Source organism: Haloarchaeobius pelagicus (genome assembly GCF_051207375.1).
Lineage (GTDB): Archaea > Halobacteriota > Halobacteria > Halobacteriales > Natrialbaceae > Haloarchaeobius.
Genome location: NZ_JBPJZD010000001.1, coordinates 2,091,345 through 2,203,488, shown reverse-complemented (window position 1 = coordinate 2,203,488; position 112,144 = coordinate 2,091,345). Strand labels below are relative to the sequence as shown.

Here is a 112,144-nt window from a genome sequence, read left to right as displayed (position 1 = left end):
TCCGGGCGTCGATGGCGATGTCGTCGGGTGCGCCGAGGTCCCTGACGGTGGTGACGCCGGTCTCGACCGCTGCGCGGAGGTTCCGTGTCGCCTGGTAGGCGAGGCTCGCGGTCGAGGCGTCCATGTTGGCCGAGGGGTTCGGCCTGGCGTCCATCATGAGGTGAACGTGCGCGTCGACGAGGCCGGGCGCGAGGTACGCGCCGTCGAGGTGCGTGACGGAATCGGTGTCGGCTGCCCTGGCGCGGTCCGCCCCGCCGTCGTCGCTGTCGACCGGGTCGACACTGACGATGCGGTCGTCTTCGACCACGACGGTGGCCTCGCGCGCACCGTCGGCGTCGACGACGACACCGCCGCGGAAGACGTGAGTCGTCATTCGGGTTCCTCCGGTGGGCCGCTATGGGAGGTCGGTGGATTCACGAACTGGTCGGCGACGGTGCGACCGGCGGCGGACTCGCTGGCGCGGAGAGGTTGTGTCACGACTATCCGGTTCGCGGTGTGGCAGGAAAAAACCGACCAGTGAAGGATGACGACTCACACGGTCGGGCCAACCGTCGCATGGGTGAGTGCGGGTTGGCGTGGTGGTTCGGGTTGTCTGATTGGGTGGTTCGGGTGGGTGGTGGTTCGGGTGGGTGGTGGTTCGGGTGGGTGTGTGCCTCTGACGGGGCAGTGATGGGTGGGGGGATGGGTGGGGGTCGTCCAGTCAGGGTGTCGGCAACCTCTGGTGGTGCTGCCGTCACACCCTACCATACGCTTGCGTTTCGGCCCCTATAAAATCACCGGTGATGATTACTATTGGCCATCGAATCGTGAGATTGCCATTAGATAGAAATAACAGGGGCGACCAAGTAGTATACAACGGCTCAGCCGGGAGTGTGTTACAGTGAGACTACGCCAACCAACCGATTTCCTGATACTCGAAGCGCTGCAAGCGCAGGGCAGAAACGTCGCGACCAACCTCGCCCATCATACGGGCAAGAGTCGCAAGAACATCAACAGTCGGCTCCCCGTCCTCGCCGACTACAAGCTCGTCGAGAAGATCGGGCCCGCCGAGCGGTCCGGACTCTACGAGATAACCAAGAAGGGGAAGATCGCGCTGATGTACCAAGACCAGTACGACGAGGTCGACGACTTCGGCTCGCTCATCGAGGGCCCGCACGCAAGCGACCCGCAAGCCGGGTCCCAGCCACAGGGCCAGCTCGTCCGTGGGAGCGACGACGAAGAAGAGAACGACTCCGACGACTGATCAGCGTTCGAGGCCAGCAAGCGTTCGCGTCTGGCTCCGATTCTGTGCGGATTTTTCGACGCAAGTCACACACCAGACACCTGCAGTGCTATCGGTGCCGCCGCCGTCCGTAACGAGCGTCGACGCCGCGTAGCGTGACTGGACCTGTCCACAGCCGTCACAACGGAACGATTTGGGTGGTACGTCCTGTCGTTCGATTGCGTTTGCGATCGCCCTGTACTCCTGTCTGCGGCGACGGACCCGTGGGTGCAGGCCGGACACCGCCTCTACAAAACCTCCCCAGATTTCCCCCATCTCAACTGAGTATTCACACTACTGTCTCATTAGTAAGCGCTCATTGCCATGGAGTGCCAGTTCGTGACGCTGGGCAAAGGGCGGTTACCACACCGCTAACGTGCCATTAGGTGGAACGGTTCTGCATCGTTCACCACGACACCGTCTCTCGAATCAGCAGTGGTGGTCACCGAAGGTCGCGCTTGAACGCCCGCAGTCGGACCTTGCAGGGTCAGGGCGCGAGGCGATTCTTCCGGTTGCGCATGTTCTCCTCGTAGTAATCGAACGTGATGGGGCACCACTCGGCCGCGAGGTCGAGGACCTGCTCGGTGAGGTCGCGGATCTCCCACTGCGCGTCAGCGGCCGCACGCATGTCCGCGACGTGCATCAGCATCCGGACGTTCATCGACATCACCATGTTCACCTTGGTGCCGATGGGGAGGACGAACCGGGCGTCCTCCGGCGGCATCCCGAGGTCGAGCAGGCGCTGGTACTCCTCGACGCTCCGGGTGACCGACTCCCGGAACACCTCCTCGCGCTCGGCGACGACCTCCTCGTCGACCGCGCCGGTCTTCTGGTTCCGGCCGACCCAGTCCGGGTCCGATGCCGACGGCGGGGTCACGACCAGTTCGCCCTCGCGGACGTCGTCGGGGTCGATATCGTCGAACGAGACGTAGCGCATCGACTGTACGTCGAAGCTGACGTGCCGGTGGCGGGTGATCTGGGCCATACAGGAGCGGCTGATGCCCTTCACCGCGACGGTTATCTGGGGGTGCTCGAACGGGCCGTAGTGCCCGTGGCTCAGGAGGTGCCCGATGAGGGTCTCCTGTTTCTCCTGCATGCTGTCGCCGTCGATACCCGCCATCACCGTCTCGAAGTCGTCCTCGCCGACGAAGTCGCTGTAGTAGTCGTTTCGCGCGGCCTTGCAGATGAGCTCTTCCGGGTTCTCGGTGGCTTCGAGCAGTTGGACCTTCATGAGTGCCTCGTTGGATGCGTGGTCACGTCGCTGCCGTTTCAATCTATCTGGTCGCGGTTGCTGGTGTGCGTGGTCGATGCTGTCGTTCTGGGGACTGCCGGGCGACTCGGAGTCGACCCGTGAGTGACCCCGTAAAAGAGCGGGCTTCGGCCTGGATTACTTCCGCTCCAGCCGCTGCAGCCCGTGCCAGATGGCGTCGACCAGCTTCTGTTCGCCGTCGCCAAAAGCGTCGTCCCAGCCGCGCGCAAGGGCGTCCTCCAGCACGGAGAGGTCGTGGTTCTCGAAGTTGTTCAGGCCGCGGAACGACTCCAGTGCGTCGCGTTCGTCCTCGCCGAACTCCTCGGCAGGGTCGTCCTCGTAGAAGCCGAGGTCGGCCAGCGTCGCACAGACCTCGCGAGCCACGTCACCGTCGAGGTCGCGCGTCTCCGCTGGCTCCTCGCGTGCGAGCAAGGTGATGTCGTACAGCCGGAACACCCGCTCCAGTTCGTCGATGGGGTGCTCGTGGTCGTCGACGCGCACGTCGACCCAGCGGTCGTTGCCGCCGTCGTAGCCGCCCTCGGGCTTGGCGATGTAGAGCGCCGCGGACTGCTCGCCACGGGAGTCACCGCCAGCGTCGTTCCCCGCATGCAAGGCCGCGATGAGCTTCTCGGGCAGGCCGCCGTCGGCCGATTCGAAGGTGTCGGCCATCGCGGTGAGGGTCTCCTCGTTCTCCAGGATGTTCCCCTGGACGGTGTAGTGCTCGCCCTGGATGTCACCGCAGACGTCGAAGCACTCCTCGCCGGTGAAGGCGTCGACGGAGCCGTCCTGGCCGACCACGCCGATCTGGCGGCGGGGGGCCTCCGGGTCGGCGGCGGTGAGTTCGTCGATGACTTCCTCGGCTGTCCTGCCCTCGCGGAGCAGGTCCAGCCCGTCGGGGCCGTAGGCGACGTTCGCGAAGCTCTGGGTCGCGATTGCCCCGGCGTCGGCGCTGGCGAAGGGGACCACGGAGCCGACGCTGATGAACTTCGACTGGACGGCGATGCCGACCGCGTCGGAGTCGGGGTCCCGCGCGACGATAGAGAACGTCATGCGCGGACACCCCCGTGTCCGACGCGCGAACCGTGTAGAGACATGTCTGTCACCTCGGCAGGGCGCGTGAAAAGCCTACGGCACCCGGCAGGCCGGTCGGACGGCTGGCTGGCCGGGAGCGGTGGTCGCGGGGTCGGTCAGTCCGCGGGCGACACCTCCAGCACGCCACCGGTCGTGGTGCGCGTCGACTCCGAATCGGCCGACTCCGAGTCCGTAGACTCGGACGCCGGTGCCTCGACCTCGCGCTTCGCCACGGTCAGTGGCTGGCGCGAGACGAGTTCGCAGTCGAATCTGGGATGCTCGGCGTAGTGCCAGACCAGCATGTGCCGGCGACCACCCGTGAGGCCGGTGTGGCCCACGTCCCCGGCGGTGAACTCGGCGGGCAGGCGACCGAACAGGCGCGCACAGGCCTCGAACGAGTCGAACACCTTGCGGTGGCCGGCGGAGTTCGCGCCGCGGCGTTCGACCACGTAACTGCCGTCCTCGCGATGGGTGCAGGTCGTGTGGACGAACTCGTGTGTCTGTGTCACCGCGTCGGCCAGCTGGTCGCGTAGCTCCAGGGCGTCTTCGCGGGTCAGTTCGTACGTCTCGTCGCCGACAGCGAGTAACAGGCCGTTGCTGTCGGCTGTAACCGTAAGGTTAGGCTCGTCGGTGGAGAATTTCTCGATCAGCCGCGTCGAAGCGACTTCCTCTATCCTCCGGCGTCTGTGTAGACATCGGTGCCCCATCCTACGTGAGAGCCCTCAATAAGCGTGGTGGTCGTACAGGTCGGGGTGTCGAACCGGCCTGGCGACACGTCCCGACACCCCCGTCACCGATGGTGCTGCCGGTCCCGACCGTCGGTCATTTCACGGACCCCGGCGTACCCCCGCGCATGGAGATACGCGGCGAGCGCGAGTGCAAGAACTGCGGGGCGCGGTGGTCGTACTACGACACGGGGAACGTCGCCTGCCCCGAGTGTGAGAGCCTCCACAGCGTCGGCGTCGACGACGACCGGAAGCTCCACACGGCGAACCGGGTCGAACTCGACCTCACCGAGGCCGTCGCACAGCTCGACGAGGTGCCCGAGGACGAGGCGCTGTCGACGGTGAAGTCGACCTGTCGCGAGTTCCAGCGTAAGCACGGCTTCGTCCACGCTGGCGAGTTGCGCGACCTCGACGACACCTACCTGGTCGCGGGCGAACTGCTGCAGGTCGCCGATATGGTGGGGCGGTCGCTCGGCCGTGACGACGACGAGGAGTTCTACCTGCTCTCGCTCCTGCGCGGGGACGAGGCCGACCGACCCGCCCCCGACGAGGTTCCAGAGTCCCTCCGTGCGGGGCGCGGGCTCGCCTACGCGGAAGCGGTCCGGGAGTACCGGCGCGAGCTCAGAGAGTGGGCCGACGCCAGCGACGTCACCATCGACCGCCCGGCGACCGAGGTCCTGTCGGCCATCGACGAGCACGCCAAACGCATCCGGGCGCTGGAGGGCGACGTCCCGGCGCGCGAAGCGGAGCGACTCGTCGCCGTGCTGCGCGAGGTCACCCGCTACGTCAGGGACGACGACGAGGCGGCGCTGGCGCAGGCACAGAACAGGCTGTCGGGACTGGACGAGAACTGACCCAGCCGTCAGAATTCTTCGAGTGAGAGGTGCCAGACGGCCGCCCGGTCCACCACTGCGACGGCCGCGAACACGACCGCGAGTAGCGGCTGTCCTGCGGCGTACAGGGCGACTGCAGCCACGCCGAAGACGGCGACCTCGACGACCAGCCTGGCTCCCCCGCGAAGCGGGACTCGCGCCTTCGGGGAGACGAACGTCCCCCAGACGATGGCGGCGAGGAGCGGGGCACCGAGGCCGAGGGCGAAGCTCGCAAGCGTCGACCCGCCGGTCCTGAACCCCCAGTAGCCCAGTGCGAGCAGTCCGGCGAGCTCGAGGAGGAACCGGACACCGAGCACGAGCTGGGCCGGGCCGTCGAGTCGGTCGGTCGGGGTCGTCGCTTCCGTCATCACGCGGTGACGGATTCGGTCGTTGATTCGGCCATCGATTCGGCACGGGCTTTCACGGCGGCGTTCACGCCCTCGAAGTTCTCGCGGGTCTGCTCGCCGAAGAAGCGGAGCACCAGCCCGGCGAGGACCCCCGAGAACGACTCCGACTGCGTGAGCCGAGTCCGGCCGTCGCCGAGGTCTTCGACCCGGAAGCGGTGTTCGCCGTCGAACAGCCCGCGGACGAACAAGTGGCCCAGCCACGCGAACTCCCGCCCCTCGTCGACCGTCACGACGGTCGGGGTGAACGTCGGCATGCGGCCCGCCTCCGGGCCCGGCGCGACGCGCAGTGTCTCGCCCTCGGCGAGGGTGCCCGAGACGATGGAGTGGCGGTTCCACTCGGGGTAGCTGTCGAAATCGGTGAGGACGGCCCAGACCACCTCGACCGGGGCGTCGATGTCGATGGTGGTGACGAGTGGATTCATGCACACTCGACGCTCGCTGAGGAGATGAACGTTGTGTGATACGATTCGGCAGAACGTGCCCTACAGGTCGACGTCGACGCCCGACTCCAGGCTCGCGGCCCGGACCGTGTTGTACAGCAACATCGCGATGGTCATCGGGCCGACGCCGCCCGGCGAGGGCGAGATGACCGACGCCTTCTCTTTCGCGCTCTCGAACTCCACGTCGCCGGTGAGGGTGTAGCCCTTCTCGTTGTCCGCGTCGACGCGGTTCGTGCCCACGTCGATGACGACCACGCCCTCCGAGAGCATGTCGCCGGTGAGCATCTCCGGGACGCCGACCGCGGCGATGACGATGTCCGCGTTCCGGGTCTTCGCTTCGAGGTCCTGGGTCCGGGAGTGACACACCGTCACGGTGGCGTTCCCGCCCTCGGCCTTCTGGATGAGCAGGTTGGCCATCGGCTTGCCGACGATGTCGGAGCGGCCCATGACGACGACGTCCTTGCCCTCGACGTCCACGTCGGCGGAGGCGAGCAGCTTCTGGATGCCGTGTGGGGTGCAGGGCTTGAACCGGGGTTCGCCGGCGACGAGGCGGCCGACGTTCTCCGGGTGGAAGCCGTCGACGTCCTTCATCGGGTCGACCCGTCGGAGGACCTCGCGCTGGTCGACGTGGTCCGGGACGGGCATCTGGACGAGAATCCCGTGAATCGAGGGGTCCGCGTTCAGCTCGTCGATGGTGTCGTACAGCTCCTGGGCGGGTGCCTCGGGGTCGATCTCGACGGTCGTGCCGTCGATGCCGACCTCCTCGCAGGCCCGCTGTTTCATCGAGACGTAGGTCTGGGAGCCGCCGTCGTCGCTCATCAGGACCGTGGCGAGACCGGGGGTCACACCCTCGGCTTCCAGTGTGTCGATGGCGTCGGCGACGTCGGCGCGAACATCCTCGGCAACTGCGTTGCCGTCGATGACGTGAGTCATTACGTCGGGCTTGGCGGACCGACCCCTTCAACCCTCGGGTTCGTGCTCATCTCTCTGTCTCCGAAGGGAGAATAGTGCATTATCTTGCATACTCTCGGGGGCCTAATGAGTTGATAGTGAAGACGGTCGGCGTCGTCTGGAGTGTATGGTTCTCCGATGGGTCATCCGACTCGTGCGCGGACAGGCGACCCGGGCGGTCGACGTCCGCAAGCGCTCGTACCGGAAGCACACGCTCGCGCTCGTCCAGCACCCGATTCGCACCGTGATACAGACCACGGTCGGGACGGTGGTGCTGTTGGTCCTGTTCGTCTTCGCGACCAACCCCGAGGGGCTCCAGGCGGTCGCCGCCAGCGAGGCGGTGTCGATGCTGGACATCGTCGGGCTGTTCTCCGGTCCCATCGGCTTCGGGCTCGCGGTCGCGGGCGCGGTGGTCCTGACGCTCGTCGGGACCGTCCTCAGCGGGGTCAGCCACGACCTCAAGAAGCAGTACTAGGCGAGGGAACGGAACGACCAAGGCGAAGGAACGGACCGACAAGTGAGAGGCCGAGGCCGAACGCGAGCCCGGTCACGGCGGGGTCGACGCGGCTCAGTCGTCACCCGGGACCGCCGTTCCGCCGGGGCCCTCACAGGTGTCGAACTGCTCGAGCAGCCCACAGAGGTCCTTCGAGCGTCGTTCGAGCAGGTCGTTCGTCCGCTGGACCGTCGTCACCGCACCGAGCTGTGCGTCGGCCGCATCGGCGACGTCCTCCGTCGCCCGGGTCGTCCCGCGGCTGATCGCGGCCACGTCGGTCGTCTCGGTCCTGACCGTCTGCGTCCGGGCCGCCTGCTGGGTCAGTGCGCCCGCGATGTTCTGGACGCCTGCGTCCACCTGCTCGACGTGGTCGTCGACCGCAACGAGTGCGTCGAGCGTCTCGTCGACCGCCTGCAGGCCCGTCCCGACGTCGGCGGTCATCTGCTGCATGTCGGAGACGACCGCGCCCGTGTCCGACTTGATGCCGTCGACGAGGTGACTGATCTCGGTCGAGCGCTGCTTCGCGTCGGCCGAGAGCTCTTTGACCTGCTGGGCGATGACACCGAATCCCTGGGTGGATTCGGGGTTGGTATTGGCCTTCGACGCCTCGATGTTCGCGTTCAGCGCGAGCATGTTCGTCTCGGAGGCGATCTCGGTGATGGCGGTCGACATCTCGTCGATGCGGTCGATGCGGTCGTGGAGTGACTTCACGTCACCGACGACCTGCTGGGTGCTCTCCCGGATATCGCGCATCGCCCGGGCCGTGTCCGCCACTGCCGTGCGGCCCTCCTCGTTCGCCTCGACCGCGCGCTCGGAGCGTTTTGCGACCGTCTCGGCGGTCGCCGACATCTCCTCGATGGTGCTCGAAAGCTCGGTCATGGCGTCGCTCACCGCGGTTATCTTCTCGGTCTGTGCCCGCGCCCCGCGCTCGATGCGGTCGATGGTCTGGTGGACGTCCTGGCTCCGTTCGCCGACCTCGGCGATCTGTTCGGACGCGTTCATGCTCGCCTGGGCGACGGTCTGGGCGAACGACTGCGCCTCCGCGTGAGCGGGTTCGAGTTCGTCCAGCATGTCGTTGAACGACCGGGCGACCGAGCGCATCGCCTCGTTCTCGGTCTCGTCGGTCGGGAGCCGCCGCGAGAGGTCGCCCTCGGCACACGCGGCCATGGTTCGGCCGTAGCGCTCGGCGGTCCGCTCGAGATGATCGTTCATCACCTGCAGGTCCTTCTGTGCGTCTTCTGCCTCCTGGCGCGCCTGTTCGGCCTCTGCGAGCGATTTGCGCAGCCCGTCTCGCATGCCCGCGATGGCCTGCGAAAGCTCCCCTATCTCGTCGGTGCGGTCGGTCGCGAGTTCGACGTCGAAGTCGCCGTTCTCGACGGCCTTGGCCTTCTCCGTGAGCGCCCGGACCTCGACGAACTGCGAGAGCGACCCGAAGCCGAGCGCGCTCATGATGGCGACCGTGGTCGCCAGGCCCAGCACGAACAGTGGATAGTTCGCCGTCTCGAAGAACAGGTAGACAGAGACTGACCCCCCGATCAGTCCGATGAGCCCGACGCCGACCGTCAGCTGGAGCTCCAAACTGTTCCTGAAATGGTTTGTGAGCGATACCGCTGGTAACCGCTGTTGCAGACCCCCTAACATCTCCCCGACCCAACAGACGATTGCCACGTGCATAAGTGTTCGTGCATTAACACCAAAGCGCACGGTGGGCGGTTCTGGGCATCTGGGTGGGCTCCAGCGCCCTCTCCTGGCACTCGTGGAAGTGACGGGAAAGTTAATTACTGGACGAAATCACTCCTCGTGAAGTGGCCCTGCCGGTAACACGTATCACCGATGGCCGATGGTGTACCTCGTGGGTTCACGGCGGGTCATAGCAGTCGACTGACACGGGCCGCGAGAAGAATATGGTGGTCGACGCGGGTCGGTCGCGGTGGCCTTAGTCGTACAGCGGGTTCGCCGCACAGAGGTTCTTGACCGTCTCGGCGACGTCGGCCTTGACGTCCTCGTCGTCGGGGTGGTCGATGACCTTCGCGATGCACTCGGCGACGACACGCATGTCGTCCTCGTCGAAGCCACGCGTCGTCAGCGCGGGCGTGCCAGCGCGGATGCCCGACGGGTTGAACGCGGAGCGCGTCTCGCCGGGGACCGTGTTGCCGTTCAGGACGATGCCAGTCTCTTCGAGGGCCTCCTCGGCGTCACCGCCCGTCGTGTCCGGGTGCGACGGGCGCAGGTCGACGAGCACGAGGTGGTTGTCGGTGCCGCCGGAGACGAGCTCGAAGCCGTGGTCCTGGAGCTCCTCGGCGAGCACCTTCGCGTTCGCGACGGTCTGCTCGGAGTACTCGGTGAACTCGGGCTGGAGTGCCTCCTTGAAGCCGACGGCCTTGCCGGCGATGTTGTGCATGAGGGGGCCGCCCTGGGCACCCGGGAACACTGCCTTGTCGATGTCCGAGGCGTACTCCTCGTCGCACATGATGATGCCACCGCGGCCGGCGCGGATGGTCTTGTGCGTGCTGCCCGTGACGAAGTCGGCGATGCCGACCGGGGACTCGTGGACGCCCGCGGCGACGAGGCCGGTGATGTGGGCGATGTCGGCGAGGTGGTAGGCGTCGACCGCGTCGGCGGCCGCCTGTATCTTCTCCCACTCGACCTCGCGCGGGTACGCGGAGTAGCCCGAGACGATGATGTCCGGCTCGAACTCCTCGGCCTGCTCGCGGACCTCGTCGTAGTCGATGTAGCCCGTCTCCGGGTCGACCTCGTACTGTTCGACCTCGTAGGTCTGCCCCGTGAAATTCGCCGGGTGGCCGTGGCTCAGGTGGCCGCCGTGGGTCAGGTCCAGCGAGAGGATCTTGTCGCCGGGCGAGAGCATGGCCAGGTAGACGCCCATGTTGGCCGACGAACCGGAGTGGGGCTGGACGTTGACGTGCTCGGCACCCCAGAGCTCTTTGGCGTACTCGATGGCCTTCTCCTCGACCACGTCGGCGTACTCACAGCCGCCGTAGTAGCGCTTGCCGGGGTAGCCCTCGGCGTACTTGTTCGTCAGGACGGAACTCTGTGCCTCCAGGACGGCCTCGGAGACGTGGTTCTCGCTGGCGATCATCGCCAGTGTCTCGTTCTGCCGTGTCTCCTCGCCCTCGAGGGCGTCTGCGATAGCGGGGTCGACCTCGCGAACGTGCTCGTAGTCCATGTTGAAATCGGCGTTCGGTCGTTCCATAAGTGTACCTTCTTCGGGGCATCTTGACGCCGTCCGCCCCCACGCGACGTGTTCTCATCGCACACCCGATACATCTAACTGTCACTAGTGATATTCTCCAATTCGCATGATAGAGTGGGAGGTGACGACGGACGGTCTCCGGGTAATCGACCCGGGGAACGCCGAATTCACCGTCCGCGGGTCGGCCCTGCACGAGGCCGACTCCGGTTCTGCACTCCCACGCCCCGTCGACACCACGGTCGACTGCACCGCCGCCGAACTCCGGTTCCCCATCTCGGTGGTGTACGTCGCCTCGCAGTCGAGCGAGGCCACCTACGACCTGGAGAACGACACCGGCCCACTGGAACTCCCGCCCGGCGAGTACATCGTCGACCTCGACACGGACATCAAGACGTACCTCCGCGCAGCCGGGCCGCTCACCATCTCCAAGACCAGTGACTTCGAGGAGGTGGTCGTCTCGTTCCCGGAGAGGACCGACTGTACCATCGGGTTCCGGAGCCGGAGCGAACGGCCACCGGGGACCATCGTGGTGCCACCGACCCCCGAGGGGATGGCGACCGCGCTCACCCACCTCTCGGCCTCGCACAAGACCAGCGCCCCGGACCGGACCTACCCGACGCTGCGGGGACACCCCCCGCTCGTCGAGACGGGTGAGTCCGTCGAGATTCCCGACCCTATCGCCGAGGCGACCCCCGACGTCGGTATCGAACTGCTCGTCCCGCCCACCTTCGAGGAGCTGTTCGTGACCGCGCCGCTGGCGTACTACCTGCAGGCCGACGTCGAGGTCGTCGACACGCTCGACGCGCCGATGCTGTGCGCCCCGAGCGCGGGCATCCGCCACGACCTCGGGACCGGCTCGGCGCTGGAGCGGACCACGACCGAGTTGCTCCGGAAGGTGTTCTTCCTCGACTGCCTGGTTCGCAACGCCGGCCCGTACGGGACGAACCTCGCCGAGGAGAGCCTGCTCGACGCCCTCGACCTGCCGAGCCGGGAGCTGTATCACGGCACCCCGGTCGAGCGTCTGGAGACATACCTCGACGTGCCCTACGCCGCCATCGAACACCGGCTCCCCGACTGGCACCTCGCGATGTACGTCGAGCCCGAACCGGCCATGCTGGAGACGGTCCCGTTCTTGCTCCACAACCTGAGTATGCTGTACCCGCCCCGGACCTCGGAACTGGAGGGCTCGGAGCTCGTCCAGCGCTCGCTTGACGACTTCTACCGTGGCGGCTCGCGAAAAGGCCCGGGACAGGTCGCCTCGGTCGACATCGTGAAACCCGAACTCCGGGGAGGCCGGGTCCACGGCTGGCTGGCCGACGGCGTCCCCATCGACGTGTTCAAATCGACCCCGGCGGCGTACCGGAACCGACAGAAGTACGTCGAACGCGACGCCGAAGCGGCCCGCGTCACCGTCGTCCTCAACGACGAGAAGATGGACGCGGAACACGCCGACGTCGCCGCCATCTACCGGTCGCGTGCACAGGACCTCCCGCTGTCGGTCGACGTACAAGAGCACCTCACGACGGGGCAACTCGCCCGCGTGTTCGAGTCCGAGAACGACTTCGTCCACTACATCGGCCACTGCGAAGAGGGCGGGCTTCGCTGCCCGGACGGCTACCTTCCGACCGACAGCCTCTCCGAGTGCAACACCCAGACGTTCTTCCTGAACGCCTGTGGCTCGTTCCACGAGGGGATGGGGCTGGTGGAGAAGGGCGCAGTCACCGGCGCAGTCACCTTCACGCAGGTGCTCAACGACCACGCGGTGAAGGTCGGGTCCGCGTTCGCCCGCCTGCTCATCCACGGCTTCTCGTTCGAGCGTGCCCTGCGCATCGCCCGTCGCCGCATCATGATGGGCAAGGACTACGCGGTCGTCGGTGACGGGACGCACACCCTCACGCAGACGACCAACCGACTCCCGACGACCGCCGAACTCGAGCGCCTCGGCGCGGACCAGTACTTCCTCACCTTCGACCAGTTCTCGCTCCAGTACGCCGGCAGCTACTATCACCCGTACGTCGAGGGCAACGAGTACTCGTACCTCTGTGGGAACGAGTCCGAGTTCGCGCTGTCGCGCGCCTCGGTGCTGGACTTCCTCGACCGGGCCGACACCTCGGTCATCTACGAAGGCGAGTTCTACTGGTCGGACGACCTCGCCGTGAGGCTGCGAGAAGAGACGTGAATAGACGGTTTCGTGACGCCAGTACTGGCCTCAGGGGCCCGTGTACGGACTGCTCCCGCCGTCGAGCGAGGGGCATCGACGGCTGGTCCGCTGCACTTCGTGGGGTGTGGTCTGCTGTCCCATGAGTGAACAGTCACATACTCCAACAGTGGACGGCTTATATTTTTGGGCCACTCACCCGCCATCGTTGTGGTCACACGAACCAGGGAGGATTCAACCATGAATCGGCAAGATTTGAGGGCGACGAGGCCAATAAAATTAAGTATCTAAACCGCGTTTTGTTGTGTATAGGCATGACTTCGAATTTACTCGACAGACAAATTGACGATATCCTCGGTAGTGTGCTGGAAGATGCCACGGGGAACGTTCTCGTGGTCAATCCGTCGGCCGATGCCATCGAGGAGTTCGTCCGTGTGGCGACCCGCTTCGAGGGCGACCTGCCGTCGGTCCACATGCTCGCCGACGAACGCACCCTCAAGGACGTCATGGACGACTTCATCGTCGCCTCGAACGCGGCCGACCTCATCGACCAGGGGGTACTCGCCCTCCGGACCGTCGAGGAGACCCCGGAGAACTCCCTGCTCGTGACCGAGGACAGCGTCGTCGCGCTCGTCACCGCCGGCAACCGCGTCGGCGGCCTGACGACCGACGACGACGAGTTCGTCTCGACGGCGTACGACGCCTACATGACCGCGTGGGACGACGCCGCCGAGTTCAAGCTCCGCACGCCGCCGATCAGCCGCGTCCGCCAGACGCTCGAGACCGACATCAGCCCCGAGGCCGAGAACGACTTCTCGAACATCCTCGACTCGCTGGAGACCGCCCGCGGTGACGGCGAGGGCCTCGACGAGGTCACCATCTCGCTGCTCGTCGCGGCGAAGAACGAAGCCCTGCTGTACGACATCAGCAAGTGGGGCGAGGACGTCGGCATCGCGTCGAAGGCGACGTTCTCCCGCACGAAGACCAAGCTCGAGGACATGGGCCTCATCGACACGGAGAAGGTCCCCATCGACGTCGGTCGCCCGCGCCTTCGCCTGAAGATCGGCGACGACCGCCTGCGCGACGCCGACAACGGGCAGCTCGCGACCATCGCCCAGTCCATCCTCAACTGAGAATTTCGCTCGATTTTTGCGGGTCGTCGTACAGCCGAGGAGTGACGACGTCGTGGCACCCCGGCACCGCGAACGCCTGTGCTGTCACCCGCGAAATCACTCGGCCAGCGAACGCCGCTGCAGCGCCCGTCAAGCTAGCTTCGAGCCGCTCTCGAAACTGCCGCGCGGTGCGATTTTGACGCCTGTCCGAAGACCGTGTACTCGCCGCTGTCGGTACCTTTAAGATACTCCGGTGGCATGAGTCAAATGACGCTTCGCTTGGAGGGCCGAAGCGTCAGCGGGGACCAATTCAGGGCGGCAAGCGACCACGCGGGCTTTTATCCCGCGTGGTCTGCTTACCTGTTTCGTACTACAATTCGACAGCGACTGGTGTGTTCCGTTGCGATTCTCCGGAGGACGTCTCTCAGACAGCGACGGGTCGACGAGAAAGTCAGTAGAACGAGTCCGTCAGCGCCGGCTCACTCGATCTGCAACTCGCCGTCGTCGCTCGCGCGTTCGTCCCACTCCAGCTCGAACTCGATGCTGAGTTCGCCCTCGGTCGCTCCCGTGGAGGTCTCGCGTTCGGCCTTGACCTCGAACGTCGGCCGGGCCGGGGGGTCGAGCGTCACCGACTGCTGGCCGGCGGTCAGGGTGATCGGGTCGCCGGATTCCAGCTTGTCCGCCACGTTGCGGAGCATCGCGGCGATGTCGCTGCGGGTCTGTTCCGATTCGGACTTGAACAGCACTTCTTCTGGCATAGTCGTGCCTACGTGTGCAGCCGGGATAAATACCCCTAGACGGGGAACAGACTTCTAATCAAACATGTTAGATAATTTTGTGTATCACAGTACACAATATGTCGGAGTGATTATTGGTTGTGTCCAATGGCGAGGATGTCAAGCCTAGGTTTTTATATCAATACGGCGAGCTTGGCCGACATGTTTATTATATCTGGTGTTCAAGGGTCTCTTGTACCTTTCCAATGCACGACCTGACAGGATTCCAGCGAGACTTGTTGTATGTCATCGCCGGGAAAGAAGAACCGCACGGACTGGCGATCAAAGAAGAGCTTGAGCAGTACTACGAGAAGGAGATTCATCACGGTCGCCTCTACCCCAACCTCGACACACTCGTCGACAAGGGGCTCATCGAGAAGGGCCAGCGGGACCGACGGACGAACTACTACGTCCTGACCCGCCGTGGCCGCCGAGAGATCGAGGCCCGCAGCGACTGGGAAGGCCAGTACGTCGAAGCGGAAGCCTGACGACGCTACCGGAGCGTCGCGTAACGATTTTCTGTCCCAGACCCCGACCGACTACCGGATGGACCGACGTATCCTGACGCTGCTTGCCGGCCTCCTCGCGAGCCTGGTCATCTCGGCGGCGCTCTGGTGGTACTTCGAGACGCTTGCAGTGTTCCTGTTCCTGCCGTTCGTCCCCTTCCTGTTCCGTCGTGGTGACAGGGCCCGGGAACCCGAAGGACGGACCTGCCCACGCTGTGGTTTCCGGACGACCGACCCCGGCTACGAGTACTGTCCGCGCGACGGCGAACCCCTCGAGTGACTACTCCTCGTCTTCGTCCGCCTCACCGAGTACGGGTTCTGCGTGTTCCCCATCGTGGCCGCCGTCGGTCGGCGTGACGTCCGAATCGGCGCTGTGGCGCGTCGCGGCCGAGACGTCGGTGACGGCGGCCTCGTCACCCGGCGTGAAGTAGGTCGGGTCGACGGCGTAGGGCTGGAGCTTCTCGGAGTGCAACAGCTCCGGCAGGACGAGCTTCGCGAAGTGGACCGACAGCACGAGGATCATCGGCCCGAGGAAGATGCCGTACCAGCCGAACAGGAGCGGCCCGAAGATGTACGCGAACATCACCGCGCCCACGTGGAGGTTCCGGCCCGAGACGTACGGGCGCAGGACGAGGTCCGGGATGACGTCGACGATGACGAACGAGACCGCGACGAACAGGATTGGGAACCAGAGCAGGCCGGACTGCTCCGTCGAGAACGCCTGGAAGAACAGCCAGCCGGAGACGGGGAAGTAGACGAGCTTCATGCCCACGACCGGAATGAGGCTTGCGGCACCCGCGAGCAGGCCGACGAGGGCCGCGTACGGGATGGCCAGATCACCGGTCGGCGCGTACACGTTCAGGACGCTGTAAGAGAGGGCTCCGATGACACCGGTCAGGAACGCGTTCAGTATGTTCCCGAAGAAGATGTTCCGGAAGTCGCGGTCGACGGCGGAGAGGTACGCACGCAGGACACCCCGGTCGTCGCCGAACGTCGACATGAACCACCGCGAGAGTTTGTGGCCGTCTCGGAGGAGGTAGAACGCCAGCGCGATCATGATGAACAGGTGAAGCGCCCCCGTCCCGACGATGCCGATGAACTGCTGACTGTTGTTGAGGACGTCGGTCAGCACGCTCAGGCCCTCCTGGTTCGTCAGGAGGTCCTGTGGGTTCTGGACGTCGTTGGCGAGCGTGATGTACGGGTCGAGTATCTTCTGGAACTCCCCGAGTGTCCCGCCGTTCTCCTGTTGTTCCTGGAGGCTCTTGGTGAACGCGTCGACCTCCTGCAGTGCGATCGCCATCGTGTACGCCAGCAACAGCAAGAACGGGAGGGCGAGCGTGAAGATGGCGACGGTGGCGGCGAGACTGGGCGGCCTGATGCGGCGTTTGAGCCGTCGGTACACCGGGCGCGTGGCGTAGTAGATGAAGATGCCGAAGACGAACGTCCCGATAAAGGAGTACAGGACGAACAGGAGCGCCCCGGCCAGGAGGGCTGCGATGGCCCACCAGGGGGCGCGTGACCGGCCGATTTCGAAACCGCCGAACATGTTGAGTCTCGCGTCGCGTACCGGTAAAAACCTGTCGTGGTTCTGGAACCCCAACGTAAGGAAATAAGTCCCCGGTGCGTGAAGGCCCTGCAGTGGAACCAGTCCTCCAACAATCGCCGACTGCGGCCATCGACAGCCAGGTGGTCCGGCTCGTACTCGCCGGAGCACTTGGATTGTTCCTCGGGCTGGAACGCGAGTGGTCCCAGAAGTCTGCCGGTATCCGGACCTTCTCGCTCATCAGTCTCGCGGGCGCGGTGTTCACATTACTGGCGGCACAGACGACGTACGGTTGGCCGCTCCTGTTCGTCGGGGGCCTGTTGATAACCGCCCAGGGCGTGTTGCTCGCGGTCAGGGGCCTGCTCTCGGACGGCGAAGACGGTCTCGCGCTGACCACGTCGACCTCGATGCTCGTGGCGTACGGGGTCGGTGCGCTGGTCGCGAGTGACCTCGTCCTCGAGGGCGTCGCCGTCGCCGTGCTCTCGTCGCTGGTGCTGGTGCTCAAGCGCGAGTTGCACTCGTTCGCCGAGAACCTCTCGCGGGAGGAGGTCCGCTCCGGCGCAGAGTTCGCTATCATCGCGTTCGTGGTGTATCCGTTGCTGCCGGCGGGCGAACGACAGTACAGCATCCCCATGCTCGGGCTCGACTCGCTCACCATCGAGCCCCGCGTCGTCTGGCTGATGGTCGTCACCGTCGCGGGCATCGGCATCCTCAACTACGTCATCGTCCAGCTGTACGGGGGACGCGGCATCGCGGTCACCGGGTTCTTCGGCGGGCTCGCGTCGTCGACCGCGGTGGTCGGGACCATGCTCGACCACGTTCGCCAGAACACGGAGGCCGCCTCCTACGCTGCCGCGGCCATCCTCCTCGCGGACGCGGCGATGGCGCTGCGGAACCTCCTCATCGTGGTCGCCTTCACCTTCTCGCGCGGTGTGCTCATCGACGCGACGGCCCCGCTCGTCGCCGTCATCATCACGGGTATCGTGGTCGCGGCGTTCACCGCGGACTGGTCGGAGAACGTCGACATCACGCTCGACAGTCCGTTCTCGCTCCGGTACGCGCTTGGCTTCGGCGGGATGTTCCTCGTGGTACTCGTCGTCGGGTCGGTGGCGAACGCACAGTTCGGGGCAGCCGGCTTCCTCGCCACCGCGGTGGCCTCGGGGCTCGTCTCCAGTGCTGGCGCGACCACCTCCGCGGTGTTGCTCTTCCGCGGTGGGACGCTGAGTGCGGAGACGACGGTGCTGTCGGTCCTGCTCGCGACCGCCTCCTCGGTCGTGGTCAAGGCGGGACTGACGGCCGTGAGCCCGAACCGGTCGTTCTCCCGACGCGTCGCCATCTACAGCGCGGTGTTGGTGACCGCGGGCGGTGTGGTGACCGCCCTGGTCGTCCTGACAGCCTGAGTATCGCAAGACCCCCTCGTAGTAATTGCGCCAAACAACGAACGTATTAAAGGGGGCCTTTCCTTACAGGGGGACATGGACCGACACACGGCCGAGCCCCGGGTAGACCACATGCCCGGTTCGAAGGCACAGGAATGGGTGGAGTACCACCATCAGTTCTCCGCGCCGAGCACCTACGTCTACGACTTCGTCTGGGACATCACTGCTGACGCAGAGGGTCCGTTCTGTACCGACGTGGACGGCAACGTCCTCATGGACTTCACGAGCCACGTCGCCGCCGCTCCGCTCGGGTACAACAACCCGAAGGTCATGGACCGGCTCTCGGACCTCGAACTCATCGACCCCATCAAGATCGCCGGACAGGACTTCTACGCCAGCGGTGGCTGGCCGCCGGAGGACCCGGAGATCCCCTCCCCGACGCAGCTGATGGACCGCCTCATCGACTCGACGGACCACTACGACATGGACCGCGTCTTCCTCTCTAACTCCGGCGCGGAGGCCGTCGAGAACGCCATCAAGATCTGTTACAACCGCCGCGGCCACCGCGGCGTCTGCTTCGACGGCGCGTTCCACGGCCGCACCCTGGGCGCGCTCTCGCTGAACCGCTCGAAGACCATCCACCGCAAGGGCTACCCCGAGGTCCCCGGCATCATCTCGGTACCCTACATCTCGACCGAAGAAGCCTACCGCGAGAAGTGGCAGACCAACGGTCCCGGTGGGAACGTGCTCGCGGACAAGCTCGACCCCGACGCGGGCATCATCGACCCGGACGAGGTCGCCTACATCATCCTCGAACCCGTCCAGGGCGAGGGTGGCTACCGCGTCCCCCACGACGCCTTCATCAAGGACCTCGAACAGATCCGCCACGACCACGGCATCTACGTCATCGTCGACGAGATCCAGTCCGGGATGGGGAGAACCGGGAAGATGTGGGCCGTCGACCACCTCGACCTCACCCCGGACGTCATCACGAGCGCGAAGGGGCTTCGCGTCGGCGCGACCATCTCGCGCTCCGACGTGTTCCCCGAGGAGAAGGGCCGCCTCTCCTCGACCTGGGGTGCCGGCGACGTGCTCTCTGCCGCACAGGGTGTGGCCACCATCGACGCCATCCACGAGCACGACCTGCTCGACAACGCGACCGAACGCGGTCGCCAGATGTGGGAGGTCATCGCCGACGCCGACATGGACTCCATCGTCGACATCCGCGGCCGCGGCCTGATGTTCGCGGTCGAGTTCGACACCAAGGACCGCCGTGAGGAGGTCATCAAGCAGGCACTCGGTCGCGGGCTCCTCACCCTCGGCTGTGGCTACAAGAGCCTGCGTCTGCTCCCGCCGCTCGACGTGACCGAGCGCGAAATCGACATCGGTGCGAACGTGTTCCTCGAGGCGGTCGACGCCGCCGAGCACACGGCCCCCACCACGACGGCCGGCTCCGGCGACGCCTCGTAAACACCCCGTCGTACTACGGCTAGCTGGTTTTCTCCGTCGGGCGCGTCCACTTCTTGCATGAGTGTCGTCCTCGTCGACGGCGCGCGCACCCCCCACGGTGACTACCTGGGTGCGCTCGCGTCCGTCTCCGCCATCGACCTCGGCGCGACCGCCGTCTCGGGTCTCGTCGACCGAACCGGAATCGACCCGACCGCCATCGACTGGGTCGTCCTCGGAAACGCCATCCAGGCCGGCCTCGGGCAGGTTCCCGGTCGGCAGGTCGCCCTCGCGGCCGGCCTCCCGGCGACCGTCCCGGTGACCACGGTGAACGAGGCGTCCGGCTCCGGCCTGCGGGCCATCGCCGAGGGCGTCGACCACATCGCGGCCGGTCGCGGCGACGTGGTGGTCGCCGGCGGCTTCGAGTCCATGTCGAACGCCCCGCACACGCTGTCTGGCCTCCGTACCGGGAGGCGGATGGGTGACGCGACGCTCGTCGATTCGATGATTCGCGACGCGCTCTGGGACGAGACCGAAGACGCCCACATGGGCGTGCTGACCGAGCGTCTGGTCGACAAGTTCGACATCCGGCGGACGGCCCAGGACGAGTACGCACTGGAGAGCCACCGTCGGGCCGCGAACGCGGTCGAGTCCGGGCTGTTCGACCCGGAGCTCGTCCCGGTGGAGACCGACGATGGGACGGTCTCGCGGGACCACGGCCCCCGGGCCGACACGTCGCTGGAGCGTCTCGCCGGCCTGCCGCCCGCGTTCGGGGGGACCATCACGGCCGGGACCGCCTCGGACCTGAGCGACGGCGCGGGCGTGGTCCTGCTCGCCAGCGAGGACGTGGCGGACAGTCTCGGCGAACCGCTCGCCCGTGTGGTCGACTACGCCGTGGCCTACCGCGAGCCGGAGTGGTTCGGGATGGCGATCGCGGACGCCGTCGACGACCTGCTGACGGCGAACGGCCTGACGCCGGGCGACGTGGCCCACTTCGAACTCAACGAGGCGTTCGCCGCCCAGATGCTGTACGTCCGGGACCGGCTGAACATCTCGCCGGCGACGCTCAACCCCCGCGGTGGAGCCATCGCGCTGGGCCACCCAATCGGTGCCTCGGGCGGGATGCTCGCGACGAGCCTCGCCCACGCCCTGTACGACGCGGGGGAGCGCTACGGCGTGGTCGGCATGAGCATCGGCGGCGGTGGCGGTATCGCGATGCTGCTCGAACGGTAGTGGCGGGTTCCCCCTGTGGGGTTGACTGCGAGCACGCGCCACGGTGGATTGATGTGTTCACGAAGCGATAGTACTGGCATGACGATTTCACGCCGGCAGCTACTGCAAACGGTAGCCATCCCCCTCGCGGTCGGACTCGCGGGCTGTTCGTTCTCCGGGACCCTCAACGGGGTCCCGGCGGGCACCCTGTTCGTCGAGGTGAACAACCAGACCGACCAGTCCGAGACCGTGACTGTCGAACTCCGCGATGGAGGCCAGATCCTCGACGAGGTCTCGGAGACCGTCCCCGCGAGCACCAGCGACACGGTCCGGTTCGACAACACCGGCGGGCCGTACGATATCCGGGTCGTCGGCGAGGAGTGGAGCACGAGATACACCTGGGAGCTGACCGGCTGCAACGAGAAGCGCTTCAGGACCGTACTCAGCACCCAGGAAAGCGGCGTTCCGAAGGTCGAAAACGAGAGCGGCTGCGTGGAGTGAGCCCTACTCGAAGTGCCGCCTGAACCACGCGAGCGCCAGCTTGGTCACCTCTTCTAACTGGCCGGGTTCCTCGAACAGGTGCCCCGCCCGTGGGACGACCGCGAACTCCTTGTCGCAGTCCAGTTCGTCGAATATCTCCTGGTTGAGCCGCCGGACCTGTTCGTCCTCCCCGCCGACGATGAGGAGCGTCGGGGCGGTGACGGCCGGGACCGCCTCCGCCGCGAGGTCGACGCGCCCACCGCGGGAGACGACCGCCGCCACGGCCGGCCGTTTCGCCGCGGCTCGCAGGGCGGCCGCCGCGCCAGTGCTCGACCCGAAGTAGCCGATGGGAAGGTCCGCGGCGTCGTCGTTGTCGCCCAGCCAGTCCGTCGTCGCGACGAGCCGGTCGGTCAGCAACTCGATGTCGAAGCGGGCCTGATGGTCGACGTCCTCCTCGGGTGTCAGGAGGTCGAACAGCAACGTCCCCAGCCCGTTGACGCGGAGCTTCTCCGCGACCGCGTTGTTCCGCGGGCTCCGGCGACTGCTCCCGCTCCCGTGGGCGAACACGACCAGCCCCAGCGCGTCGTCCGGGACGCGGAGCTCGCCGGGGAGCGTCACGTCACCGACCGGAATCTCGACCAACCGACGTGGTTCGATGGCCATAGGGCTAGTTCGACGGAACAGCCGATGAACTCGGACCCTGAGTGGCCCACCTCGTTTTGATGGGGGTGGGTCCCCGAGAACTCAGAACTGGTAGCGCCGGTCGTCGTCCTGGGGCTGCTGCGGGAAGGCGCTCTGGCCGGTCATCTGGTCGAACGTCATCCCGCTCAGGTACTCGTCGTAGGTCACGTCGTACTCCGAGCGCAGGTGGAAGTCGAGCTTGCCGGTGTCGACCGTCGACTGGAACAGCATGTGGACCGCCCGCTGGAGCAGGTCCTCTGGCTGGCCCGTCCCCAGCGCGGTCGAGAGCATCGCCAGCTCCATCCTGGTCTCGCGGTCGAAGTCGAGGCCGAGGTCCTCGAGGTCGTCGTAGGTCGCCGACACGTCCGTCTGCAGATCGTCGAGGTCGCTCATCGGCTTGTGTCTGGGGCCGTGGACGGAAGCGCGTTTCGTGTTCTATCGAACCAAGAAGTGGACGACGGTCGACAGGCCCGTGGTCAGTCGCCGCCCCGCGACTGCTGATCGACCGCAGGTAACCGGACGGACACGGTCGCGCCCCGCGGGTCGTTCGATTCGATATCGACCGTCCCTCCGAGCCGCGTCACCAGCCAGTTCACGAGCCACAGCCCGATGCCACTCCCGTGCATGAGCGCGGTCTCTTCGCCCTCTTCGAGGGTCTGTCGTTCCATCTCGGGGATTCCCGGGCCGGTGTCCTCCACGCAGAGTACAACCATCTTGGACGTGGCTGTTCGCACTCGAAGGGTGACCGTCGGTGAGTCCTGGTCGGCGTGGTTGAGGGCGTTCTCGAGGAGTTCGTTCACGATGCGCCGGAGCGCCGCTTTGTTGCCCCGAATCGACGCGTCGTCTCCTTCGATCTGGATAGTTGCATCGGGGAACTTGTCCCGGTACGGCGCTACGAGCTCCTCGAGGAGCGGACGGACGGTCACTGCTTCGAGGATCTGGTCCTCGTCGGAACTTCGCTCGACCGTCCGAACCTTCTCCGAGATGTCGAGGAGCGATTCCAAGCTTTCCTTTATTAGCTCGGTGCCTTCGAGTGTCGTCTCGGTCGGGAGCGACGCCACCCGGTCAAGGAGACGTTGGATCTCGGAGAGCTCGGCCTGGAGTGACGTAGAGAGGCTACCCATCTCGGAGACACGACCGACGATCTCCGCCGGCGAGTGGCCCTCACCAGTGGTACCGAGTTCCTCGATATCGGTGAGTTCCTCCTGGATGAGTTCGGCGTATCCCTTGACCGTGGTGAGGTCGTTCCGCAAGTTGTGTCGAAGGACGCGATTCAACACCATCAGCTGCTGTTCGCGCTGTTTTCGGGCGGTGATGTCCTTGATGGCGCCCCGGAGAATCGTCCGTCCGTCACGCTGGATACGGTCGCCGGTGATGTTGACCCATCGGGTGCGTGCATCGTCGGTGACGAGTCGTACCTCGATATCGTAGGCGACCCCCTCCTCGCGGCAGTTCTCGATGGAGTTCTCGACCATGTCCCGGTCGTCGCGATGGTAGTACTCGATCGCTTCCTCGAGGTCTGGCTCGTACCTGTCGGGGACGTCGTGAAGCCGGCGAGCGCCGTGGGTCCACCGAAGCGTCTCGCCCTCGACGTCGAGTTCCCAGCCACCGATCTCACCAAGGCGTTCCGTCTGGGTCAGCAGGCTACGGTTCCGCATGAGTTCCTGTTCCTGCTCGACGAGGTCGGTTATCTCTCGCATCGTCGCGACGACGCCCTCGACGGTCCCTGCCTCGTCTGCCAGCGGGTAGTAATTGATATCGAACGTTTTCGTGTCCGCCCCGTGAGACGACCGGGTCACCCGGTTGGATGCGATGTCGCCAGCCAACGCCTGTTCGACGTGTGGTTCGACGCGCTCGAAGGCGTCGGCGCCAAGGACGTCGTCGAGTGTGGCCTGGGTGAGCTCGGTCTGGTCGAGTCCGTGGAAGTCGCGGTATCGCTCGTTCGCGAAGATGTAGGCGTACTCCGTATCGACGGCTGCGATCAGGTCGTGTGCGCCCTCGATGGCCCGTTCGTACTGCCGTAACCGCTCTTTGCGCGCCTTCCGCTCGGTGGTATCCGTCAGTGTGAAGACGTACCGCTCGGTTCCGGGTCCCACCGACGCGACGGTCTGTTTCGCCGTGTAGAGGTACCCGCTCTTTCGTCTGTTGACGACCTCTCCCGTCCAAGTGCCGTCGGATTCGACCGACTGGATGAGGTCCTCGAAACGCTCGGCAGAGTGGTCCACAGCGTCCAGAATGGCCGGTGTCCGACCGATGGCTTCGTCGGCTTCGTATCCGGTTATCGCCTCGAACGCGGGGTTCACGTACGTAATGGTCCCGTCCGCGGTCGTCACGAATATGGCGTCGTCCGCGGTCTCGACGGCACGTTCGAAGGCAGCACCGGGTGTGGTCGGTGAGCGCTCACTCGGCACCGCGACCACCAGCCCATGGGTGGACGCCGAGGAGGGAGTATGAAGAGAGCAAGGTTTCGAGCGGCACGGAAAGTTCGTTTATCACGAACACTAACTGGTTAATTAGTTTTTTGGCCTGTTCGGGGGTCGCCATTCCTCACCTGAAGCCCCTCCCGAACCGGACCCCGAAACTCACGTCCGGAATCAGCACGGCTAAACCCGGCACCTCCCAAGCGACCCACAACAGATGACCGAGTCCGACGACTGGTCGTTCCCGGACGACGTGGTCCTCGAGACCGTCCAGCGCCAGCTCATCGAGTGGTACGAGGCGGACCATCGCCAGTTCCCGTGGCGCGAGACCGACGACGCCTACCGCATCCTCGTCTCCGAGGTGATGAGCCAGCAGACCCAGCTCGGCAGGGTCGTCGAGGCCTGGCACGACTTCCTCGAGGAGTGGCCGACCGTCGAGGCCCTGGCGGAGGCGGACCGCGCCGACGTGGTCGGCTTCTGGACCGACCACTCGCTCGGGTACAACAACCGGGCCAAGTACCTCCACGAGGCGGCCCAGCAGGTCGTCGAGGAGTACGGCGGCGAGTTCCCCGACACGCCCGACGAACTCCAGGAGCTGATGGGCGTCGGCCCCTACACCGCGAACGCCGTCGCCTCCTTCGCGTTCAACAACGGCGACGCGGTGGTCGACACCAACGTCAAGCGGGTGCTGTACCGCGCCTTCGACGCGCCTGACGACGATTCGACGTTCGAGTGGGCTGCGGGCGAACTCATGCCCGAGGGCGAGTCGCGGGTGTGGAACAACGCCATCATGGAACTCGGTGGAGTGGCCTGCGAGAAGACGCCCAGCTGCGACGAGGCGGGCTGTCCCTGGCGGACGGTGTGTCACGCCTACGAGACGGGCGATTTCACCGCGCCGGACGTGCCGACCCAGCCGAGCTTCGAGGGGAGCCGGCGGCAGTTCCGGGGGCGCGTCGTCTCGACCCTGCGGGAGTACGACGAACTGGCACTCGACACGCTCGGCCACCGGGTTCGCGTCGATTACTCGGCGGAGGGTGAGTACGGCCGGGAGTGGCTCCGTGGGCTGCTCTCGGACCTGACCGACGACGGGCTGGTCGAGGTCGACGACGACGGTGACGAACTGGTCGCGCGGCTCCAGCGCTGAGGGTTCGCCCCGGGCGAACAGCCGCGTCGGGTGCTCACGGGAGGGACAGATGGCGAACCCGGGCCAGAAGCGTACGGATGGACAGAAATATCTGGATTTTCTCCCGAGTATCTCACTTGTTCTGATTCTATATGTCCGATTGTCTCGGTAGTAGCGCAGGAACTATACAATAGTAGTTCGATACTCCGTTCGTGTCCACGAACGTCTCCGCAGTCTTCGACGAAGCCCAGCCCTGTTCACTTTCCCTCGGCGACCTCGCGTATCGCCCGGCGCACGACACGGTCCTCCTCGTTCGACCGACGTACTTCGACGTTCACTACGACATCAACCCCTACATGGGTGGGGAGGTCGACGGCGAGCGTGCCCTCGCCCAGTGGCGGGAACTGAAGCGTGTCTACGACCAGAACGCCGCGTCGGTCACGGTCCTCGACCCGGCCGAGACGTGGGACGCGGTGCGAGACGAGTCCGGCGTGGACCCGGAACGACTGCCGGACATGGTGTTCAGTGCGAACCACGGGCTCGCGACGCCCGACGGCACCGGTGTGATTCTCTCGCGGATGGCGACCGACGAGCGTGCCGGGGAGCCGGCCCACTTCGCGGCCTGGTGTCGCGAGCAGGGATACGACGTGCTCGATGCGCCGCCGCACCTGTTCGAGGGGACCGGCGACGCCATCTGGCATCCCGGGAAGGAGCTGCTCTGGGGCGGCTACGGCGTCCGAACCGACCAGGCGGTGTACGACGACCTCGCAGCTCGTCTCGGCGTACCCGTGGTGACGCTCGAACTCACGAGCGAGTACTACTACCACCTCGATGTCTGCTTTGCGCCACTGGACGAGAAGACGGTGCTCGTCCAGCCCGAGGCGTTCACCGACGACGGGCTCCAGACGATCCACTCGATGTTCGAGCGCGTTCTGACGGTCCCCCGGGAGGAGTCCCGGGAGGGGCTGGCCTGCAACTGCCACTGCATCGACGGTGAGACGGTCGTTCTCGGCGCGGGGAACCCCCGGACTGAGCAGGTCCTCGCCGACGCCGGCTATCGGCCCGTCCCGGTCGAGACGGGGGAGTTCCAGAAGGCCGGCGGGTCGGTCTGCTGTCTGAAGCTGCAACTCGGACGGTTGCCGTAACGTCGGCACCCGACCGCCTCCTGGGACCGGGGTCGGGCGCATCGCCAGCAGCCGGGTCATTCGACCGAACCGTTCGTTCGACCGAACAGTTCGACTGAGACGACAGTTCGATAGAGACTACTATTCGGTGACCAGACGCCGTCCATCTACCACAATAAGTATGTCAACCCATCCACTGGTAGGTGGTATGGCGGGGTTTCGGAGTGAGAATACGCTCTCGCTGGTGGCGAAGCGGCGGCGCTTCCTGTCGTCACTCGCGGACGAACCGAAGCAGAAGCCGGCGCTCGCGGAGGACTGCGGCGTCGCCAGGTCGACGGTCGACAGGGCGATCCGGGAGCTGGAGACGGCAGCGCTCGTCGAGCGCGGCGACTGCGGGTACGAACTGACCGTCTCGGGGGAGCTGGTGTTCGACGAGTTCCAGTCGTGCCAGCGGTCGCTGGACGCGATCACCGAGACCCGTGACGTCCTGGACATGCTCCCCCGGAGCGACCTCATCAACCCGGAGGTGCTGGTCGGTGCGGACGTGACCAGGGCGGACATGCACGCGCCGGACCGGGCCATCCAGGAGACGGTCGACCTCGTCTCGGACGCGGTCCAGGTCCGTGGTGTCTCACCCGCGGCCCACGCGGCCTACGTGGAGGTGTTCGACGAGCGCATCCACGAATCGGGGATGAACGTCCAGCTCGTGTTCACACCGGACGTGTTCACCGAACTCGCGACGACCTACGCCGAGTACATGTCCCACGGCTTCCCCGACTACGTCTCCTTCTACGAGATTCCCGAACTTCCACCGCTGGGCGTGTTACTCGTCGAGCACGCTGACGGCACCGAGGAGGCGAGCTTCGGCGTGTACACACCGAACGGCGTGCAAGCGGTCGTCCGGAACACACGGGACGAGGCCATCTGCTGGGCCGAGAACCGGTTCGAGGAGTTCCGCGAACAGGCGACCGAGTTCCAGTTCTGAGCCGGCCCGGCCGGTGGCTCTCGCTGGTCCAATCCTATTTACCGGGGGCGGCCGTCGACTGGCCCATGTCCGACGAGACGCACGTCATCGCTATCTGTGGCAGTCTTCGAGACGAGAGCTACACACACAAGGCGCTCGAGTACGTCCTCGACGCGGCGGCGGATCGCGGGGCCACGACGGAACTGGTCGACCTCCGCGAGTACGACCTGCCGGTGTTCGACGCGGACCACGACAGCGCGGGGGATGCCGACCAGCTGGCCGCGACCGTCCAGGCCGCGGACGCGGTCGTTCTCGGAACGCCGATGTACCACGGCTCGTACTCCTCGCCGCTGAAGACGGCGCTCGACTACTGTGGCTTCGACGAGTTCGAGGACAAGACCGTGGGGCTGCTCGCGGTCGCAGGTGGCCACTTCCCCGTGACGGCGCTCGAACACCTCCGGTCGGTGTGTCGGGCGCTGAACGCCTGGGTGGTCCCCCACCAGGCCGTGATTCCGAGCGCCTACGAGGCGTTCGACGACGACGAACTGGTCGACGACGGGCTTGAGAAACGCGTCCGGACGCTCGGTGAGCGTGCGGTGCAGTACGCCAACATCGAACCGGACCCGGCCTCCTTCGAGAGCCAGGAGAACGTCGGCGCAGAGTAGCGACGATTCGACCCGGGACGGTCAGTCCGAGGTCGATTCGAGCGATTCCAGGACGGCCTGCCGGACCGTCTGGGTGTTCGGGGTGGACCGGAGCCCGAACCGCAGGGCGATGGTGTGTTCGAGCAGCAAGAACCCCGCGAGGACGACCAGCCCGACGACCCCGAGGTTGTCGAGCACGAGCGACGGCAGGGGCGCCTGGACGGCGGCGGGTACCTTGGTCAACACGAGCGCCGGTTCCAGGACGAACACGAGCCAGACCGTCGCCCCGACCGCTTCGATGACACTGAAGCTCACGGTGCCGAGGGCGATGAGCCGCGAGAGGATACCCTCACCCCGGAGGACGTTGTCCTCGATGGTGTGCTGTGGGACGAAGATGACCGCGAGGAACACGCCGGCGAGGGCGATACCGCCGAGACCGCCGACCGTCTGGGCGATGCGGAGCCAGACGACCCAGATGACTGCTTCGGTTATCGAGAACAGCCCGATCTTGCCAACCGGGATGCGCAGGCGAACCCCGTTGGCGGTGATGTCGTTGACGAACCCTTCGAGGAACAGGCCGACGACGAGGACGACTCCCGCCAGGAGCGCCGGGTCGGGCGCACCCGCGGGTAGCCGGTCGACCAGCAGCGGTTCTTCGAGGACCAGTGCCAGCCAGAGGCCGAGCGTGACGACCTCGACGAGCGTGAACGTGACCAGTCCACTCAGTAGTCTGAATGTGCGAATTACCCCCATTTCACTGAGGAGTACGCTGCGAACGAGGGTAACGATTTGGCATACGTTATCAAGTAACGTGATAGAAACCGACAGCCGGTGGCCGGGCGGTGACTCGCGCGACGACTTCGCGAATCAGCAACCCTTTTCCGGTCCCGAATCGGCCACATTACCTATGCACGCCATCACGAACAGTGGGTGGGTGGAGGTCATCACCGGGAGCATGTTCTCCGGAAAGACGGAGGAGATGCTCCGTCGCCTCCGACGCGCCGAAATCGCGGGCCAGGAGGTCGCCGTCTTCACGCCGGCGCTCGACGACCGCTACGGCGAGGACAGCGTCGGCTCGCACGAGGGCCGCTCCTGGGAGGCCATCGCCATCGAGTCCGAGGGCGAGGCGGTCTGGGAGCTGCTCGACCACCTCAACGGCGAACAGGTCGTCGCCATCGACGAGGCGAACTTCTTCGACTCGACCCTGGTCGAGGTCTGTGAGTACCTGGCCGACGACGGCCGCCGCGTCGTCGTCTCAGGGCTCGACCAGACGTACCGGGGTGAACCGTTCGACCCGGTCCCCCAGCTGATGGCGCTGGCCGAGTACGTCGAGAAGTTCCAGGCCATCTGTGCGAAGTGCGGTGAACCGGCCACGCGGAACCAGCGGCTCGTCGACGGCGAACCGGCCCACAAAGACGACCCGACCATCCTCGTCGGGGCCGAGGAGTCCTACGAGGCGCGCTGTCGGAACTGTCACGTCCTCCGGAGCGATTAGATGACGCAGTGGACCGAGAACCCGGAAGGCGGTCGCGACCGCGGGCCCGTCGCCCTCGCGAGGGCGTGGGTGGAGGTACTGGTGCGGCCGGGCCGCTTCTTCGAGACCGGCGTCGCCCCCGGTGACCAGGCTCCCGGACTGGTGTTCGCCATGGTCGTCGTCCTCTTCGAGGAGGCGATCCGGTTCGCGCTCGTCCCGGACGCTTACCCCGTCGTTGCGGAGAGCGAGGCGCTGTCGGCGGTTCTCTGGATAGCGGTCGCCGTGTTGCTGGTCACGCCCGCGGCGCTCCACCTCATCGCGGCACTGCAGACCCTGGTGCTCATCCCGCTCGCGAACGAGCGCGCCGGGGTGAGCGAGACGGTCCAGATAATCGGGTACGCCAGCGCACCCTGCCTGTTCGCGGGGGTTCCGGACCCGCGACTGCGGGCGATACTGGGGCTGTGGGCGGCCACGCTGCTCGTCTTCGGGCTGATGATCGTCCACGACCTGCACTGGAAGCGTGCCGCCCTCGCGGGCGCGATTCCAGCCAGCCTCGCGTTCGGGCTCGGCTTCCGGGCCTTCCACGCCATCGGCGTGTTGCTGCGCCAGTGGTACATTATCTGAGGCCGGTCGAGCCGTGGCCCGTCCCGCCCCGCCCCGGCCCGCCCCACCTCGTCCCGCCTACCGGGGCTCGTGGGTGACGCGGTACCCGTCGGCCGTCTCCGTCACACCGGCGACCTCGTAGAACCGGATGGTCTTCTCCTGTTTCGTCACGACCGGGAAGTCGTAGTGTTCGGCCTCGTAGCCGGGTTCGTCGCCGTCGGCACGTCGCGCTTCGACGAATTCGCGATGGGCGTCGAGCCGCCGGTCGACGACGGTCTCCGACCGTTCGGGCAGGTCGCCGAGGCGGTTCTCGAACGCCCCTGCCACACCCGGGTCGAGTTCGTAGCCGATGGAGTCACGACCCGACAGCATCGCGGCGAGGGTCGTCGTCCCGGTCCCCCAGAACGGGTCCAGGACGGTATCGCCGTAGATGGAGTACATGTTCACCAGCCGGTAGGGAATCGCGAGCGGGAAGGCCGCAGAGCGGCTTCGAATCGCGTCGTCGACGTGGCGGGTCTGGACCGTGCCCGCGATGTCGGTCCAGACGTCCGAGAACCACTCGTTGCGCTCCTCCCAGAAGTACGCGCTCTCGTAGCGGCGCTCGCTGCCGGGTTCGAACTGGCGGGTCCCGTCGCCCTTGCGGAACACGAGGACGTACTCGTGTTCGAGGGTGACGTAGGCGTTGGTCGGGAGCATCCCCGACCCCATGAACTTGCTCGCCTTGTTCGTCGGCTTGCGCCAGAGCACGTCCGGCAGCGGCCGGAACCCGCGGTCGGTCATGTGCTCGAGGATGCGGGCGTGGTTCGGGAACTGCGAGAAGTGGCCGTCGATGCTGCGGGTGGCGTCACCGACGTTGATGCAGACGATGCCGCCGGGGCGGACCACCCGGTCGAGTTCGTCCCAGACGGCCGCGAGTTCGTCGTGCATGAGGTCGAACGCCCGGTCGCCGTCACCGGCGGCCAGTGCCTCGCCGATCGTGGGGTTCAGGTCCGCGAAGGCCTCGTCCCACAGCTCTATCATCGGGTAGGGTGGTGACGTGACCACGAGGTCGACCGCCGCGTCGTCGACGGCAGTCATCTCACGGGCGTCACCGACGGCGCAGACGTGTTGGCTCTCCATCGCGTGGGTCACCTCGCGGTTACACCGTCCGGGACGTAAAGGTGTGCATCCGGAGACGGCAGGCGGGCGGTGGGTTCGGGCGAACAGTGAGAGGGCGGTGATATGCTAACCGGACACTCGCACCCATCACGTAAGCGAAAAAGCAGGAAAACTATCACTTACCCAATATGCTTATCTTCTCTGCAGGCGTATGTGAGGGTGATAGGATTATGACAATACCGCTGTTCATCGGGGGGATCGGTGGCCCCGAACTCATCGTCGTATTCCTGCTCGTGATTCTCCTCTTCGGGGCGGACAAACTCCCGAAGCTGGCGCGTGCGAGCGGTGAAGCGATGGGTGAGTTCCAGAAGGGTCGAGAGGAGATCGAGCAAGAGCTCGAAGAGAGTAGAAACAAGGCTATGGGGGCGGACAAGAAAACCGAGTCGGAGGTCGAAACCGACGACCTCGAGACCGAGACGGAGACCGACTCCGACGCATCCCCGGCCTGAACGGGTAGACACACTTTTATCGACGAGCGTTACCGGCGGCGATGACCGCACAAAGGTATAACAGGGCACACGTCCACCTACTGGTATCTCATGCCATCGGACGACAGCGAGCGCCCGTCCATCCTCATCGTCGACGACGAGGAGAAGCTCGCGAACATGTACACCCTGTGGCTTCGCGCGGACTACGACGTCGAGACGGTGTACGACGGCGAACCGGTCCTGCCGAAGCTGGACGACGTGGACGTGGTGTTGCTCGACCGCCGGATGCCCGGGTACTCGGGCGAGGACGTACTGGAGCGAATCCGCGACCGCGACACCGACACGAGCATCATCCTCATCACCGCGGTCGACCCGGACTTCGACATCCTCGAACTCCCGTTCGACGACTACCTGTGTAAACCGGTCCAGCACACGGACCTCATCTCTGCAATCGAACAGCAACTCACCGCGCGGGCGAACAGCGACGACCTCCAGGAGTACATCCAGTTCGCGACCAAGCAGCGGTTGCTGGAGTTCGAACACGGCCCCCACGTCCTGGAGTCGAACACCGAGTACGTCGAGCTTCGACGACGGGTCGACGAACTCGAAGACCAGCTTCGCCAGGACCTCGACGCGTTCGACGAGGTGCTCGAGACGTACAAGAACATCAACCGAAAACCGGGGCGGACTCACCGCTGAGTCAGCCCTCTCGCGACTTTTCCTGCTGTCAGGCCCAGCTCGGGTCGTCCGTCTGGACGACCCGGTCGCTCAACGGCGAGAACAGCGGCAGCTGCCGGGCGTACTCGTTCAGCTCGACGGTCTCGTCGTCCGGCCCCCAGTCGACGAGTTCGGCCTTCGACAGCGTCGGCAGATGTACCCATCGAAGCTGGGTGTACGTGTCGTGTAACCCCCACAGGTGTGATTCGCGCGTTTCGGTGTGCTTGGCGACGTGCTCGGCCAGTTCGTCGACTGTCGTCGGTTCCCCCGTCTGCTGGAGATAGGACAGCACTCGCCGGCGAGCCGGTGAGTCGAGCGCCCGCTCGATCTCGGCCCACTCTTCGGCGAGTCCCCCCACGTTCTGCCCGTCCAAAGAAGGCATGCCCACAGTTTTTCGGTCTACAGGCATTCACACCCTGCTTTGTATGTACGGGTGCCCAAGTGCTACATGGTAACTCCTCACATGGGTGGGTGATGGGGGCGATTCGACCGACGGCACCCGCACAGGGAGTCACTCCACGAGTTCGAAGCCGTCGACCCGGCGGTCCCCGTCACGGAAGTGTTCGAGGTAGTACCGGACGCCGGGCTGATGTGCCGCGCCGACGACGAGCCGGACCTCGGTCGCCTCCTCGTTGTGGTAGACCGCGTAGTCGGCCATGCGTTCGTTCCGGGCGTGGGTGACCAGTTCGAGTTCGGGGTCGTGCCGACGCAACCACTCGCGCTCGAGGGGTTGCGGGAGGAACGTGGTCTCGTAGTAGCGCTGGAGGGCGTCGAGTCTGGTCGGGTCGGCCGCGGCCTGTCGGTTCTTCCGGAACGCCTCGAACCCGACCCCGGTCCCGAAATCCTCGTGGCTCAGGAGGAAGTCCGACGCCACGTCGCCGAGTGCCGATGCGACGTTCTCGCCGTAGTGCTCGCTGTGGTCGTGGATGAGTTCGAACGTGGCCGCCCTGAACCGCGACGCCAGCGAATCGATCTCCTCGCGGACGCCGTCGAACGACGTGGGCGCACGGTCGCCGACGTGTGCATCGCGGTCCGGGACCTGTGAGTCGAGGCCGCGCTCGGCCGACTGCGCCATCGCCCAGCGGTAGTCGTCCATCTCGCAGACCCCGAGGTCGGCGAAGTAGAGCTGGCGGATGCCCTGCTCGCAGTAGACGACTGCGCCGTCGTCGAGCGCCGCAGAGATGTGCTCGCGCAGGTAGGCACGCTCCGCGTCGGTCCCGGCGTGGGTGATACCGTGGACGAAGAAGTCGTGGCCACCGACCGTGACGCAGGTCCCGGGGAGACCCGTCGACGCCGCTTGGGCGGCCAGTTCACGTCTTCGGAGACCGTTCCACTCCGTCTTCGCCGTGAAGTACGCCTCGTGCTCGTCGGTCGCCCCGGTGAGCCGAACCAGGTCCGAGAGGTTCTCACAGGCACGTATCGCGGCCAGTCGCTCGCGGTCGCGCTCGGAGAGCGATCCGCGGCCGCTGTCGTCCGGGACCCGGGCCATCAGCGACACTAGCGGGCTGTGGCTATTAACCGTGTGGGTGTGTGGCACGGGTGGTGCGACGGTGGTATCCGACCGCCGCTGCCGGGCGTTTCTTGACCCCACCGGTCGTAGCCGAGCTGGAAGATGTCCGTCGGGTCCCCCTCGAAGTTGAGCGAACCGGTCGTCCTGTCCCACGTGAAGCGGTCGCTGTTCCCCGAGGGCGAGGCGAGCGACTCCTACGCCGTCGTGGACACGCAGTTCACGATGGAGTCCTGGCGCGAGGACGAACCGGTCGATGCCGCGACCCGCGACGCGCTCTCCCCGTTCAACCACGTCAGGGTCGGTTCGGGCTACCCCGACCTCGTCGGCGTCGGCCCGCTCGACGACTCCCTCGTGACGGGAGCCACGGGGGAGAGCGAGACACCCCTCGTGGCGGTCGAGGCGAAGGGCTACCGCGGTGACGGTCACGTCGACGTCGAACGCGGCGTCGTCCAGGCCCACGACCGGCTGACCGACGCGAACGTGGCCTACCTCGCCGCCCCCACCGGTGCCATCACGACCGGGACCCAGATGCTCGCACGCGACCTGAACGTCGGCGTCCTCGGTGTCAGTCCGGACGGGGCCGTCACACCCCTCGAAGTCCCACACGTCGTCGGCGCACAGTCGACGAGTGCGACGACCGCGTTGCGCTTCCAGGCGACGGCCCAGGGCGTCGCCGACCAGTCCTTCAGCCTGAACCACCCGAAGAACTACCTCGCGTACCCGCTGGCGGTGTATCTCCAGGACCCGACCGACGACCTCCTCGCGACGCACGTCGTGGGAGCGACCGACGGGGCCCGGAAGGGCGCTGCGTTCCTCGGGCTGGTGAAGGAGACGGCAGGCAACCCGGACCCGGAGTTGACCCCACTTGGCGCGGAGGTCGTCCGGTTCGCGAAACGGGAGTACGGCGATGTGCGGGACGCACTCGAATCGTTCGCCGAGTACAAGCGCTCGCAAAAGCGGTTCATCGACGTGGCCCCGAAGTGGGGACAACTCGCCCGCCAGATCGTCTACGAGTACCCGGCGACGACCCTGCTCGTGACCGAACTCCAGGGCCTGCACGAGGCCGGGAACGTCCGACCCAGCCTCCGGGAACTCGTCGAGGACGTGTACGAGCGTCACCCCTCGTTCGCGGTCGAACTCTTCGTGAGCAGCCGCGACGAAGCCCGGAGCCGGGTGCTCCACGACGACGGGACGGTTGACAGGGCGACACTCGCCGACGGGTCGGTGTACCAGTCGGGGACGACCTTCCAGCTGAAGGCGATGCTGTACCACGCCGGTATCGTCACCGAGCGCGGCACGGAGCCGGGGAGCCTCGACCCCGAGACCGACGTGTGGGCGCTCGTGAACCCGCTTTGAGTTTCTCGCGGTATCTCCCGGAAAGTATATTCGTGCCAACACACACTTCCACCCATGAGTGATGCTTCGGGGCTCGCAGTCGGTGATACCGCCCCCGAATTCGTGGCCCCGCTGGTCCGCCCCGGCGGTGGCACCGAACAGACCCGACTCTCGTCCCTCCTCGACGACGCACCCGTCCTGCTGTGTTTCTACACGAACGACTTCACGCCGGACTGTACGGGTGAGTGGTGCGAGTTCCGCGATTACGAGTGGTTCGACGACGCCGAGGGGAACGTCCAGATAATCGGCGCGAGCAAGTCCCGCCCGCTCACGCACCGGACGTTCATGTCCACGTTCGGCCTCGATTTCCCCCTCATCTCCGACCCCGAACTCGACCTGGCCGAGGCCTTCGACGTGAAGTACCGGACGTTCAAGCTGTTTCCCCGGTCGAAACGCTCGTGTTTCCTCATCGACCGCGACCGGAACGTCCGCTACAAGTGGGTCGGCGACCACCCGCTGGACCCGACGATGGATACGCCGCCGGTCGACGAGGTGTACCGAGCCGTCCGAGACGAACTCGAAGACGCCGAGTTGAAGCCGCGCCCGGAGACCGAAGACGAACTGACCGGGGACGACTGGTCGTTCTGACCGGGCTGGGTCGAATCCGGGGATTGGTTAGGGAAGCTATATTTACGGGCGACGTACTTGCACACAAACAATGAGCGCCCCACCTACGGTCACCGTCGAAGTCACCCCCCGACAGGACGTGGTGTTGCGAACCATGTTCTCCGGCCTCATCGCCGGCCTGTTGCTCGTCCTCGCGCCCTTCGCCCTCTCGCTGACACCGATCGCTATCGGCACGAGTCTCGAACTCACGACCGCGGTCTCGAACCCCTGGGTGTGGCACCTGATATTCTCGGTGCTGTTCGGCGGGGTCTTCGGTGTGCTCGTCCACTCGCGCCCGCTCTGGCATTACGGCCGCGGCTTCCTCGGCCCCATCGTCGGCCTCGTCTTCGGCGTCCTCGCCTGGGGTGCGGCCTTCGCACTCATCGAACCGCTCTGGTTCGTCAGTCACGGCATCGCGACGACCGAGATATTCCCCGTCTACAGCGAGATGTCCCTGGTGACCTACGCGGTGTACGGGACCCTCGTCGGGCTGGTGTCGAACGTCGTTCCCTGAGCTCACGGTGTCACGTACTGCTGTCGTCGCCCTGCCTTCAGGTATCGCGGACGAATTCTCTCACGGGTCTCTTCTGCCTGTTGTTCTCCGCAGTCGTCGTCGCGTTGGTCGTCTCGCCACTGGTCGTTGCTGTCGCTGTCGATGTGGCCGTCGCTGTCGATGTGGCCGTCGCTGTCGATGTGGCCGTCGCTGTCGCGGTCGCAGTACTCGTCGCGGTTTCGGTAGTCGTCACGGTCTCGTTCTCGGTACTCGTCGTGGTCTCGGTACTGGTTGCTGTACTCGTGTTCGTCTCCGCAGCACTCGTCGAGACGTTGTCCGCACCCTCGACGGAGACGTCGAACGAGACGCGTTCCGTATCGGAGAGGACGGCGTAGGTCTGGTAGCCACCGAACAGGCTGAGCCCGAAGACGGTGACGAGCACGAGCGCCAGCACCGTCCGGCGGTCCAGACGCTCCGTCACGGTCCACTGCTCAGGCGGGGTAGGGTCCTGCCCGGTCGAAGTGGCTGCTTGCTCGGTCGAGATGGATTCCTGCGCAGTCGAGGTGGATTCCCGTTCTGTCGATGAGGGGCGGAGTCGTTGCCATATCGTCCAGTCCGTCGGTGCGTCGGAGTCCTGGGTCGCTCCTGCCGGTTCGAGCGGGTCCTCGAAGTCGACGGTCGCGTCGTCGGCCGTCATCTCGACTATCGGTGACGGGTCAGGGGAGCCGCGGCCGGAGTCCTCCGTGACGGCCGCCGGGTCGTCCGTCTCCTCGGCTGTCGCCGCCTGGTCGACCGATTCCGAAGCCCCCGCCGGCTGCGCCGGGATTGGGTCCGCCGAACCCTGGGTCGGCCGTCCATCGGCCGACCCGCCGAACACGTAGATGGTTCCCGAGAACAGGAGCCCGGCGACGGAGGCGACGGCGACCGTCACCGAGAGGGGCTCGAGGGTCCGGTACGCCATCCAGGCGCTGTAGGGCGTATAGACGAGGAAGAGCAGCAGACTCAACCTGGTGTCGTTCCGCGTCATGACGATGGTGTTCGACCCGGAATCCGCCTCGCTGGCGGTGGCGACCTCGCCATCAACCGATTCGGTGGTGGAGGACGGGGATTCGCCGGCCAGTTCGACTCCATCGTCACTCGGAGCCGAGTCCGAGTCTGTGGTCTGTTCGGCCAGGGTTGCGGTCTGTTCCGGGTTCTCCCCGCCCGTCCTGCCCGACGCTGCGAACGACCACACCTCGGTCACGAGGAGCAACGCGATGGGGCCCATGACCAGCACGCCGAAGCCGGTCGTCGTGTTCGCGAAGTTCACCACGTGCCCGATGTAGGGGACGACGTGCTGGACCCTGCCGACGACATCGCCAGCTGCCACCGTCCCCGCGTCGGGGTCATCGTTCGCATCGCCTTTGGTCCGGAACTCCAGTCCCTCACCTGACTCTTGCACCTCGATGATGCGGTGGGTGGTCGGCGTGCCGTTCTTCCCGAAGGTGATGATCTCCCCCTTCTCCAGTCGGTCCGGGTTGACCTCGTTCACGATGACCACGTCGCCCGGGCTCATCGTCGGCTCCATGCTGCCCGAGAGGACCACGAAACCGTGGTCCGCCCCGACCGTCTGTGGCACGCTGTAGACGACGAACGGGACGAGGAACGCGAGGACGAGCACGAACGCGAGTATCTTGGCCCCCCGGATGACGATTCCCCAGTTCATGACTGTGCCCTCCCGGCCACTGGCTTGGTTACTGTGTGCATTGTCGTGCGATGACCTCGAAATCGACCGCGTACTCCCCTGTCGGCGCGTCCGATGGAATCCGCCATTCGACCCCGATGGTCCGAAGCTGGCTGGTCCCTGCACACTCACCGAGGACGACCTCGACCGGGAGGTCGTCGACGACCACGGGCGTCTTCGCCGACTCGATAACCGCGTCGCTCCCCTCTCGGTCGGTGTCCGCGTCCGTGTCCTCCCACACGTCGAGCTCGAAGGCAGGCGTGCTGTCTCCCACGTCTCCCATGGAGATGCGAACGCTCGTCTCGACCGCATCGCTCGACTTGAGCGCGAGTGTGAGTCGTCTCGTCTCCCCCGCAGTGGCAGCGAGCGGGACCGTCAGCCGGGTCGGGTCGGCGAACGCCGTGGGAAACGCCGCGCTGTCCTGCTCGGGTACGGTGAAGCCATCGTCACGGAGACACGCGACCTCGAGGTCGAACGAGCTGGCTCCGAGCGAGTTCGACTGGAACGTCTCCTCGCCCGAGAGCAACGCGTGGGTCCCGGCACCGCCGACCAGCCCGACCACGCCCAGCCCCCCCGCGAGCCCGAGGACCTGTCTACGAGAATACCCCTCTACTGTCACCTGCAATTCACCTCTGTGTATTCAACGTGTAATTCATTGTGGGCTACCCTGCGTGTATCAGTCGCTGGTTCACATGATGAAGGCTTAACTAGCCGCCCCTTACTCCGTCGAGTGCTTCCGATTCCCCCACTCCCCCGGAATCGACAGTGTCGAGACGACAAAACCATCGTTAACATGTTATTTAGTCCGAGTACGTCGAGCATATCGTCGGAATTCACCGGCACGGCTGGAGCTGGAGCCCCACCACGAACGACGCGGAATCCGACTGGATGACGTTGCCCACGGCTTCGTCGAGAGCCCAGTTGAGCGCGAGACAGAACGAGTCCCCAGCCGCCAGACACCCGTCGCTGGCTCCCGGTGGCGTCAACACCCTGCCGGCCTCCAGCTGGTCCGCGACCGCCGCCAGCGTTCCGGCCGCGATGAGCGACTCGCCGCGCTCGCGGTCTCCGTTGCAACCGCCGATGCTCTCGACGACGACGCCGCTGTCGTACCAGAGGGCCAGATCGACGTGGCGCTGTAACTCGCCCTCGCCGGGGAGCGGGTCCGGGCTCTTCTCCTCGGCCTCGTTCTGCCCGTTCTCGTCCGTCTCGACGAGGGGCAGCGACAGGACGACCCGACTCGCCTCCCGGGCGACCGATACCTGCAGGACGAGCAGCCCCTCGTCTCCCGGCTTCACGTCGTCGAGGTCGATGAGCGGCCCGCTGGTAGCCTGCGCCTCGGTCCGGACGTCCGGGTTCTCGACGACCCTCCCGTTGTACTCCTCTCGCCAGTCCACGCGGAGGTGCCTGCCGTCTCCGTCGGTCTGTTGCGAGTTCGTGTCGGCCAGCGTACCGTCCGGCGTGAGCACTGCACCGGCCGTGAACGACACCGGGTCCAGGTCGAGCGTGTCTCGGGTGACACCCACACCGACCCCGGTGAGGACCATCCCACTCGCGCCGAGGAGTACGTTCCGACGAGTCACTGGATTTCGCATCGTCTGTCTACGCCCACTGGCGGAATCGAACCGCCGACCCGATCGCTGCGTGACCGCAACGGCAGGTGGAACCACCGTGGGGGTGAAAGGGGATTCACGGCGCTGTTCGCGTCATCAGCCTCGCCGTCAGCCGTCCGCGGGTGGTTGGCCACTGCCGTCGTTGTGGCGGCACTGCTCGGTGTAGAAGCCGATGTCGAAGCTCACGCTGTCGCCCTGTATCTCGTTCGCGTGGTCGACCGGTAGCCACCACTCGAAGCCGACGTAGGCGGTGGTCGAGTTGGGGAAGCACTCCCGGCCGGGGTCGCCCTCGATTATCAGGTCGGTCGGGACCGTGGGGTCGTAACAGACCTCGATGTGACTGATTGCCTGGTCGGTCGCGGTGTGGAACGTGACGCCGTCGAGGATGCACCCGTACTCCTCCGGTTCGGCCGGGTCGGTCCCACCCTTCTCCTCGAAGACGTAGATGTGCTCACCCCCGTTTCCGCCCTTGATGCCGACCGCCTCTACCGGGAAGTCGGTCGAGAGGGTGACGGTTCCGTCCTCGATATTCACGCTATCGACCTGTATCGTCCCACCGTTCCCCGCAGTGTAGGTCCCCGAATGCAGGGCGTCGGCTTCCACCTTCGTCCCCACGTACTCCGTGCCGGTCTCGGCGTACCCGTGAGAGACCAACATGTCATCGAGTTCCTCACAGGAGACGTTTCGGTTGCTGCCCAGATGCAGGTCCGAGTTCGTGAGCTGATAGAGCGCGTCATCCGTGCTGGTGCAGATGTCGGACCCCGCTCCACCGATACTGATGGTTCCGTCACCGCCATCAGGGGTGTAATCGAGTGGCACCCGTCCTTCCTCGAGGAGCTGCAGGACGTTGCGGAGCGTTCCAGTGAGCGGGATGAACGTCTCTCCCTCTTCGTGGAAGTTGTCACCCTCTCCACTGTCACCGGTCCCGTAGGCACCGTCCGGCCCGGTGTCGTACCAGAGCGCCGTATTGATGGCGTCGAGTAGTTCGACCGGCTCCTGGCTGGTGTCCGCCGGGTCGGTGTTCGGTTCGCCACTTTCGTCTCCTTCGTTCTCGAAGAGGTCGCGGTTCTGCGGGTCCTCCTCCCCGCTGCTGATCTCGTCCTCGTCCGCTGCTTCAGGGTCGGTGTTGCCGTTCTCGTCCGCATCGACGAGACCGCCCGTCATCCAGACCCAGCCGGGGTTTCCACAGAGGTGGATGCTGAACGTGACCTCGCCGAAGTCACCCGGCTTGATGTCGGAGATATTGACGAGCGGGTCACCGGCTGCGGTGGTCTGTGCGTTTGGCCCTTCGCCGATGGTGACCCCACCACTTACGTTCGCCCCGGTCCGGAACTGATTGCTCAGCGCCTCGTCGAGGTCGGCGTCGAGGTCGCAGAGCTGGTCGTCGGGGTCGAGCGACACCTGTCGACCATCGTACTCGTTCTCACCCGGGTTCTGGGTCAGTGTGTCCGGGAACGCCTCGATAGCCGTGTTCGCGAGGAACGCGTCCCTGTCGTCGACGTACACCATCTTGTTCGCCGCCGCCGACGGGAAACCGTATTCCAGGCGATCGTCGGTCATGCTGACGGTGACGCCCTCTAGCTCGTCGTCCGACCAGTCCGAGTAGTGCTCGGTCCAGTCGACCTTCATATCGAGCTCCCCGGCGACGAGCTGGTTCCCCTCGAACGTCTCCGTGTCGCTGAAGAATGCACTCGTCCCGAACCCTGCGCCGACCGATGCGATTCCCGTCGATCCGATTGCCGCGAGCGCTTTGCGCCGTGAGATTTCTAATCCGTTTCCTGACATGATTGTCTCTCCCCCCCCCCTTCAGGGAACGCCCACCGACGGAATCGAACCGTCGTTCGCCGACATGGGTGGAACCGCAACTGCTCAAAGCGACAGCGTCACCAGTTGCGTCGTGGTCTCAGTCTCGCCCGGGCGGGCCAGAGAGAGCTCGAGTTGGACCGTTTCACCGTTCATATCGACCGCGTTGCCACCCCCATCGCGGAACGCGTACAGCGACGCAGTCGCCGACTGGCCGTCAGCGAAGGTGGCCGGGAAGTCTGCGCCGTCGTTGAACCCGATAGCTGCACCGCCACTCGAATCGTGGGTCAGGTCGAGAAGCGACGGCAGCGACGACCCGCCATCGACATCGATTCGTCCGTCCGAAGACGACGTCCCATCTCCACTCGGATCAGTATCGACGTAGAACTCGTACCCCCACCGGCTCCCGGTGTTGCTGACGTCGTCACTGAGCAGGGACGCCGTCTGTGCGGTCGTCGAAACCCGGGCGCGACGGATCTCTATCGCACCCGGACCGGGATTCGTGATGTCGAAGAGGACACCAGCGGTGCTGTCCTGCGTCGGTCCACCAACCCGGGCGTTCTCGACCGTCAGTTCGGGCAGCATTCCGCTGCCGTCGTTGTGGCGGCACTGCTCGGTGTAGAATCCGAGGTCGAACGTGACGCTGTCTCCCTGTATCTCGTTGGCGTGGTCGACCGGCAGCCACCAGGCGAGGGCGATAAACCGGGTCGTCGAATTGGGGAAGCAGTCACGCTCCTGGGTCGAGGGGTCCGAGTCCAACGGGAGTCCATGTCCCTGGGACAGTTGCTGGAGGACCTCGCGAAGCGTGCCCTGAGTGATGAGCGCCTCCGCCGGCGCGAGAGAAATATTCTCTTCCGAGTCCGGGCCATCAACCGGTTTCCTGTGGACGACGACCTCCGGGTCGGTGAAGACGTTGTTCCCGTCGTCGTGCCAGACAGCGACCCTGACTTCGTCGAGGAGCTCGACCTCGTCGGTACTGCTGTCCCCGCTGGCGGGCCGCGACTCCGTTTCTTCTTCGTCTGGATCATCCGCCTCCGGCTCCGTAATGCCGTTTTCGGCGGCCGAAAGCAGACGCCCGGTCAACCACAGGTACCCCGGGTTATTGAACAGATGCATGCTGAACGTGACCTCACCGAAGTCTCCGGGCTTGACGTCGGTGAGATCGATCAGTGGTGCCCGGCCCTGGAGGTCGTCCGGAACGTCGGCGAACTGCTCTCGATAGAGCCGTTCGATCTGTTCTTCAGATAAGAACGGATTGTCGGTCCGGACCTGTTGTCGGGTCTTGATCGTGTCTTGAATCCCGTCCCCGTCGCTGTCCGGGTACGCCTCGATGGACGTATTCTGCATGAACTGGTTGGTGTCCCCGACCCAGACGTACAACAGTTCTGCGAGCCTCGGCGGGAAGGCGATCCAGTTGTCCGGGTCCGTGGGGTCAGGCGAAAGCCCATCGGGGTTACTGTCCGGAATCTCGGCGAGGTCCATCACTGGGTCGAACTCCATGCCGTCAGATTCATCGTCCGACCAGTCGGAGTAGTGCTCTTCCCAGTCAACTTTCAAGTCGAGTTCCCCAGCGACCAGTGCATTCCCGTCGAACGTCTCCTCGTCGCTGAAGAACGCGGACGTGCCGAGACCAGCACCGACCGAGGTGAGTCCCACCGTCCCCGTCGCAGCGAGCAACCGCCGTCTCGTGAGTTCAAACCCGTTGTTCGTCATGTCCTGAATCACTCCCCCTTCCACAGGGACGACCCACCGACGGAATCGAACCGTCGTGCATCGGGACACCGTCCCGACACAGTTGCACCAGCGTGGGCTGTATCGCGTTGCATCTCAGATGAGCGTATCCGGCTGGAAGCTTGCGCTGGAAGGCGGTCCACCACCGAGGGTGAGCACACCGTCTGCCGGTATCTTGGAGACGATATCGGCTCCGTCGGGTGAGAGGAGACCGACGAAGTTCGCCTGGTAGAGGAACCGATAGTCGTCGGTCTCGTCGGCGAGGACGTCTCTGGGAACCTCGACGACTACCGTCGAATCATCGACGAAGGTGCCGTCGAAGGGCGGTGGTAGCGGGTCGCCCTCACCGGGGATGAACGACGCGTCGAACTGGAACCCATCACTCTGGTTCCAGGTGATTCGAACGTTCGCGTCTCCGTCGTCGGTCGCGTCGAACGCGAGTGTCAAATCCCGATTCGTCCCCTGCAGCGGCGCGATCGCACGAATCTCGAACGCGATGGTTTCGTCCCCGTAGATGACTCGAATCCGTGGGCCTCGCTCGATGCCGGCGACCTCGTCGGGGGACCACATTGTCCCGGCAGTATCGGAGACCATGTCTGCCGTGAACAGCCGGTTCTGGAACCCGTCGCCACCGCCATCGTTGTGGCGGCACTGCTCGGCGTAGAAGCCGACGTCGAAACTCACGCCATCGCCCTGGATCTCGTTCGCGTGGTCGGCCGCCAGCTCCCACTCGAGGGTGATGGTGTGAGTCAGCAGGTTCCCGCTGGCGTCCAGCGAATCGAAGCAGTCACGCGAGGCGTCGGTCGAGGCAGTCCCGAACTCGAACGGCGAGTCAGGGTCGCCGTCGAGCGCCAGCCCGGGACCCTGGTCGTTGAGGATGGCAAGCATCGCGTCGAAGAGCGGCCCACTGAACGCCTCGTAGGTCTGGCCGTCCGCAGTCGTGACGGTGATGGTCGTCTCCAGCTCGCTGAGCAACTCGCCCTCGTGGTCGTTCGACTCGTCGATGCCGGCCAGATGCACGTCTTCGTCGTTGTCGCTCGCCTCCGGGTCCGAGTACCCGTTCTCCGTGTTCGAGACCATCGAGCCGGTCATCCAGAGCTGGGCCGGGTTGTTACAGAACGCGACGTCGAACTCGACCCGCCCGGAGTCGCCCGGTTTCACGTCCTGGATGTCGATGATCGGTCCCTCGACCGTCCCGTCCAGGCAGTTCGTCGAATCGGGTTCGATAGTGCCTTTCTGCTCGACGAGCGTGTCCTGCTCTTCCTGACTCGCGTCCAGGAACCCCCTGCTGTCCTGGCCATCGGCGTAGAACTCGGTCCAGGCCGCCTGCACGTCCAGTTGCCCGGCCACGAGCTGGTTGCCCTCGAACGTCTCCGTGTCGCTGAAGAACGCCGAGGTGCCGAGCCCAGCCCCTGCCGAGGCGACCCCGACCGTGCCGGTCAGTGCGAGCAACCGCCGCCGTGTGAGTTCGAAGTTTCGTCCTTGCATCGTCTGTCGTCCCCGGAGGGAAGACCCACCGGCGGAGTCGAACCGCCGAGCCGTCGCGATACCATGAAACGGGCCGTCAGCGGGGCGGACGGCACCGTCAGCGAGGGAGGCGTGTGCCGATGTGGGTCGGATGGTTGTGGGTGAGCTATTCGACTAGGCTTCGGGAGTCTGGCCAGCGCCGTCGTTGTGGCGACACTGCTCGGTGTAGAAGCCGAGGTCGAAGCTCACGGAGTCGGTCTGAATCTCGTTTGCATGGTCGACCGGGAGCCACCACGCGAAACCGATGTGTTGCGTTTCAGAGTTCGCATAACAATCTCGGCCTGCCGCGGTAGGTTCATCAGCAACGATATCCGTGCTGGCGGCAGGATCGAGGGTCAGGTTCTCGTCGGGAACTCCGTCACTGTCGGTATCGTCCCCGCCAACTTCGACGAATGAGCCTTCCGCACGGTTCCCGTCAAGCGGGACGCCAGCAACACCACTGTTGGGTGCCGAGGAACTCAGGACTCTGAGAGTGTCTCTGAGCGATCCGGAGAGGAAGCATTTTTCGCCAACAATCGCCTGGGCGATTTGTGCGAACACCTGTTCTATGTTATCGATATCTGCATCGTCGAAGAAGTCGTCCGAACTGCTGGCGATGGACTGGAGCGTCGTAGCGGTTGCGTCGTCTCCGTAGGCAATCGAGAACACACGGACGCCCTCGTCCTTCGCTGCTTGAGCAGCGTCGATTGCTTCCTGTGCATCATTCGCATTACTCAAGTTTTCCGTTGACCCATCGTCACCCAGTGAACGATTCGCGTTTCCGTCGCTCAACACGACCATAACCTTCTCTGCGGCATCGTCGTCGTTCCCGCTCGGACTCGTCGGTGGAGCGAGGAGATTTTCGTCACCGAGAAGCTCTTCCGCTGCGTACGTGACCCCCGCCTCGATGTTGGTAAACCCGAGGTCGTTGAGATTATCGATGGTGGTGTTTACCTGCGAGAAGTTGTTGGTAAGACGCTCGATGTTGTTGCTATCGATGTTCGTCTCGTATGGGAACAGCGAGACTTGATCGTCGCTATCGAGTGTATTGACGAGGGTCTTCGCTCCATCTTTTGCACTCTGGAACTTGCCCATAGCATTGTCCATCGAACCAGAGACGTCGAAGACGATACTCACGTCAACGTTTCCTGCGACGCCGCCCGGCTCGTAGACGTTATCACCGTCTTCATCGTACCAGAACATCGTCTGGATAGCGTCGAGAAGTTCGACGTCCGAGTCGAGGATGTCTTGGACGGTATCTCCGTCGTTCGTGTTGTACGACTCGTCTTCAGCGCCCATCTCATCGTCGTCGTCGCCTTCGGGGTCAGAATTACCATTCTCAGCTGCGGTGACCGGCTCCCCCTGAAGCCAGAGGTATCCCGGGTTGTCACAGTTGTGGATACTGAGCGTTAGTTCACCGAAGTCTCCCGGTTTGACGTCATCAAGATAGATGAGTGGAGCCCCTTCCATTCCATCTTCGCCATCGGGAATCAGCGTCGTATCTTCTGTCGCACCATCGTCTGTACGCGGGCCGTCACTCAACGTCGGCCCGTTACTCGACCGCGGATCGAGAATCTCTGGCGTGTCCCAAGGCAGTGAACACACGTCGACATCGGTAAGATCGTCCTGGATGCCATCGTTATTCAGGTCTGGCATCGCCTCGATGGAGGTCGCATCTTGGAACGCGTCGACATCTCCCTCAGGAATCGCGATGAGTGGCGCGTTGGGATCGGGCAGCCCGACGTAGCCGTCTGGGATGTTAGCAGGGTCATTATTCGTCATGACGATATCGGACACGGCAGCCGCCTCGTCGTCCGACCAATCGGAGTAATGCTCTTCCCAGTCGACCTTGAGGTCCAGCTCACCGGCGGTGAGCTTGTTCCCCTCGAACGTCTCCGTGTCACTGAAGAACGCGGACGTCCCCAGCCCCGCACCAGAGGCCGCGATACCGGTTGTTCCTATCGCCGCGAGCGCTTTCCGCCGTGAGATTTCGAAGTTCTCACCTGACATTGTTGTTCAATCCCCCTTCTTGGGGAGCCCCACCGGCGGAGTCGAACCACCGAGGGCGCGACCGCCGGTGGCTCCGGCGGCGACCGGCCCTGGTCCTCCGTGAGTTCCTCGTTTCCACCGTTGAGAGGGACCCACTTACTTAATTACCAGAACCGTGTCAAAAGATGTGTTTATGAAGGGATATGCTCGTGATACCCGGTCACAATGTGGAACGAAACCACTGAAACCGGCTTCTGGGCTACGACTGGCTGACGGTCGGCGGAAACGGATGGATACTGGAATTATTCCCGCTATACCGGCCATGTGCAGCGAATTATCTCTCCAATACCGGTCTGGGGCGTATGACTGACAATCGATTACGCTCCTGGCGAGTCGGCCAATAGATTCTTATCTGATGAAGCAGTGATTAATCGTCTGGAAAATTAGATAACGTCCGTATAGCTAATTACATACCACTTGAGGTGCGAGTGTATGTTAGAAGGTCAGCAACTCGGCCTGTCTGTATTCGGGACACGGGGGGAGGGAATCGCAGAGACACAGATACATCATCTGCTGAGCAACGACCGCCGGCGCTGCGTCATCGAGCACCTCAAAGAGGAGCGACCGTGGATGACGTTACGGCAGCTCGCGGACCACATCGCCGAGATAGAGGCGGATGAGTCGCCCGCACCGAGCAACCTCAGGGATAGCGTCTACGTCTCGCTCCACCAGAGCCATCTGCCGAAACTCGACGACGCTGGCATCGTCGAGTACGACAAGGACCGGAAAGAGGTGACCCTCCAGGATACCGCACGACAGGTGGACGTGTACATGGAGGTGGTGAACCGCTGGGGTGTCACGCAGGCGACGTACTATCGCGTGCTCGCGACGGTCGGGCTGGTGACCATCGTCCTCGCGGAGACCGGGAATCTGGCCATGCTGCCCGGGAACACGGTGTTGTACGCGAGTCTCTTCCTGGTTCTCATCGCACTCTCGACGGTGCATCAACTCTGGCAGCATCGCTGGTTCGTCCTGCGGCGGTTGTTCGACTCGAAGGCCAACTGACGCGGTTCCGGGGGGAACCGTTCCAGACTATTGCTCGGCCCACACCTACGTTTTTGACGGATCGTCACGTGCGGCTACCTATGACTGACGAGACAGTGGCCCGTGCGAGGGGAACCCTGCTCGGCCTCGCCTGTGGCGACGCCCTCGGCCGACCGGTGGAGTTCAACTCCCCGGCCAGTATCGAGTCACAGCACGGCCGCCTCGACGAGATGGTCGGCTACGGGACGCACAACCAGCCCGCAGGGACGGTCACCGACGACACCGACATGTTGCTCTGCATCGCGCGGAGTCTCGCCGAGACGGGCGAGTTCGACGGGCACGACGTCGCCGAGCGGTTCCTTGACTGGTACGAGAGCGGCCCCTTCGACATCGGCATCATGACGGCCCAGTCCATCCGGGCGTTCCGTGACGGTGCGGCCTGGGACGAGGCGGGTCGACAGGTTTGGGAAGCCAGTGCAGAAGGCTCGAACGCCGGGAACGGGAGCGTGATGCGCTGTGTGCCCCACGCGCTCGCATTCGGGCACGACCCGGACCGGCTGGTCGCGGTGAGCCGCGAGTCGTCGGCCATCACCCACGCGGACCCGCGGTGTACGTGGGGCTGTGCCCTGCTGAACCTCGTCGTAGCGGACCTGGTCCGGAACGACCCCGAACCGCTCGCCGCGCTCGATGCGGGCCTCGACCGGGTTCGTGACGACGCACCGGCCGAACTCGTCGAGGCCGCGGAAGCCGTCCCGACACTTGATGCTGGCGACCTGCAGAACACGGGCTACGTCGTCACGACCGTCCAGGCGGGACTCTATCACGGTCTGCGGGCCGATTCCGCCGAGGACGCCATCGTCGATGCCGTGGCGATGGGCGGGGACACAGACACCATCGGTGCCGTCGCGGGTGCGGTCGCCGGGGCACGATTCGGCGCGAGTGGACTCCCCGGGGACTGGGTGGACACGGTCACGGTGGCGGCGGACTGTCGTGACCTCGCCGACGCGTTGCTCGCGCTCTCTCGCGACGAGTGACGGCGGAATTCAGCCCTCGCGTCTGCCCCAGACGAGTTTCTCGCGGTCCAGTCGAATCCGCATGTCTCCGGTCACGCTGAGCTGGCAGGAGAGCCGTGGGTAGCCAAAGCGGGCCGCAAGCTCGTCGTGCCAGTGCTCGGCCGGCTGGTCGTCGAGCAGCCGGACACCACAGGTCGCACAGAGGCCGCGTCCGCCGCAGTTCGCCCGTCGCGCCAGCTTCGAATGCGGCGACAGGTCGTGCCGCAGGAGGACGTCGCGGAGTCGTTCGCCGACAGCGGCGACCAGGAGGTGCGTCTCGTCGCGGTCGTGGACTGTGACGTACACGATGTCTTCGCGGTCTGTGGGCCGCTCCTGCCTGATTTCGGGCACGTCCCGCGATACGTGTCGCGAGGACTAAAAGAGACTCAAAACAGCATTTTAGCTTAGGATAGTTAATTGCACCCCCGGTGTGTAGAAGAGAGTGTGCCCCGTGAGAACCCGGCCGTTCGCCGGCTCTCACGCCCCTCGGTCGCCGTACGCGGTCTGTCGGTCGCCGCCACCGACACCGTCGGTCGCAACAGCTACCGGCGAAAGGCACATTCCCGCTGACGTTCGACCCTCCACCGTGACACGCCACGCCCGCGGCGCTTCGGCCCTCCCGTCCACCGCCCTCCCTCTCGACGCCGCCGCCACCAGCGAGACCGAGACGGCTACCTTCGGCCTCGGCTGTTTCTGGGGCCCCGACGCCCGTCTCGGGGTGCGCCCCGGCGTCGTCAGGACCCGCGTCGGCTACGCCGGCGGGTCCACCCCGTCCCCGACCTACCGCGACCTCGGCGACCACACCGAGGTCGTCCAGGTCGACTACAACCCGACAGCGACCAGCTACCGCGACCTGCTGGATTGGTTCTTCCAGGCGCACAACCCCCGCGCCAACTCGCCGATTCGCCAGTACGACAATCTCGTCCTGTGGCACGACGAGGCCCAGCGCGAGGCTGTCGAGGCCGCCGTCGCCGAACGGGAGGCCCGACGCGGACGGCTCACCACCCGCGCCGAGCCACTGGACTCGTTCACCGTCGCCGAGCACTACCACCAGAAGTACCGGCTGCGGAGCGCGCCCGCGGTGTTCGACGCGCTCGCGGCCACCTACAACGACGCGGCCATCCGCGAGTCGACCGTCGCCGCGCGGCTCAACGGCCTGGTCGCGGGCTACGGGTCCCTTGCCTTGCTCGACGACGAGGGCGGGGAATTCGGGCTCCCGGAGGACCTGCTGGCGCGGCTGCGCGACCGGCTGGAGTGAGGGCGTCGTTGCCTGTCGGTTGATACGTCGTCGCCGCCTCTCTCTGGTATGGACGTACCACTCCACGAGACCCTGGACGGCCAGGTGGCACTGGTCACCGGGGCGAACCGGGGGATCGGCGCACGCATCGCGGCAGAACTCGACGCCCTCGGGGCCGTCGTCTACGCGGGGGTCCGGAATGCCGAGTACGACGCGCCGGGCGACCAGCGCGCGCTCGAGCTCGACGTGACCGACGAGGAGGCAATCCGGGCCGCCGTCTCCTGCATCGAGGTCGAGGCCGACCGGCTCGACGTGCTCGTGAACAACGCGGCCATCTCGGACCCTTCGGGGTCGACGCTGCTCGACGAGTCGGTCTCGGATATCGATGCGGTGCTGGAGACCAACCTTCGCGGCCCGATGGTTCTCACGAAGTTCGCGCTCCCGCTCCTCCTGCGGAACCCCGGTGGCCGCGTCGTCAACGTCTCCAGCGGTATGGGCGCGCTCGGCGAGGAGATGACCGGTGGCGCACCCGCCTACCGCGTCTCGAAGACCGGCCTGAACGGGCTGACGGCGTACCTGCACGGCGAGTATCACACCGACGGGCTCCTCGCCAACTCGGCCTGTCCCGGCTGGGTCCGGACCGACATGGGCGGCGAGAGCGCGCCCCGGAGCGTCGAGCAGGGCGCAGAGACGCCCGTCTGGCTCGCCCGCTTCGCCCCCGACGCTCCCGGCGGCCGCTTCTGGCGGGACCGCGAAATCGTCGACTGGTAGGCTAACGAGACGTTAGACGAGTCCCATGGGCGATTAGCCATGCCCTGTGCTATCGTACGACCCGTTATGACGAAACGAATCCTCGTCGTCGGCGCGACCGGGCGACAGGGCGGCGCGGTCGTCGACGCGCTTCTGTCCGGTGTGTACGGTGACTTCGGCGTCTACGCCATGACACGTGACGTAAAGAGCGACCGCGCCGTCGAACTCCGGCGGCTCGGTGCGCGCATCGTCCCGGGCGACCTCGACCGCCCGGGCTCGTATCGCCCGTACTTCGACCAGGTCGACGGCGCGTTCCTCGTCACCGACAGCGCGGACGACGAGTACGACCGCGAAGTGCAACGGGGCACCGACTTCGTCGACGCGGCGGCCAAGGCCGACCTCGAACACCTCGTGTTCGCCTCGGCCCTGGGCGCGGACTTCTACGCCGGTATCGACGTCCTCGACGCCAAGCTCGCCATCGAGCGCCACATCCGCGACCGCGGCGTTCCGGCCACCGTCATCCGGCCGGGCGTGTTCGTCCAGAACTTCGAAGCCCAGCGCGAGTCTATCCGCGACGGCAAGATCGCCTGGCCGGTGTCTCCGAACACCCCACTCCCGCTTGTCGACGTGCACGACGTGGGCGAGGTCGCTGCCAAGGCGTTCGCACACCCCGAGCGCTTCGTCGGCGAAGACGTCGACCTCGCGGGCGACCTGTTGACCCTGCCCGAGATAGCGGAGGCCTACAGCGCGGCCCTCCGTCGCGATGTCGAACCCATCCACCTCTCGACCGAAGCGGGGCGTGAGCGTTTCGGCGACACCATCGCGGAGCTGTACGCCTGGATCGACGGGATGGGCGGCCTGACGTTCGACTCGACCCACCTGGAGGAACTCGAGATCGACCCGCGGTCGCTCCGGGACGCACTGGACGCTGGCGACTGGAAGCCGACGCCCGCACTGCCCTGAGACCCCCACGAAACTTTTACCGAACTGACCTGAACCCCCGGACATGCAGCGACGTACCCTCCTGTCGACCGTCGGGTCGGCACTGTCCCTCTCGGCTGCGGGCTGTCTGTCGTCGTTCGAGGCCGGCACGGACGACGATGGTGCCGGCTCGACCGGTCGAGACAGGACGACCCCGGCCGCACAGACCGGTACCCCGGCCCATGCAACCTGCGAGGACGAGTTCACCAGTCCGAAGATCGACGCTGCCCCCGAGTTCCCCGCGGCGCTCGCCGAGGATGAGGTCTCGACCTACGTGGAAGCGGTCGAACGGACGCTCGTCCTGCCGCCGGAGAACCAGATATCCGATGGCTACGTGAGTATCGGCACCATCACGGTGGAATCGGTCGACCACGGCTACCTCGCCACGGTACCCGTCACGGGCGGGTACTACAACGAGGCGGGCGAGGGAACGCCGACCCTCCACGCGGACCTCGGCCACCACACCGCGATGTACTTCCTCAACCAGCAGGTGCTCCGGCGGACGGTGGCGACCGGCGATACCGAACCGAGTGACCCGCGCGAGTCAGGGACGCTCCTCCGGTGTCGACCCACCTGAGAAGCGAAAAGAGAGTCGTTCTTACTCCAGCACGACCAGCACGTCGCCCATATCGACGCTCTGTCCCTCGCTGATGGCTATCTGGGAGACGGTGCCGCCGCGGGAGGCGACGATGTCGTTCTCCATCTTCATCGCCTCGAGCACGCAGAGCACGTCGCCCGAGGCCACCTCGTCGCCTTCACCGACCTCGACCGAGAGGATGGTCCCCTGCATCTCGGCCTCGACGACCTCGCCGTCGCCCTCGACCTCGACGCTGCTGCCGCCGGCGTCGCCGCCACTGCCGCCCGAGTCTGCGGGTCGCTTCGGGCCGCCGCTCTTCTGGCCGCCGATGGGCATCGCGCCGCGCTCTTCGAGGTTGACCTCGAAGCGCTTGCCGTTGACCTCGACGGTGAACTCGCGCTCGACGACGTCCTCGTCGTCGCCGCCCGAACTGCTCTCGGAGCCCCACTGCTCCTGTGCCTCGACGATGCGGTCTTTGTCCATCTCCTCGTCGAGGTAGTTGGTCGTGTGCGTCCCGGCGACGAAGCGCTCGTCGGTGAGCATCAGCCGGTGGAACGGGACGATGGTCGTCACGCCCTCGATCTTGTACTCGCGCAGGGCGCGCAGCGAGCGCTCGAGACACTCGTCGCGGTCCTCGCCCCAGACGACGAGCTTCGCGATCATCGAGTCGTAGTCGGTGACGATCTTGTCGCCCTGGCGGAGCGCGTCGTCCATGCGGACGCCCGGGCCGCCCGGCGGGTCGTAGACGGTGAGCTTGCCGCCCGGTGCGGGCGAGAAGTCGTTCGCGGCGTTCTCCGCGTTGATGCGGAACTCCATCGCGTGCCCGTCGATGTCGACGTCGTCCTGCGAGAAGGACAGCTCCTCGCCGGCGGCGACCTTGAGCTGCCACTTCACGATGTCGATGCCCGTGATCTCCTCGGTGACGGTGTGTTCGACCTGGATGCGCGTGTTCACTTCGAGGAAGTAGAACTCGCCCTCTTCCACGAGGAACTCGACGGTCCCGGCGTTGACGTAGTCGGACTCTTTGACACCGCGACGGGCGGCCTCGCCGATGCGCTCGCGCAGGTCGTCGGAGAGGGCCGGCGACGGCCCCTCCTCGATGACCTTCTGGTGGCGGCGCTGGAGCGAGCAGTCACGTTCGCCGAGGTGGCGGACGTTGCCGTGCTGGTCCGCGACGATCTGGACCTCGATGTGGCGCGGGGATTCGAGGTAGCGCTCGAGGTACACCGAGTCGTTGTCGAAGTACGCCTCACCCTCGCGCTTCGCGGACGTGAGCTGGTCCTCCGCCTCGTCGGCGCTCTGGACGACCTTCATCCCGCGGCCGCCACCGCCACCCTCCGCCTTGATGGCGATGGGGTAGCCGTGTTCCTCACCGAACTCCTTGACCTCCTCCGGCGACTCCACCGGGTCGGTCGTCCCGGGGACGATGGGCACGTCGGCGGACTGCATGACCTTACGCGCTTTCGTCTTCTCGCCGAGTTGCTCCATCGACTCGGAGCTCGGGCCGATCCACGTGATACCGTCCTCGGCTTCGACCTTGCTCGCGAACGTCGCGTTCTCCGCGAGGAAGCCGTAGCCCGGGTGGATGGCGTCGGCGTCGGCCTTCCGGGCCGCCTCGATGACCGCCTCGTGGTCGAGGTACGAGTCGGCCGCGCGGGCAGGCCCGACGTTGTACGCTTCGTCGGCGTAGCGGACGTGTCCGCCGTCCTTGTCGGCCTCACTGTAGACGGCGACCGTGGAGACGTTGAGTTCTTCGCAGGCGCGCATGACTCGCACTGCGATCTCACCTCGGTTCGCGACGAGAACCTTCCTGAACATTCTTGGCCGAACCCACTCACAGAGGCCACCTTACTTTGTCGGTTCGCAAGACCTGCCGGAACCCGGCAATGACTCTCGGAGAAAATGAGGTGTTGCGGACTGAGCCGTCGATTCGGGGCGATATCGACTCACTGCAGGCGGGTCGGGGCCCTCAGTCGCGCCGGTCGCCCTCGACCAGCCGGCGCATGACTGCCACCTCCGCCTTCCGGAGGTGGTTCGACGCGGTCGAGGGCGCACAGTCGAGCGCGTCGGCGACGGCTTCGAGCGAGCCGGTCCGGGGCACGTCGTAGTAGCCAACGTCGACCGCAACGGAGACGGCTTCACGCTGTCTCGCGGTCATGGAGCCGGCGAGGCGGGGGTGCCGGGCGTCGAACTCGCCGATCTCGTTGACCGTGACGTCTATCTCGTCCGGGAGGCCGTCGAGCATGGTCTGGAGGTCCTCGGACGACCCGATGACCGTCATCCGCATCGCGGCCTCCGTGTCGTAGACGATGGGTGGGAGCACCAGGAGGTTCAACGCGACGAACGCCTCGCGCCACTCCACGTCGATGTCACGGATATCCTGGCAGGCGTAGATGTAGAACGACCCGTCGTCGACGGGCGTGAGGTCGTACCAGTGGATGGAGTCGACGGCGTCGATGGCCGGCTCGTACTGCTCGCGGTCGGCCTCGACGTAGAACAGTTCGTACTCGATGCCCTGTTCTCGCTGGACGTTCCAGGTCAGGAGCTCCTCGTACTGGACGACGTCCTCGTGCCGGATGAACGACTGCATCGGGTGGAGCATCCAGTCGGGTTGCCGGATGCGGACGTCGAGGTAGCGCATACGTCGTACTGTCGGACGAACGACGAAAACGGTATCGAAGCCGCTTAAAAGGAGGCTAGCTCCTTCGACAGAACCGGCTTGCCAACGTCCCGCGTCTCTCCACCTGTGATGGCGCACTCAGGTCCACAGGAGAGGCAGGACGACGCCGACCACGCCGCTACCGACGAGTTCCCACCGGGCCCGGACGGGCTCCCACTTCTCGGGAACACCCTCCAGCTGGCGTCGGACCCGGCGACGTTCTACGACGTGCTCGAACCCTTCGGCGACGTGGTCGCCTACAGCGCCGGCGGTATGCAGTTCTGCACCCTCCTCCACCCCGACTACATCGAGCAGGTCCTCGTGACCGACGCCGACAGGTTCGGCAAGTGGGGTCTGACCGACTTCGGGATGGAATTCGCAGCCGAGGGCATCCTGTTCACCGAGGGCGAGCAGTGGAAGCGCCAGCGCACCATGGCACAGCCGGCGTTCCAGCTCGACCGCATCCGCGGCTACGGCGAGAGTATGAGGGCCTTCGCCGCGGCGCTGGCCGACGGCTGGGATGACGGCGAGGTCGTTTCGGCGACCGACACCTTCTCCGACCTGACGCTTCGCATCCTCACGAAGTCGCTGTTCGACCTGGACCTCAGCGAGAGCGACCGGGGCACGGTCGTCACCCGCGCCGCGGCCGAGTTCAACCGGTGGGTCGAGCCCTCGCTTTCGACGTTCGTCCTGCCGAACTGGGTCCCGACGCCCCAGCGCCGCCGACTCGACCGGTCGATGCGGGCGTTCGAGCGACTGGTCGACGACCTCATCTCGGAGCGGTCGGCGGCCGACGCCGACCACGACGACCTGCTCGCGATGCTCCTCTCGGCCCGTGGAGAGGGCGACAGCATCTCCGATACGGAGCTTCGCGACACGATGATGACGTTCCTCTTCGCCGGCCACGAGACCACGTCGCTCGCGCTCACCTACACCTGCTATCTGCTCGCAGAGCACCCGGACGTTGCCGACCGTCTCCGGGGCGAAATCGACGAGGTGGTCGGCGACGATTCCGTTGACGTGCTCGACCTCCCCGCCCTCTCGTTCCTCGACCGGGTCGTCACGGAGTCGCTGCGGCTCTATCCGCCGGCGTACATCCTCTTTCGGGAGGTCCGCAAGGACGTAGAGATCGGCGGATACCGCATCCCCGAGGGGACGAAGCTCAGTCTCCCCCTGTTCCGCATCCACCGGGACCCGCGGTGGTACGACGACCCCGACAGCTTCCGCCCAGACCGCTGGACCGACGAGTTCGAGGACTCCCTGCCGGAGTACGCCTACTTCCCGTTCGGCGGCGGTCCCAGACACTGCATCGGGATGCGCTTCGCCCGGATGGAGCTGAAACTGGTGCTCGCGACGCTGGTCCAGCGCTGCCGGTTCGAGTATCTGGGTGAGGAACCGCCACAGCCGACGATGGGCGCGACCTACCAGCCCGAGGGCGAAGTCGAGTTGCGGGTCGAAAAGCGGTGAGGGGCTACTCGCCGGTCGCTCCCCGCCCCAGCGTCGCCTCGACCATCGCTCGCTCCGCCTTCCGCAACAGCGTCGAGGCCGCGCTCTCGGAACACGAGAGCGCCTCGGCGACCTCGGCAAGCGTCCCTTCCCGTGGCACGTCGTAGTAGCCGAGCCGGTACGCCGCCTCCATCGCCTGGAACTGCCGAGTGGTGAGTCGCCCCGCCAGCGAGCCCGGCCGGTGCTGGTGCTCGCCCACGCGCTCGACCTCGAACTCGATACCCTCGGGGAACCCGGCCACGACCTTCTGGAGTTCCTCGGGGTCGCCGAGGACGGTCAACTGGACGTCCCCGTAGGGTGTGAACACGATGGGTGGTACCAGGACGATATCGTGGCCCTCCAGCGCCGCGGTCCAGGCCCGTGTGTCCGGCCCGGCCTCCATCTCGGCGTAGGCGTAGAACGTCTCGTCGTCGACCGGCGTCACGTCGACCGCGTTGACCATCGGGAGCGACTCGAGCCCGGCCAGACAGGCGTCGAGGTCGCCGACGACCAGCGACAGGAAGTGGTCGACGCCGCGCTCCTCGTCGGTGTGCCACGCGAGCACCTCCTCGCGAACGAAGTCCTCGCCGAGTTCGAGGTCGTCGGGCACCGGCAGCCGGAACTCCGGGGGCAGGTGGACCGTGACGTCGAGCGATTGCACGGGTAGAGGCGCACCGGGAACTTATAAAAAAGTTACACAGTTCACGGCAAGGACGAGGCTCGTCTCGGCCCTCCATTCACACGATGGCAGAGCACCACTCGCTGCAGGAGTCCCCCCAGTCCGGCACCATGACTGCTCGCTCGCCGCCCGCACCCGATGGCCTGCCCGTGCTCGACCACACCATCGGGTTCCTCTGCGACGGCATCGACTTCGGGAACCGGATGGCCAACCACGGCGACGTGGTCGCGTTCGACGCCATGGGAATCTCGTTCGTCGCGGTGTACGACCCCGACCTCGTCCAGCAGGTACTCGTCGACCGGAACGACGAGTTCCGGAAAGGCGACTACGAGACTGCCTTCGGCGACCTCATCGCGCCCGACGGACTGGCGTTCACCGAGGGCGAGCAGTGGCGGCGAGACCGCCAGCTCCTCCAGCCCGCGTTCACTCCCCGACACATCCAGTCGTTCGCGGACACCATGGTCGCCCGGACCGCGGATGCCGCGGACGATTGGGCAGCCGCGGGAACGGTCGACCTCCGGCAGGCCGCCTCCGACCTCACGCTCGACATCCTCGTCGGGACGCTGTTCGACCTCGACCTCGACGCCGAGCGCGGGCAGGTCGTCCAGGCCGTGCTCGACGCGCTCGACGACCGTATCAGCGGGCTCTCGATGGTCGCGCCGGGGTGGCTGCCGACGCCGGCGAAGCGCCGGTTCGAGCGGCGCATGGCCGACCTCGACGAGATGGTCGCCGCACTGGTTCGCGAGCGACGCCGGTCGGGTGTCGAGGCGGGGACCGGTGCCGACCTCCTCGACACCCTGCTCGCCGCCGAGTATCCCGACGGCTCGACGATGGACGCCGGGCAGGTCCGCGACCAGCTCGTCACGTTCCTCGGCGCGGGTCACGAGACGACCGCGGTCGCGCTCACCTACACAGTCTGGTTGCTGGCCGGCGACTCGGCGGTGCGAGACCGACTCGACGCGGAACTCGATGCGGTCTGTGCCGACGCCGACCCGACGTTCGGCGACCTCCCTGCCCTCGAATACGCCGAGGCCATCGTGACGGAAGCACTCCGCCTGTACCCGCCGGTGTACGCTATCTACCGGCAGCCCGTCGCGGACACGATTCTCGGCGGCTACGAACTCTCCGCGGACCAGACGCTCGTCCTCGGGACGTACCAGATTCACAGGGATTCGCGCTGGTGGGACGACCCCGACGCGTTCCGACCCGAACGGTGGCTTGGTGACGAAGACGACGGCGAGGACCGTCCAGAGTACGCCTACGTCCCGTTCGGGGGCGGTCCCAGACATTGCATCGGGATGCGCTTCGCCCGGATGGAACTCACGCTCGCGTTGGCGACGCTGGCTCGCAATCTCGAGTTCGAGCGGGTCACCGAGGAACTGGACCCGTCGGCGGAGGTGACCCTCGACCCGGGTGAGGTTCGGATGCGGGTCACGTCGCGAGAGTGACGCCGAACCGGCGACCCATTTAAATTGCCTAGCCAGTGCGACCGAAGTCGCACTGCCGCTCGCCTCCCTCTGTCAGCCATGGAAGACGCACTGCTCTGGGGTTGCTTCGGACTCGGCCTCCTCGCCAGTCTGGGGAACCTCACCGGCTTTCTCACCAGTTTACTGACCGAGTATCGCTACTGGCCGCCGGGCGAGCGCGACTGGCGCTACTACGTCCACTGGACCCTCTCGAACCTGCTGAACGTCGCCTTCGTCGGCGTCGCGTACCTGGACTGGAACAGTCTGGGGCTGCCACGCCCGACCAGCCTCTACGCCGGACTCGCACTGTTCGTCCCGTTCTACCTCGCCGCCCTTGCCGCCGGCCTCGACCTCGGGGGCGAGGAGACGATGGGCCTCTCGGGCGACCTCCGGACCGGCGGCTGGTACCGCTACTCTCGGAACCCGCAGTACGTCTGCTACATGGTCGCGACCATCGGGTTCGCGCTGCTCGTGAACTCGGTTCTCGTGACGATTCTCGCCGTCATCTTCGCCTCGTGGTGGGTCCTGCTCCCCTTCGTCGAGGAGCCCTGGCTCCGCGAGGAGTACGGCGAGGAATACGACCAGTACGCCTCGCGGGTCCCGCGGTTCGTCGGCCTCGGGACGCTCCGGGCGCTGTCCGGGGGCGGTCTCCATCGCCACCAGCGCGAGTAAGCTGCTTGCTGGAAACCCGGCACTCACGACGACGAACGAAAACAGCCAGCACTAGAACCGGTCCGAGCGCCCGCTCGCGGCCCACGCGTTCGTGGGTGCACTGCTGGGGACGCGACCGCTGTGCCCGCGCGTCGCCCGGAGACGACCGGCGAACGCCCACTTCTTGCCGTCCCACGTCTCCTCGCTCTCCTCCTGGGCCTGCAGCTCCCGGTCGCGCAGGTGAGCACCGATGACGGCCGCGATGGCTGCGGCTTCCTCCGCATCGGCGTCCGCCGGGATGTCGAGTCTGTCGAGCAGTTCCTGACTCATCGCTACAGCGGGATGTTGCCGTGTTTCTTGTCGGGCTGGTCCTCGCGCTTGGACTTCAGCATGTGCAGGTCGTCGATGAGCCGCGGGCGGGTCTCGGTCGGTTCGATGACGTCGTCGAGGAAGCCCTTGTCCGTCGCAGTGTAGGGGTTCGCGAACTCGTCGCGGTACTCCTCGATGAGTTCGTCGCGGAGCTTGTCCGGGTCGTCAGCCTCCGCGAGTTCGTCACGGTAGAGCAGGTTGACCGCACCCTGCGGGCCCATGACGGCGATCTCGGCCGAGGGCCAGGCGTAGTTCACGTCGGAGCCGAGGTTCTTCGACGCCATGACACAGTACGCGCCACCGTACGCCTTCCGGGTGATGACCGTCAGGAGCGGGACCGTCGCCTCGGAGTAGGCGTACAGGAGCTTCGCGCCGTGGCGGATGATGCCGCGGTGCTCCTGGTCGGTGCCGGGCATGTACCCGGGCACGTCGACGAACGTGACGATGGGGATGTTGAACGAGTCACAGTAGCGGACGAACCGCGAGCCCTTCATCGAGGCGTCCACTGTGAGCGTCCCGGCGTTCGCCTTGGGCTGGTTGCCGACGATACCGACGGTGTGCCCGTCGAGGCGGCCGAAGCCGATGATGAGGTTCTTCGCGAAGTTCTCTTGCACCTCGAAGAACGAGCCCTCGTCGACGATGGAGTCGACGACGTTCGTCATGTCGTAGGGCTTCTGTGGGCTGTCGGGGACGATCTCCTCGAGCGCGTCGTCGCGGCGGTCCGGGTCGTCCCAGGGTTCGACACGTGGTGGGTCCTCGACGTTGTTGCTCGGGAGGTACGAGAGGAGCGTCTTGATCTGGTCGAGCGCGTCCTTGTCGTCCTCGCAGGCGAACTCGGCGACACCCGTCTTGCTGGCGTGGGTCATCGCACCGCCTAACTCGTCGTGGGTGACGTCCTCACCGGTGACGGTCTTCGTGACGCCGGGTCCGGTGATGTACATGTAGCTCGTGTCCTTCACCATGAAGATGAAGTCCGTGATGGACGGGGAGTACACCGCCCCGCCGGCACACGGACCCATGATGCCCGATATCTGGGGGACGACGCCTGAGGCCATCTGGTTCCGGTGGAAGATCTCGGTGAACCCGGCGAGGGCTTTGACACCCTCCTGGATGCGGGCCCCGGCGGAGTCGTTGAGGCCGACGATGGGCGCACCGACCTCCATCGCCATGTCCATCACCTTCGTGATCTTCTCGGCGAACACCTCACCGAGGGAGCCACCGAAGACGGTGAAGTCGTGCGCGAACACGAACACCTTGCGGCCGTCGACGTCGCCGTAGCCGGTGACGACCCCGTCGCCCAGGATCTTCTTCTCCTCCATCCCGAAGTTGTGGGAGTTGTGGGTCCGGAGCTGGTCGAACTCGTGGAAGGTGCCGTCGTCGAGGAAGTAGTCGATGCGCTCGCGAGCCGTCATCTTGCCCTTCTCGTGCTGGGCCTCGATGCGGTCCTCGCCGCCGCCTTTGAGCGCCTCCGCTCGCAGCTCTTCGAGTTCCTCGATGCGGTCTTCCATTGTCATGGTGACCACCCTGCAATCATTGGTCGAAACCACTCGCACCGGCGTCAAAAGGTTTCCCCAACGAAGTGATGCCGAGTCGCCGCGGCCGAGGGTCCGTCTCCCACCTGCGGATGGACGGGTAGCGCGGCGGTTATGGTGTCAGGCGGTGGTGTCGGCGTCCAGTCAGGCCGCGTTGTCGGCTCGTTCCGTGCTCGCGACGCGTTGGACGCTGGTGACGACGGCGAGGCCGACGAAGATGGCGGCCACGGCGACGTACTCGACCGGTGCCTGCCAGCCGAGGTAGCCCAGGATACCGTTGAACAGCGTGAACAGGAGGAACGGCGGGAGGACGACGCCGATGAGGAGTCGCCAGGCGTCTCCGAGCCCGCTGGAGAACCGCGTGCCGAGGGTGAACTCCTCGACGGCATCGCCGCCGAGGACCCATGCGGCGAAGACGACGAACGCGAACAGGCCGGTCGTGAGCAGGATGTCGACGACCGGGCCCGCGAGGATGCCGAACACTTCGGAGCTGAACGCGCTCACGGTCCCCGTGACGAGGACGAAGGCGGCGAGGCCGGCGGTCGCGGTCTTGCGCTCGAACCCGTGCTCGTCGACGAGGTAGGCGACGGGAATCTCCAGCATCGAGATGGACGACGAGAGCGCAGCCAGGGAGACGACGGCGAAGAAGCCGAGTGCGAGGAGACGGCCGCCGGGCAGTTCGCCGAAGGCGGTCGCGACGCCGACGAAGAGCGCGCCGGGGCCACTCGTCGCGGGGTCGACGTTGGGCGTCGAGAACAGCAGCGGCAGGACGACGAACCCGGCGAGGACGCCGACGCCGGTGTTGAGCAGGGCGATGATGCTCCCGTCGGCGGGGAGCGAGCGGTCCTCACCGATGTAGGAGGCGTAGGTTATCATCGTCCCCGCACCCACGGAGAGGGTGAACAGCGCCTGGCCCGCGGCCGAGAGCAGGATATCGAGGGCGTTCGCCTGCACGTACGCCGCGTCGAAGGTGAGGAAGAAGTCGTACGCTTCGCCAGCGCCCGAGAGGCCACCCGCCCAGACGGCCAGCGCCCCGAGCATCAGGATGACGATGGGCATCATGACCGTCGTGGCGCGCTCGATGCCGCCGCGGATGCCGCCCGCGACGATACCCGCCGTGATGGCGAGGAAGAGGACGTGGAAGCCGGCTGCGCCAGCGCCGTAACTGATGCTGCCGAAGTACGCGCCGGGGGCGTCGAAGTAGGCCCCGGTCGCGCTCGCGAAGAAGTACCGGAGGATCCAGCCGCCCACGACGCTGTAGAACGACAGGAGGACGAGGCCGGCTAGGACGGTGATGAGCCCGACCTTCCCCCAGTGCTTCGACCCGGAGAGCGACTCGAGCGCGCCCACGGGGCTCTTGCCGGCCCGGCGGCCGATGACGAACTCGGCGACCAGGCCCGGAACGCCGACGGCCAGGACGATACCCAGGTACAGTACCAGGAACGCGCTGCCCCCGTTCTCTGCTGTCATCCAGGGGAACCGCCAGATGTTCCCGAGGCCGACGGCGCTGCCGACGGCGGCGAGGATGAACCCGATTCGTGATGTCCACGATTCACGTGCCATTGTGCGCCACTGCCAGACTCTCCGTATTAGTGCTTGCGAACCGGAGACCCGTCAACTCGCCGTTAACACACGGTATGGTCGGTCTCTGTCCGGTTTCCGTTTTGTATCTCCGCGAAAAATAGGCGTCTGCTGAGGAATCGTAATCGTGCAGTTGGGTGGCGTGTGAACCGTCACCAGCTGCCCTGGCAGTCGGTGACCGGCGTGGCCCACGTCAGAGCGCGATGATGGGCTCGGCCAGCACCTTCGCGGCGACCAGCAGGTCCTGCACGCCGAGGAACAGGGTCACGACGACGGCGAGGCTGACGACGGTCCGCATCGCCCAGATCCACGCCGTGGCACTCCCGGGGCCGGCATCGGTCCCCTTGGTGAGTTCGACCGATGCCGTGTCGTCGCGAAGCCACCCGACGAAGACGAGCACGCCGAGGACCGAGACAGGGAGCAGGAGGTTGTACGCGAGGTCGTTGTACCACGTGAGGGCACCGGTGCCGGCGTAGGTCAGGGAGGCGCTGAACGCGGTCGGGATGCCGAGCAGGAACACCGCGAGCCCGAAGACAGCGGCGGCGGGCTTGCGGTCCCAGCCGGAGTTCTGGGTGATGTAGGAGACGACGACCTCCAGCAGCGAGATAGCCGAGGAGAGCGCGGCCAGCAGGAGGACGCCGAAGAAGACGACGCCGAGGATGCGGCCGGCGGGGAGCTGGGCGAACGCCTCGGCCAGCGAGATGAAGACCGCACCGGCCCCGCTCGTCTGGCGGATGGCTTCGACGGAGACCTGCGTCGCCAGGATGGGGATGACGACGAGGCCGGCGAGGAGGCCGACGAGGGTGTTCATGCCAACGATGAGGCCGCCGTCGACCGGGAGGGAGTCGTCGTCACCGAGGTACGAGGCGTAGGTGACCATCGCCCCCATCCCGAGCGAGAGCGTGAAGAACGCCTGTCCCACGGCTTTCGGGAGGACGCTCCAGAAGTTCGCCTTGAGCGTCGCGAGGTCGGGCGAGAGGTAGTAGGCGTACCCCGCTGCCGCCCCGTCGAGGGTGAACGCCCACGCGCCGAGACCGATGAGCAGGACGACGATGCTCGGGACCATCAGCTTGGTTCCCGCCTCGATGCCGTCCTCGACGCCGAGGGCGACGACGCCCACGACCAGCGCCATGAAGACGGCGTGCAGCGCCAGCGCGTCCGGGCCGCTCATGATTGCGCCGAAGTAGCCGGTCGGGTCACCGAAGTACGCGCCCTGGGCGCTCCCGAGGATGTACCGGATGACCCAGCCACCGACGACGCTGTAGAACGACAGGATCCAGAACGCGGTGAACACGCCAAGTGCCCCGACGACCGACCACGACCCACCGCCGAGTTCGCGGAACGCGTCGACCGGGTTGCGCTCGGTACTGCGACCGACGACGAACTCCGCCAGCATCGCCGGGAAGCCGATCAGCATGACGGCGGCGAGGTAGACGACGACGAACGCCGAACCGCCGTTACTCGCGGCCTGGAACGGGAACTGCCAGATGTTCCCGAGGCCGACGGCACTACCGACCGCCGCGAGGATGAACCCCGCTCGTGTGCTCCATGTCTCTCGTTCGCTCATGTGTGGCTATCGCTCACCGATTGCGATTGATAAACTGCCTGTTCCCGCGGTACAGGTCATGATTAGTCGATACAGAAATCGCTTGACAGCTCAGCGACGAAGAAGGACGGCCAGATTCTCTTTATAAGTGAACTGACTCGACTAGTCGTCCGTCGGCGACGGGTCGACCGCGCCCCGTCCACGAACGTCTGCGCCACGCCAGGTGCCGCGGCGGAACCAGGCGAACGCGATGATCGCGCCGAGGGTGTTCGAGACGACGAACGACGCCCAGATGCCGGCCTGACCGGTGGCGAAGGGGACCATCGAGGCGACCGGGTCGATGCCTCGCGAGAGGACCCAGGCGATGGGGAGGCGGATGACGCCGAGCATGGTGATGGCGATGGCCGCCGAGACCATCGTCTTCCCCGACCCGCGGAACGCTCCGTTGTACGAGCGCATCACGCCGATGAAGCCGAAGGTCGGCGCGACGACCCGGAGGAACGTCACCGCGATGTCGGTGACCTCCTCGTTGGGCGAGAGGGGCGAGACGATGGGTTCGGTGAACGCGAAGACGACGACCGCCAGCACCGACAGCGCGGCGAACATCCCGATAGCGGCGGTGTCGGCGGTCCGCTTCGCGCGGTCGTACTTGCCCGCGCCGATGTTCTGGCCGACCATCGTCTCGACGCCCTGCCCGACCGCGATGGCCGGGAGGAAGATGACGCTGAAGATGCGGATGCCGACGCCGAAGGCCGCGACGAAGCCCGAGGAGAAGATGGCGATGACGATGAGCATGAGGTTCACCGAGACCGAGCGCCCCGTGCCCTCGATGGACGCCGGGACGCCGATGCCGAGCATCTTCTTGAAGAACGCGAGGTCGGGGCGCATCTGCGAGAGGCGGATCTGGACGCCGCGGTTTCCGCGGAACATGATGGCGATGCCGACCACGGTCGCGACGAACCGGGAGATGACGGTCGCGATGGCCGCGCCCTGCACGCCGAGGCCGTCCGGAATCGGGCCGAAGCCGAAGATGAACAGCGGGTCGATGACGACGTTGAGGACGACGGTCCCGAACATCACGAGCATCGGCGTGATGGTGTCGCCGTAGCCCCGCATCAGCGAGATGAACACGAAGAAGCCGAAGAGGAACGGCATCCCGAGCGAGATGACCTCCATGTACCGGGTGGCCTCGCGCAGGACCGCACCGCGAGCGCCGAGGGTCCACAGCACCGTATCGACCGCGAAGAAGCCCACAATCCCGAGGATGGCAGAGGCGACGAACGCGAACATGACGGTCTGGGAGGCGGCGTACTCGGCCTCTCTCGGTTCCTCGGCTCCGGTGTGCTGGGCGACGAGGACGCTCCCTGCCACCGAGAGCCCCATGCCGAGCGAGATGAGCAGGAACACCATCGGGAACCCGAAGGTGATGGCCGCCAGCGCCACCTCGTTCACCTGCGCCAGCCAGAAGGTGTCCGCCAGGTTGTAGGCGGTCTGGAGCAGGTTCGTGATGACGATGGGCAGGGAGAGGAAGAACAGCGGCTTGGCGATGTCCCCCGATGTGAGGTCCATCTCCTCTTTACCCTTGAACAGGTCCGAGAGGCCCATCAGTCGTCACCTCCGCGGACGTGGCGGTCGACGTAGGCGTCCAGTTCGGCGCGGGCACCGGGGACGCCGCCGTCGTCGTCACGGGTGACGCGCTGGGTCCGGATGCCGTTCACGAGCGCCAGCAGGAAGTCCGCGGTCTGCTCGGGGTCGACGTCCGCGAACGTCCCGTCCGAGACGCCGTCCCGGAGGATGGCCGCGAACCGGTCCCGGAGCGCGGTATCGTGTTCGGTGAACTGCTCGCGGTACGCAGGGTCGTGCGAGGCCTGCGCCCGGAGTTCTATCATGGCGCTCGTGAAGGCGTGTTTCTCCGAGTCGAGTTCGTCGGGGACGACCCGCTCCAGCAGGTGGTCGAGCCGCTCTGCCGGGTTCGAGCAGTCTCCACACGTCGTCTCGTTCTCGAAGTGTTCCAGCATGAACTGCATGAAGTCCACGAGAAGGTCGTCCTTGCCGTCGTAGTGGTGATAGAGAAGGGATTTCGACTTCTCGAACTCGTCCGCGATGCGCTGTATGGTCAGGTTCGCGTACCCGTGGCTGGTGAGGGCCTCGTAGGTCGCCCGCATGATGGCGGCCCGGGTGTCCTCGGGGGCGGCCGCGAACAGCTGCGTCTCTCCCATCGTTGACTGAATGTTCATTCAGCCAGTTACTTGAAGGACGCTTCGACCCCCCAGCCTTGCCGCTACGAGGATGATGACACGCACCGCGAGAAGGAGTATCACTGCAGCGCTGTCTCCGAGTCGAGTGCCTCTCAGTCAGCCGTCGGGGCGTCCTCACCAGCAGGCCCGTCGCTCGCCGAGTCGCCACCGTCACCCATCGCCTCGATGTAGCGGATGCGCTCCGGAATCGGCGGGTGGTCGTAGTGGAACGTCTCGTAGAGCGGGTGCGGGAACGGGTTCGACATGTTCTCGCTGGCGAGGTTCGCGAGCGCGTTCGCCATCGGTGACGACCCCATCGTCTCGACCGCGAAGGTGTCGGCTTCGCGCTCGTAGGCGAGCGAGAAGTAGTTCTGGATGGGTGAGGTCAGCTGCATGACCGGCCCGACGAACAGGATGGCGACGAACAGGCCCGCGTACTCGACCTGCGGCAGGCCGAACATCGTGTAGAGCCAGCCCTGGCTCACGAGGTAGCCCAGGACCCCGAAGACGACCGCGAACTGGACCGCCGCGAGCGCGACGAACTTCCAGATGTGCCCGCGCTTCCAGTGTGCCAGTTCGTGGGCGAGGACGGCCTGTATCTCGTCCACCTCCATCTGCTCGACCAGGGTGTCGTACAGCACCACGCGCTTGGTCCGGCCGAAGCCGGTGAAGTAGGCGTTCGAGTGCCCCGAGCGCTTGCTCGCGTCCATCTCGTACACCTGGTCACAGCGGAAGCCGGCGCGCTCGAACACGTCGTCGACCGCGTCGCGGAGGTCGGACTCCTCGACCGGCGTGAAGTCGTTGAATATCGGGTCGATGACCCGCGGCTTGATGACCAGCATCGCGAGCGAGAAGCCGACGACGAGGGCCCACGCCGCGGCCGGCCAGTAGGTGGGCAGGGCGCTCACGAACCAGAGGACCGCCCCGGCGAGCACCGAGACGATGAGCGTGCTCACGACCGTCCCGAGGGCGAGGTCTTTGACCCACAGCTTCGGGGTCTGGTTGTTGAAGCCGAACTGCTCTTCGACCACGAAGGTCGAGTAGAGGTCGAACGGGACGTTCACGAGCTGCCCCCCGAGGAGCAACAGGGCGACGAAGACGACACCCTGGGCGAGTTCGGACAGGCCACTCGCGGCGAGCGCCGCGACCACGTCGCTGATGAGGCCGGTGTAGAGTGCGACGAGCAGGAACCCGAGGGCGACCCAGGTCGAGACCAGCGAGAGCCCGGTCCCGGCGCGCTGGTAGTCGAGGACCGCATCCAGGTCGTCGACGCCGAGCGTCTCGTGCATCCACTCGGACTCGGCGCGGGCGGTCGCCGCGCCGTACCTGACGTTCAACACGGACAGGAGGGTGAAGAAGGCCTCCGTCCCGACCAACAACACGACGAACAGGACGTGATACTCCAGCATCAGGTCTCCTGTAGGGTCCCCATGGAAAAAACGGCATTGCTCGGTGGCGGGGGTCGCAGCGGGCCGCCGCCGACACCGTTGGGGACAACGGCCAAGTACTCTGCCTCGCACTGTCGAGTATCGTGCAAGCGGTCTCGTGGCCGGTCGTCGGCTCGTTCGCGGCCGGAGTGGCCAACCTCGCGTTCCTCTGGTACCTGTGGGATTTCCGCGAGAAGCCGGGCGCACGGTGGTTCTTCGCCGTCATCGTCGGGCAGGTCGTCCTCTGTTTCTCACAGGGGGTCGCGATGCTCGTGTTCGACCCACTGTGGCTCCGCGAGGCACTGGAGGCGCTGTTCTGGCTGGCCGGGTCGGTCGTCGTCGTCGGCTACCTCGGGTTCGCGGCGGCGTACACCGGTCGGGGCCACCTCGTCGAGACCTGGTGGTTCAGGGCCGTTGCCCTGTTCGGGCTCGGCTTCGACCTCCTGGTCGTCACCAACCCGTGGCACCACCTCGTCTGGCAGAACTTTCGCCTCGACCCGATATACGGCGCGGCAACCGTCTCGTACGTCCACTCGCCCCTGATTCGACTCCAGTTCGTCGGCATCGTCCTCGTGTCTGTCGTCGGGATGGCGCTCCTGCTGGACACGGTCATCAGCTTCGGCCCACTGTACCGCAAGCAGGCCGCGGCCGTCGCGCTGACACCCATCCCCCCGATAGCCGCGTTCACCGTCTGGACGTTCGACCTCGGGCCCGCACCCCAGTTGAATCTCGTCCCCATCATGTTCCTGCCGCACATCGCACTCGACACCTACGCGCTCTTCCGGAGCGACATGTTCGAGTTCAGCCCGACGACGCGGCGGACCGGCGAGCGCGCCGCCCTGGACGACCTCGGGAGCCCGATCATCGTCGTCGACGAGAAGGGTCGCATTGTCACGCTGAACGCGCCCGCCGAGGCCGCGCTGGGCGTCGACAAGCGGGCCGCACTCACCGACCGACTCGTGGACTACCTCGGCGTCGACGACCTCGACCTCGCCGCGAGCGACCAGTCGCTCACGCTGACCCAGGAGGGGAGCTACGCGACCTACAAGCTGGTCACGTCGCCGCTACGGGACGTCGCCGGCACCCACGTCGGGTACACCGTCCTGTTGCAGGACGTCACCGACGAGATTCGACGCAAACAGCGTCTCACCGTCCTGAACCGGGTCCTCCGACACAACCTCCGCAACGACCTGACCGTCGTGCAGGGCTACCTGCAGGGTGCGGCCGACCTCGTGGACGACGACGAAGTGCGGTGGATGCTGGAGACCGCCGAGGACGAGACACGCGGGCTCATCGAACTCGGCGAGAAGGCCCGGACCATCGAGCAGACGATGGGCGGGGACGTGCGTTCCCGCGAGCCCGTCCCGATGGCCGATCTCCTCGCGGCGCTCGGCGACCGACTCGAAGCCGAGTTCGAGGACGGCCGGGTCACCGTCGCAGTCCCAGGAGCGTTCCAGCTGGAGACCAACCGCGAACTCGTCGAAGTGGTGTTCGCGAACCTGGTCGAGAACGGCCTCGAACACGACGACGGTACCGACCCGCACGTGACCGTCACCCTGGTTGCGGTCGAGGACGACGGGACCGCCGTATTCACCGTCGCGGACGAGGGGCCGGGCATCCCCGAGCACGAGCGACAGGTCATCGACGCCGGCGAGGAGACCGCCTTGGCTCACGGGAGCGGCCTCGGGCTGTGGCTGGTCAACTGGACCGTGTCGGCGCTGGGCGGCAGCGTCTCGTTCGAGACCGGGGGCGGGGACGATGAATCCGAGGGTAGCAGCGGGACGACCGTCCTCGTCCGACTGCCGGGTGCGGTTCCGGAGTCGGTCGAGCGACCCCTCCCTCAGGCCTCGCCGTAGACCGGGACTGCGGCCCCGCTGGTTACGGTGGCCGCGTCCGAGCAGAGGAACAGCATCACCTGCGCCACGTCGGCCGGGTCGACCCATTCGTCCTTCGGCGTCATCATCTCCCGGTTCATCGGGGTGTCCAGCACTGAAGGCATCACGCAGTTCGCCCGCACCTCACCACGATTCTCCTCGGCGAGCGTCTCGGTCAGGAGCCGGATACCCGCCTTGGTGATGCGGTAGGGACCGTCACCCTCACCGCCTTCCAGTGACGACCGCGCCGAGACGGAGACGATGGCACCCTCGCGCTCGCGCAGGTGGGGCAGGGCGTGCTTCGAGGTGAGGAACGCCGACTTCAGGTTGACGTTCACGAGGAACTCGAACTCCGCGAGGTCGGTCTCCTCGATGGGGTTCCCGCCGCGCCAGGTGCCGGCCACGTTGCAGAGGAAGTCGATGCGGCCGTGGTCCGAAACGACGTTGTCGACCAGTGTCTCGACGCCGAGTTCGTCGGTCAGGTCGGTCTCGTAGAAGTGCGTGTCGTCGTCCGGCTCCAGCAGGGAGTTCTCGTCGCTGGGCGGGACGATGTCGACGGCACAGACGGTCGCGCCAGCCTCGCGGAAGGCGGCGACGACTGCACTGCCGAGGGCCCCGGATGCTCCCGTCACGATGGCGACGCGGTCGGAGAAGTCGAAGGTTACCGACATAGCTAGAGACAGGCACGCAAGGGGCTTAAACGTCGGTCGAGCCAGCGAGCCACAAGTTCGGGGGACAGCAGACAGAAAAACCGCAGTTGGCCTCCTCTACAGCGTGACGAAGTAGTCGGTCGCGTACATCACGACGAGCCCGACGAAGAACCCGAGCGTGTTGGTCGTCGAGAGGAGGTCTCCACGCCGGCGGATCATGCCGCCGATGTCGAAGATGACCTGCAAGAGTGCGCCGACACCGATCGCCAGGAACAGCGCGCCGAGCACGGGCGAGAAGAACAGGTTCCCGATCCACCCACCGACGATGGCGGGTGCGCCCGCAAGCAGCCCGATGGCTGCGAAATGCCAGAGCGCGGGACGGTCGTCACGGGCCAGCGGAGCCACCACGACCGGTCCTTCGGTAACGTTGTGGATCATGAACCCGACGATGAGGAAGGCCCCGAGAGAGGCGCGCCCGAGCGCGAACGAGCTCCCGATGGCCAACCCCTCCGCGAGGTTGTGCAGGCCGATACCGAGGGCGGCGGCGTAGGCGAGCGAGAGCCCCGACGGTTCCTCACCACCCGCCTGCCAGTCCATCGCGGCCTGGAGCAGGAGCATCGCGCCGATGATGCCCAGGATGACGAGCAGGTTGCCCATGTAGGTGCTCGGCACCGCGTGGGCCAACTCGAACGCCTCGAAGCCGGCGTCGAAGACGAGGAACGCGAGGATACCCCCGGAGAACGCGAGCACGGCGTGGAGCGACCGGTCGCTCATGGATTCGAGGAACGGGAACCAGAGCATCCCGAGCGCGACCGGGATGACCCCGACGAACAGGCCGACGACGGCGAGCGTCAGGATGACGTCCATGTTGAACCCGGGCGTCTGCTGGGTCGCGACGATGGTGTGTCCGAACGTCGCGCCGGCACCGGTAATCACGGTGACGTGGTGGTCGAAACCGGCTGACCAGTGATACGGAATCGTGACCGTCCCGCTCTCGCGCGGCTGGAGCGTCCGGTCGTCGCCCGGGCTGGTCATCCCGAAGTTCCAGTTCGCCTCGTCGACGTGGACCTGTTCGATGGTGACCGGGGCCGCACCGTTGTTGGTGACGTGGACGACGAAGGTGCCGTCGTCGGGGACGGTCACGTAGTCGATGGAGACGTCGGGGAGCGGCTCGCCGTTGCCCTCCAGTCCCGCGAGCGGGGTCGTCACCACGAAGGCACCGACGAGGACCGCCAGCAGGACGACGGGGAGGACCCCGGCCACGACGGGCGGCAGTCCGAACGGACTGTTGCTTGACTGTTCATCTTCTGCCATCACACCGCCGTCTGATTTGGGTTCGTCCGTCATCTACACCACCTCGAAGAAGCTCATCCAGCCAAGTTCGGCGAACTCGGACTGGTGAGCGTGGAACATGTACAGTCCGGGGTCGTGGTCGCTGTAGTCTATCTCGAAGACGCCGCGCTGTGCCTGACACTGCATCACCGTGTCGATGTTCGACCGCGTCGGGAGCAACGTCGTGCCCGCGTCGTAGTAGTCGAAGAACTGCGAGTGGGTGTGGAACGAGTTGATGAGGTCGAACTCGATCATGTTGACGAGGTGGACGCGCTGAAGCTCGTTCCGGTCGATCTGGATCGGCTTCTTCGTCTCACCGGCCGCCCAGCTACCCTTTCCGTCCGTCTGGCCGACACCGTAACAGAAGCCGCGGGTGTTGACGGCGTACACCTCGTTGCCGCCGTCGAAGTTGGTGTCGAAGCCGTTCATGACCATCACCATCTCGTTGACGCCGTCGAAGCCTTCGGGGGCGTAGTCGGCGTAGCTGACCATGTTGCGGCTCTTGGCGCGCTCGACCAGCTCGTCGACCAGTTCGTCGGTCATCGGCCCGTGGTAGTTCACGTAGTCGCGGGGGTTCTCCCGGACGCGCTCGGGCTTGGGGTCGACGATCATCGCGCCGTACAGCCCGCGGTGGACGTGGGCCTTCAGGGGCATGGTGTGGCAGTGGTACAGGTGCGTGCCCATGGGTTCGGCCTGCCACTCGTAGGTGAACGGTTCGTCACCCGGTTCGATGAGTCCCGGCCCGTTGGTCGGGGTCCCGTCCATGTCCGGGTTGAGGTTCTTCAGGTGCGGGTGGATGGTGTGGGCGTGCTTATCCGACCCGTTGCGGAAGTTGATACGGACGAGGTCGCCCTCCTCGACGCGAATCGTCGGCCCGGGGACCTGCCCGTTGTAGGTCCACATCGGGAATTTGATACCCGGGAGTATCTCTATCTCGACGTCGATTGCCGTGAGGTTGAACTCCCGGACGGTTCGACCGTTCTCCTGGTAGACGTCGACGTTCGGGTCCAGGTCCGACCCATCACCGTTGTCGCCCGTGTTGAACTCCGTGAGGAACTCGTGGGGGTCGAACTCGTCGCCGGTGTACTCGCCGACTGCCCCGAAGTTGCCGTGGTCGCCGTGGTCGTCGCCGGCAGCGTGGCCGCCGTCACCGTCTGCGCTCCCGATGCCGGTCAGCGCCGCGCCGCCGAGGATGCTCAGGCCGCCGAGCACCGCCCGCCGCGAGACGGGCTCGCGTACGTCGATAGTATCGGTGAGTTTCCCTTCGAGTCGCTCCGTCAGCGACTGGGCACTCCCGTAATCCATCGACGTCACGGCCGAACACCGACTGGATGTGGCGTTTCACAGCGTCTCTCGGTGGAGAACGCCGTGTATTCGGTAGTAGTCATACCTTGGTTTAGGTGGTCTGATTAACTTAATGGTTCCTCTCTAGCCTTTGGATTAGACGAATCTAATTCTATCGTGTGGTTCGGTGTTACGACTGGTGAATGGGTCGAACCACCGCGACAGTCGACCAGAATCCGCAGGTTACCCATCCAGCAGCGAACTCACCACCCGCGCCTCCGCCCGGCGCAACAGTTCGTTCGCCGTACTCGGCGAGCAGGAAAGCGCCTCCCCGATATCCTCGAACGACGCCTCCCTGGGGGTTTCGTAGAACCCGAGGTCGTGGGCCGCTTCCAGTGCCTCGCGCTGGCGGTCGGTGAGCCGCGAGAGCGCGGCGGGTTCCCCGGGCCGATACCCACCGGTCCACTCCACCTCGATGGGAACCTCGACCTGGGTCACGTCCGCGAACGCGGCCTGCAGGGCGTCACCGTCGCCCGCCACCGTCACGCAGAGCCCGTCGTCGGTCACCCGGAGCGGCGGGTCCAGCAGTAGCCGATGCTCATCGAGGATGCGGAGCAGCGCGCTCACCGATTCCTGTTCCGCGACGTTCACGAACACGTAGTACTGGTCCGGTCCCGCCGAGACCACGTCGTGTTGCAACACCTCGTCGTGGGCCGTGAGGACCTCCCCGATGGCCGCCTCGTCGCCACCCGAGACGCGATACAGCATCGCGTAGGTCCCGTCCGCCAGCCACTCCAGGTGCTGGATTCCCTCGCGGGTCACGCCCGGAATCCCCGCGAGCGCTTCGTCCACGCCCGGGAACGCGCCCGCTTCCGGTCGGAGTCGCAGCCCAACGGACTTCATGGCCGTAACTGGCGTCGCAATCGCTTATAAAATCGTGGTCGAAAATCGCGTTCAGTACTCGAACTCGGTGTCTATCTCCGAGGCGTTCTCGGTCATCACGACCGCCGCGTTGGAGTACTGGAGCACCTTCTGCATGTCACCGTCGAGGTCGAATCGCCCGCCCATCATGCCCTCGATGGCGTCGAGGTCGCCGTGGACCAGTTCCTTCCAGTCGGAGTAGCTGCCCCTGAAGGCGAAGCCCCAGTCAACGTCGTCCTCGCTGTCGACCTGCTTCGCCTCGGTGCACTCGCCGTCTTCGAGGTCGACGTAGAGGATGACGGGCTCGCCGTCGTACAGGGTGTCGGGCTCGATGACGAACAGGAACGAGCCGTTGAAGCCGACGCCCCAGCCCGCGCCGACCTCGCTGTACTTCTCGGACTCGTTGAGCTTGTCCTGCCACGCGTCGATCCACTGGCCCGCCTCGCTGGGCATCGCGATAGTCATACTCGTGTCTTCTCTCTGTGGTGTCTTACTCGTTCCGCCGGATGGAGTCGTGTCTTTATGTTGCGGTCACGAATCGTTTTGTATCTGGTCTCGGTACGGTTCGAGTATGTCCGATGCAGCCCTCCAGCGGACGATTCGACGCGGCATCGCACTGTTGCTAGTCCCCCTCTGTCTCCGGGTGATACAGTTCCGGAACTTCCACGCGGAGAACGGTGTCCAGTGGCGGTTGCTCCCCGACGTGTTCACGTTCTGGCTACCGTCGTTCTTGCTCGTCGGGGCGGTGCTCTATCTCGTCGGCTCGTTCTTCGCGGTCGTCGTTCCGGAACGCAACGAGACGGATACGGTTGCTGAGGACTGACGGCCACTCGACTGTCGATAGAAGCACGGTCCGGTGGTCTCGTGTAGTCGTTAGAATCGATACCCGTAGGGGGTATGGCGGGACGGCTTGACTCGTAACGGCGACAGGGAAATCGGTCAGAACGTATCGCAGACCGGAATCCCGACCGTATCGTAGTCGCCCAGATTCTCGATGACGCCGGGCACCTCGTCCAGCGAGATGCGCTCGCTCACGATACGACCGGGTTCCAGCTTGCCCGTCTCCATCATCCGGAATATCTCGTCGTACTCGTTCGGGGGCGTCCCGAACGAGCCGTAGAACTCGCGCTCGTCGGTGACCATGGTGTCCACCGGGAGTGACACCTGCCCGCCTTCGTCACTCGTCGTCATGCCGATCTGGAGGTGCTGGCCACCCTTGCCCAGCGAGTTCATCGCGTTCTGGCAGGTCTCGGCGATGCCCAGTGCGTCGACCGCGATGTCGGCACCTCTCGACGACTGGGTGTGCTTCTTCACCGCCTGGGGCACGTCCTCGACTTCGGTCACGTCCACGACCCGGTCCGCGCCGAGTTCACGGGCGCGCTCCAGTTTCTCCTCGGCGAGGTCCACTGCGATGACGTTCGCCCCCAGTGCATCGGCGATATGCACAGCAGAAAGGCCGACGCCGCCACAGCCATGCACAGCAACCCAGTCGCCGGGGGTCACGTCGACCCGGTGGACCAGTCCGTGGAAGGCGGTGGCGAACCGGCAGCCGAGGCCGGCCACGTCGACGGGGTCGACCCCGTCGGGTAGTTTCACGACGTTGTGGTCGGCGTTCCTGACGGGGTAGTACTCCGCGAACGCGCCGCCCTGGATGGGGAGGAATCCCATCGGGACCGAGCGTTCGCAGATGTTCCCGCGGCCGCCGCGGCAGTGGTGACACGAGCCACAGCCGAGGTTGAAGGGGTTCGTGACGCGGTCGCCGGGGCGGAAGCGGTCGACGTTTTCGCCGACCTCGACGACGGTCCCGGCGGGTTCGTGGCCGAAGACGAGCCCCGGTGTGGGCATCATCCCGATCCACTGCCAGTCGCCCTGCCAGGCGTGCCAGTCGCTGCGGCACACCCCGCAGGCTTCGGTCTCGACGACGATTCCGTCCGCGTCACACTCGGGTCGGTCGACCTCCTCGACCGACAGCGGTTCACCGGTTCCCTTGAAGACGACTGCGCGCATGTGTATGGGGAATCCTTCAGGGTGCGATAGCTTAAAGTTAATGATTAAATATTATAAAAATGGCCGGTGCGGTCGCTCGGGAGCCGCAGAAACGCGGGGGAGAGCCGGCGCTCAGCCCAGGTTCGGGATGTCGCCGAAGCTCATCTTCACCGTCTTCGTCTGCTGGTAGGCTTCCATGGCCTCGACCGCGAGCTCGCGGCCGATACCGGACTGCTTGTAGCCGCCGTAGGGCGCTGGCTCGAACATGTCGTTGTAGGTGTTCACCCAGACCATCCCGGCTTCGAGGTCGCGCGAGACCTCGTGGGCCGTGTTCAGGTCCGAGGTCCAGACCCCGGCCGCGAGCCCGTACTCGGTGTCGTTGGCGCGCTCGACCACTTCCTCGGTACTCTCGAACTCGAACACCGCCAGCACCGGTCCGAACACCTCGTCACACGAGAGTTGCGAGTCGTCGGCCACGTCGCCGAAGACGATGGGAGGAACGAACGGCGCATCCGCCAGCTCCTCCGGAACCGGCTTCTCCAGCAGGACACTCGCACCCGCAGCTTTCGCGGTCTCGACGTGGTCCTGCACCTCCGCCTGGTGGTCGAAGTCCACCATCGGGCCAATATCGGTGAGGGGCGACAGCGGGTCGCCCACGTTGAGTTCCTCCACGCGGGCCGCGAAGCGCGCCATGAACTCGTCTCTCACATCCTCGTGGAGGAACAGCCGCGAGCCGGCGGTACACTGCTGGCCCTGATTGAAGAAGATACTCACGAGCGTCCCCTCGACGGCTTCGTCGAGGTCGGCATCGGGGAAGACGATGTTCGGGCTCTTCCCGCCCAGCTCCAGCGACACGGGGTGGATGTGCTCGGCCGCGTTCCGCATCGCGGCCTGTCCCGCACCGGTCCCACCGGTCAAGCTCACCTTTCCGACGGCCTCGTGGCCGGTGATGGCGTCGCCGACCACGCTACCCGCGCCAGTGACGACGTTCAGTGCACCCGGCGGGAGCACCCGGTCCACGATCTTCGCGATCTCCAGCGTCGAGAGCACCGCCCGCGAGGACGGCTTGTAGACGACGCTGTTGCCCGCGGCGAGGGCGGGCCCGAGCTTCCAGGCGACGAACATCGCGGGGAAGTTCCACGCGCTGATGCAGCCGACGACGCCGTAGGGCTCCTGTCGCGTGTGGATGAGCTTGTCGTCGCCCGAGGGCGGGACCCGGCCCTCGTCGGCGGTCCGGGCGAGGCTCGCGAAGTGCCGGAACTGGTCGATGAGGATGGTCGTGTCGACGAACAGCGAGTGCTTGTTCGGCTTTCCGACTTCGAGACTGTCCAGCCGGGCGATACGGGTCTTCTGGGCTTCGAGTTCGTCGGCGATCTCGTGGAGCAACTCGGCGCGCTGCTGGGGCGTCTTCTCGCCCCACGACCCCTCGAAGGCGTCCTGTGCGGCCGCCACGGCGTGGTCCACGTCTTCGCGGGTACCCTGCTGGAAGCGCGCGAGTTCCTCGCCCGTGGTCGCGTCGGTCGTCGCGGTCGTCTCACCTGATTCGCTCGCGACCCACTCGCCGCCGATGAGGTGGCCGTACTCGTCCTCTGGGATGGCGTCGGCCGCGACGGTGCGGTGCTTCTCCAGGACGGCTTCGGGCAGGCTCATTCCGCAAGCACCTCCCGGTCGAGCGTGATTCCAAGCCCCGGCCCGTCTGGTGGCGTCACGTACCCGTCGTCGTGGTCGAGGGTCTCTTCGAGGAGGAAGTCACGCGCCTCGGAATCCCACGGCGGCTCCATCGGGAACTCGCACCACGGCGACCCGGCGACGGCCATCACGTGCAGGTTCGCCGCGAAGCCGATACCGTTCGTCCACGTGTGGGGGACGAACTCGACACCGTGGTCGGCGGCTCTCGCGGCGACGGTCACGCCACCCTGAATCCCGGTCGCCAGGGCCGCGTCGGGCTGGACCACGTCGAGTGCGTCCCGCTGCAGGAACTCGTGGAAGTGGTGCAGGCCGTTGTTGAACTCGCCGCCGGCGATGGGTACCGTTGTCGCCTGTCGCAGTCGTGCGTAGTTGTCGTACTGGTGCCGGGGGAGTGGCTCTTCCAGCCACTCGATGCCGCCCACGTCCGCAAGTTCACGGGCGAAGCGCAGGGCGTCCTTGTACGACCAGCGGTCTTCCTCCTGCATGATGCGGACCGACCAGCCCTTGTTGGCGTCGACCATCAGGGGGAGGTCCGGGAAGGCGTCGCGAATCTCCCGGACGATGTCGATGTCGTCGGTCCGCGTGACCCGGAGCTTCACCGCCTGGAAGCCCTCGTCGACCCGGTCCTGGATGTACTCGATGCGTGCTTCGGCGTCTTGCACCTCACCCGTGCTGGCGTAGCAGGGAATCGGGTCGTCGCTCCCGCCGAGGATCTCGTACACCGGCTTCCCGGCTGCCTTCCCGATGATGTCCCACAGCGCGAGTTCGATGTGCCACGGTCGGGGGCCGATGAGGTCGATGCTCTCCAGCTTGCGTCGAATCGCGTCCACGTCGTGGGGGTCCTCCCCCGTGAGAAAGAGCGACAGCGGTGTCTCGTACTCCAGGCCGCCGGCGAAGCTCGGACTGGCTGTGATGCCGGTGATGCCCTCGTCGGTCCGTATCTCGAACAGTTCCACCTCGTGGCTCGACTGGGGATAGCCCGGAATCCACGTCGGCTCGAACGACCCGTCGAGCGGGTGGCTCAGATGGTGCTGGGTGACGCCGGTTATCTGCATATGCCACTAGCTCACACGCTATTCACCTAAGGATTCAGACGGATGGGTGGGGGTCTTTATCAGCGGGTCAGCGCCGGAGCGTCGCCGTCACGGCGCGGTGGTCCGAGTCCTCGCCGTCACCGTGAACTCCTGTCTCGGCGACCGACCAGCCGTCAGCCGTCCAGACGTAGTCGATGCGCATGGTCGGGTCGGCTGCCGGCCACGTTCCACCACCCTGTTCCGGCTTGCCGGCGGCGACCCACGCGTCGGTGAACGCGTCGGCCATGACGCTGTAGGCAGGGTCGTTCCCGGGTTCGACGTTGAAGTCACCGAGGACGATGGTCTCCTCGTCTGAGCCCGCGAGGTCGACCACCGCCCGCGCTTCCTCGCCCTGCATCTCGATGGCCTCGGGCGTCCCCTCCTGCTGGGTCTGGAGGTGGGTCACGACGACCGGGAGGTCCCCGGCCGGCGTGTCGAGGGTCACCCGGAGTGCGAGCCGGGGCGGCGACTGGTACGTCGGCAGCGAGACGAGTTCGCTCTCCGTGACCGGCCAGGCCGACAGAATCGCGACGCCGTAACTCGCCGCCGAGGTCGGTGCCCCGTAGTGGTAGTGATAGCCCAGTCGCTCGGCCAGCCAGCGCACACCGTGGACGTTCCCGGAGGTGATTCGGTTGCCTTCGGACTCCTGCAGGCCGACGACGTGGGCCCCGCTCGCTTCGATGACCGACAGCACCTCGTCGAGGTTGTACTCGCCGCGGTCGCCCGCCAGGAACTGGTGGACGTTGTAGGTCATCGCGGTGAGTTCGGTCCCGTCGGGTTCGCTGGCGGTCCCGAGCGTGCTGGGGAGCGCGAGCGTTCCAGCCCCCAGCGCGGCCGCCCCGACGGCGCTCATGGCCGACCGCCGGGCGGGGTCGGGCGTCGGCTCTCGCCCGCCCGCGGTGGTTCCGGGCCCGTGGTCCACGCGGAGGCCCTGGGCGAGGACGGACACCGGGAGTAACGCGCCCAGCACGAACAGGAAGTGTGCCGCCCGCCCATGGGTCAGTGCGAACACCGGCCCGGGCATGTACTCCGCATTGAGTGCGGAGACGTGCAGGAACAACACGACGACCGCCAGCACCTGCAATCCGAGGGTCGCCAGCCAGCCCCGCGATGCCGTTCGAGCCCCCGCCACACCCTGTGCGAGGAGGGCGACCGCGAGCGCCTGCGCCGGCAACGCGGCGACCGACCCGAGCAGGTCGAGCCAGAGGAGGTCGGCCAGCGAGAGCAGGAACAGCCCACTCAGCACGGGGACGGTCGTCCGGTCGGGCACGCCCCGGACGGCGAGATAGCCGACGCCGACCACGAGGCCGGCCACGGTGGCACCGGCGGTGAGTTCGTACGACCGGAGTTGCCACGTCGCGAGGACGGCTGGCGCGCCCAGGAACGCGGCTTCGACGAACACGAACAGCGCCAGTGGGGTGACGTCTACAGACGTTGCCGGCAGGCTCTCTCTCACCGTCCAGAGCGTCGAGGCGGCGACGAGCACACCGGTCGCGAGCAGCAGCCCCTTCCCGACGGTCGTCGCGTAGACCGGCGAGACGCCGAGCGCGCTCCTGACCGCGACCAGCGCGAGCAGCCCTGTCGCTGCACCGGGTGCAACGCTCGTCGGCGAGCGTCGAAGCGCGACGGCGAACAGGGGAAGCACGATGAGCTGGACGGCCAGCGTCGCGAGGACCGCCTGGGCTGGCGGTGTGAGCATCGAGACCGCGAGCAGGACAGGGATGGTCACCGACGCGGCCGCGAGTAGCGTGTCTCGACGGGCACCCGCCGCGCCGACGAGCGGGAGTACCCACGCGCTCGCCAGCAGGAACATCAGGAGGGCAGTCGCGTTCGGGCCAGCCAGCGAGAAGTTGAGGAGGTAGATTCGCGAGACGGTCTGTTCGAACGTCGCGACTGCGACGACGACGAGGGCCGCCACGGCGAGCGCCACGTGCAGAGAGTCGGTGCGTGAGGTCGTCGATGACACGGGTCGATATATATTCAATCTGTACGGCCGTGAAAGATGTTACGGCCACGTTTCGTCGATAAACGGGGACGGCGTAGAACCGCGAGGAACGGTTCGATGGTTCTCGCGTCTCAGGTGCGGATTTCGAACCGTGCGCCCCCTTCCTTGCTCGAGACGAGGTCGAGCTCCCAGCCGTGGGCCTCGGCGACGAGTGCGACGATGGCGAGGCCGAACCCGGTCCCGTGCGGTGCGCCCGTGACGCCGCGTTCGAACACCCGCTTCCGGTCATCCGGCGGGATGCCGACGCCATTGTCCTCGACGAAGAACCCCACGTCCGGGTCGTCGAGCCGACCCACGCGGACCGTGAGCGGTTCCTGGTCCTCCTCGTCGCGGCCGTGTTCGACAGCGTTCCGGAAGAGGTTCTCGAACAGCTGTTGCAGGCGGACGGCGTCCGCGTCGACCGTCTCCAGGTCGTCGTCGAGACACAGGGCTGCGTCGCCGGTGTCGACCACGCCCCAGGAGACGGTGGCAGTGGCACCGAGGTCGAGCGGCTCCGTCTCGCCGAGGACGCGACCCTGACGCGCCAGTTCGAGTACGTCGGTCACGAGGTCGTCCATCCGGTCGAGCGCAGCACGGGCCCGCGGAATGTACCGAAGGTCCTCGTCCTCTGCTGCCAGCGAGAGGTACATCATCGCGACGGAGAGCGGGTTCCGCAGGTCGTGGCTCACCACGCTCGCGAACTCGTCGAGCCGTTCGTTCTGCCGGGCGAGCTCGGTCTCGCGGTCGCGGAGCGCCTGGAGGCGGTCGAGCCGGTTCCACATCGTCTCGACGGTCGCCGCCAGGACCTTCCCGAGCGCCTCGTCACCGGGTTCGAGCGTCGGGTCGGTCGTCCCGACCACCACGACGCCGTGACGGCCCAGCGGGAGGACGAAGTCACCCCACGGGACGCGGTCGCCGGACGACATCATCTCGCGCACCTCGGTCAGTACCTCGTCCCCGACGAAGGCCTGCCAGGCCGCCCCGTCGTCGCGTGGTATCGGGCCTGGCTCGCCCGCGACCGTGACGAGGTCCTCGGACCACGCGCGGGGGACGAGTTCGTCGGTCTGCGGGTCGAAGCCGTATACGCACGTCAGCGAGTAGTCGAGCACGTCCGCGAACAACTCGACGGCGAGCTCGGCGAGGGCCGTCGGGGTCTCCGCGAAGAGCAGGCGCTCGGTCCCGTGGTACAACGCCGAGAGGCGCTCGACGTATCGCCGGGCGTCGGTCACGTCCGTCGCGATGTTGATGACGCCCTCGACCTCGCCCGACTCGTCGAAGAGGGGGGCGTGGGTGACCTCGTACAGGAGGTGTGTCCCGTCGACCTCGACGCGGAGCTCGGAGGTGAGGGTCTCTCCAGTCTCCATCGCCTGCTGGTCGTTCGCCCAGGCCACTGCGGCCGTCTCCGGGCCGATGACGTCCTCGAGGGTCCTCCCGAGTATCTCGGCACTGCCGGGCCCGTCGGCGGCGTCTGCGGCCCCGTTGAGAAAGCGATGTCTTCCGTCCCGGTCCTTGATGGTGACGACGTCGGGCATGGCATCGACGACGCTCCGCAGGTGGCGCTCGCTGGTCCGGAGGGCCGCAATCGAGCGTGCCTGGCCCAGGGCGTGTCCGATGATAGTCCCGAGTGCATCCAGTCTGTCCGGGCTGACGCGCGGGCCGACGAGGACGAGCACGCCTTGTAACTCGTCGTCGCTCGTGAGGGCGACGACGACCTCCGCCGTGGAGTCCTCGCCGGGGTCCCGTGCTATCGCCGTGGCGAGTCGCTCGCTCGCATCGGCGGGGAGGGCGGTGACGGTTCCGGCGGTCGCGCTGGCTGCCTCGTCGGCTTCGATCGCCCATGCACCGTCGCAGGCCCCGCAGTGGACCAGCGCGTCACAGGTGACGCGGAGAGCTTCTACGTCGGTCGTGGCCTCGGCCAGTGCCGTCGCCACCGCGCCCACCGGGTCCATCGCAGACGGACCAGTGGGCGGAATGTGCCGGGTCAGCCGACGAACCAGCACGCTCGGGTCGTCGACGATGGTCGCGGTCGCCAGCACTTCGGTGACGTCTCTCGCCAGCGCGTCGCGGGCAACCTCGTCGTCGTCCGCGACGAACACACGCACGGTGTCGCCGACGCCACCGGTGAGGGCGTCGAGCAACTCGATACCGCCGTCGCCGTCGAGGGTCGTCCCGACCACGAGGCACTGGACGTCGTCGTCGAGCGTCGACAGGGTCTCAGAGAGTGTCGTCGTCACGACGACGTCGTAGCTGCCCTGGTCCTCGAGAGTGGCCGACACATGTTCGGGCCACTTCTCTCCGGACCCATCGGCGAGACAGACCCGGACCGTGTTCATACCAGAGAGTTGGTGGGGAGGGCAGAAGACCGTTACTAGCCGATGGAACCCCACAGAGGCCGCCAGTCGGGCGTTGGAGTCGACCCGGTCGCCCGGTTCCAGGAGAAACGTGTAAATCACTCGCTGTCGAGTTCCCAGTCGTGCGATTGATTGCGCATCGCGGCTTCGCCGAGGAAGCCCCCGAGAACACCGTCTCGGCCGTCGAACACGCCGTCGCCGCCGGCGCGGACGTGGTCGAGGTCGACGTCCGACGGTGTGCCTCCGGCGAGGTCGTCGTCCACCACGACGAGACCATCGACAGGGTGACCGACGGGAGCGGTCGGGTCGCCGAGCACTCCTTCGCCGACCTGCAGGCGCTCTCGGTGCTGGGCTCCGGCCAGAGCATCCCGTCGCTGGCACAGGTACTCGACGCGCTCCCCGCCACGGTCGGGGTCAACGTCGAACTCAAGGAGACCGGGCTGGCAGCCGACGTGGCCGCCCTGCTCGCGGACCACGAGGGAGAAGCGATGGTCTCCTCGTTCCAGGAAGCCGCGCTCCGCGAGATGCGCGAGGCGGATTCAGCGATTCCGACCGCCTACCTCACCGACCGGTTCCGCGACTGTCCCGTCTCGACCGCCAGTGACCTCGGCTGTTCGTTCGTCCACCCGCACTACCGGCTCTGTCTCCTCTCGCGGCTGGTCGAGCGCGCCCACGACGCCGGCATGGAGGTGAACGTCTGGACCATCCGGCACGGCGCGATCGCTCGATTGCTCGCGGTTCGCGGGGTCGACGGCGTCACCTCGGACCGCAGCGGGATTCTGGACTGACGGGGCGGCAGGCGGCAGGCGGCAGCCCGAACGCTCACTCCAGGTGGTCGTAGGTACGCTCCAGCCTGACCATCGGCTCCGGGTAGTCCGTGCCGAGTTCGACACCGGACTCGTGGCGCTGGTGGCGGGGCATCGTCCACGGCTCGTGGGCGTACTCGGCCGGGAGCGACGCCAGTTCGGGAATCCACCGTTTCACGTACTCGGCGTCGGGGTCGTACCGGTTCGCCTGCCAGACGATGTCGAAGTACTTGTCTCGTGAATCGTTACCGACGCCCGCGATGTACGCCCAGTTCCCGTAGTTCGAACAGGGGTCGTAGTCGACGAGCTTCGTCTCGAAGTAGGCCGCACCCCGTCGCCAGTCCAGGCGCAGGTTGTTGGCGAGGAACGAGGCGGCGTTCTGGCGGGCGCGATTGCTCACGTACCCCGTCTCGTTCAGTTCACGCATGGCGGCGTCGACGAACGGGATGCCGGTCTGGCCGGTCGCCCACAGCCGGAACCGCTGGTCGTCCCAGAGCCATCGGATGTCGGTGCGGTTCCGGATTCCCTCCCGGCGGAAGTGCTGGCCCCCGTGTTTGACGAACTGGAACTGGAAGAAGTCGCGCCAGCAGAGCTCGAACACCAGCCAGTACGTCGACTCGTTCGCGACCCGTTCCACCTCGTACCGCTTCACCTCGTCGTAGACGTACCGCGGCGAGAGACAGCCCAGCGCCAGCCACGGCGAGAACTTCGAGGAGTACTCCGCCCCGACGAGGCCGTTCCGCGTCTCCTTGTACTCCCGCAGGTGGTCGCCCTCCCAGAGGTACGATTCGACCCGCTCCAGTGCACGTGTCTCCCCGCCCTCGAACGGCAAGGCCCCCCGTTCATCGGCGGTCGCTGGTTCGGTCCCGCAAGGGGCAGTCGGAATGTCCCCCATCGCTTCGCCTCCAGTCTCGGCTCCGCCCACAGTCACCGGCAGCGGCGGCAACGCCGGAACCGGGAGCGGGTCACGGATCGTCGACTGGTCCTCTACGGCTTTCCGGAACGGCGTGAACGTGTCGTCGATGAGCCGGGCGTCGGTCGGCAAGTCGTCGAGGTGGTACAGCGTGTGGCCCCAGTGCGACTGGACCTCGACGCCCTCGTCGGCCAGGGCGGCGGTCACGGCCGACTCGACCGCCCGCTCCTCGTTCGTGGGGCCGGTCGAAAGGTGGAGCTCGTCGGCGTCGTGGGCGGCAGCGAGTTCAGGGAGGATGTCCTCGGGCTTCCCCTCGCGGACCACCAGCCCGCTGCCGTGCTCGTGGAGTCGCTCGCGCAGGTCGGCGACGCTCTCGGTGATGAACCGCGTCCGGAACCCCCCGGTCTTCTCGAACGAGAACGAGTGTGGCCCACCGTACTCCTGTTTCCCGAACTCTCGCGGGTCGAAACAGTAGACCGGTAACAGGTCGTCTGCCGCCGACGCGGCCACCAGCGCCGGATTGTCGTGACAGCGAAGGTCCCGGCGGAACCAGACGAGAGCTGTCTGTGTCATGCCGGTAGTAGGTTTCGTCCCTGCTTGTACCGACTCCCCGACTAGTTAGCCCCCCGTGACTGTGACCACCACGTTTCTGGTCCGCGGACCGTCGCATTCCACCAGCAACACGGACTGCCACGTGCCGAGCATCGGCTCGCCCTCGTCGACCGGGATGGTCACTGCCGAACCGAGGACCATCGCCCGCAGATGCGAGTCCGCGTTGTCGTCGATGCGGTCGTGCTGCCAGCCCTCGTCGGGGACCAGCCCGTCGACGAACGACGCGATGTCCTGCCGAAGCCCGGACTCGGCCTCCTGGACCACCACGCCGGCGGTCGTGTGCTGGACGTACACCGTACAGAGGCCGCTCGCGTCGGCCGGAATCGCCTCCCGGACCCGGCCGGTCACGTCGACGGTGGTCGTGCGGGCGTCGGTCTCGACGCTGAACCGTTCGATGTGCATACCGCTGCTTCGACTGCGAGGTGGAAGAGCCTTGGCTGGGTGGCTCCGGTACTTCCTGTTCGTCGTTCTCGCTCGGAAACTCGCGGGAACGCGAACCTTTTAACTGGACCACTACTCTCTCCCCGATAGCGCAGATGCGGTTGCGACTGACAGCCACAGTTGTCCTCACGCTCGCCCTCTGCATGACGCCGGTCGCCGGTGCCACGACGGCGACGACCGGCGGGACTGGCACCGTGGCGTCGCAATCGCCGTGGAGCGTCCCCGAGACCACCGTCGACCAGCCGGGCGACCCCGTCGTGATTCCGGTCCAGCTCGACGACGACGAGACCGAGGCGACGGTCACCCTCGGAAACGACTCCATCGGCTACCAGCTCACGGTCACGGTCGTGGACGAGAACGGTGACGGACGGGTGTTCCTGACGTGGAACACGTACCACGCTGGCGTCGTCCCCGACGCTGGTCTCGACCAGGTCGTCTCGGCCGGACTGGACAGCGTGGTGAACGCGTCGCGGTCGTCGCCGCAACGGGACACACACCTCCCCGACGCCCGGTACGATGTCTCTGTCTCGCACGACGGCGAGGTGGTGGCGAATGGGTCTGTCCGCCTCGAGGTCGACCCGCTCCGGGCACAGTCGATGCGGATACTCGAAGGGCCGCCCGAGGCCAACGCGACGACCGCGCTCGCTCAGGCGTCGCTCTCCAGCGACATCGAACTCGACGAGTGGCTGTTCATCGAGGTGAACGACTCCAGCGTCCACGGCTACATCGACGACGTCTCGGACCTCACCGGCCGGGGAACCGAGGGTGTCACGATGCACATCCAGGAGATAAACGGCGGGCCCGCGGTCGACCTGACCCAGGCCGAGTTCATCCACCGCCCGGCGAAGGACGTGTTCGTGTTCGCGTTCCCCCCGAACACCATGTCGTTCGAGGCCGACTCGACCTACCGGGCCACCTTCACCGTCGCCGAGTCCAACCCGTACGCCGTCACCCAGGAACGGGTGATGCAGGACTTCCGGGTGCTGCCGGGCGGCTCCGAAGCGGACGGCGCGACCATCGAGGTCGTCGAGGTCGAGGCACCAGAGTCGGTCATCGAGGGCCGCGACGCGATGTTCTCCGTGACGCTGCTCAACTCGGGTGAACGCTCCGGGTCCGCCGACCTGAACGTCTCGCTCGGGTCGGTGACCGCGACCCGCCAGATAACGCTCTCGCCGCAGTCCCGGACCACGGTGACGGTCCCGGTCAACACCGCGCCGTTGACCGAGGGCACGTTCCCCTATCGCGTCTCCGTCGTCGGCGGCGACCGCATCCTCACCGGCGACGTGAACATCACGCTGACCGACGACCCGCCGAACACGAACCCGACGCTGGCACCCCGGACCGAGGAGGGTCAGCCCGGGTTCGGGGTGGTCGTGGCCGCGGTCGCGATACTCGTGGTGGCCGGGCGTGTCACCGTGCGTTCGTGAGTTAACAGAAAACTTATCGGTCAGTTCGAGAGAATTATGGATAGATAGGTATGCGAACCGCCCTCCAGGCGACCCGAGTGCTCACTCTGGTCGTCGTCGTCACCCTCGTCACAGCATCAGCGCCTGTGACAGCCACAGCTGGTAGCACCGCCTCGGCATGTCAGCACCCAGACCAGCCAACCGACGCCGCCCCGGTTCTTCCCGAGAACGAGTCTGGAAATGTTTCGATACTGGCATACGGCGTCGACCCGAGCGTATCTGCCGCCGAGGTACCCACCGCGAGCACCGCCTCGAACACCGTCCCGCTCAGTGGGATGCTCGTGGTCCGAATCACCGCGCCGGGCATCGGGGTTCGCGCCGAGAACGCGAGCTACTTCACCGACCCCGAACCGCACCTCAGCCTGCAGTGGCCCTGCTTCCGGTACGAGGCCGACCGTGGCCGTCTGGTCCACGGCGAATCGGACGACGTGGTCTACCTCCTGTTCGGCGATGGACGGGAACTGCCGATTCCGGCGAACGAGGAGCGACGCAAGACCGCGGAACTGTCAGTCCCCGAGTCGTTCCCCGGCATCGGCGAAGAGACACACCTCCGGGACTCCTTCGAGGTCGAACCCACGAGACTCCACACCGAGTTCCGGAACGGGAGTCACATCCCACCGGACGTCGTCACCCTGCACGGCAGGGAAGAACTCGCCAGTGACGAGACGGGGATGATAACGCTGTACCGGGAGGGAACGGCAATCCACCGCACCACGATAGCCGGCGACGGCAGCGACCTGTGGGAGACCACTGCCGACCTCTCGTCGGTCCCGAACGGGACCCATCTCCGATACGAACTGACGAGTGAGGGTATCGTCCACGAGGCTGGCGTCCTCGTCGTCGACGAGAACCCGGTGAAACTCGAGTCCGTCCGGGTCCTCGAAGACGTCCGAACCGGGATGGGGATCACCGTCTCCGCAGAGATCCGGAACGAGGGCCTGGAGTCCCTCGACCGGAACGTCTCGGCCCGTATCGTCGAAACCGAGACGGGGGCCGTCGTCGATTCAGAAACCTACGTGACCATGGTTCCCGCGTCCAGAAGCACCGAGAGTACGCTCGAACTGACTGCTCCGTCCAAACCGGGGAGCTACGAGGTCGTCTTCGAGTTCGGCGAGGAGACGGTTCGTCGGAACCTCACCGTGCACGGAACCGAGACGACGACGCCGGACCTGACGAACCACGTCTCGGACCGAACGACCGCGACGGGCACAGTCCCGGCCAGCGACCTCACCCTCGCCGACGACCCCGGAAGCGGTGAGATTCCCGGTTTCGGGGTCGGTGCCCTCGTGCTGGCGTGGCTCACGATGGCCGCGTACGTCAGGATACGATAGCTAACCAGTGTTCGATTCGAGTGAAATCTACGATGTCCCTTCCCCTCACACGATTCCGACTCGGTACCGCCGCGCTCGTGCTGTTGCTCGTGACGAGTGCGATAACACCCGCCCACGCATCGTCGATGGACGACCGGGAGCGCCCCTGTGGCGCGACGCTCGGGACGCCGTCTGACGCTCTCCCAACCGGGATACAGAACGCCTCTATGGACGTCTATGGCGTCCGGGCGAACGTCACCGCAGCCGACCTCCACACCGGCCAGTTCGAACGGGTCGAACCTGTCCCACTGGAGGGCTCGTTCGTCCTCGAATTGCGTGGCGTCGGGAACGACACCCTCGAGGGAGGCCACTCGAACGTCAAATTCGGCAGGCTGTGTCTGACTGGTGTGAACGCCGGAGAGCCAACGCTCGTCCACGACCAGTCCGGTGATGTGGCCTACCTGCTGTACGACGAGCCTGCGGAGTGGGAAATCCAGGGGCTTGACGAGAACGGGACCGCGGAGATCTGGGTCGTCTATTCCCTCCCGGATGGCCGGTCCACCGACGACGGGAAGAGAGGATTCGAAACCGAGGTACGCGTCGAAATGCCATTGGTCGGGATGCCAGAATCCGCCCCGGTCACTGCGAAGCCCACGGCGGACGCGACGCTCGAAGGCTGGAGTAGACTGGAGTCGGACGAGACAGCGACGCTGACCCTCGAACGAGACGGGCAGATCGTCACGAGGGAGACCGTCTCGCTGTCGTCCAAGGACTGGGAGGCGACCGTGGACCTCTCCGAATTCGACCCCGGAACCGAACTTCAGTGGCGACTCACCCACGATGGGGAAACACACTCGGATGGTACACTGGTCGTCGAAGCCATCGAGACACGCACAGAGACGACGAACACGCGCACGACCGAGACACCAGCACCCCCGACCCACACGTCGGCGACCTGGGAACCAACCCCACGGACTCCTCGCGGCGACCCTGTCGAGGTCAAGTTCGAGGACACCGAAACCCGACGCGTTCCCGGCTTCGGCGTCCTGTCGGTGCTTGCGGCGCTTGCCCTGCTCGCACTCCGCCGTCGCTAATCACTCCTCGGCCGCACACCGGTTCGGCCCGAGTTCCAGTTCGACGGCTTCTTTCTCGTCTTCGAGTTCCTCCCGCCCGGTGTTCACGGCGATGACGCGCTCGTAGTTCGGCGGCTTCTCGGGCAGGTCGTCGGTGATCTCGGCGACGAACTCGTCCCGGTCGTCCTGCAGCAGTCCCGGCGACTGCCGGCGCTCGCCAACCGTCGCGGCGACCGGCTCGCCCGGCGTGATGGGCGTGGAGCCGTCGTCTGCCACGGGGAAGTGGCCCGGGCAGACGGTCACCGATTCCGGCTCGGCAAGCAGCGTGCCGTGGAGCGTATCGTAGAGCGACTCCGCCCCGCCCACCGCTTCCTCGCCAGAGAACTGTAACTCGGTCCGGCCCACGGACTCGACGAAAAGCGTGTCTCCCGTCAGCACCGCGGCCGCGTTCACCAGATAGCTCACCGATTCCGAGGTGTGCCCGGGCGTGTAGAGCGCCTTCAGGTCGACCTCGCCTACCTCCACGACCTCGTTCCGCGCCAGCGGCTCGTACTCGTAGCCGACCTCGCGGTCTTCGGCGGCGCGCTCGCCGAGGTAGTACGGGACGCCCAACTTGTCCGCGAGTGCCCGGCCGCCGGAGACGTGGTCGGCGTGGACGTGCGTGTCGAAGACGGCGACGACCTCGTAGCCTGCCCCCTCGGCGGCCTCGCGGAACTCCTCGGTCTGGCGGGTCGCGTCGACGACGGCGGCCTGTTTCGTCTCCGTGCAGGCAACGACGTAGCCCAGACAGCCCTTCGCGCGGCGCTGGAGTTGGATGACCTCGACGGAGTCGTCGGTCGTCGGGACGGTCGTCACGTCGTACGCGCCGCTGTAGGCTGCCATGCCGCCGTCGAGGACCGCCACGTCGTCGTAGCCGAGCTTCGTCAGTTCGTCGGCGAAGGCGTGCGAGGACCGCCCGATGGCGCAGATGGTGACGATGGCGTCGTCCTCGTTCGCGCCGGTGGCCGACTGGAACTCCGCCTTCTCGACCGCCTGTCCGGGCTTGTACGGGTAGTTCACGGAGTCGGGGAGTCGCCACCCCTCGAAGCTCGCTTCGCCGCGTGTGTCGACGACCACGAGGTCCTCTGACTGCTGGCGCTCGCGGAACTCGGCGACGGAGATGGTCTCGGTCATACCCTCAGTAGGGGTCCCAAGGCGAAAAGTGGTCGATGCGAACTGCCTAGGCCAGCCACTCCTCGGGCTTGGTGTCGTAGTCGACGTCGTCGGCCGAGAGGTGTTCGACCTCCTCCCAGGCGAGGTCGGTCTCCTCGAACTTCTCGCCGTCGAACCGGATGAGCTTGCCCTGTTCGGTGGGCTTGGGCTCGCGGTTGCGGCGCCGGGCGACCTCGCGGTCGTGGTCGGATATCTCCTTCACGATGGTCATGAGGTTCACCGGCCGCCCCCAGAGCTCGAACACGCGTTCGAGCGTCTGTTTCGCCTGCTTGATGTCGAGCATGACGCCGTTGTACTGGTGGCCGAGCAGCAACTCGTTGCGGTTGTTGTAGTTGCCGTCGTACACCGCGATGGTCGGCTTCCCGAAGTTCGTGAAGTGGAGTAGCAACTTCTTCTTCACGTCGCTGGCGTCCTGGCTGGCGACGCGGTACTGGCCGGTCGCGTGCGAGAACTCGTAGGTGAAGTACTCGTTCTCGTCGATGAACTCCTGGGTCAGGAACTCGTCGATGAACGTCACGTCGTTGTGACTGCGGCACACCTCCCGCATGCGGTCCCAGCCGCGCGAGTAGTCCACGTCGGCGAGCGCCTCCTCGACGGTGTCGTACACCTGGTCGTCGAACAGGTAGCGCCCGATGCGCTCCAGTTCGGACTGGCCGATGCGCTCGATGAACCCGCGGTTCTGGCGCTTGACCAGCGAGTAGTGCCGGTGGCACAGGCCCTCGTAGGTCAGCACCTTCCACGGGTACTTGTCGACGTCAATCTCGCCGGCGCGGGCCTGCTCGACGGCCTCCCAGTCGACGTACGCCTCGGGGAGGTCGTCGAGTGCGTCCAGGTTGCCCGGGTCGATGGCCGCCAGCGCCTCGGGCGGCGCGAGCAGGTCACGGACCTGCGCGAAGTCGACCACGTCGGCGAAGTTGCGCCAGGTGATGCCCTTCGTCCGCAGGAGCTTCTCGACGACGTCCTTGCGGTTCGTCGAGTTCTCGATGTACTCCCAGAGCTCCTTCCCGAGCTTGTACGGGTTCAGCCCGGGCGAGCCAAGCACTGCCGCCTGGTGCTCGGCGTAGTTGATGAACTCGTCGTCGCCGGCGAAGCGCTCGTCGCCCATCATGAGCGACTCCCAGTACGCCGCCCAGCCCTCGTTCATGACCTTCGTCATCTTCTGGGGGGCGAAGTAGTACGCCTCGGCGCGCATCATGTCGAGCACGTCGCGCTGCCACTCCTCCATGTCGACGGCCTTCTCAGCAGCGGTGTCGTATCGCTTGCCGTACTTGCGGAGGAACGCGAGCACGTCCTTCTCGGGCGATTCCGGGAACGTGGCCGGTCCCTCGTCCTCCTCCTGTCTGGCGAGCCACTCCTCGTCGAACACCTCGCGGCGAACCTCCTCCGAGAGGTCGAGTTCGTCGAGTTTATCCTCGATGTCGGCGAGGTCGAGGTCCTCACGGACCGCCTCGCGGCTCTCGGAGGTCACCGGCGCGTAGCGCTTGTGCTGGTCGATGTTGTCCTCGAGCGCCAGCGCGTTGTCGATCCACTTCTCGACCTCGGCGCGCTCCACCTCGGGGTGTTGCATGTACTCCGTGATGGCGCGAGCGTGGCGCTCCAGCATCGCGGCCGCGTTGGGCGTGCCGCCGGAGAACAGCTGGAACCACTCGTTCTTCGCGAAGAAGTCGGAGTGCGCCTCGACGTGGGTGATGACGGCCTTCTGGTCGGCCAGCGTGTTCGACTCCTGCAGGAACGCGTGTGCAGGGTCGTCGTTGTTGACGATCTCGAACGCCTTCCCGCCGCTGTACTGCCCCTGTTTCTGCTGGCGGTCGTACTGCATGCCCCAGCGCCAGTGCGGGTAGCGGTGCTGGAAGCCGCCGTAGGCGATGAGCTCGTTCATCTCGTCGTAGTCGACGATCCAGTAGTTCACCTCGTAGGGCGAGAGCCCGAGCTTCTTCGCGAGGTTGCGCGCCTCCTCGACGGGTTCGCGCAGGCCGCCTGCGATGCGCTGTTTCCTGAATCTGTCGGCTTCACTCACGCGAACCACCCCGTGGTTCGGGTGTGTTCGATGCAAACATCGTTTGAATCGTCACTCATTGGTATCACTCATCCGAATCACTCTCCGTGGAGAGGATGGTGTATATCGCGTCGGTCACGTCCTCCGGGCTGGAGACGTACGCGACCGCGACGTTGTCGCTGCCGGCGAAGTGCGATTCGACCTCTTCGGCGTGGGTCGCGTTGATGGCCGTCCCGGTCGGCTGGGTCTCCACGTAGGCGTGGAGGTTCGCGTCGATGCTCTCCATCATCGGGATGACCCGTTCTTCGGTGTCGTTGCTGGAGTTCTCGGAGTCACCGGCCGCGAACACGTACCGGTTCCACTCGCTCCAGGGGTACTCTTCGAGCAGCAACGCTGCCAGCTCGTACGCGCTGGATATCTTCGTCCCGCCGCCGGAGCGGATGCCGAAGAACTCCTCGCGGTCGACCTCCCAGGCCTCCGCGTCGTGGGCGATGTAGACGAACTCGGCGTTGTCGTACTTGCCCGTGAGGTACCAGTCGAGCGGCGTGAACACGCGCTCGACGAGTTCGCGCTTCTTCTCGCGCATCGAGCCGGAGACGTCGCGGATGTTCACCACGACGACGTTCTTCTCGCGCTCCTCGATTATCTCGGGGTGGCGGTAGCGTTCGTCCTCGCGGCGGAACGGGACGTGCTTGATGCCCTCGCGGCGGATCTTCTGGTAGGTCGTCTCGCGTTCGACGTTCTCCTCGACCTCCTCGATGGACGACCACTTCGTCAGTTCGTCCTCGGGGATGTCGTTGTAGGCGTCGGTGAGCCACGCTTTCGAGACGGGGATGGACTGGCTACGGGCCCACTCGTAGGCCTTCTGTGGCCCCCAGCCCTCGATCTTGAGCACCTCGGTCAGGAAGTTCTCGTCGAAGTCCATCGCGAGCTTGCGCTTGAGCCCCTCCTTGAACATGCGCTCGAAGTCGAGCGTCGAGTCGGGACCGGTCCGCGTGATGTCCGTGAACGGGCCTTCCTTCTCCTCGATGACGCGCTTGCCCTTCGGTTCGAGGTCGAGCCCGAGTTCCTCGTCGAGTTCCTGGGCGAACTCCTCGGGGTCCATCTCGTAGTACTCGTGCTCGCCGCCTTCCTCGCCTGCCTCGCCCTCTTCGCCCTCGCCGGGCTGGGGCTGGGGTTGCCCGACCGGGTCGCCGACCTCGGCGTCACCCTGGCCGACGCCACCCTGGTCCAGGCGGTCGTACTCGAAGTTGGGGAGGTCGACGATCTTGATGGGGATGCGGACCTCGTCGGGGCCACTGCGGCCGAGTTCACCGTACTGGATGAACTCCTTGAGGTCTTCGCGGCGCTCCTCACCGACTTCTCTGAACCGTTCGATGTCGTCTTTCAGTCCCATCTGTATGCCACCTGTCCCATGACGTGTCTGCTGGTCAGTTCGGCCGACGCTTCCGAGTAGCCGAGCAGGTCGACCAATGCCTGGATGGTCTTCTTCTTGAGCGCCAGCGTCTCGGTCCCACTCGGCGGGTCGTCCCACTGGCGCGGGTCGAGGTCGTCGTAGATGCGACGGACGTCGTCCCAGTCGTTCGATTCGAGGACGGTCTTGATGACCGGAATCGCGGTGAGGTCGACGTTGTCGATGCTGAAGTCCTCGTCGCGGTGCTCCCACGCGTGGCGGTTCAGCGCCGTGATGATCTTCTCACGGCGGAACGACTGCACCTCGGGACTCGGCTGGTCGCCGCTGTAGTCCGATTCCTCGAACCGCCCGAGGTGTTCGACCTCGAATATCTTCATCTTCAGCGGGTCGGGCTCCTCGCGCTCGCCCCGCTCGTTGATGATGGGTTCGTCCGTCTCCCAGGCGTACACCTGCTCGACGTACTCGGCGACGGTCGCCTCGTCGACCTTGCGGTCGTGCATCATCGCGTCGATGACGTCCTGCTCCTGTGCGCCGAAGATGTGGTTCTTCACCTCGGCGACGCGGGCCTCGAACTCGGTGCGCTCGCCGGTGGAGAACACCGGCGCGTCGACGAGTCCTTCGGCCAGCGCGTTCAGCACGTCGCGCGGCATGATGACGCGCTCGACGTGGAGGTCCGGGTGGTGCCGGTCGGTCTCCTCGTGGAGGAGGTCCGCGAGGATGTCGCGGGTGTAGGTGACCGGAATCCCGTGGGTCCCGTCCGCGGAGTCGCCGTCGAAGTCGAAGTCGGCCTTCGACTGGCGCGTGTCGCCCTCTTGCAGGTAGCCGCGGTCGAAGAGGATGGCCTTGTCCACGAGGTCGACCCCCGTGGGCAGGTCGTCGTCGTCGAGGCGCGTGACCACGCTGTAGAGCGCGGCGGCCTCGATGGCGTGTGGTGCGAACTCCCTGTCCATGAGTTCGCCGGACGCCTGCTTCACCGCGACGACGACCGGCTGGCGGATCTTCTCCGCGAGGTCGTCGTACGACTCGGCCGTCCAGACCGTGTGCTCGCCGGTGAGTTCCCGGCGGATGAGTTCGGTCTCCAGCGAGAGGTTCGTCAGGTACGTGAACTCGTGCTTGTCGAGGCGACGCTTGAGTGCTTTCAGTGGGTCCATGCCCTGTCGTTCGGCGTGCTGGTTGAGCACGGCCTCGAGGTCGGGGTTCGAGATGATGAGCAACTGCGTGTCGATGTCCATCCCGATGCCCTTGTCGAGTTTCACCGTCCCCTCGTCGGGGACGTTCAGCAGCTTCTGCAGCAGGTCGGCGTGCTGGGCCGCGTCCTCGACGATCGTCAACAACCCGTTGCCCTGGCTGAGGACGCCGTCGTAGCTGAACGCCTGCGGGTTCTTCCGCCCGCGAGAGTCGAGCTTCTGGAGCATCCCGTGCATCCAGGAGCCGACCAGGCGCTCCTTCGGCGTGCCGTCGTCTTCCGAGTGGAGGACGCCGATGCCCTTGCCCACGTCGACGATGTAGTTCTTCACCCGGAGGTGCCGGCTATCGGCGATGGCCGAGAAGAGGTCCTTGCGACCCTTCCGGCGGTACATCTCCTCCAGGTAGTCGTACGCTTCGCGGCTGAACGGGTCGAGACGCTGGGTCACGTTGATGGGAACGTCGGAGTCGAGCGTCGCGTTGACCTGCGAGATGAGGTCTGCGCGGACCTCCGGCGGGAACACCGTCAGCGGGTTCGACTGGACCGGTGATTCGTACCAGTTCGCCTCGTCGTCGCCGCCGAGGTCGTCGCCGTAGCTCAGCCCGCGACCGCCGCCGGCCGACGCGATGTTCCACTCGACCGTGTAGCGCCGGCCCTCCGGCGTCTTCGAGTACTCGCGGAGGCCGTTGATGAGACAGCGCTTCAGCTCGGACTTGCCCGTCGCCGTGGGCCCGTCGAACCAGAGGATCTTCTCGTGTTTGCCGCGGCCGGACGCGATGGACCGGAGGTCGTCCACGAACGAGTTGAGTATGTCCGTGTTGCCGAGGACGGCGTGTTCCCCGTCGTTGTGGGGGTCGTCGAAGAAGCGGTAGCGCTCCTTCTCCTCACCCTCCTCGATGACGGTCCGGGTGCCGGCCGCCTCGATGGCCTGCAACAGGTACTTCGAGGCGTGGCTGGCGATGCTCGGTTGCTCGAACACCCGATCGACGTACTCGGCGAGCGACATCGGCCCCTCGTAGGTCTCCTCGAGGGCGCGGTCGCCGGCCGTGACGAAGTCGTCTCCCCTGCTCATCAGTCTTCCATCTCTGCTTTGGCGACCTCGGCACCAGCGAACTCGAGCACTTCTTTCGCGCCGTCACGCGAGTAGCCCTGGTCGATGAGCGCATCGACCCAGGAGTTCCGTTCGTCGTCGTCCGTCTCGTTGGCGGAGACGAGCGCGCTGAAGTTGATGTTGTGCTTCTTGTCCTCCCAGAGCTTGCGCTCGAGTGCGCGGCGGAGGCGTTCGTTGTCCTGCGGGTTGAACGTCGTGCCCTCGCGGGCGCGCCGGCTGACCCAGTTCGAGACCTCCTGACGGAAGTCGTCCTTGCGGTCCTCGGGGATGTCGAGGTTCTCCTCGATGGAGCGCATGAACTTCTCGTCGGGCTCCTGGTCGCGACCCGTGATGTCGTCCTCGATGGTGTCGTCGTCGATGTAGGCCATGACGTGGTCCATGTACTTCTCGCCCTGGCGCTGGATCTCGTCGATGTCGTACGCCAGCGCGTGGCGGACGTCCTCGATGGCGCGGGCCTTGTACTCCTCGCGAACCATCTCGAGGTATCTGTAGTACGTCTCGAAGTTCTCCTCGGGGATGGAACCGTGGTGCTCCAGGTTCTCCTCGAAGAAGTTGAAGATGGTCAGCGGCGACAGGAACTGGCGGCCGCGGTGCTTCGAGTCCATGATGGCCTCGGCTATCTCGTCACCGATGAAGCGGGGCGAGACGCCTTCCATCCCTTCGCCGATCTCCGCCTTCGACTCCGCCTCCTCGCGGAGCTTCTTCACGTCGATGTCGTCGCCGTCGTCGATTTCGCCGTTGTAGGCCTTCGCCTTCTGGATCATCTCGACGGTCTCGGTGTCGGGCTCCTCGATGCGGGTGAGGACGGCGAACAGGCCGGCCATCTCCAGCGCGTGGGGCTCGACGTGGATGTCGGGCACGTCCGCGTTGTTCAGCATCTTGCGGTAGATGTCCGACTCCTCCTCGTAGCCGAGGACGTACGGGAAGTCGATGCGCTTGGTGCGGTCGTTGAACGCCTCCATCTTCTCGTCGCCCTTCTTGTCCTTGTACTCGGGCATGTTCGTGCGCCCGACGATGACCTGGTCGATGTCGATTCGTGGATTGTTCTTCGGCTTGATGGTCATCTCCTGCGTCGCGTGCAGGAAGTCGTACAGGAACTCGCGCTGGAGTTTCAGCAGCTCCTCACCGCTGAAGATACCCCGGTTCGCGTTACAGAACGCGCCGGAGTAGTCGAACGCCCGCGGGTCGGACTCGCCGTAGATGGCGATCTTCGAGTAGTTGACGTCGCCGGTGAGTTCGGTCTCGTCCTGGTTCTTCTTGTCCTTGGGTTCGAAGGTCTCCAGGCACTGGCGCTTGTTCTCGTCGGCGAGCAGGCGGACGATCTCGACGTGGTTCTCGAGCACCGACTGGAGGTCGTCCTCGTAGTACTCGAGGAGCTTGTCCATGTAGAACTCGGATTCGGGGTCGAGTGCCTGCTCGTTCCGGATGGTGTAGGGCGCGTCGTGGAGCTTGTTGAGCTCGTCGAGCACGCGCTGGCGCTGCCGGTGCGGGATGAGGACCAGTGGGTCCTGGTTCATCGGTGACCGGACCACGTCGTCTGCGGGGTCCTGGTCGTCGACGATGTCACAGAGGTTCGTCCACCGGAAGGTGTACATCCGGCCCTCGTCGCGGAGTGTGTAGTCCTCGAAGTAGGTTCGACACATCCGGTCGAAGTGGGACTTCCCGGAGCCGACCGGACCGAGCAGCAGTTTGATACGCCGCTCGGGGCCGAGGCCGCGCGCCCCGGATTTGATCTTGTTGACGAACTCGTGGATGCTCTGGTGGATGACGTTCCCGTAGAAGGTGTTCTCACCGTCGTGGAGCGGGTCTTCCGTGGCGAGTTTGTACTTGACGATGCCCTCGTGTTCGTCGTATTCTGTACCGTAGAAGTCGAACATGTCGGCCACGCGCTGGTGGGCGTTTCGGGCGACGAGTGGGTCCTCGTACAACTCGTTGAGGTACCAGTCGAAGGACTTGGTCTCTCGCAAGTCAGAGGGCATCGACTCCTTGTATTCGTTGCTCAGTTCCGCGAGTGATTCTCTGGTGTCGGTCATGCTATCGTGGACAGGTTCGACGCCCGCCGCGTGCCGGGCACGCCTCCCGTGTCGCTCATCTGCGAGACGGCGGTCGTCTGTCTCGGTAGTCCTCCGACGGGTCGGTCGTTCCACGCAGCGGGGCACCCCCACGCCGCCACTCGAACAGCGCCACCGTCAGGTGCGTTCGTCGCCCCGGGGCGACGAACATTGTGCCATGTGTGAACGTTCACCACCCTGCGACGTGTGGCCGGGCCTCCCACGCGAGTGGAGTTCATGGGCGGCTCGGAAAGGGCAGGGCGGTCGCGTCGGTAGTTGATACCGAGGAGTGTATACAACTCCGATTCGAGGCCGCATAAGTTTGACCCCAACAAATATTTAGCAGTATAACAACTCCTTTTAAGAGAATCGATTTCAGTTCGTAAGAACGTTACACGTTGTTCCACCGACACGGCCGAACTACCCACCCCTTTATATACTTCGGCGGTTCACCGTCGCTCCCTCTTCGGGTTCTTGGTTTCCCCACGGTGTCAAGGAGACCCTTGCAACGTCCTGCTCGAGTGGGGAATTCTGGGTCGACCGGGGACCGCCGCGAGGGCGGGCACGAATGAGCCATTTATTACGTGCCTTCGACTAGGGGCAGGCAATGAGCACTCTGGAGGACCTCCCGGCGGGCTGGACCGTGTGGAACGAGGAACCCGACGGTCGTTGCATCCTCGCCTACCGACCCGACGTGTTCGACTCGGAGCAGTTCCCCGCGGCGTGTCTCCCGACGCTGTACCTCACCCGGGGCCGACGGAACCACCGCCGCCCGGGAGTCTCCCGGGAGGACGCTACGACCGGCGACTGGTACGTCACGCTCTACTTCGAACCCGACGTCGAGTTGCAGGAGACGAACCGCTTCGCGACCCGTGAAGACGGCATCGAGGGTGCGGTCGAGCTGGCCCGACGCTTCGCCGACGGCGAGATTGACCCGCGAGACGTCTACCAGGTCCCACGCGAGGACTACTTCGCGAAGCTCGACGAGCTGACCGGGCGGCCGTCGAACTGACCGGGCGGCCGTCTGAGTGATGGGGAACGCCTGATTCTGTCTCGTGTTCCCGGGCTTGGTCCAGCGACAGGAAAACGACTTTTGCGAACCGGCATGTACGTTTTCTGATGGCATTCCCGATCGCGCTCGGCGTCGGTTCGCTCCCACCGGTGGAACGGCTCGTCTCGCTGGGAATCGTCCTGGTCGCCTGTGTGCTCCTCGGCGCACGGTTCTGGTTCTCCATTGCAATCTTTAATGCTGCCATGTCCGGAGGGGACACCCAACCACCGGAATCGAAGGTCAACTGTTCGGCGTGTGGGGCCCGGAACGCCGGGTCTCGAGCGGAGTGTCGGACCTGTGGCGAACCGTTAGCCGACGAGTAGCAGGTCCTGCAAACCGACGGGAAGCGCTTAACCGCGGCGGGAGTGTACGACGCGACATGTCCAAAGTCACGCTTATCGGGGCTCGCCTCGCACACGCCAGCCAGGAGTTCGTCTACCAGGGCGAGTCGAGTGCCTGTGAGGGCTGTCCCTATCGGGGGCAGTGCCTCAACCTCACCGAGGGGGTGAAGTACCAGGTCATCGAGCCACGCGAGAACGCCCAGACGCTGGAGTGTGCGGTCCACGACGAGGGCGTCCGGGCGGTCGAGGTCGAACCGGTCTCGGTCCGCGCGAACGTCCCCTCCAAGCACGCCTACGCCGGGAGCAAGGTGTCGCTCGCCGGCCCGTGCCCGCACACCGAGTGTCCGAGCCACGAGTTCTGTGTCCCGGACGGGGCCGACTTCGACGAGGAGTACCGCATCAGCGAGGTCGTCGGTGACCCACCCCACGACTACTGCTACCTCGACCGGGAGCTGACGATGGTCGAGTTCGACGCACCCGACGAATGACCGACCAGCACGACGCCGAAGACGGGCCGGAGAGCCCGGATACCCAGCCCGGTACCGAGCACGACACAGACCTGGCCACCGACCTCGCGAGCCAGGAACCGACTCCGGCCATCGCGGTGCTCGCCGAGGGGCTCCGGCCCATGCTCGACCTGGCGACCAGTGCGACTGGAAGCCTCGGGCTGCCCGAACCTGCAGTCCTCGCCGACGACGTCTGCTCGCTCTCGCCCGAAGAGCGGTTTCGGGAATCCGCGTCCCGCTATGCGAACCGGTTCGGGATGGGTGGGCTGACCGACCCCGACAGTCTCGACGCGCTGGCGGCGGACCTGCCCATCACCGACCCGGTCCAGACCGGCGTCCGAACGGTGGTCCGCAACGCCGGCCGCTGGCAGGGGCAGCTGCTCGCCCAGCTCCTCGCCGACCCCGACGACCCCGGGCCGTATCTCGCGCTCGTGGTGCTGCTGGAACGCCTCGAACGGACCGCGCTGGCTGTCCAGACACGGCAGGAGGGCGGTGCTGGGGCCGATGACGCCGAGACGCTCCCGCACCTGCTCTCGGTAGAACTCGCCATCCTCGCCCGACTCGTCCGGCTCGTCACCGAAGAGGACGCGACCATCGACGACCGGGTGTACCTGGACGCGGCGCTGGCGAGTTATCATCTGGAAGCTGCCACGGGGACGGCCCCGGAAGCGGACCCACAGGAGAAATCAGCCGACGACCGCCGCCGCATCGTCCACCTGCAGGGCGCGATGCTCGCGGTCGACACACTCGACTTGCCGGCCGACCAGGTCGCGGAACTGACGGGCGTCGACCCGTCACTGGTGGTCGCGGCAGTCGGTCACCGCGACGACAGCTGACCGACCATCCCGACCTTCTCGGCGGAGTAGCCGAACACGTCCTCGTAGCCGTAGGCGGAGAGCAACACCGGGTAGAAGTCGTCCTCTGCGACCTGTGACTCGCCGTCGACCGCGGCGAACGCCTCGCCCGACTCGACGCGGTGGAAGTTCGGGACGAACACCTCGTACTCCTCGGCTGCCGCCTTCGGCACCCGTTCTGTGAGCCGGTAGATGGGGACGCGCCGGGGTGGAATCGTCCCCGGGAGGACGCCCGTCGCGGTCAGGAAGCACTCGGTCAGGTGGACCGCGTTCCGCTTTGCGTCCTCGCTCCCCTGGAGGCCGCACTCGACTTCGATGGTCTGTGGCACCGAGTTGAACACCCGCCCCTCGACGTACCGGCCCGTCTCGACGATGGCGGTGATGGGGAGCTGGGGGCAGATATCCCTGACCAGGTCGTCGACGCCGTCGACCACCGCGAACGGCTCGTCGTGCGACTGTGTGGAGTGCAAGGCGAGCACGCGACACCCGGTGAGTTCGTGTGCCAACTCGTAGGCGAGTCGCTCCTCGTGGGTCTCCCCGTCCGGATAGCCGGGGAACGACCGGTTGAGGTCGGTTTCGACGTACCGGACGCCGCGCTCGACCGCTTCCTCGTTTGCGACGACGAGCTTTACCGGTCGCTCTACGTCCGGGTCGCGCTCGAGCAACGTTTCGACGGCGTGCACCCCGCAGGGTTCGTCGCCGTGGACGCCCGCGACGACTGCGACCTCCGGCGTACCCTCACCCAGCACTGAAACCTTCATCGGCCTTCTTGGTCCGGCCCGGCCGCGGAAAAGGATTCGGACTCTCGATGAGATCTCATGACAAATCTCTATACTTCCACGTGACCTACCTCACTTTGGAGCGCGTTTGATGTCCCTCTCACAGATATTAGAGACGATGCGGTCACGTCGCAAGACGATGACAGTGTACGCATCCGAGCCGATAGCGGACCTGGACCTCGCGTTCGAGGCACGGAACGTGAGCCTCCGCTACGAACCGCTTCCGGAGGGCGACCAGGAGGGGTTCATCGTCGTGAGCGACGACGGCGGGTACATCGGGAGCGTCGGCCTCGGGGCGGTGGCCGAACTCGTCTCACCAGAGAGCAGTCGGGGACTGAGCACCCAGCACCGGAACTCGGCGTTCCAGTGCCTGCTGGAACTGCTGGACGACACGGTGTTCCGGTCGCTCTCGAAGCGCCAGCTGCTCGCTACCTCCCGCGAGATCGAGGACCGGGCGTGGCGCGTCGGCCGCGGTGAACTCCACACCGGGTTCCAGAACCTCAGCGCGATGAAAGAGCAGGCACCGGTGTACGAGAAACTGGGCAGGCGTGGCGACCTCTCGGTCCACGTGTACGGCCTGCCGGACTGGATGCCGGATTCGATGACCGACGTCTGGTTCTACCCGGTCCAATCCACGGAGATCGGCCGGTACTGGTTCGTGGTCTACGACGGTGGCGGGGACGACCTGAACGCGTGTGCTCTGCTCGCCGAGGAGACGGCCCCCGGCGAGTTCGAGGGGTTCTGGACCTACGACCCGACCGTCGTCGCAGACATCAAGCTGCACGTCAGTCAGCGGTACGGTCCCGCGAAGTCACCCTGACTCGGAACTGTAGAATATCCAATACGAACCGGTGGGGAGCCACAGTCAGGGGGAAACCTGAACGGAGTCCAACCTTTATTACTCGGGTCGAAGAGGTGTAACGCAAGATGGATGCGACGACTGGACCGGGAGGACCGCAGTAATGTCACGCGAGGATACGGAAGGGGGCTCCGACGGGAGAGACGGGGACGGACTCGGCGCGGATCTCGGCGAACAGGCGGCCGCAGTGGGGGACGCAGTGACGGACCTCGCACCGACACGACGACTGTTACTCGCGACGCTTGGGGCTGGAACCGCCGGGGCAGCACTCGGCAAGTTCGGGATACCCAACCTGGCGTCGGTCGCGGCCGGTGGCGTCGAGGTCCCACCGCCGGGCGGGGCGGCGAGTCCCCCGGACCATCACGACCCCGGCGACATCGAGGCCCTGGTCTCGGCGGACCAGGTCACCCACCGCGCAACGCGAGACGGGGCCTGGCACGACCCCGCGACGTGGGGCGGGTCGGTCCCCGACGACTTCGCTCGTGCACAGATTCCGGCCGACGTGACGGTCACCCTCGCGGGCGGAGCGACGGCCCGGATGAAGACGCTCAGGGTCGACGGTGCGCTGGCGTTCCATCCGGAGAAGGACAGCCATCTCCGGACCGAGACGGTGGTCACGATGCCAGAGAGTGTCCTGCAGGTCGGTCGCGAGTCGCGGCCCATCGGCCGCGAGTCGGAAGCACGAGTCACCTTCGTCGACCTCGGCCCCATCGACGAGGACTGGGACCCGAAGCGCCTGAGTACGGGTCTACTCGCGCTCGGCGAGGTCCGAGTTCACGGCACCGAGAAGACGACGTGGAGTGAACTGGCGAGTGCGCCGATGCCCGGTAACACCGCGCTCGAACTGCCCGAGGCACCGACGAACTGGGACGAGGGCGACCGTCTCGTGGTGGCTGGGATGGACCCGATGGCGAACGAGGACGAGGAGGTGTTCGTCACCGGTGTCTCGGGCTCGACCGTCGAACTCGACCGCACCCTCAAGTACGACCACAGCCCGCCACAGTCGGACCTCTCGGCGTACGTCCAGAACCTCGACCGGAACGTCCAGTTCGTCTCCGAGAACGAGGCTATCCCCCGGCGCGGGCATACGATGTTCATGTCGCAGTCGGTGTCGGTCCACTACGCCGGTCTGTACGGCCTCGGCCGGACCGACAAGTCCTACGCCTTCACGAACCCCATCCACGGGAAGCCACCCGAGGACGTGGACCCGAACCCCCGCGCTCGGTACGCCCTGCACTTCCACAAGACCGGCATCGACACCGAGGAACCGCATACCGTGAAGGGCGTCGCCGTGAGAGGAAGCCCCGGCTGGGGCGTCGTCAACCACCACAGCTACGCCGAGGTCACCGATTCGGTCACCTACGACGTGTTCGGCGCGGGCTTCGTCGCCGAGGCCGGGAACGAGCGCGGGTCGTTCGAACGCAACTTCGCCTTGCGCTCCGAAGGCAGCGGCGACCTGCCCGACTCCCGCGATTTCGACATGGGCGACGACGACCCGGGCGACGTGGACGACTTCGGCCACGGCGGCCACGGCTTCTGGTTCCAGGGACCCGCCCTGACCATCGAGGACAACGTCGCGGCGGGGCACCGTCACCACGGCTTCGTCTTCTGGAACCGGCCGCTCGTCGACCGCGAGTTGCGTCCGGGAGAAGAGATACACGACCGGCGCGGGACGGTCGCGAACTTCCCCCTGAAATTCGTGGACGACGAGCAGATGCCCCACCTCGTGGAGTCCGACCACACGTACGACGGGAAGGTCTCCTCGGCGTACGTCCCCATCCAGTCGTTCCGGAACAACACGACGTTCGCCTCCGGTGGCGGCCTCGACATCTCCCGGCACCAGTTCGGCTGGGACCACGAGCGTTTCGAGGACTACAGCGTCATCGAGGGCTTCACCGCATTCAACGTCGGGCCACTCGTCCGGTCCTGGGGCCGCGTCGCCGCGCCCGACCACGGCAACGCCGAGGGCGGGAACAACGGACTCTCGATTCGCTACAGCCACAACCTCCGGGTCAAAGATGCCCGGCTCGTCTGGGGGCGCGGCCGGGAGGCCACGAAGCGCGCCGTCGACGACGAGGAGGCCGAGAAACACCCCGAATCGCTCAACAGCGTCGGCATCAACCGCAATACGCCGTACCCCTTCCACGTCGTCTTCGAGGGCCTCGACGTGGAGGGCTGGAAAATCGGCGCGAGACCGCTACCCCGTGGCATCACGGTCTACCGTGACAGCCGGTTCGCCAACGACGTCAACGTCAGCGTCGAGGACGGCCATCCCCACCCGGCACGGCGCATCAAGCTGGAGAACTGCACCTTCGAACGCGGCGGGAAGGGCAACCTGCGGGTCGGCCTGGACGAACCCGACGACCGCGGCGCGGACGAGGTGTTCGCCGACGACGGCGGCGTCGTCATGGACGGCCGGCCGGTGTACTACGAGGCCCAGCGCCCCGACCACGTTCCCATCCCGGACCAGAAAACGGTCGACCAGCTCGGCGCGGACGACCTGAAAGAGCTGTCGGGCACCGACGCCGGGAACCTCATCGGGAAGACCAACCGGCAGCTGTACGACGAGTACGGCATCGCGGTCAAGGGCCGCCCGATGCCCGACGACGCGGTCGCGGACGAGCGCATCACCGGCGGCTACCTCGCCTCACCACCCCCGAACCCACCGCGAGAGGTCTGGTTCGAGGCCGAGGATACGACGGTTCGCGCGCCCTTCGAGACGAAGTCCGACCCCAACGCCTCCGGCGACAGCTACGTCGTCGCCGGCGGCGTCGACAGTAGCCACGAACCGCCCAGCGAGGGCCACCTCACCTACGACTTCGAGGTGCAAGGCGGCGAGTACGAGGTGTACGCGAGAGCCCACCGGCCCAGCGACGAGGACGACTCGTTCTGGGTCCGCATGGACGACGGCGACTGGATCCGCTGGGGCGGCGTCGGCGGCGAGCGCGACTTCGCCTGGGAGCGCGTCCCCGAACCCGAGACCGACGACTGGTCGGACCACCGAAAATTCTCGCTCTCGGAGGGCAGCCACACGTTCACCGTGGCCTTCCGGGAGGACGGCGCACAGCTCGACAAGCTGTTCGTCTCGGGGACGGGCAGGACGCCCATCGGCTACGGCGAATAGGACAGAAGCGAACTCGCGGGTTCAGGGCCCGTGTTCGGTCAACTCGGCGTACTCGTAGTCTTCTTCTCGCACGCCGGGGCGCTCCCCGTCGAGGCGAATCTGCCAGCCATCGAGTTCTGTGGGTTCCTGGAGCGCGTTCGTGAGGACGGTCCGAATCTCGCGCAGGTCCACGCCGTAGTAGTCACCCGGCAAGCCGTGGAAGTACTGGAGGGCGGTGCGAAAGAGCGACCGCATCCCGTCGTCGTCCTCGAAGTCGTAGTGCTTGTACGCCCCCGCAGCGACCTGCACCATCCCGTGGAGGAACATGCTCTCGGCGTTGCCTCTGCCGTAGTTGTACCACTCGTCCTCGAAGCAGTCGTGGGACTCGTGGAACTCGCCGGCGTTGTAGAGGCGAACCCCGTGGACCAGGGCGCGCCGGAGCGTGTCGTGCTCCCAACGTTCCTGCTCGGGGAGCCAGCCGGTCGGGGTGCCCTGCGTGGGGGGACCGACGGTCGGGTCGGTCGTGTGCTCGTCCATCTGGTCGATGGTTCGGCTGGCAGGCTGGTCAATCCATCGCTGCCGTGGACGGCTACTCGCCCAGTTCTGCAACGAGTTCGCGGGCACGACTCGCCCGAACGTCGTCTTCCGCGACCATCCGGGCGGCGACCTCGTCGACGAGGTCCTCGGGTGCCCCGGCCTCGGCGGCGACGTTCTTCGCGTGCAGTTTCATGTGCCCGGTCTGGATGCCCTCGTCCGCGAGGGCCCGCATACTGGCGATGTTCTCCGCGAGGCCGACCGCGGCGAAGATACCCGCGAGTTCGTCACCGGTCTCGACGTCGAGGAGTTCCATCGCGGCGTTGGCGGTCGGGTGCGCCCGGGTCGCGCCACCGACGACACCCACCTGGACGGGGACCTCGATACTGCATGCAAGGTTGCCGTCGGCGTCGACCTCGAACGTCGTGAGTGGCCCGTAGCCGTCACGGGCGGCGTAGGCGTGCGCGCCAGCCTCGATGGCCCGCCAGTCGTTCATCGTCGCGAGTGCGAGGCTGTCCATCCCGTTGAGTACGCCCTTGTTGTGCGTGGCGGCCCGGTACGGGTCCGCGGCAGCGAACGCCCAGGCATCGACGATGCGGTCCCTGACCTGCTCGCCGGACCGGTCCGTGTCGTCGCGGTCGAGAGCTTCGGGCGGAATCGTACACCGGGCCCGGGCGAGCCGACGGTCGGCGAGGTTCGACAGGATCCTGAGGACGACCTCTCCACCGGTCAGGTCCGCGATGGTCGGCGCGACCCCTTCGGCCATCGTGTTGACGGCGTTCGCGCCCATCGCGTCCTGCGTGTTCACGAGCAAGTGGACAACCAGCATCTCGCCGGTCGGCGTCTCGAGGACGCGGGCGGTCACTTCCTCGCAGCCGCCGCCGTGGGAGACGAGGACGCCCTGGTCGTTCGCTTCGGCCTGGATGTCGTCCGCGTGTTCGAGGACCCGCGCTCTGGCGGCGTGTGGGTCCTCGACCTCGGTCACCTGGATCTGGCCAGTCATGTAGGGGCCGGTGACCGAGGTCGAGAACCCGCCCTCGGAACGCGCGAGCTTCGCCCCGTGTGCCGCGGCGGCGACCACACTGCTCTCTTCCGTCGCCATCGGAATCAGCCGGTCGGTCTCGTCGATGCGGAAGTTCGTCGCGACGCTGAGGGGATAGGCGATAGTCGAAAAGACGTTCTCGGAGAGCTGGTCGGCGGTGGCGAGTCCCGACGTTGATTCGAGGGCGTCGCGTGCCGTCTCGGAGAGGTCACATCGCGCTGCCAGCACGTCGAGTCGCTCGGCCGGCGGGAGTTCGTAGAAGCCGGGAATGCGGGAGTCCATGCCTCGTGGTTGCCAACTGTAGAGTATAGTCCATTTGGTTGACAGGAACTGGACTGGCCCCGTGCCATCTCGTCTCACGAGAACGATATTTTCTCTCGACACGTCTTGCAAGGCATGACCTACGCCATCGTTACCAGGCTCACTGGCGAGAGCGCAGAGGAGGTCGAGCGCCTCTGGCGCGACCTTCACGACCAGTTTGGACTCACGAGAACCTCCCCGGCACCCCCGCACTGTTCCTACCACGGTGCCGTCGAGTACGGCGACGACCTCGACACCCACCTCTCGCGGGTCGCCGAAGCGTTCGAGCCCTTCCACGTCCAGACCGCTGGAATTGGCGTGTTCCCGGGCGAGGCGCCCGTGGTCCACTGTCCCGTCGTCCGGACCGACGACCTCTCTCTGCTTCACCAGACCATCTACGACGTGGCCATCGGCGTCGCCGACACACCCAACGCCTACTACCGACCATCGGTGTGGCAACCCCACGTCACCCTCGCTCACGGTGACCTCACGCCAGCAGACCTCGGTGCAGTGGTCGCGTTCCTGAACGACCGCGCCCCCTCCCTCTCGTTCGTAGCCGAGGAACTCGCCGTCGTCGACACCGACGAATCCGGTGACTGTGTGGTCGCCCGCTTCGCCTTCGGTCGGTAGTCGGCCATCGGTTCGCAACGTTTTAACGCCCCGACAGCACAGTTACGGATGCGTGCGAGGGTAGCCAAGCCTGGAAACGGCGGCGGACTCAAGATCCGCTCCTGTAGAGGTCCAAGGGTTCAAATCCCTTCCCTCGCATGTCTGGCGCGACCGGACGGGAGCGCCCGACTGCGAACGGAAGGGTTTGAGCCAGGGAGCAGGTTTCCTGCGACCGAGGTTCAAATCCCTTCCCTCGCATGGCTGCGGGAAACCGCAAGACATGCGCGGCAAGACGGAGCGTCTTGCCCTCGCAAACTTCTGACGACGTTACTCGCCACTAGCCAAGCCTGGAAGCAGCGGCGGACTCAAGATCCGCTCCTGTAGAGTCGCCACGAACGCAGTGAGTGGCGGCTCGGAAGACACGTCTGTGAGCCCAGCGAGCAGACTGTCTTCCGGTGGTCCAAGGGTTTGAGCCAGGGAGCAACTCGTTGCGACCGAGGTTCAAATCCCTTCCCTCGCATGGCTGCGGGAAACCGCAAGACATGCGCGGCAAGACGGAGCGTCTTACCCTCGCAAACTTCTGACGACGAAAATTCGAACAGCGACGCTCAGAACCCGCGTTCCTTCTCGTCGTCGTCACCCACGAACGGGTTGTTGTCCGAGTAGCTGGGGCCGTCGTTCGTCGTTCCGCCGAACTTCCAGCGGAGCGCGAGCATGAACAGGATGGCGAGGGCGAACAGCCCGACCTGGATGGGTTCGACCATAGCCGGAGATGGCCGGTCGAGGGGGAAAAGCGTTGTTCTGTCCGGGAGTGTCAGTCCCGTCGCATCCGTTCGGTGAGTGTCACCCTGCCATCGCCGTCGGCGTCCATCGAGCCGGGGTCCATCCCACCGCTGTCGGTGTACTCCACGTCGGGGTCGGGTCGTTCGCCCTGGTTCAGTCGGGCGAGTTTCTGCCAGAGCATCACCAGAATACCGACCAGACAGAGGAGGAAGAACAGCTCGGCGTACAGGCCAACCATGGTTATTCACTCTCTGTCTGGTAGATAAAGTTTCTTGCCGCGTGTTCGAAATCGGAGAGTATTTTCGTCCGGCTGCCCGGAGTGTGGGCATGACCGAGTACGCAGACCGGGTTCGGGTGGCCGAGGCGGCCGCGCGAGCCGGCGCGGACGTTGCGGCCGCGGGCTTCCGGACTGGCATCGCCATCGAGGAGAAGGGCGAGAAGACGGACGTGGTGACGCAGGCGGACCGGGACGCTCAGCGGGCCGTCATCGAGCACATCCGCCAGGAGTTCCCCGACGACGCCATCGTCGGGGAGGAGGACGACGAGTTGAAGGCGGTCCCCGAATCGGGTCCGGCGTGGGTCATCGACCCCATCGACGGGACGAACAACTACGTTCGGGACATTCCGGTGTGGGCGACCAGCGTCGCGGCGGTGGTCGACGGCGAGCCTGTCGCGGCTGCGAACGCGATGCCGGCGCTCGGGGATTACTACACGGCTGGGCCCGACGGAGCGTTCCTGAACGGGGACGAACTCGCGGTGAGCGAGAAGACGGACCTCGACCGGTTCGTCATCTGTCCGACCATCTGGTGGGACTACGACCGCCGGGACGAGTACAGCCGGGCCTGTGAGGTCATCGTCGAGCGCTTCGGCGACATGCGGCGGTTCGGCTGCGCCCAGGCCGTCCTCGGGATGGTCGCGGCGGGTTCGCTGGAGGCGACCATCACCAACGTCGAGGTGAACCCCTGGGACACCGTCGCCGGGGTGTATCTGGTCCGGCAGGCCGGTGGCACCGTGACCGACCTCGAGGGGGAGCGCTGGACCCACGAGAGCCAGGGGCTGGTCGCCTCGAACGGGACGCGACACGACGCGGTGCTGGCGGCGGCGCGGGACATCGAGCAGATTCGGACTGCGTGAGGGCGGTCGCGGTGGGTAGCGGACAGGTCCGCTCGCGCTGGTGGCAATGGGACCGCCACCGCACAGCACTGCCACCGCACCACGCCCTCCCCAGCCGATTGCGCTCCTCGCTCCGCTTCACTGCGTTTCGCTTCACTGTGGTGCTCATCCCTCGCGCAGCCGCCTCGTGGCTTCACTGGCTCACGGCTACGCCGTTCGCATCGCGGTTCTCGCTGCACTTCGAACCGCGCACTGTTCAGCACCCTCGGCGGCGCGCGCCACCCGGCCAGAATCCACACGCGAAACCGCCGCAAGTACGGTCCCTTATGACCCTGGGGTGTCTCCCCACGCGCATGGAACTCGACGAGACGGACCGCCACATCCTCCGCATCCTCCAGGAGAACGCGCGGACCACCTTCAGCGAGATCGCCCGACGCATCGACATGTCGAGCGCGACCGTCCACGACCGGGTCGGGCGGCTGGAGGAGGCCGGCGTCATCGAGGGTTATCACGCGAAACTGGACCCGAAGGCCATCGGTCTCGGTATCTCGGCTATCATCGGCCTGCGGGTCGAGCAGGGTCGTGAGAAGGACACGCTCCAGCGCCTGCAGGACATCAAGGGCGTGCAGGAGGTCCACCTGACGACGGGCGAATGGGACGTGATGGCCCGGGTGTATGCGGCGGACGCGGACGCGCTCCGTGAGCTGATGTTCGACCGTATCGCCCAGATGGACGGGTTCGCGCGGTCACAGACGATGGTCATCCTGGGGACGCCCCACGAGTCCGAGGAACTGCCGCTCTGAGAAACCGGGCGACGGGGGTACGTTCGCGTAGCTGTGGCGCACGAGACCAGAAGGGTAATGCCGAATCGCCCCCGCGATGGGCATATGAGTGACGTGATAGAACGTATCGGCATCGGGCGCGCCTGGGCCGCGTCGGTCGCCCTGCTCGCCGCGGTGTTCGGGCTCGGGTCGATACTGTTCACGAGGACGGTGTACGCCAACTTCGTCTGGCACTACTTCTGGGGTCCCGTCTACGCCGACGCGAAGGGCTGGAGCTGTGCGGCCTGGGCGAACGGCGAACAGATTCAGCCACAGAGCTGTACGAACGTTCCGGCCGGGATGGGACCAGTCGCCGAGCCGGGGTACACGGTGGTCTCCGAGATCGGGTACGCGATCATCCTGCTGGTGATGCTGGTCGGGGTCGCCTTGCTCCTCAAACAGCTTCGCATCGAGCGGTACCGGGCGATGTTCTACGGGCTGTTCCCG

Annotated in this window: 105 protein-coding genes and 1 tRNA gene (2 of these 106 only partly in view); 48 read left to right on the top strand and 58 right to left on the bottom strand. The window is 65.9% G+C overall.

All coding sequences use genetic code 11. From position 1 onward, the window contains the following. A protein-coding gene (locus ACSC1S_RS11490) for a metal-dependent hydrolase family protein (protein ID WP_435364408.1) crosses the window boundary here: on the bottom strand, positions 1-373 show its start. Its footprint begins 833 nt before the window's first position; the window shows 373 of its 1,206 coding nt (coding positions 1-373); the start codon lies at positions 371-373; its stop codon lies beyond the left edge, outside the window. A 507-nt stretch (positions 374-880) separates the two neighbouring features. Here ACSC1S_RS11490 and ACSC1S_RS11485 point away from each other — a divergent pair. Beyond that, entirely contained in the window at positions 881-1,243 is a 363-nt protein-coding gene (locus ACSC1S_RS11485; RefSeq protein ID WP_435318998.1) for a winged helix-turn-helix transcriptional regulator, read from the top strand. Between the two features lie 505 nt (positions 1,244-1,748). On the opposite strand, the gene thyX is transcribed toward ACSC1S_RS11485, so the two are convergent. The 3 genes from thyX to ACSC1S_RS11470 all read right to left on the bottom strand — a co-directional run bounded on the left by thyX (position 1,749) and on the right by ACSC1S_RS11470 (position 4,138). Continuing rightward, on the bottom strand, positions 1,749-2,492 hold the full coding sequence (gene thyX / locus ACSC1S_RS11480; RefSeq protein ID WP_435364407.1) for an FAD-dependent thymidylate synthase: 744 nt from the start codon (positions 2,490-2,492) through the stop codon (positions 1,749-1,751). A 156-nt stretch (positions 2,493-2,648) separates the two neighbouring features. Beyond that, positions 2,649-3,560, bottom strand: a complete 912-nt coding sequence (locus ACSC1S_RS11475; RefSeq protein WP_435364406.1) for a DUF1028 domain-containing protein — start codon at positions 3,558-3,560, stop codon at positions 2,649-2,651. Positions 3,561-3,697: 137 nt separating this feature from the next. Continuing rightward, positions 3,698-4,138 (bottom strand): DUF7528 family protein, encoded by a 441-nt coding sequence (locus ACSC1S_RS11470; RefSeq protein WP_435364610.1) that lies wholly within the window; start codon positions 4,136-4,138, stop codon positions 3,698-3,700. Positions 4,139-4,434: 296 nt separating this feature from the next. Here ACSC1S_RS11470 and ACSC1S_RS11465 point away from each other — a divergent pair, with 296 nt between their 5' ends. Further along, positions 4,435-5,160 (top strand): DUF7117 family protein, encoded by a 726-nt coding sequence (locus tag ACSC1S_RS11465; protein WP_435364405.1) that lies wholly within the window; start codon positions 4,435-4,437, stop codon positions 5,158-5,160. A gap of 8 nt (positions 5,161-5,168) precedes the next feature. On the opposite strand, the gene ACSC1S_RS11460 is transcribed toward ACSC1S_RS11465, so the two are convergent. From ACSC1S_RS11460 to ACSC1S_RS11450, 3 genes are read right to left on the bottom strand one after another with little or no spacing between them, the layout of a single operon-like run. Beyond that, complete coding sequence (locus ACSC1S_RS11460) at positions 5,169-5,546, bottom strand: YrdB family protein (RefSeq protein WP_435364404.1); 378 nt, start codon at positions 5,544-5,546, stop codon at positions 5,169-5,171. After that, positions 5,546-6,007 (bottom strand): SRPBCC family protein, encoded by a 462-nt coding sequence (locus ACSC1S_RS11455; protein WP_435364403.1) that lies wholly within the window; start codon positions 6,005-6,007, stop codon positions 5,546-5,548. Before ACSC1S_RS11455 ends, ACSC1S_RS11460 begins: the two co-directional genes overlap by 1 nt. A 60-nt stretch (positions 6,008-6,067) precedes the next feature. After that, positions 6,068-6,958 carry a bifunctional methylenetetrahydrofolate dehydrogenase/methenyltetrahydrofolate cyclohydrolase gene (locus tag ACSC1S_RS11450; RefSeq protein WP_435364402.1) on the bottom strand — a complete coding sequence of 297 codons (891 nt, stop codon included), beginning with the start codon at positions 6,956-6,958 and terminating at the stop codon, positions 6,068-6,070. A gap of 145 nt (positions 6,959-7,103) precedes the next feature. Here ACSC1S_RS11450 and ACSC1S_RS11445 point away from each other — a divergent pair, with 145 nt between their 5' ends. After that, on the top strand, positions 7,104-7,451 hold the full coding sequence (locus ACSC1S_RS11445) for a hypothetical protein (RefSeq protein WP_435364401.1): 348 nt from the start codon (positions 7,104-7,106) through the stop codon (positions 7,449-7,451). A 93-nt stretch (positions 7,452-7,544) separates the two neighbouring features. On the opposite strand, the gene ACSC1S_RS11440 is transcribed toward ACSC1S_RS11445, so the two are convergent. Then, positions 7,545-9,047 carry a methyl-accepting chemotaxis protein gene (locus ACSC1S_RS11440; RefSeq protein WP_435364400.1) on the bottom strand — a complete coding sequence of 501 codons (1,503 nt, stop codon included), beginning with the start codon at positions 9,045-9,047 and terminating at the stop codon, positions 7,545-7,547. Between the two features lie 358 nt (positions 9,048-9,405). Next, positions 9,406-10,653, bottom strand: coding sequence for a serine hydroxymethyltransferase (gene glyA / locus ACSC1S_RS11435; protein ID WP_435364609.1), 1,248 nt, complete (start codon positions 10,651-10,653; stop codon positions 9,406-9,408). 133 nt (positions 10,654-10,786) lie between these two features. On the opposite strand from glyA, the gene ACSC1S_RS11430 reads away from it, so the two are divergent. Both ACSC1S_RS11430 and tbsP read left to right on the top strand, forming a co-directional pair. After that, entirely contained in the window at positions 10,787-12,859 is a 2,073-nt protein-coding gene (locus ACSC1S_RS11430; RefSeq protein WP_435364399.1) for a hypothetical protein, read from the top strand. Between the two features lie 293 nt (positions 12,860-13,152). Continuing rightward, entirely contained in the window at positions 13,153-13,971 is an 819-nt protein-coding gene (gene tbsP / locus ACSC1S_RS11425) for a transcriptional regulator TbsP (RefSeq protein ID WP_435364398.1), read from the top strand. A 458-nt stretch (positions 13,972-14,429) separates the two neighbouring features. Here the strand turns inward: tbsP and ACSC1S_RS11420 are convergent, their stop codons facing one another. Next, positions 14,430-14,708, bottom strand: a complete 279-nt coding sequence (locus ACSC1S_RS11420) for an amphi-Trp domain-containing protein (protein WP_435318987.1) — start codon at positions 14,706-14,708, stop codon at positions 14,430-14,432. Positions 14,709-14,932: 224 nt separating this feature from the next. Here ACSC1S_RS11420 and ACSC1S_RS11415 point away from each other — a divergent pair, with 224 nt between their 5' ends. Then, complete coding sequence (locus ACSC1S_RS11415; RefSeq protein ID WP_261651974.1) at positions 14,933-15,214, top strand: PadR family transcriptional regulator; 282 nt, start codon at positions 14,933-14,935, stop codon at positions 15,212-15,214. A 58-nt stretch (positions 15,215-15,272) separates the two neighbouring features. After that, on the top strand, positions 15,273-15,512 hold the full coding sequence (locus ACSC1S_RS11410) for a hypothetical protein (protein ID WP_435364397.1): 240 nt from the start codon (positions 15,273-15,275) through the stop codon (positions 15,510-15,512). Here the strand turns inward: ACSC1S_RS11410 and ACSC1S_RS11405 are convergent, their stop codons facing one another. Next, entirely contained in the window at positions 15,513-16,778 is a 1,266-nt protein-coding gene (locus ACSC1S_RS11405; RefSeq protein WP_435364396.1) for an AI-2E family transporter, read from the bottom strand. Positions 16,779-16,870: 92 nt separating this feature from the next. Here ACSC1S_RS11405 and ACSC1S_RS11400 point away from each other — a divergent pair, with 92 nt between their 5' ends. The 4 genes from ACSC1S_RS11400 to ACSC1S_RS11385 all read left to right on the top strand — a co-directional run bounded on the left by ACSC1S_RS11400 (position 16,871) and on the right by ACSC1S_RS11385 (position 21,313). Beyond that, positions 16,871-18,175 carry an MgtC/SapB family protein gene (locus ACSC1S_RS11400; protein WP_435364395.1) on the top strand — a complete coding sequence of 435 codons (1,305 nt, stop codon included), beginning with the start codon at positions 16,871-16,873 and terminating at the stop codon, positions 18,173-18,175. A gap of 75 nt (positions 18,176-18,250) precedes the next feature. After that, on the top strand, positions 18,251-19,624 hold the full coding sequence (locus ACSC1S_RS11395; RefSeq protein WP_435364394.1) for an aminotransferase class III-fold pyridoxal phosphate-dependent enzyme: 1,374 nt from the start codon (positions 18,251-18,253) through the stop codon (positions 19,622-19,624). 57 nt (positions 19,625-19,681) lie between these two features. After that, positions 19,682-20,833: a thiolase family protein gene (locus tag ACSC1S_RS11390; RefSeq protein ID WP_435364393.1), complete on the top strand. Its 1,152-nt coding sequence runs from the start codon at positions 19,682-19,684 to the stop codon at positions 20,831-20,833. 78 nt (positions 20,834-20,911) lie between these two features. Then, complete coding sequence (locus ACSC1S_RS11385; protein ID WP_435364392.1) at positions 20,912-21,313, top strand: hypothetical protein; 402 nt, start codon at positions 20,912-20,914, stop codon at positions 21,311-21,313. Positions 21,314-21,316: 3 nt separating this feature from the next. Here ACSC1S_RS11385 and ACSC1S_RS11380 read toward each other — a convergent pair whose 3' ends face one another. From ACSC1S_RS11380 to ACSC1S_RS11370, 3 genes are all read right to left on the bottom strand, one after another. Next, complete coding sequence (locus ACSC1S_RS11380) at positions 21,317-21,955, bottom strand: dienelactone hydrolase family protein (protein WP_435364391.1); 639 nt, start codon at positions 21,953-21,955, stop codon at positions 21,317-21,319. Positions 21,956-22,036: 81 nt separating this feature from the next. After that, entirely contained in the window at positions 22,037-22,366 is a 330-nt protein-coding gene (locus ACSC1S_RS11375; protein ID WP_435318979.1) for a ribbon-helix-helix protein, read from the bottom strand. 83 nt (positions 22,367-22,449) lie between these two features. Then, positions 22,450-24,384, bottom strand: coding sequence for a sensor histidine kinase (locus tag ACSC1S_RS11370; protein ID WP_435364390.1), 1,935 nt, complete (start codon positions 24,382-24,384; stop codon positions 22,450-22,452). A 226-nt stretch (positions 24,385-24,610) separates the two neighbouring features. Here ACSC1S_RS11370 and ACSC1S_RS11365 point away from each other — a divergent pair, with 226 nt between their 5' ends. From ACSC1S_RS11365 to ACSC1S_RS11350, 4 genes are all read left to right on the top strand, one after another. Beyond that, the gene (locus tag ACSC1S_RS11365) at positions 24,611-25,537 is read left to right on the top strand and encodes an HhH-GPD family protein (protein WP_435364389.1); all 927 of its coding nucleotides are present in this window, start codon (positions 24,611-24,613) and stop codon (positions 25,535-25,537) included. 191 nt (positions 25,538-25,728) lie between these two features. Continuing rightward, positions 25,729-26,661, top strand: coding sequence for a dimethylarginine dimethylaminohydrolase family protein (locus ACSC1S_RS11360; RefSeq protein WP_435364388.1), 933 nt, complete (start codon positions 25,729-25,731; stop codon positions 26,659-26,661). Between the two features lie 187 nt (positions 26,662-26,848). Continuing rightward, positions 26,849-27,625 (top strand): helix-turn-helix transcriptional regulator, encoded by a 777-nt coding sequence (locus ACSC1S_RS11355; RefSeq protein ID WP_435318975.1) that lies wholly within the window; start codon positions 26,849-26,851, stop codon positions 27,623-27,625. A gap of 65 nt (positions 27,626-27,690) precedes the next feature. Next, the gene (locus tag ACSC1S_RS11350) at positions 27,691-28,269 is read left to right on the top strand and encodes an NADPH-dependent FMN reductase (protein ID WP_435364387.1); all 579 of its coding nucleotides are present in this window, start codon (positions 27,691-27,693) and stop codon (positions 28,267-28,269) included. Positions 28,270-28,290: 21 nt separating this feature from the next. Here the strand turns inward: ACSC1S_RS11350 and ACSC1S_RS11345 are convergent, their stop codons facing one another. Continuing rightward, entirely contained in the window at positions 28,291-29,001 is a 711-nt protein-coding gene (locus ACSC1S_RS11345) for a hypothetical protein (RefSeq protein ID WP_435364386.1), read from the bottom strand. A 154-nt stretch (positions 29,002-29,155) separates the two neighbouring features. Between ACSC1S_RS11345 and ACSC1S_RS11340 the strand changes: the two genes are divergently transcribed. Both ACSC1S_RS11340 and ACSC1S_RS11335 read left to right on the top strand, forming a co-directional pair. After that, complete coding sequence (locus tag ACSC1S_RS11340) at positions 29,156-29,743, top strand: thymidine kinase (RefSeq protein ID WP_435364385.1); 588 nt, start codon at positions 29,156-29,158, stop codon at positions 29,741-29,743. Continuing rightward, a complete protein-coding gene (locus ACSC1S_RS11335; RefSeq protein ID WP_435318971.1) occupies positions 29,744-30,346 on the top strand; it encodes a YIP1 family protein in 603 nt (200 codons plus the stop codon). It begins immediately after the preceding gene. 57 nt (positions 30,347-30,403) lie between these two features. Here ACSC1S_RS11335 and ACSC1S_RS11330 read toward each other — a convergent pair whose 3' ends face one another. After that, complete coding sequence (locus tag ACSC1S_RS11330; protein WP_435364608.1) at positions 30,404-31,444, bottom strand: DNA-methyltransferase; 1,041 nt, start codon at positions 31,442-31,444, stop codon at positions 30,404-30,406. A 209-nt stretch (positions 31,445-31,653) separates the two neighbouring features. Between ACSC1S_RS11330 and ACSC1S_RS11325 the strand changes: the two genes are divergently transcribed. Together ACSC1S_RS11325 and ACSC1S_RS11320 are read left to right on the top strand one after the other, a co-directional pair. Further along, positions 31,654-31,932, top strand: coding sequence for a Sec-independent protein translocase subunit TatA/TatB (locus ACSC1S_RS11325; RefSeq protein ID WP_435364384.1), 279 nt, complete (start codon positions 31,654-31,656; stop codon positions 31,930-31,932). Positions 31,933-32,022: 90 nt separating this feature from the next. Next, a complete protein-coding gene (locus ACSC1S_RS11320) occupies positions 32,023-32,610 on the top strand; it encodes a response regulator transcription factor (RefSeq protein WP_435364383.1) in 588 nt (195 codons plus the stop codon). 28 nt (positions 32,611-32,638) lie between these two features. Here the strand turns inward: ACSC1S_RS11320 and ACSC1S_RS11315 are convergent, their stop codons facing one another. Both ACSC1S_RS11315 and ACSC1S_RS11310 read right to left on the bottom strand, forming a co-directional pair. Then, positions 32,639-33,010 (bottom strand): DUF7344 domain-containing protein, encoded by a 372-nt coding sequence (locus tag ACSC1S_RS11315; RefSeq protein ID WP_435318968.1) that lies wholly within the window; start codon positions 33,008-33,010, stop codon positions 32,639-32,641. Positions 33,011-33,139: 129 nt separating this feature from the next. Beyond that, positions 33,140-34,117 carry a hypothetical protein gene (locus ACSC1S_RS11310; RefSeq protein ID WP_435364382.1) on the bottom strand — a complete coding sequence of 326 codons (978 nt, stop codon included), beginning with the start codon at positions 34,115-34,117 and terminating at the stop codon, positions 33,140-33,142. Positions 34,118-34,240: 123 nt separating this feature from the next. Between ACSC1S_RS11310 and ACSC1S_RS11305 the strand changes: the two genes are divergently transcribed. The 3 genes from ACSC1S_RS11305 to ACSC1S_RS11295 all read left to right on the top strand — a co-directional run bounded on the left by ACSC1S_RS11305 (position 34,241) and on the right by ACSC1S_RS11295 (position 36,653). Next, positions 34,241-35,494: a hypothetical protein gene (locus ACSC1S_RS11305; RefSeq protein WP_435364381.1), complete on the top strand. Its 1,254-nt coding sequence runs from the start codon at positions 34,241-34,243 to the stop codon at positions 35,492-35,494. A 54-nt stretch (positions 35,495-35,548) separates the two neighbouring features. Next, complete coding sequence (locus tag ACSC1S_RS11300; protein WP_435318966.1) at positions 35,549-36,121, top strand: redoxin domain-containing protein; 573 nt, start codon at positions 35,549-35,551, stop codon at positions 36,119-36,121. A gap of 70 nt (positions 36,122-36,191) precedes the next feature. Continuing rightward, positions 36,192-36,653 carry a hypothetical protein gene (locus ACSC1S_RS11295; RefSeq protein ID WP_435364380.1) on the top strand — a complete coding sequence of 154 codons (462 nt, stop codon included), beginning with the start codon at positions 36,192-36,194 and terminating at the stop codon, positions 36,651-36,653. Between the two features lie 37 nt (positions 36,654-36,690). Here the strand turns inward: ACSC1S_RS11295 and ACSC1S_RS11290 are convergent, their stop codons facing one another. From ACSC1S_RS11290 to ACSC1S_RS11260, 7 genes are all read right to left on the bottom strand, one after another. Then, the gene (locus ACSC1S_RS11290; RefSeq protein ID WP_435364379.1) at positions 36,691-38,337 is read right to left on the bottom strand and encodes a signal peptidase I; all 1,647 of its coding nucleotides are present in this window, start codon (positions 38,335-38,337) and stop codon (positions 36,691-36,693) included. 28 nt (positions 38,338-38,365) lie between these two features. Continuing rightward, entirely contained in the window at positions 38,366-38,974 is a 609-nt protein-coding gene (locus tag ACSC1S_RS11285) for a hypothetical protein (RefSeq protein ID WP_435364378.1), read from the bottom strand. A gap of 214 nt (positions 38,975-39,188) precedes the next feature. Next, a complete protein-coding gene (locus ACSC1S_RS11280; protein WP_435364377.1) occupies positions 39,189-39,947 on the bottom strand; it encodes a hypothetical protein in 759 nt (252 codons plus the stop codon). A gap of 126 nt (positions 39,948-40,073) precedes the next feature. Then, positions 40,074-41,750, bottom strand: coding sequence for a SipW-dependent-type signal peptide-containing protein (locus ACSC1S_RS11275; protein ID WP_435364376.1), 1,677 nt, complete (start codon positions 41,748-41,750; stop codon positions 40,074-40,076). 84 nt (positions 41,751-41,834) lie between these two features. Next, the gene (locus ACSC1S_RS11270) at positions 41,835-43,481 is read right to left on the bottom strand and encodes a hypothetical protein (protein ID WP_435364375.1); all 1,647 of its coding nucleotides are present in this window, start codon (positions 43,479-43,481) and stop codon (positions 41,835-41,837) included. A gap of 114 nt (positions 43,482-43,595) precedes the next feature. After that, positions 43,596-44,987, bottom strand: a complete 1,392-nt coding sequence (locus tag ACSC1S_RS11265; RefSeq protein WP_435364374.1) for a SipW-dependent-type signal peptide-containing protein — start codon at positions 44,985-44,987, stop codon at positions 43,596-43,598. Positions 44,988-45,140: 153 nt separating this feature from the next. After that, complete coding sequence (locus tag ACSC1S_RS11260; RefSeq protein ID WP_435364373.1) at positions 45,141-47,015, bottom strand: vWA domain-containing protein; 1,875 nt, start codon at positions 47,013-47,015, stop codon at positions 45,141-45,143. 471 nt (positions 47,016-47,486) lie between these two features. Here ACSC1S_RS11260 and ACSC1S_RS11255 point away from each other — a divergent pair, with 471 nt between their 5' ends. After that, entirely contained in the window at positions 47,487-48,059 is a 573-nt protein-coding gene (locus tag ACSC1S_RS11255; RefSeq protein ID WP_435364372.1) for a DUF7344 domain-containing protein, read from the top strand. An 80-nt stretch (positions 48,060-48,139) separates the two neighbouring features. Then, entirely contained in the window at positions 48,140-49,072 is a 933-nt protein-coding gene (locus ACSC1S_RS11250; RefSeq protein WP_435364371.1) for an ADP-ribosylglycohydrolase family protein, read from the top strand. Between the two features lie 9 nt (positions 49,073-49,081). Here ACSC1S_RS11250 and ACSC1S_RS11245 read toward each other — a convergent pair whose 3' ends face one another. Further along, positions 49,082-49,399, bottom strand: a complete 318-nt coding sequence (locus ACSC1S_RS11245) for a 2Fe-2S iron-sulfur cluster-binding protein (protein ID WP_435320257.1) — start codon at positions 49,397-49,399, stop codon at positions 49,082-49,084. 277 nt (positions 49,400-49,676) lie between these two features. Here ACSC1S_RS11245 and ACSC1S_RS11240 point away from each other — a divergent pair, with 277 nt between their 5' ends. The 4 genes from ACSC1S_RS11240 to ACSC1S_RS11225 all read left to right on the top strand — a co-directional run bounded on the left by ACSC1S_RS11240 (position 49,677) and on the right by ACSC1S_RS11225 (position 52,635). Beyond that, positions 49,677-50,348 (top strand): peptide-methionine (S)-S-oxide reductase MsrA, encoded by a 672-nt coding sequence (locus ACSC1S_RS11240; protein WP_435364370.1) that lies wholly within the window; start codon positions 49,677-49,679, stop codon positions 50,346-50,348. A gap of 48 nt (positions 50,349-50,396) precedes the next feature. Continuing rightward, positions 50,397-51,098 carry an SDR family NAD(P)-dependent oxidoreductase gene (locus ACSC1S_RS11235; RefSeq protein WP_435364369.1) on the top strand — a complete coding sequence of 234 codons (702 nt, stop codon included), beginning with the start codon at positions 50,397-50,399 and terminating at the stop codon, positions 51,096-51,098. A gap of 66 nt (positions 51,099-51,164) precedes the next feature. Next, on the top strand, positions 51,165-52,040 hold the full coding sequence (locus ACSC1S_RS11230) for an NmrA/HSCARG family protein (protein ID WP_435364368.1): 876 nt from the start codon (positions 51,165-51,167) through the stop codon (positions 52,038-52,040). A 43-nt stretch (positions 52,041-52,083) separates the two neighbouring features. Then, positions 52,084-52,635, top strand: coding sequence for a hypothetical protein (locus tag ACSC1S_RS11225; protein ID WP_435364367.1), 552 nt, complete (start codon positions 52,084-52,086; stop codon positions 52,633-52,635). Positions 52,636-52,656: 21 nt separating this feature from the next. Here ACSC1S_RS11225 and ACSC1S_RS11220 read toward each other — a convergent pair whose 3' ends face one another. Further along, positions 52,657-54,453: an acetyl-CoA carboxylase biotin carboxylase subunit gene (locus ACSC1S_RS11220; RefSeq protein ID WP_435364366.1), complete on the bottom strand. Its 1,797-nt coding sequence runs from the start codon at positions 54,451-54,453 to the stop codon at positions 52,657-52,659. Positions 54,454-54,604: 151 nt separating this feature from the next. Next, a complete protein-coding gene (locus ACSC1S_RS11215) occupies positions 54,605-55,276 on the bottom strand; it encodes a helix-turn-helix domain-containing protein (RefSeq protein ID WP_435364365.1) in 672 nt (223 codons plus the stop codon). A gap of 108 nt (positions 55,277-55,384) precedes the next feature. Here ACSC1S_RS11215 and ACSC1S_RS11210 point away from each other — a divergent pair, with 108 nt between their 5' ends. Continuing rightward, the gene (locus tag ACSC1S_RS11210; protein ID WP_435364364.1) at positions 55,385-56,761 is read left to right on the top strand and encodes a cytochrome P450; all 1,377 of its coding nucleotides are present in this window, start codon (positions 55,385-55,387) and stop codon (positions 56,759-56,761) included. A 4-nt stretch (positions 56,762-56,765) separates the two neighbouring features. On the opposite strand, the gene ACSC1S_RS11205 is transcribed toward ACSC1S_RS11210, so the two are convergent. Further along, positions 56,766-57,440 carry a helix-turn-helix domain-containing protein gene (locus ACSC1S_RS11205; protein WP_435364363.1) on the bottom strand — a complete coding sequence of 225 codons (675 nt, stop codon included), beginning with the start codon at positions 57,438-57,440 and terminating at the stop codon, positions 56,766-56,768. 83 nt (positions 57,441-57,523) lie between these two features. On the opposite strand from ACSC1S_RS11205, the gene ACSC1S_RS11200 reads away from it, so the two are divergent. Both ACSC1S_RS11200 and ACSC1S_RS11195 read left to right on the top strand, forming a co-directional pair. Further along, positions 57,524-58,906, top strand: coding sequence for a cytochrome P450 (locus ACSC1S_RS11200; protein ID WP_435364362.1), 1,383 nt, complete (start codon positions 57,524-57,526; stop codon positions 58,904-58,906). Positions 58,907-58,984: 78 nt separating this feature from the next. Next, positions 58,985-59,596 carry a methyltransferase family protein gene (locus ACSC1S_RS11195; protein WP_435364361.1) on the top strand — a complete coding sequence of 204 codons (612 nt, stop codon included), beginning with the start codon at positions 58,985-58,987 and terminating at the stop codon, positions 59,594-59,596. A 51-nt stretch (positions 59,597-59,647) separates the two neighbouring features. Here the strand turns inward: ACSC1S_RS11195 and ACSC1S_RS11190 are convergent, their stop codons facing one another. The 7 genes from ACSC1S_RS11190 to ACSC1S_RS11160 all read right to left on the bottom strand — a co-directional run bounded on the left by ACSC1S_RS11190 (position 59,648) and on the right by ACSC1S_RS11160 (position 68,249). Further along, a complete protein-coding gene (locus ACSC1S_RS11190; RefSeq protein ID WP_435364360.1) occupies positions 59,648-59,905 on the bottom strand; it encodes a DUF8022 family protein in 258 nt (85 codons plus the stop codon). A gap of 2 nt (positions 59,906-59,907) precedes the next feature. Further along, positions 59,908-61,452, bottom strand: coding sequence for an acyl-CoA carboxylase subunit beta (locus ACSC1S_RS11185; RefSeq protein ID WP_435364607.1), 1,545 nt, complete (start codon positions 61,450-61,452; stop codon positions 59,908-59,910). A 168-nt stretch (positions 61,453-61,620) separates the two neighbouring features. Further along, positions 61,621-63,039, bottom strand: coding sequence for a sodium-dependent transporter (locus ACSC1S_RS11180; protein WP_435364359.1), 1,419 nt, complete (start codon positions 63,037-63,039; stop codon positions 61,621-61,623). A 211-nt stretch (positions 63,040-63,250) separates the two neighbouring features. Further along, positions 63,251-64,624 (bottom strand): sodium-dependent transporter, encoded by a 1,374-nt coding sequence (locus ACSC1S_RS11175; RefSeq protein ID WP_435364358.1) that lies wholly within the window; start codon positions 64,622-64,624, stop codon positions 63,251-63,253. A 141-nt stretch (positions 64,625-64,765) separates the two neighbouring features. Next, positions 64,766-66,208 (bottom strand): MATE family efflux transporter, encoded by a 1,443-nt coding sequence (locus ACSC1S_RS11170; protein WP_435364357.1) that lies wholly within the window; start codon positions 66,206-66,208, stop codon positions 64,766-64,768. Continuing rightward, entirely contained in the window at positions 66,208-66,822 is a 615-nt protein-coding gene (locus ACSC1S_RS11165; protein WP_435364356.1) for a TetR/AcrR family transcriptional regulator, read from the bottom strand. The genes ACSC1S_RS11170 and ACSC1S_RS11165 overlap by 1 nt, the downstream gene beginning before the upstream one ends. 131 nt (positions 66,823-66,953) lie before the next feature. Continuing rightward, a complete protein-coding gene (locus ACSC1S_RS11160) occupies positions 66,954-68,249 on the bottom strand; it encodes a M48 family metallopeptidase (RefSeq protein ID WP_435364355.1) in 1,296 nt (431 codons plus the stop codon). 122 nt (positions 68,250-68,371) lie between these two features. Here ACSC1S_RS11160 and ACSC1S_RS11155 point away from each other — a divergent pair, with 122 nt between their 5' ends. Further along, complete coding sequence (locus tag ACSC1S_RS11155) at positions 68,372-70,123, top strand: histidine kinase N-terminal 7TM domain-containing protein (RefSeq protein WP_435364354.1); 1,752 nt, start codon at positions 68,372-68,374, stop codon at positions 70,121-70,123. On the opposite strand, the gene ACSC1S_RS11150 is transcribed toward ACSC1S_RS11155, so the two are convergent. The 5 genes from ACSC1S_RS11150 to ACSC1S_RS11130 all read right to left on the bottom strand — a co-directional run bounded on the left by ACSC1S_RS11150 (position 70,108) and on the right by ACSC1S_RS11130 (position 74,793). Next, positions 70,108-70,812, bottom strand: a complete 705-nt coding sequence (locus tag ACSC1S_RS11150; protein ID WP_435364353.1) for an SDR family oxidoreductase — start codon at positions 70,810-70,812, stop codon at positions 70,108-70,110. The genes ACSC1S_RS11155 and ACSC1S_RS11150 overlap by 16 nt on opposite strands. Before the next feature lie 96 nt (positions 70,813-70,908). Further along, positions 70,909-72,138 (bottom strand): ZIP family metal transporter, encoded by a 1,230-nt coding sequence (locus ACSC1S_RS11145; protein ID WP_435364352.1) that lies wholly within the window; start codon positions 72,136-72,138, stop codon positions 70,909-70,911. Continuing rightward, positions 72,139-73,437: a multicopper oxidase domain-containing protein gene (locus ACSC1S_RS11140; protein ID WP_435364351.1), complete on the bottom strand. Its 1,299-nt coding sequence runs from the start codon at positions 73,435-73,437 to the stop codon at positions 72,139-72,141. Positions 73,438-73,650: 213 nt separating this feature from the next. Next, a complete protein-coding gene (locus ACSC1S_RS11135) occupies positions 73,651-74,310 on the bottom strand; it encodes a helix-turn-helix domain-containing protein (protein ID WP_435364350.1) in 660 nt (219 codons plus the stop codon). Positions 74,311-74,361: 51 nt separating this feature from the next. Continuing rightward, on the bottom strand, positions 74,362-74,793 hold the full coding sequence (locus ACSC1S_RS11130; protein ID WP_435318934.1) for an SCP2 sterol-binding domain-containing protein: 432 nt from the start codon (positions 74,791-74,793) through the stop codon (positions 74,362-74,364). 106 nt (positions 74,794-74,899) lie between these two features. Between ACSC1S_RS11130 and ACSC1S_RS11125 the strand changes: the two genes are divergently transcribed. Continuing rightward, positions 74,900-75,151, top strand: a complete 252-nt coding sequence (locus ACSC1S_RS11125) for a hypothetical protein (RefSeq protein WP_435364349.1) — start codon at positions 74,900-74,902, stop codon at positions 75,149-75,151. A gap of 116 nt (positions 75,152-75,267) precedes the next feature. Here the strand turns inward: ACSC1S_RS11125 and ACSC1S_RS11120 are convergent, their stop codons facing one another. From ACSC1S_RS11120 to ACSC1S_RS11100, 5 genes are all read right to left on the bottom strand, one after another. Beyond that, positions 75,268-76,335, bottom strand: a complete 1,068-nt coding sequence (locus ACSC1S_RS11120) for a zinc-dependent alcohol dehydrogenase family protein (RefSeq protein ID WP_435364348.1) — start codon at positions 76,333-76,335, stop codon at positions 75,268-75,270. A 111-nt stretch (positions 76,336-76,446) separates the two neighbouring features. Further along, positions 76,447-77,964 (bottom strand): aldehyde dehydrogenase family protein, encoded by a 1,518-nt coding sequence (locus ACSC1S_RS11115; RefSeq protein WP_435364347.1) that lies wholly within the window; start codon positions 77,962-77,964, stop codon positions 76,447-76,449. Beyond that, positions 77,961-79,058, bottom strand: a complete 1,098-nt coding sequence (locus ACSC1S_RS11110) for a mandelate racemase/muconate lactonizing enzyme family protein (RefSeq protein ID WP_435364346.1) — start codon at positions 79,056-79,058, stop codon at positions 77,961-77,963. The genes ACSC1S_RS11115 and ACSC1S_RS11110 overlap by 4 nt, the downstream gene beginning before the upstream one ends. Before the next feature lie 67 nt (positions 79,059-79,125). Next, positions 79,126-81,006 (bottom strand): endonuclease/exonuclease/phosphatase family protein, encoded by a 1,881-nt coding sequence (locus ACSC1S_RS11105; RefSeq protein ID WP_435364345.1) that lies wholly within the window; start codon positions 81,004-81,006, stop codon positions 79,126-79,128. Between the two features lie 146 nt (positions 81,007-81,152). After that, complete coding sequence (locus ACSC1S_RS11100; RefSeq protein ID WP_435364344.1) at positions 81,153-83,393, bottom strand: sensor histidine kinase; 2,241 nt, start codon at positions 83,391-83,393, stop codon at positions 81,153-81,155. A 140-nt stretch (positions 83,394-83,533) separates the two neighbouring features. On the opposite strand from ACSC1S_RS11100, the gene ACSC1S_RS11095 reads away from it, so the two are divergent. After that, positions 83,534-84,199, top strand: coding sequence for a glycerophosphodiester phosphodiesterase (locus ACSC1S_RS11095; RefSeq protein ID WP_435364343.1), 666 nt, complete (start codon positions 83,534-83,536; stop codon positions 84,197-84,199). Between the two features lie 34 nt (positions 84,200-84,233). Here ACSC1S_RS11095 and ACSC1S_RS11090 read toward each other — a convergent pair whose 3' ends face one another. Both ACSC1S_RS11090 and ACSC1S_RS11085 read right to left on the bottom strand, forming a co-directional pair. Beyond that, a complete protein-coding gene (locus tag ACSC1S_RS11090) occupies positions 84,234-85,703 on the bottom strand; it encodes a DASH family cryptochrome (protein ID WP_435364342.1) in 1,470 nt (489 codons plus the stop codon). Positions 85,704-85,748: 45 nt separating this feature from the next. Further along, the gene (locus ACSC1S_RS11085; RefSeq protein WP_435364341.1) at positions 85,749-86,144 is read right to left on the bottom strand and encodes a secondary thiamine-phosphate synthase enzyme YjbQ; all 396 of its coding nucleotides are present in this window, start codon (positions 86,142-86,144) and stop codon (positions 85,749-85,751) included. A gap of 134 nt (positions 86,145-86,278) precedes the next feature. Here ACSC1S_RS11085 and ACSC1S_RS11080 point away from each other — a divergent pair, with 134 nt between their 5' ends. Genes ACSC1S_RS11080 through ACSC1S_RS11070 form a run of 3 tightly spaced genes read left to right on the top strand, consistent with a single transcriptional unit; the run spans position 86,279 to position 90,053 of the window. Beyond that, positions 86,279-87,610 (top strand): DUF7827 domain-containing protein, encoded by a 1,332-nt coding sequence (locus ACSC1S_RS11080; RefSeq protein ID WP_435364340.1) that lies wholly within the window; start codon positions 86,279-86,281, stop codon positions 87,608-87,610. 50 nt (positions 87,611-87,660) lie between these two features. Further along, positions 87,661-88,980: a hypothetical protein gene (locus ACSC1S_RS11075; RefSeq protein ID WP_435364339.1), complete on the top strand. Its 1,320-nt coding sequence runs from the start codon at positions 87,661-87,663 to the stop codon at positions 88,978-88,980. 32 nt (positions 88,981-89,012) lie between these two features. Continuing rightward, positions 89,013-90,053, top strand: coding sequence for a hypothetical protein (locus tag ACSC1S_RS11070; protein WP_435364338.1), 1,041 nt, complete (start codon positions 89,013-89,015; stop codon positions 90,051-90,053). Here ACSC1S_RS11070 and ACSC1S_RS11065 read toward each other — a convergent pair whose 3' ends face one another. The 5 genes from ACSC1S_RS11065 to ACSC1S_RS11045 are packed head-to-tail and all read right to left on the bottom strand — an operon-like array spanning position 90,054 to position 98,984. Further along, entirely contained in the window at positions 90,054-91,205 is a 1,152-nt protein-coding gene (locus ACSC1S_RS11065) for an MBL fold metallo-hydrolase (RefSeq protein WP_435364337.1), read from the bottom strand. It lies immediately after the preceding gene. 46 nt (positions 91,206-91,251) lie between these two features. Continuing rightward, the gene (locus ACSC1S_RS11060) at positions 91,252-93,270 is read right to left on the bottom strand and encodes a SpoVR family protein (RefSeq protein ID WP_435364336.1); all 2,019 of its coding nucleotides are present in this window, start codon (positions 93,268-93,270) and stop codon (positions 91,252-91,254) included. A gap of 55 nt (positions 93,271-93,325) precedes the next feature. After that, positions 93,326-94,636: a YeaH/YhbH family protein gene (locus ACSC1S_RS11055; protein ID WP_435364335.1), complete on the bottom strand. Its 1,311-nt coding sequence runs from the start codon at positions 94,634-94,636 to the stop codon at positions 93,326-93,328. After that, positions 94,627-96,912: a PrkA family serine protein kinase gene (locus tag ACSC1S_RS11050; protein ID WP_435364334.1), complete on the bottom strand. Its 2,286-nt coding sequence runs from the start codon at positions 96,910-96,912 to the stop codon at positions 94,627-94,629. Before ACSC1S_RS11050 ends, ACSC1S_RS11055 begins: the two co-directional genes overlap by 10 nt. After that, the gene (locus tag ACSC1S_RS11045; protein WP_435318917.1) at positions 96,912-98,984 is read right to left on the bottom strand and encodes a PrkA family serine protein kinase; all 2,073 of its coding nucleotides are present in this window, start codon (positions 98,982-98,984) and stop codon (positions 96,912-96,914) included. The genes ACSC1S_RS11050 and ACSC1S_RS11045 overlap by 1 nt, the downstream gene beginning before the upstream one ends. Before the next feature lie 625 nt (positions 98,985-99,609). Between ACSC1S_RS11045 and ACSC1S_RS11040 the strand changes: the two genes are divergently transcribed. The 4 genes from ACSC1S_RS11040 to ACSC1S_RS11025 all read left to right on the top strand — a co-directional run bounded on the left by ACSC1S_RS11040 (position 99,610) and on the right by ACSC1S_RS11025 (position 101,736). Then, entirely contained in the window at positions 99,610-100,014 is a 405-nt protein-coding gene (locus tag ACSC1S_RS11040) for a DUF5820 family protein (protein WP_435364333.1), read from the top strand. A 107-nt stretch (positions 100,015-100,121) separates the two neighbouring features. Next, complete coding sequence (locus tag ACSC1S_RS11035; protein ID WP_435364332.1) at positions 100,122-100,376, top strand: hypothetical protein; 255 nt, start codon at positions 100,122-100,124, stop codon at positions 100,374-100,376. Between the two features lie 56 nt (positions 100,377-100,432). Further along, a complete protein-coding gene (locus ACSC1S_RS11030; protein WP_435364331.1) occupies positions 100,433-100,882 on the top strand; it encodes a UPF0179 family protein in 450 nt (149 codons plus the stop codon). Then, complete coding sequence (locus ACSC1S_RS11025) at positions 100,879-101,736, top strand: hypothetical protein (RefSeq protein ID WP_435364330.1); 858 nt, start codon at positions 100,879-100,881, stop codon at positions 101,734-101,736. Before ACSC1S_RS11030 ends, ACSC1S_RS11025 begins: the two co-directional genes overlap by 4 nt. Here the strand turns inward: ACSC1S_RS11025 and ACSC1S_RS11020 are convergent. Then, entirely contained in the window at positions 101,718-102,515 is a 798-nt protein-coding gene (locus tag ACSC1S_RS11020) for a M14 family metallopeptidase (RefSeq protein WP_435318912.1), read from the bottom strand. The two genes, ACSC1S_RS11025 and ACSC1S_RS11020, sit on opposite strands and share 19 nt — an antisense overlap. A gap of 109 nt (positions 102,516-102,624) precedes the next feature. Between ACSC1S_RS11020 and ACSC1S_RS11015 the strand changes: the two genes are divergently transcribed. Continuing rightward, on the top strand, positions 102,625-103,353 hold the full coding sequence (locus tag ACSC1S_RS11015) for a DICT sensory domain-containing protein (protein ID WP_435364329.1): 729 nt from the start codon (positions 102,625-102,627) through the stop codon (positions 103,351-103,353). 142 nt (positions 103,354-103,495) lie between these two features. Beyond that, the gene (locus ACSC1S_RS11010; protein ID WP_435364328.1) at positions 103,496-106,516 is read left to right on the top strand and encodes a G8 domain-containing protein; all 3,021 of its coding nucleotides are present in this window, start codon (positions 103,496-103,498) and stop codon (positions 106,514-106,516) included. Positions 106,517-106,537: 21 nt separating this feature from the next. On the opposite strand, the gene ACSC1S_RS11005 is transcribed toward ACSC1S_RS11010, so the two are convergent. Continuing rightward, entirely contained in the window at positions 106,538-107,032 is a 495-nt protein-coding gene (locus ACSC1S_RS11005; protein ID WP_435364327.1) for a DUF309 domain-containing protein, read from the bottom strand. Positions 107,033-107,084: 52 nt separating this feature from the next. After that, on the bottom strand, positions 107,085-108,353 hold the full coding sequence (locus tag ACSC1S_RS11000; protein ID WP_435364326.1) for a hydroxymethylglutaryl-CoA reductase, degradative: 1,269 nt from the start codon (positions 108,351-108,353) through the stop codon (positions 107,085-107,087). Between the two features lie 114 nt (positions 108,354-108,467). Between ACSC1S_RS11000 and ACSC1S_RS10995 the strand changes: the two genes are divergently transcribed. Further along, entirely contained in the window at positions 108,468-109,001 is a 534-nt protein-coding gene (locus ACSC1S_RS10995) for a 2'-5' RNA ligase family protein (RefSeq protein WP_435364325.1), read from the top strand. 54 nt (positions 109,002-109,055) lie between these two features. After that, positions 109,056-109,139, top strand: a tRNA-Leu gene (locus ACSC1S_RS10990). Between the two features lie 449 nt (positions 109,140-109,588). Here ACSC1S_RS10990 and ACSC1S_RS10985 read toward each other — a convergent pair. Both ACSC1S_RS10985 and ACSC1S_RS10980 read right to left on the bottom strand, forming a co-directional pair. Next, positions 109,589-109,744, bottom strand: coding sequence for a hypothetical protein (locus ACSC1S_RS10985; RefSeq protein WP_435364324.1), 156 nt, complete (start codon positions 109,742-109,744; stop codon positions 109,589-109,591). A gap of 50 nt (positions 109,745-109,794) precedes the next feature. Next, the gene (locus ACSC1S_RS10980; protein WP_435364323.1) at positions 109,795-110,001 is read right to left on the bottom strand and encodes a hypothetical protein; all 207 of its coding nucleotides are present in this window, start codon (positions 109,999-110,001) and stop codon (positions 109,795-109,797) included. An 89-nt stretch (positions 110,002-110,090) separates the two neighbouring features. On the opposite strand from ACSC1S_RS10980, the gene ACSC1S_RS10975 reads away from it, so the two are divergent. From ACSC1S_RS10975 to ACSC1S_RS10965, 3 genes are all read left to right on the top strand, one after another. After that, positions 110,091-110,897, top strand: coding sequence for an inositol monophosphatase family protein (locus tag ACSC1S_RS10975; protein WP_435364322.1), 807 nt, complete (start codon positions 110,091-110,093; stop codon positions 110,895-110,897). 332 nt (positions 110,898-111,229) lie between these two features. Beyond that, a complete protein-coding gene (locus tag ACSC1S_RS10970) occupies positions 111,230-111,679 on the top strand; it encodes an Lrp/AsnC family transcriptional regulator (RefSeq protein ID WP_435364321.1) in 450 nt (149 codons plus the stop codon). Between the two features lie 84 nt (positions 111,680-111,763). Further along, on the top strand, positions 111,764-112,144 hold the 5' portion of the coding sequence (locus ACSC1S_RS10965; RefSeq protein WP_435318903.1) for a DUF63 family protein. Its footprint extends 780 nt past the window's final position; 381 of the gene's 1,161 nt are visible here — the first part of the coding sequence; it begins with the start codon at positions 111,764-111,766; the stop codon falls past the right edge of the window.

What these genes read in the sequence shown, in the direction of transcription:
- ACSC1S_RS11085 (WP_435364341.1), bottom strand. Translation starts at nt 86,144, where the DNA reads ATGCACATCGAACGGTTCAGCGTCGAGACCGACGCCCGCACGACCACC.
- ACSC1S_RS11295 (WP_435364380.1), top strand. Translation starts at nt 36,192, where the DNA reads ATGAGCGCCCCACCTACGGTCACCGTCGAAGTCACCCCCCGACAGGAC.
- ACSC1S_RS11235 (WP_435364369.1), top strand. Translation starts at nt 50,397, where the DNA reads ATGGACGTACCACTCCACGAGACCCTGGACGGCCAGGTGGCACTGGTC.
- ACSC1S_RS11220 (WP_435364366.1), bottom strand. Translation starts at nt 54,453, where the DNA reads ATGTTCAGGAAGGTTCTCGTCGCGAACCGAGGTGAGATCGCAGTGCGA.
- ACSC1S_RS11090 (WP_435364342.1), bottom strand. Translation starts at nt 85,703, where the DNA reads ATGACACAGACAGCTCTCGTCTGGTTCCGCCGGGACCTTCGCTGTCAC.
- ACSC1S_RS11270 (WP_435364375.1), bottom strand. Translation starts at nt 43,481, where the DNA reads ATGACGAACAACGGGTTTGAACTCACGAGACGGCGGTTGCTCGCTGCG.
- ACSC1S_RS11410 (WP_435364397.1), top strand. Translation starts at nt 15,273, where the DNA reads ATGGACCGACGTATCCTGACGCTGCTTGCCGGCCTCCTCGCGAGCCTG.
- ACSC1S_RS11290 (WP_435364379.1), bottom strand. Translation starts at nt 38,337, where the DNA reads ATGAACTGGGGAATCGTCATCCGGGGGGCCAAGATACTCGCGTTCGTG.
- ACSC1S_RS11315 (WP_435318968.1), bottom strand. Translation starts at nt 33,010, where the DNA reads ATGCCTTCTTTGGACGGGCAGAACGTGGGGGGACTCGCCGAAGAGTGG.
- ACSC1S_RS11175 (WP_435364358.1), bottom strand. Translation starts at nt 64,624, where the DNA reads ATGAGCGAACGAGAGACATGGAGCACACGAGCGGGGTTCATCCTCGCG.
- ACSC1S_RS11345 (WP_435364386.1), bottom strand. Translation starts at nt 29,001, where the DNA reads ATGGGGGTAATTCGCACATTCAGACTACTGAGTGGACTGGTCACGTTC.
- ACSC1S_RS11100 (WP_435364344.1), bottom strand. Translation starts at nt 83,393, where the DNA reads ATGAACACGGTCCGGGTCTGTCTCGCCGATGGGTCCGGAGAGAAGTGG.
- ACSC1S_RS11025 (WP_435364330.1), top strand. Translation starts at nt 100,879, where the DNA reads ATGACCGACCAGCACGACGCCGAAGACGGGCCGGAGAGCCCGGATACC.
- ACSC1S_RS11125 (WP_435364349.1), top strand. Translation starts at nt 74,900, where the DNA reads ATGTCCGATGCAGCCCTCCAGCGGACGATTCGACGCGGCATCGCACTG.
- ACSC1S_RS11395 (WP_435364394.1), top strand. Translation starts at nt 18,251, where the DNA reads ATGGACCGACACACGGCCGAGCCCCGGGTAGACCACATGCCCGGTTCG.
- ACSC1S_RS11350 (WP_435364387.1), top strand. Translation starts at nt 27,691, where the DNA reads ATGTCCGACGAGACGCACGTCATCGCTATCTGTGGCAGTCTTCGAGAC.
- ACSC1S_RS11445 (WP_435364401.1), top strand. Translation starts at nt 7,104, where the DNA reads ATGGTTCTCCGATGGGTCATCCGACTCGTGCGCGGACAGGCGACCCGG.
- ACSC1S_RS11035 (WP_435364332.1), top strand. Translation starts at nt 100,122, where the DNA reads ATGGCATTCCCGATCGCGCTCGGCGTCGGTTCGCTCCCACCGGTGGAA.
- ACSC1S_RS11215 (WP_435364365.1), bottom strand. Translation starts at nt 55,276, where the DNA reads ATGCGCTACCTCGACGTCCGCATCCGGCAACCCGACTGGATGCTCCAC.
- ACSC1S_RS11300 (WP_435318966.1), top strand. Translation starts at nt 35,549, where the DNA reads ATGAGTGATGCTTCGGGGCTCGCAGTCGGTGATACCGCCCCCGAATTC.
- ACSC1S_RS11450 (WP_435364402.1), bottom strand. Translation starts at nt 6,958, where the DNA reads ATGACTCACGTCATCGACGGCAACGCAGTTGCCGAGGATGTTCGCGCC.
- ACSC1S_RS11255 (WP_435364372.1), top strand. Translation starts at nt 47,487, where the DNA reads ATGTTAGAAGGTCAGCAACTCGGCCTGTCTGTATTCGGGACACGGGGG.
- ACSC1S_RS11185 (WP_435364607.1), bottom strand. Translation starts at nt 61,452, where the DNA reads ATGGAAGACCGCATCGAGGAACTCGAAGAGCTGCGAGCGGAGGCGCTC.
- ACSC1S_RS11200 (WP_435364362.1), top strand. Translation starts at nt 57,524, where the DNA reads ATGGCAGAGCACCACTCGCTGCAGGAGTCCCCCCAGTCCGGCACCATG.
- ACSC1S_RS11010 (WP_435364328.1), top strand. Translation starts at nt 103,496, where the DNA reads ATGTCACGCGAGGATACGGAAGGGGGCTCCGACGGGAGAGACGGGGAC.
- ACSC1S_RS11325 (WP_435364384.1), top strand. Translation starts at nt 31,654, where the DNA reads ATGACAATACCGCTGTTCATCGGGGGGATCGGTGGCCCCGAACTCATC.
- ACSC1S_RS11015 (WP_435364329.1), top strand. Translation starts at nt 102,625, where the DNA reads ATGTCCCTCTCACAGATATTAGAGACGATGCGGTCACGTCGCAAGACG.
- ACSC1S_RS11050 (WP_435364334.1), bottom strand. Translation starts at nt 96,912, where the DNA reads ATGAGCAGGGGAGACGACTTCGTCACGGCCGGCGACCGCGCCCTCGAG.
- ACSC1S_RS11405 (WP_435364396.1), bottom strand. Translation starts at nt 16,778, where the DNA reads ATGTTCGGCGGTTTCGAAATCGGCCGGTCACGCGCCCCCTGGTGGGCC.
- ACSC1S_RS11180 (WP_435364359.1), bottom strand. Translation starts at nt 63,039, where the DNA reads ATGGCACGTGAATCGTGGACATCACGAATCGGGTTCATCCTCGCCGCC.
- ACSC1S_RS11380 (WP_435364391.1), bottom strand. Translation starts at nt 21,955, where the DNA reads ATGGCCATCGAACCACGTCGGTTGGTCGAGATTCCGGTCGGTGACGTG.
- ACSC1S_RS11165 (WP_435364356.1), bottom strand. Translation starts at nt 66,822, where the DNA reads ATGGGAGAGACGCAGCTGTTCGCGGCCGCCCCCGAGGACACCCGGGCC.
- ACSC1S_RS11260 (WP_435364373.1), bottom strand. Translation starts at nt 47,015, where the DNA reads ATGTCAGGTGAGAACTTCGAAATCTCACGGCGGAAAGCGCTCGCGGCG.
- ACSC1S_RS11030 (WP_435364331.1), top strand. Translation starts at nt 100,433, where the DNA reads ATGTCCAAAGTCACGCTTATCGGGGCTCGCCTCGCACACGCCAGCCAG.
- ACSC1S_RS11275 (WP_435364376.1), bottom strand. Translation starts at nt 41,750, where the DNA reads ATGTCAGGAAACGGATTAGAAATCTCACGGCGCAAAGCGCTCGCGGCA.
- ACSC1S_RS11210 (WP_435364364.1), top strand. Translation starts at nt 55,385, where the DNA reads ATGGCGCACTCAGGTCCACAGGAGAGGCAGGACGACGCCGACCACGCC.
- ACSC1S_RS11000 (WP_435364326.1), bottom strand. Translation starts at nt 108,353, where the DNA reads ATGGACTCCCGCATTCCCGGCTTCTACGAACTCCCGCCGGCCGAGCGA.
- ACSC1S_RS11170 (WP_435364357.1), bottom strand. Translation starts at nt 66,208, where the DNA reads ATGGGCCTCTCGGACCTGTTCAAGGGTAAAGAGGAGATGGACCTCACA.
- ACSC1S_RS11265 (WP_435364374.1), bottom strand. Translation starts at nt 44,987, where the DNA reads ATGCAAGGACGAAACTTCGAACTCACACGGCGGCGGTTGCTCGCACTG.
- ACSC1S_RS11120 (WP_435364348.1), bottom strand. Translation starts at nt 76,335, where the DNA reads ATGCGCGCAGTCGTCTTCAAGGGAACCGGTGAACCGCTGTCGGTCGAG.
- ACSC1S_RS11415 (WP_261651974.1), top strand. Translation starts at nt 14,933, where the DNA reads ATGCACGACCTGACAGGATTCCAGCGAGACTTGTTGTATGTCATCGCC.
- ACSC1S_RS11040 (WP_435364333.1), top strand. Translation starts at nt 99,610, where the DNA reads ATGAGCACTCTGGAGGACCTCCCGGCGGGCTGGACCGTGTGGAACGAG.
- ACSC1S_RS11280 (WP_435364377.1), bottom strand. Translation starts at nt 39,947, where the DNA reads ATGCGAAATCCAGTGACTCGTCGGAACGTACTCCTCGGCGCGAGTGGG.
- ACSC1S_RS10975 (WP_435364322.1), top strand. Translation starts at nt 110,091, where the DNA reads ATGACCGAGTACGCAGACCGGGTTCGGGTGGCCGAGGCGGCCGCGCGA.
- ACSC1S_RS10995 (WP_435364325.1), top strand. Translation starts at nt 108,468, where the DNA reads ATGACCTACGCCATCGTTACCAGGCTCACTGGCGAGAGCGCAGAGGAG.
- ACSC1S_RS11335 (WP_435318971.1), top strand. Translation starts at nt 29,744, where the DNA reads ATGACGCAGTGGACCGAGAACCCGGAAGGCGGTCGCGACCGCGGGCCC.
- ACSC1S_RS11420 (WP_435318987.1), bottom strand. Translation starts at nt 14,708, where the DNA reads ATGCCAGAAGAAGTGCTGTTCAAGTCCGAATCGGAACAGACCCGCAGC.
- ACSC1S_RS11195 (WP_435364361.1), top strand. Translation starts at nt 58,985, where the DNA reads ATGGAAGACGCACTGCTCTGGGGTTGCTTCGGACTCGGCCTCCTCGCC.
- ACSC1S_RS11305 (WP_435364381.1), top strand. Translation starts at nt 34,241, where the DNA reads ATGTCCGTCGGGTCCCCCTCGAAGTTGAGCGAACCGGTCGTCCTGTCC.
- ACSC1S_RS11070 (WP_435364338.1), top strand. Translation starts at nt 89,013, where the DNA reads ATGTCCCTTCCCCTCACACGATTCCGACTCGGTACCGCCGCGCTCGTG.
- ACSC1S_RS11075 (WP_435364339.1), top strand. Translation starts at nt 87,661, where the DNA reads ATGCGAACCGCCCTCCAGGCGACCCGAGTGCTCACTCTGGTCGTCGTC.
- ACSC1S_RS10985 (WP_435364324.1), bottom strand. Translation starts at nt 109,744, where the DNA reads ATGGTCGAACCCATCCAGGTCGGGCTGTTCGCCCTCGCCATCCTGTTC.
- ACSC1S_RS11355 (WP_435318975.1), top strand. Translation starts at nt 26,849, where the DNA reads ATGGCGGGGTTTCGGAGTGAGAATACGCTCTCGCTGGTGGCGAAGCGG.
- ACSC1S_RS11460 (WP_435364404.1), bottom strand. Translation starts at nt 5,546, where the DNA reads ATGACGGAAGCGACGACCCCGACCGACCGACTCGACGGCCCGGCCCAG.
- ACSC1S_RS11115 (WP_435364347.1), bottom strand. Translation starts at nt 77,964, where the DNA reads ATGAGCCTGCCCGAAGCCGTCCTGGAGAAGCACCGCACCGTCGCGGCC.
- ACSC1S_RS11310 (WP_435364382.1), bottom strand. Translation starts at nt 34,117, where the DNA reads ATGGCCCGGGTCCCGGACGACAGCGGCCGCGGATCGCTCTCCGAGCGC.
- ACSC1S_RS11430 (WP_435364399.1), top strand. Translation starts at nt 10,787, where the DNA reads ATGATAGAGTGGGAGGTGACGACGGACGGTCTCCGGGTAATCGACCCG.
- ACSC1S_RS10970 (WP_435364321.1), top strand. Translation starts at nt 111,230, where the DNA reads ATGGAACTCGACGAGACGGACCGCCACATCCTCCGCATCCTCCAGGAG.
- ACSC1S_RS11130 (WP_435318934.1), bottom strand. Translation starts at nt 74,793, where the DNA reads ATGACTATCGCGATGCCCAGCGAGGCGGGCCAGTGGATCGACGCGTGG.
- ACSC1S_RS11150 (WP_435364353.1), bottom strand. Translation starts at nt 70,812, where the DNA reads ATGTCGGTAACCTTCGACTTCTCCGACCGCGTCGCCATCGTGACGGGA.
- ACSC1S_RS11340 (WP_435364385.1), top strand. Translation starts at nt 29,156, where the DNA reads ATGCACGCCATCACGAACAGTGGGTGGGTGGAGGTCATCACCGGGAGC.
- ACSC1S_RS11225 (WP_435364367.1), top strand. Translation starts at nt 52,084, where the DNA reads ATGCAGCGACGTACCCTCCTGTCGACCGTCGGGTCGGCACTGTCCCTC.
- ACSC1S_RS11390 (WP_435364393.1), top strand. Translation starts at nt 19,682, where the DNA reads ATGAGTGTCGTCCTCGTCGACGGCGCGCGCACCCCCCACGGTGACTAC.
- ACSC1S_RS11230 (WP_435364368.1), top strand. Translation starts at nt 51,165, where the DNA reads ATGACGAAACGAATCCTCGTCGTCGGCGCGACCGGGCGACAGGGCGGC.
- ACSC1S_RS11160 (WP_435364355.1), bottom strand. Translation starts at nt 68,249, where the DNA reads ATGCTGGAGTATCACGTCCTGTTCGTCGTGTTGTTGGTCGGGACGGAG.
- ACSC1S_RS11385 (WP_435364392.1), top strand. Translation starts at nt 20,912, where the DNA reads ATGACGATTTCACGCCGGCAGCTACTGCAAACGGTAGCCATCCCCCTC.
- thyX (WP_435364407.1), bottom strand. Translation starts at nt 2,492, where the DNA reads ATGAAGGTCCAACTGCTCGAAGCCACCGAGAACCCGGAAGAGCTCATC.
- ACSC1S_RS11475 (WP_435364406.1), bottom strand. Translation starts at nt 3,560, where the DNA reads ATGACGTTCTCTATCGTCGCGCGGGACCCCGACTCCGACGCGGTCGGC.
- ACSC1S_RS11080 (WP_435364340.1), top strand. Translation starts at nt 86,279, where the DNA reads ATGCGGTTGCGACTGACAGCCACAGTTGTCCTCACGCTCGCCCTCTGC.
- ACSC1S_RS11320 (WP_435364383.1), top strand. Translation starts at nt 32,023, where the DNA reads ATGCCATCGGACGACAGCGAGCGCCCGTCCATCCTCATCGTCGACGAC.
- ACSC1S_RS11375 (WP_435318979.1), bottom strand. Translation starts at nt 22,366, where the DNA reads ATGAGCGACCTCGACGATCTGCAGACGGACGTGTCGGCGACCTACGAC.
- tbsP (WP_435364398.1), top strand. Translation starts at nt 13,153, where the DNA reads ATGACTTCGAATTTACTCGACAGACAAATTGACGATATCCTCGGTAGT.
- ACSC1S_RS11365 (WP_435364389.1), top strand. Translation starts at nt 24,611, where the DNA reads ATGACCGAGTCCGACGACTGGTCGTTCCCGGACGACGTGGTCCTCGAG.
- ACSC1S_RS11465 (WP_435364405.1), top strand. Translation starts at nt 4,435, where the DNA reads ATGGAGATACGCGGCGAGCGCGAGTGCAAGAACTGCGGGGCGCGGTGG.
- ACSC1S_RS11455 (WP_435364403.1), bottom strand. Translation starts at nt 6,007, where the DNA reads ATGAATCCACTCGTCACCACCATCGACATCGACGCCCCGGTCGAGGTG.
- ACSC1S_RS11135 (WP_435364350.1), bottom strand. Translation starts at nt 74,310, where the DNA reads ATGAAGTCCGTTGGGCTGCGACTCCGACCGGAAGCGGGCGCGTTCCCG.
- ACSC1S_RS11055 (WP_435364335.1), bottom strand. Translation starts at nt 94,636, where the DNA reads ATGGGACTGAAAGACGACATCGAACGGTTCAGAGAAGTCGGTGAGGAG.
- glyA (WP_435364609.1), bottom strand. Translation starts at nt 10,653, where the DNA reads ATGGACTACGAGCACGTTCGCGAGGTCGACCCCGCTATCGCAGACGCC.
- ACSC1S_RS11145 (WP_435364352.1), bottom strand. Translation starts at nt 72,138, where the DNA reads ATGACGGACGAACCCAAATCAGACGGCGGTGTGATGGCAGAAGATGAA.
- ACSC1S_RS11110 (WP_435364346.1), bottom strand. Translation starts at nt 79,058, where the DNA reads ATGCAGATAACCGGCGTCACCCAGCACCATCTGAGCCACCCGCTCGAC.
- ACSC1S_RS11020 (WP_435318912.1), bottom strand. Translation starts at nt 102,515, where the DNA reads ATGAAGGTTTCAGTGCTGGGTGAGGGTACGCCGGAGGTCGCAGTCGTC.
- ACSC1S_RS10980 (WP_435364323.1), bottom strand. Translation starts at nt 110,001, where the DNA reads ATGGTTGGCCTGTACGCCGAGCTGTTCTTCCTCCTCTGTCTGGTCGGT.
- ACSC1S_RS11250 (WP_435364371.1), top strand. Translation starts at nt 48,140, where the DNA reads ATGACTGACGAGACAGTGGCCCGTGCGAGGGGAACCCTGCTCGGCCTC.
- ACSC1S_RS11190 (WP_435364360.1), bottom strand. Translation starts at nt 59,905, where the DNA reads ATGAGTCAGGAACTGCTCGACAGACTCGACATCCCGGCGGACGCCGAT.
- ACSC1S_RS11045 (WP_435318917.1), bottom strand. Translation starts at nt 98,984, where the DNA reads ATGACCGACACCAGAGAATCACTCGCGGAACTGAGCAACGAATACAAG.
- ACSC1S_RS11005 (WP_435364327.1), bottom strand. Translation starts at nt 107,032, where the DNA reads ATGGACGAGCACACGACCGACCCGACCGTCGGTCCCCCCACGCAGGGC.
- ACSC1S_RS11065 (WP_435364337.1), bottom strand. Translation starts at nt 91,205, where the DNA reads ATGACCGAGACCATCTCCGTCGCCGAGTTCCGCGAGCGCCAGCAGTCA.
- ACSC1S_RS11330 (WP_435364608.1), bottom strand. Translation starts at nt 31,444, where the DNA reads ATGGAGAGCCAACACGTCTGCGCCGTCGGTGACGCCCGTGAGATGACT.